Source organism: Streptomyces sp. NPDC101234, assembly GCF_044767525.1.
GTDB lineage: Bacteria > Actinomycetota > Actinomycetes > Streptomycetales > Streptomycetaceae > Streptomyces > Streptomyces sasae.
Genome location: NZ_JBIWOA010000001.1, coordinates 448,379 through 563,721, shown reverse-complemented (window position 1 = coordinate 563,721; position 115,343 = coordinate 448,379). Strand labels below are relative to the sequence as shown.

Here is a 115,343-nt window from a genome sequence, read left to right as displayed (position 1 = left end):
GGAGTTCGTCGAGGCCGCCAAGGTGACCGGGGCGTCACCGGCGCGCATCGTGTTCAAGGAACTGCTGCCGAACCTGTGGACCCCGATCCTCATCCAGTCCACGCTCATGCTCCCGGCCTACGTGACCGCGGAGGCGGGTTTCGCCTTCCTCGGTGTCGGCATGATCGACCCGACCCCCGACTGGGGCGTCATGATCCAGCGAGGCGCCCAGTTCTACACCCAGGACTTCACCTTCATGCTCTTCCCGGGCCTGGCCATGGTGATCTTCGTCCTGGCGTTCAACCTGCTCGGCGACTCGGCGCGCGACGCGCTCGACCCGAAGTCCAAGCGCTGACCCATCTCTCATCTGCCGGCCCGGTCATCGTCGTCCGGCTGGTCCCGTCCCACCCATAAGGCAGGGTTACTGTGTCTTTCTCCCGTAGAAACTTCATGATCGCCACCGGCGTGGCCGCCGCGTCGAGCACCGTGCTGACCGCCTGTGGCGGCGGCAGCAAGTCCTCGGGCAACAAGATCCCCTCGGTCAGCAAGGCCAAGCAGAGCAAGATCGGGGTCGGCACGAAGGCCGACTCGACCGGCCCGGCCCCCGAGGTCGCCGGCGCGGTCAAGGGCGGGACGATCTACGGGCTCGACCAGTTCGACATGGACCACCTGGACCCGGCGCAGATCTACGTCTCCACCGAGATCCTCATCACCACGCCGATCATGCGTGGCCTGACCGGCTACAAGCTCGACTCCAAGGGCGGCGCCACCCTGGTCGGCGACGTGGCCACGGACGCGGGCACGGCCAAGGACGGCGGCAAGACCTGGTCGTTCACGATCAAGGACGGCATCAAGTGGGAGGACGGCTCCGACCTCTCCATGGACGACGTCCGCCACACCTTCGAGCGCCTCTTCGCCTCCTTCGTCACCGAGGGCCCGCGCTACGTCCAGCAGTTCCTGGTCGGCGGCGACAAGTACAAGGGTCCCTACGACGGCAAGAACCTCGACTCCATCGAGATCGACGGCAAGACCATCACCTTCCGCCTCAACCAGGCCCGTGGTGACTTCAACTTCACGCTCGCCGAGCGGGCGTACTCCTTCGTGAAGAAGTCGAAGGACACCAAGGAGAAGTACGACAAGCAGCCGTTCTCCTGCGGCCCGTACAAGATCTCCGCCCGTGACATCGGCAAGTCCCTGACGTACACCCGCAACGAGCACTGGGACGCGGCGACGGACCCGATCCGCAACGCCTACCCGGACAAGTACGTCTTCCAGTTCGGCTTCGAACTGCTGGCCTCGACCGACCGCTACATCGCGGACAAGGGCAACGACCAGTACACGATGTCGATCTTCAACGAGGTCGCCCCGGAGCGGATCGCCACGGTCCTCACCAACGCGAAGCTCAAGGAGCAGGTGCTCACCGCGGTCGACACGGTCACCTACTACTGGCCGATCAACACCACCCGGATCACGGACGTCAAGGTCCGCCAGGCCATCAACTACGCCTGGCCGAACCAGCAGCTGCAGACCATCCGCGGCGGCGCGTCCACCAGCGAGATCGCGACCACGATCTTCTCCCCGGTGACGCCCGGTTACACGGAGTTCGACCTCTACGGCAAGAAGCAGAAGCCCGGCGGCGACCCGGTCAAGGCCAAGGCTCTCCTCAAGGAGGCCGGCAAGCTCGGGCAGAAGCTGGTCATCGCCTACCAGACGTCGGACAACGCGGTGAAGCAGGCCGTCGCGATCAAGAACGCGCTGGAGGCCGCCGGCTTCACGGTCGTCAACAAGCAGATCGACAAGTCGACCTTCTACACCCAGATCGGCAAGATCGACAACACCTACGACCTGTTCGCGGCCGGCTGGAGCCCGGACTGGCCGGGCGGTTACTCGGTCTTCTACCCCTGCTGGGACGGCGACAACATCGGTGACGGCCGCAGCAACTACGCGCAGCTGAAGAACGCGAGCGTCGACAAGGCCATCGCCGCCGCCTCCCTGATCACCGACGCGGACGAGGCCAACAAGGCCTGGGGTGCGATCGACAAGCAGGTCATGGAACTCGCGGCCTGTGTCCCGGACTACCACTCCATCCGCAACTGGATGCACGGTTCGAAGGTCGCCGGCTTCGTCTACGACGCCGGAAACACCGGCATCGCGCTCACCAGGCTCTACGCCAAGGCGTAGGCGCCACCGGCACCAAAGGGGGCGGCCCTCACCCCGGGCCGCCCCCACCGGCTCCACACCCCTCACGCCCCGGCAACGGCGCCCCGTCCGGAAAGTCCTGACCCCATGTTCCGCTTCCTTGTCCGCCGTACGATCGGCGCGCTGGTCATTCTGCTGATCATCAGCGCCATCACGTTCTGGCTCTTCTACGCCGTCCCGCGTGACCCGGCCATGATGTCCTGCGGCAAGAACTGCACGCCGGCCTCGCTCGCGCAGATCCGGCACAACCTGGGCATCGATCATCCGATCCCGGTGCAGTACTGGTCCTGGCTGAAGGCCATCTTCGTCGGGCGTGACTACAGCGGTTTCGGACACTGCAACGCGCCGTGCCTCGGCTACTCCTTCGCCAACAACGAGCCCGTCTTCGGCACGATCATGGACCGGCTGCCGCTGACCCTCTCGCTCGCCTTCGGCTCGGCCGTCATCTTCCTGATCTTCGGTGTCGGCACCGGCATGATCGCGGCGCTCAAGCAGGGCAAGTTCCTGGACAAGCTCGCGACCTCGACCTCGCTGCTGGGCTCCTCGCTGCAGATCTACTTCGTCGGCTACATCGCGCTCTACTTCCTGGTCTTCAAGGCGGGCATCCTCGACCAGCCCTCGTACACGGCGCTGACCGACAACCCCGTCCAGTGGTTCTCCGGCCTGCTGCTGCCGTGGATCGTGCTGTCGATCATCTTCACCGCCAACTACACCCGTATGGCCCGCTCCCAGCTCGTCGAGCAGCTCAGCGAGGACTACGTCCGCACCGCCCGGGCCAAGGGCCTCTCGGGTGCGAACGTGTTCCTGCGCTTCGCCTGGCGCGGCGCGATGGGTCCGATCGTCACGGTGTTCGGCATCGACCTCGGCACGCTGATCGGCGGCGCCATCATCACCGAGCAGGTCTTCAGCCTCCAGGGCATCGGCCGCCTCGCGGTGACCTCCGTCAACCAGAGCGACCTGCCGATGCTGCTCGGCGTCACGGTGCTGTCCGCGGCCGCGATCGTGTTCTTCAACATCATCGTGGACGCCGCCTACGCCTCCATCGACCCGCGGATCCGGCTCGCCTGACCTCCGCCCGTACCCCCTACCCCCCGCATCACCCCCAGGAGCGTCCCCGTGACGAGCACCGATCAGCAGGCCTTCCTCTCCGTCAAGGATCTCAAGGTCCACTTCTCCACCGAGGACGGCATCGTCAAGGCCGTCGACGGGCTCTCCTTCGACCTCGCCAAGGGCCAGACGCTCGGCATCGTGGGTGAGTCGGGCTCCGGCAAGTCCGTCACCAACCTGACGATCCTCGGTCTTCACGACCGCGACCGTACGTCGATCGACGGCGAGATCCTGCTCGACGGCAAGGAACTGCTCACCGCCTCCGAGAAGGAGCTGGAGCGGCTGCGCGGCAACAAGATGTCCATGATCTTCCAGGACGCGCTGGCCTCGCTGTCGCCGTACCACACCATCGGCACCCAGATCGCCGAGGTGTACCGCAAGCACACCGGCGCCTCCAAGAAGGAGTCGCGGGAGCGGGCGATCGAGATGCTGAAGCGCGTCGGCATCCCGCAGCCGGACGTCCGGGTGGACGACTACCCTCACCAGTTCTCCGGCGGTATGCGCCAGCGCGCGATGATCGCGATGGCCCTGGTCTGCGACCCCGAACTGCTGATCGCCGACGAGCCCACCACCGCGCTCGACGTGACCGTCCAGGCCCAGATCATGGACCTGCTCAAGGACCTCCAGCGGGAGTTCGGCACGGCGATCATCTTCATCACCCACGACCTCGGTGTCATCGCCGACATCGCGGACGACGTGCTGGTGATGTACGGCGGCCGGTGCGTGGAGCGGGGCACCAAGAAGCAGGTGCTCTCCGCCCCTGAGCACCCGTACACCGTCGGCCTGCTGAACTCCATGCCGAGCCTGGACGGACCGGTCGACGTCCCGTTGTCACCGATCCCCGGCTCGCCGCCGTCGCTGCTCAACCCGCCCACCGGCTGCCGTTTCCACCCGCGCTGCGCGTTCGCGGAGAAGGTGCCGAACGGGAGGTGCGCCGGCGAGAGCCCGGCGCTCGAGGTGATCGACGGCCGCGGCTCCGCCTGCCACCTCCCCAAGGAGCAGCGCCCGGATCTCTTCGCCGGCTACGCCGCGACCAGCCACAACTGACGGACAAGACGGGACTTCACGATCATGAGCAACACGAACCCCCTCCTGGACGTCTCCGGGCTGACCAAGCACTTCCCGATCAGGGGCGGCTTCCCGATCAAGCGGACGGTCGGCGCGGTGCAGGCGGTGGACGGCCTGGACTTCCAGGTCGCCGAGGGCGAGAGCCTGGGCCTGGTGGGCGAGTCCGGCTGTGGCAAGTCCACGACCGGCCGGCTCATCACCCGCCTGCTGGAGCCGACCGGCGGCAAGATCTCCTACCGCGGCCAGGACATCACGCACGCCAGCCGCAAGCAGCTGGCGCCGATCCGGTCCGAGATCCAGATGATCTTCCAGGACCCGTACGCGTCCCTCAACCCGCGCCAGACGGTCGGCAAGATCGTCGCGGGCCCGATGGAGATCAACGGCATCAACCCGCCCGGCGGCCGCGAGAAGCGCGTCCGTGAGCTGCTGGAGATCGTCGGCCTCAACCCCGAGCACTTCAACCGCTTCCCGCACGAGTTCTCCGGCGGCCAGCGCCAGCGCATCGGCGTGGCCCGGGCGCTGGCCCTGGAGCCGAAGCTGATCGTCGCCGACGAGCCGGTCTCCGCCCTGGACGTCTCCATCCAGGCGCAGGTGGTGAACCTGCTCCAGAAGGTCCAGCGGGAACTGGGTATCGCGTTCGTCTTCATCGCCCACGACCTGGCGATCGTGCGGCACTTCTCACAGCGCGTCGCGGTCATGTACCTCGGTAAGATCGTGGAGATCGCCGACCGCGAGGACCTGTACGAGAACCCGCGCCACCCCTACACGCGGGCCCTGCTGTCCGCCGTGCCCGAGGCGACGGTCGAGGCGGAACCGCGCGAGCGCATCCGCCTGGTCGGTGACGTGCCGTCCCCGATCAACCCGCCGTCCGGCTGCCGCTTCCGCACCCGCTGCTGGAAGGCGACGGAGAAGTGCGCGACGGAGGCCCCGCCGCTGGTCCAGGCCGACGGCAACAAGCCCGGCCACCTCACCGCATGCCACTACCCCGAGGTGCAGGACACGATTCCCGCCCCGCGCCTCGCCAAGGACCCCGAGGCTGCGGCCTGACACACCCCTTTTCCGTCAGCCGCCGCCTTCGGAACGGACTTTCACCGGCCCATTGACCCGAGCCCTGAACGTCCGCTCCAGGGGAGCAGGGGCCCGCACCTTCCCGGGTGCGGGCCCTTCTCATACGTCGGTGAACAGCTCCGCGGCGTCCGTGGCGTGCGTTGCACGTTGGGCCCAGACCTCAAGCCGTTCCAGATCGGTGCAGGCGTTCACCCGCTCACGGACGGCATCGCTCACCGGAACGCCGCGCCAGTCCAGTAGCCGCAGAACCATCTCGGCACGCTCCTGGACGCGGCCCTGCTCACGCCCCTCCTCGCGGCCTTCCTCGCGTACCTGCTCGGCCAGCTCGTGCCGCCAGAAGTACTGGATCTCCGTCATCAGGTCCCTCCACATCCGCTTCGCCCGGGAATCGACCAGGCACGAGTCGACGAACTGCACAAAGACCGCGGCGCTGTCACGGTCAATGGTCTTCAGAGCGGCTGCCAGCGATTCCAGTATGGCCGCGGCGTTCCGCCCCTTGCCATGCGTCATGGCCGAAAGCACCGCAAGGGGCGGGTCCCCTACGGCCTCCTGCTCGTCCGCGATCACCGGCACGTTGTCCGGCCCCAGCACCAGCGGACGGACCGTAAGCGACTTCCAGCCCTGCAAACCGAATTCGATCGGCTGCGCCGCCCACCGCGCCGTCGCGCTGCTCTGTGTGGTCACGATCAGCACCGGCTCACACCGGTACTTCTCATACAGATACGACAGGTAGTACGGCCAACTACCCCGCTTGCGGCCGTCCGCCTCCCCCTGCGACTCGACCACGAAGAGATAGGCCCCCTCCTCGGTCTCCGCCCTCAGCAGCGTGTCCACGCGACGTTCGACCGGCTCGATCTCCGTCACATCCACGTTCAGCGCGACGAACTCCCGGGGCTCGGGAAACTCGACGCCCAGCACTTTCTGCAAGGCGTTGGTCAACAGCGTCGGTTCCTTCTGGAAGATCCGGTGCATCGCCTCGTGCGACGACCCCACCATCACGCCACCCCCAATTCACACCACACGTACTTGCCCCGGTCCCCGAACCGGGACGACGGCTGCCATCCCCAGCACTCCGCACACGCGGCCACCAGCCCCAACCCCCGCCCCGCCTCAAGGTCCGTTGCTCCCTCCAACGAGCCGGGCGGCTCCGGAGGCACGGGGTCCGCATCCCACGCCCCGATCCAGACGACGCCCTCCGGGGAACGCCGGACCCTCAGCGCCGCCGGCCCCTTCGTGTGCCGTACGGCGTTGGACACCAGCTCCGCCGCCAGCAGTTCTGCCGTGTCGGCGAGCCCGATCAGGCCGTGCATCGTCAGGATCAGCCGGAGGGTGCGGCGGCAGATCGTCACCGCTCTGAGGTCGTTGGGGATCGAGAGCGTGTAGTCCCAGGTTTCGGGCATGCGTCATCAACTCCGGTGAGGTGGGGGGACTTCACGCACGGTGGCATCGCCGCACGGCGAGTGCGGTGCACTTCCACAGCGTGTCCGTTACGTCACTGAAGGTAGAGACACAATTTGGGACGGCGCAAGTCGTTGCCGTAATCTTCCCCCCGAACGAGGTTCTGCTTCTCAGCAGTTCACGACCGGGAGGAAGACGTGACGCGCAGGAAACAGCCCACGTCACGCCAGGCGCGCCTGGGTTCCGAGCTGCGCAAACTTCGCGAGGCTGCAGGACTGAAAGGACTCGAAGCCGCCGCGCTGCTTGGGACGGACTCGGCCCAGATCAGCCAGATCGAGTTCGGTACGGCGGGTGTGAGCGAGGAGCGCGTACGACGACTCGCTGCTCATTACTCCTGCACGGACGCCGAGTTGATCGAGGCACTGGCGGCGATGGCGACCGACCGGACCCGTGGCTGGTGGGAGGAGTACCGGGGGCTGCTCCCTACGTCGTTCCTGGATCTCGCCGAGTTGGAGTACCACTCCTCGTTTCGGCTCGACGTGGAGTTCCTGCACGTCCCCGGCCTGTTCCAGACGGAAGACTACGCCCGTGCCATTTTCTCGTACCGGGTCCCCGAACTCCCCGAGAGCGACCTTGAGCTACGTGTCCGTCACCGCATGGAACGGAAGGTCGTCATCGAGGAACCAGCCTGTGTCCCCTACGAGGCCGTAATCCACGAGGCTGCCCTGCGCATCAGGGTCTGTGACCGCGCAGCCGCGCGCGTTCAGCTCGACCGCATCCTGGAGTTGTCCGAAGCGCCCCACATCACTGTGCGGGTCATTCCGTTCGACCTGGACGGCTTCGCCGGAGCCACGAACGCCATGATGTACGCGGGTGGCGCCGTCTCCCAGTTGGACACAGCGGTGCGCGACGCGCCGCATGGTGCGGGGTTCATCGATTCCGAGGCTCAACTCGGTGCGTTTCGAACGCTCTTCCGTAAGGTGGAGTCTGCGTCTCTCGGCCCCGAGCGGTCGCATGACTTCATCCACAACCTGGCGAAAGAGCTGTGAGGCACATCGTGACCCCTGGCAACTGGCGGAGGTCGTCCTACTCCGGAAGCGGCGACGGCAACAACTGCGTCGAGGTCGCCCACCGCCCCACCCGCATATCCATCCGCGACTCCAAGGACCCAGCCGGCGGCATCCTCACCTTCCCCGCCACCGCCTTCGCCCCCTTCCTCCAAGCCCTCAAAGCCCCTCACGCCTCCTGAGACACCAGCTCCACCTCGAATCCGTCCTCGTTCTCCAGGTAGGCCGCGTAGTGGTCCGGGCCGCCTGCGTACGGATGGCGATCCGCGAAGAGGAGAGTCCAGCCGTGGGCCGGGGCCTCCTCCGTCAGCGCGTCGACCGTCGCGCGGTCCGGGACGTGGAACGCCAGGTGGTTCAGGCCCGGGCGCATACGGTCGTACCGCACCCCGCTCCGCATCGCCGACGACTCCTCGATGACGACGTACGTCTCCCCGCGCCGCCAGCTCCTCCCCTCCGGCCAGGTCTGGTACGGCTCGCAGCCGAGGGCGGTCAGCAGCCAGCCCCAGGACCCGGCCGCCCGGTCCAGGTCCGGCACCCAGAGCTCGACGTGGTGAAGCACCCTTACTCCAAAGGAAGTTGATAGACACTCAATAAGAACGCCGATCCTGACCTCTCGTTCAACATCATGTGCCACACTGCCGCGGTGGTCGATCATTCGTACGCGGATCTCTCACTTGCCGCGCTCTACGACAGCCTCAACCCGTGGGGGCCGGGTGACGACTTCTACCTGGACCTGGTGATGTCCGCCGGGTCCGTGCTCGATGTCGGCTGCGGGACGGGGCAGTTGCTGCGGCGGGCACGCGGGGAGGGGCACGGCGGGCGGCTCATGGGGGTCGACCCGGCCGCTGCGATGCTCGTGCAGGCGCGGCGCGGTGGACCCGGCGTCGAGTGGGTGCTCGGTGATCTCCGCACCCGCCACTGGGACGGCGCCGGCTTCGACCTCGTCGTGATGACCGGTCATGTATTCCAAGTGCTGCTCGGCGACGAGGAGTTGCGGGCCGCGCTGACCGCCGTACGCACAGCCCTCGCGCCCGGCGGACGCTTCGTCTTCGATGCCCGCAATCCCGCCGCCCGGGCCTGGGAGGGCTGGACCCCCGACCGTGTCCGCCAGGTCACCGACCCGGACGGCCGTCCCGTCCGGGTCTGGCACGAGGTCGAGGGGCTGCCGAGCGGGGACCGGGTGACCTTCACGGAGACGTACGAGGGCGGGCGCTGGCCTCAGCCCCGGGTGTGCCGTTCCACCCTGCGCTTCCTCGGTCCGGACGCCCTCTCCGGCTTCCTCGCCGGCGCCGGTCTCGCCGTCGTCGGCCAGTACGGCGACTGGGCCCGGGGGCCGGTCACCGCCGGCAGCCCCGAGATCATCACCGTCGCGTGCCCCGGCTGAGCGCCGCACGCCCGGAGACCGCTGCCAGGACCAGCCGGACCAGGACGATCTGGACGATGCCCGCGACGACGTGGACGGACGGGGCGTACGTGTCCGGGCCGGGGCTGTAGTCGTCGTGGCCTAAGACCACCGCGCCGAGGAGGAGCAGGACCGTCGTCACGGTGCCCGAGGGGAAGGTGATGACCGTGACGGCCGCGGTCGCGGCGTCCAGGCCGTGCTCGACGCTCAGGTAGTCGAGGGCGAACACCACCACCAGGTAGGCCAGGGCGAGGATCGCGCCCGTCTTCCGGGACGGGAGCCACCTGTCCCCGAGCGGCGGGATGCCCCGCCGCTTCCTGCTCGCTGTCACTCGTACTCCGGTCGCTGGACCTCTACCGGAGTTCCATCCCGGCACAATCTCCTTCATCAAACATCAAAAGGGACTCCTGGACAATCGCGGACAGGTGGGGGCACGGACATCAGCGGGGGCCCTCGTCCTCCAGCGCCACCAGTGCCGGGTCCAGCACGATGTCCTCGTCCCTCGCCTCCGTCGTCGGCTCCTCCGGGAAGTGGCAGGCCGTGAGGTGGTCGGCCCGGTTGCCCGAGATCTGGACCAGCGGGGGTTCCTCCGCCGCGCACTTGTCCTGGGCCTTCCAGCAGCGTGTGCGGAAACGGCAGCCGGAGGGCGGGGAGATCGGGGACGGGACGTCACCGGCCAGGCGGATGCGTTCGCGGCCGGGCGATTCGTCGTCGTCCGTGAGATTGACCTCGGGTACGGCCGAGAGGAGGGCGTGGGTGTAGGGGTGGCGAGGGCGGGTGTAGATCGCCTCCCGGTCGCCGACCTCGATGATCTTGCCGAGGTACATCACCGCGACGCGCTGCGAGAAGTGCCGTACCACCGCCAGGTCGTGGGCGATGAAGAGGAAGGCGATCCCGAGTTCCCTCTGGACCTGCTGGAGCAGGTTCACCACCTGCGCCTGGATCGAGACGTCCAGGGCGGAGACCGGCTCGTCGGCGACGATCAGTTTGGGTTCCAGGGCCAACGCTCGTGCTACGCCGATGCGTTGGCGCTGGCCGCCCGAGAACTCGTGCGGGAAACGGTTGTAGTGCTCGGGGTTGAGGCCGACGATCTCCAGCAGCTCACGGACGCGTTTCTCGCGGCCGCCCTCCGGGGTGATGCCGTTGATCTCCATCGGGCCGGAGATGATCTTGCCCACCGTCTGACGGGGATTCAGCGACGAGTACGGGTCCTGGAAGATCATCTGGATCTCGGAGCGGATCGGCGCCAGCTGCCTGCGCGTCGCGCGGCTGATGTCCTTGCCGCGGTAGGCGATCGAACCGCTCGTCGGCTCCATGAGGCGGGTGATCAGCCGGCCGGTCGTCGACTTGCCGCAGCCGGACTCCCCCACCAGGCCGAAGCTCTCCCCCACCCGCACGGTGAGGTCGATGCCGTCCACGGCCTGGACGTGCCCGACGGTCCGTTTGATCGGGAAGCCGCCCTTGACCGGGAAGTACTTGGTGAGTCCGGAGACCTCGAGAAGCGGCTCCCCGACGGTGACCTGCTCGCGTTGAGCCGGGAGGACCGTGTCCTCTGTCATGACGTGTCCTCCAGGGCCTAGGCCAGTCGGGGTTTGATCTCTTCGATGAAGATGGTGCGTTTCTGGTCCGCCGTGAGGTGGCATGCCGAGGCGCGGTCGGGGCCGAGCAGCGGGCGTTCGTCCACACAGCGGCCGGCGGCGCCCGCCACCCGGTCCTGGAAGGTGCAGCGCGGGTGGAAGCGGCAGCCGGAGGGCGGGTGGAGCAGGGAGGGCGGACTGCCGGGGATCGGGCTGAGTGGGGTGGACAGGTCGGAGTCCAGGCGTGGCATGGAGTTCAACAGGCCCCAGGTGTACGGGTGTTGGGGTGCACGCAGGACCTCGTCCACCGTGCCCCGTTCCACCGCGTTCCCGGCGTACATCACCATGATGTCGTCGGCCATGTCGGCGATCACCCCCAGGTCGTGGGTGATGAAGATGATGCCCGATCCGAACTCCTGTTGCAGGTCCTTGAGCAGGTCGAGAATCTGCGCCTGGACCGTCACGTCCAGGGCGGTGGTGGGTTCGTCGGCGATCAGCAGGTCGGGGTCGCAGATCAGGGCCATGGCGATCATCGCGCGCTGGCGCATACCGCCGGAGAACTGGTGCGGATAGTCCTTGGCCCGTTCCCGGGGGTTGGGGATGCCGACCTTGGCGAGCATCTCCACGGCACGCTCCCAGGCGGCCTTCTTGGAGACCTTGCGGTGCTTCATGTAGGGCTCGGCGATCTGCCGGCCCACCGTGTAGAACGGCGACAGCGCGGTCAGCGGGTCCTGGAAGATCATCGCGGCCCGGTTGCCGCGCAGCTGCTCCATCTCGTTCTCGGTGGCGGTGATCAGCTCTTTGCCGTCGAGCACGATCTCGCCGTCGGTCTTCGTGAACAGCGGGTTGTGCAGGCCGAGGATCGTCAGGTTGGTGACGGACTTGCCGGAGCCGGACTCGCCGACGATGCCGAGGGTCCTGCCGCGCGCCAGGTCGAAGGAGAGCCCGTCGACCGCCTTCACGGGACCGTCCTCCGTGGAGAACGTCACCTGGAGATCGCGGACCGAGAGGAAGCCGTCCGGCGCGTTCGCCGCCGGGGCGCCCTCCGGTTTGGTCACTGTGGTCACGGTGTCGCTTCCTAAGGGTCCTAAGAGAGGCGGATGCGCGGGTCGATCCACGCGTACGTGATGTCGGTGAAGATGTTGATGACCAGGATGAAGAAGGCGCCGAAGAGCATCACGCCCATCGTCAGCGGCAGGTCCTTGTTGACCGCGCCGTCCACCGCGAGCCGGCCGATCCCCTGGAGGGAGAAGGTCAGTTCGGTGACGACCGCACCGCCGAGCATCGCGCTGACGTCGATGCCGAGCACGGTGACGATCGGGATGAGCGAGCCGCGCCAGGCGTAGCGGAAGAAGACGTACTTGCGGGACATGCCCTTGGCCTTGGCGGTGCGGACATGGTCCTCGGCGAGCTGCTCGATCATCGAGGAGCGGGCCATACGGGTGTACTGGGCGGTGAAGATGGTCGCCATCACGCAGACCGGGATCGACATCCCGACGAACCAGCCGACCGGATCCTGCGTGATCGGCACGTACTTGGGGTCCTCCATCCAGCCGGTGCTGTAGACGAGGACGGTCAGGACGATCGGGCCGAGGAAGTAGATCTGGAAGGAGCTGAGCACCATCGAGGCACCGGTGGCGAACTTGTCGATGTACGTGCCCCGGCGGTAGGCGGCGATCATGCCCGCGCCGACGCCCACGATCAGGAAGACCACCGCACCGCCCGCGGTCAGCGTCAGGGTGAGCGGGAAGCGGTCCATGATCGTGCTCCAGACCATGTCGCCCGAGTAGAACGACACGCCCAGGCAGGGGGCCGAGCAGTGGCCGGTCGGGAAGTCCCGGCCCATGACGATGCCGGACATGAAGTCCCAGAACTGCTGGGCCAGCGGCAGGTTGAGGCCGAGGGCCTCACGGATGTCCGCCAGGCGGGCCGGTGTGCAGTCCTTGCCACAGGCGAGGGAGGCGTAGTCGGAGGGGGCGGCCACGAAGAGGAAGAACGTGGCCGCGCCGATGAGGAACAGGGTGACGGCGGCGCCCACCGTGCGCCGGACGATGAACTGGATCATGACGGCCTGGCTGCTCTCTGCAAGGACGGCGAGGACGGGTGAGGGGTTCGCGCAGGGCCGCGGAGGCGCACCGGGGGGTGCGCCTCCGCGGCACCGGAGCCGTTGCCTACGACTTCAGGTAGAGCCGGGTGACGTCGATGTAGCTGGAGACGCTGCTGTAGCGGGCGCCGCCGATGTTGGAGCCGAACAGCTGGAGCTGCTTGGTGTACCAGAGCGGGGCGGCCGGGTTGACCTTCTCCAGGATGTAGTGGTGCGCCTCGCGCCAGGTCTTCGCGGCCTCGGTCGGCTGCTGGGTGAGGGCCTTCTTGATCAGCTCCTGGACCTTGGGGTCGTTGATGTGCGAGTAGTTCGAGGAGCCGTCGGCGACCTGGTCACCGTCGTAGATCGGCGTGACGACCGTGCCCGGCGACGGCCAGTCCTGGCCCCAGCCGGTGATGTACAGGTCGTAGGGGTTGTCGAGCTTGCCGATCTGCTCGTAGTAGCTGGCCCCGTCGACCTCCTTGGAGACGACGTCGAAGCCGACCTTGGTGAGGGCGTCCTCGATGGCGACCTTGCGGCGCTGGCCCGCCTCGGTGTTGGCGTAGGCGAAGACGACCTTCTTCTCGGCGGCGGGGACGCTCTTGAGGATCTCCTCGGCCTTGGCGATGTTGCCCTGCGGGGTCTTCAGCCGGCCGTAGGGGTCGTAGGTCGCCTCGTAGCCCGGCAGGGTCGGCGCGAACAGGTTGGGGGCGACGTCACCGCCGTACGCACCGCCCTCGCCGGCGATCAGGGACTTGGAGTTGACCGCGTAGGTGATGGCGTCGCGGACCTTCTTGTCCTTGACCCGGTCAAGGTTGAAGGTGAGCGTCATGACGTACGGCTGGTAGCCCTTGATGGTGCGCTTGTACGTCTCGGTGTTCTTGACGACGTCCTGGATCTGGGTGGCGTCGACGCTGCCGGTGAACTGCATGGCGTTCTTGGAGTCGCCCTGGTCGGCGATGAGCCGCTTGGTCTGGGTGGACTCGGTGATGCCGAAGGCGAAGTTGAAGCCGTCCACGTACTGGTGGCGCACGGAGTCGGTCTTCGGGTCCCAGTTGCTGTTCTTGACCAGGACGAGGGACTTGCCGGACTTCGACGAGGCGATCTTGTACGGGCCGGTGGCGACCGGGGCCTTGTCGTAGTTGGCCTTGGTGTCGGTCTTGGCCGGCACGATGCCGTAGCCCGCCATGGCGAGGGTCTGCGGCAGGTCCGGGCGCGGGGTGTCGAAGTGGAAGATCACCGTCTTGTCGTCCGGGGTGTCCAGGACCGAGGCCGGCAGGTGCTTGGAGCCGAAGCCGCCGTCGGGCAGCGCCTTGCGGTAGTCGGCACCGCTCAGCCAGCTCTGCAGATAGGTCGGACCGTCGAAGATGAACTTCGCGTACAGCCGCTCGACGCTGTGCCGGACGTCGGCGGAGGTGATCACGTTGCCGTTCTGGTCCTTGACCCCGTCCTTCAGGGTGAAGGTCCAGGTCTTGCCGTCGTCGGAGGACTTGCCCGAGTCGGTGGCGAGGTCGCCGACGACCGAGACGTTGCCCTTGTCGTCCTCCTGGAACTGGGTCAGCCGGCGGAAGAGCAGGTTGGCGATCTGGCCGGCGTCGGAGACATAGATCTGGCCCGGGTCCAGGTGGGTCAGCGGCGTCTCCTGGTAGATCTGGATCGTGCCGCCGCTCTTGGCGCCGGCCACGTCCTTGGCGGGGCCGGTGGAGTCGGCCGCGCCGAGGTACTCGACCGCCTTGGACTGGACGGCGGCCTCCTTCTGGTCCTTCTTGGAGTCGGTGCCGGACTTCCCCCCCTCGTTCTTGGAGCAGGCGGTGAGCGCGAGAGAGCCGGCCGCGACGGCGATCACGAGGGTCTGCGCTCTGCGGGACAGCAGTGAGCGATGAGACATCATGTGGCGAATCCACCTATTTGTCGGTTGTGATCCCAGAGTGCTGCCGGGCGCCGGGCGTGAGACCGACGGGGGGCGGCAGCCACCCCCACCCAAGGGACGTCCTATCGCCCGGACTTGGGGTCGAACGCGTCTCGGACGGAGTCTCCGAGGAGGTTGAAGCACAGGACGAAGATCACCAGCGCGACGCCCGGGAAGAACATGAACGCGGGGTCCTGCTCGGCGTACTGGGCGCCGGCCGCGAAGAGGCGTCCCCAGTCCGGGGTGGGCTCGACGAACCCGACACCGGCGAACGAGAGGAAGGCGATGCTGAGGATGGTGCTGGGGAGCTGGTACGTGAACTGCACGAGGATCGGCGTCACGACGTTCGGCAGGATCTCCTTGCTGACGATCCGCCAGGGCGAGGCCCCCGAGACCCGGGCCGCCTCGATGAACTCCCGTTCCCGCAGGGACAGCACGGTGGAGCGGACGATGCGCGCCATGCCCATCCAGCCCAGCAGCCAGAGCACGATCAGGATGGCCAGGGCCCGGAAGTAGGTGGGCGTCTCCTCGCGGGGATCGACGAAGAACGAGGTCACCACAGGCATGAAGGCGATGAAGAACAGCTGCTGCGGGAAGGACAGGAAGAAGTCCGTGACACGGCCGAGCCAGTAGTCCGTACGGCCGCCGAAGTAGCCGCCGATCAGGCCGATGACGATGCCCGTGACCATGACCAGGACGGTGATGCCGAGCGCCATGAAGAGCGAGGTCCGCATGCCGTACAGCAGCATGGCGTACAGGTCACGGCCGTACTGCGGCTCGACGCCGAACCAGTGGCCGCCCGAGACACCGCCCAAGTAGCCGAGCGGCAGCCCGAATTCGTCCAGGATCGGCTTGTCCGCGTAGGTGGGGTCCTGGCCGTACAGGGTGTACGGGTTGGTGCCGGAGAGCTTCGTCAGGAGCGGGGCCGCCAGGGAGATCACGAAGTAGGCGATCACGACGATCGCGCAGACGACGCCCGTACGGTCGCGCTTGAAGCGGATCCACATCAACCGGCCGGGGGAACGGCCTTCGAGCGAGTCCGCTCCGGACTTCGCCGGGGGCGCTGGTTCGCCCTCGGCAATGGCCGAGGTCCCGCCGTCCTCGATGTCGATAGGACTGGTCACAGTTCGTCCGTTTCACAAGTGTGGGTGGGGGGCTTCCGGGTAGCCCGAGGAACGCACGGCGAAGCGGCGGGAAACCGCAGTCGGACGCGCGTAGTCGAACGGCCGCGCTACACGGCCGGACGGATCCTCAGAAGCAGTCGCCGAACGAACAGGACGAACTGATGGAAACGGACGCACACTTGGAACGGGAATGGCCTGATGGCGCGAGTGCGACCCACCTGGTGTTCAGGACACCACGCATGGGAGTTCCTCCTCATGACTTCACGTGTTCACCAACAGGAGGCTTCCGTCCATACCCTCCGACACCCCTGACGGAGGGTCAGACACCCCCTGGTGCTCGTGAGTCGAGCGCTGTCCCCACAGCGCGTGACCCATTGACCCGAGCGCTACGCGGCTAACTATCTGCCATGAGTCAGGTGCCGACCACAGTCTTTAAATCTCAATTCAGTCACAGCTGATGCGAAGTTCTTCCAAAAACTGGACAAACTATTCGCGGGGAGAAGGCCACGAAACGGACGTGTTACATGGCTACCGGGCGGCGATCTCCGCATTTCGGACACTGGCCGAAGGCTGCTCCCGTCCGCTTACCCGAAAATGGGTTGCAAAAAGCCCGGGTACCCCCATCCTGGGGGCACCCGGGCTCAGGCGTCCTGTGATCAGCCGTGCTTGGCGCGGCTGGCGGCGCGGGCCCGCTCGCGGGCGTCCAGGTTCACCTTGCGGATGCGAACGGCCTCCGGGGTCACCTCGACGCACTCGTCGTCACGGCAGAACTCCAGCGACTGCTCCAGGGAGAGCTTGCGCGGCGGCACGATCGCCTCGAACGAGTCGGCCGAGGACGACCGCATGTTCGTGAGCTTCTTCTCCTTGGTGATGTTCACGTCCATGTCGTCGGAGCGCGAGTTCTCGCCGACGATCATGCCCTCGTACACCTCGGTGCCGGGGTCGGTGAACAGCACACCGCGCTCCTGGAGGTTCGTCATCGCGAACGCGGTGACGGCACCGGAGCGGTCGGCGACCAGCGAGCCGTTGTTACGGGTCTGCAGGGTGCCGAACCAGGGCTCGTGGCCCTCGTGGATGGAGTGCCCGATACCCGTGCCTCGCGTCTGCGTCAGGAACTCGGTACGGAAGCCGATGAGACCGCGGGAGGGCACCACGAACTCCATGCGGACCCAGCCCGAGCCGTGGTTGGACATGTTGTCCATCCGGCCCTTGCGGACGCCCATGAGCTGCGTGACGGCGCCCATGTGCTCCTCGGGCACGTCGATCGTCATGCGCTCGACGGGCTCGTACGTCTTGCCGTCGACCTGCTTGGTGACGACCTGCGGCTTGCCGATGGTCAGCTCGAAGCCCTCACGGCGCATCTGCTCGACCAGGATGGCGAGCGCCAGCTCACCACGCCCCTGGACCTCCCAGGCGTCGGGGCGCTCGGTGTCGAGCACCCGGAGGGAGACGTTACCGATCAGCTCGCGGTCCAGGCGGTCCTTGACCTGGCGGGCGGTGACCTTGCGGTCCTTGACCGCGGCCTTGTTGTCGGCGCCCTTGCCGGTGCCGCCACGGCCGACCAGCGGCGAGGTGTTGGTGCCGATGGTCATCGAGATCGCCGGCTCGTCGACCGTGATCAGTGGCAGCGGGATCGGGTTCTCGGTGTCGGCGAGGGTCTCGCCGATCATGATGTCCGCGATACCGGCGACGGCGCAGATGTCGCCCGGGCCGGCCATCTCGGCGGGCTTGCGGGTGAGCGCCTCGGTCATCAGCAGCTCGGTGATGCGCACGTTGGACATCGTGCCGTCGCGCTTGATCCAGGTGACGGTCTGGCCCTTGCGCAGCTCGCCCTGCTCGACGCGGAGCAGCGCGATACGGCCGAGGAAGTTGTCGGCGTCCAGGTTGGTGACGTGCGCCTGGAGCGGGGCCGACTCGTCGTACTCGGGGGCCGGGACGTGGGAGAGGATCGTGGAGAAGAACGGCTCCAGGCTGTCGCTGTCGGCCGGGACGGTGCCGTCCTCCGGCTTGGTCAGCGAGGCCACACCGTCACGCGCACACGCGTAGACGATCGGGAACTCGATCTGGTCCTCGTCGGCGTCCAGGTCGAGGAAGAGGTCGTAGGTCTCGTTGACGACCTCGTCGATGCGCGAGTCCGGGCGGTCCGTCTTGTTGATGCACAGGATGACGGGCAGGCGCTGCTGGAGGGCCTTGCGCAGCACGAAGCGGGTCTGCGGCAGCGGGCCCTCGGAGGCGTCGACCAGCAGGACCACCGCGTCCACCATGGACAGACCGCGCTCGACCTCGCCACCGAAGTCGGCGTGGCCCGGGGTGTCGATGATGTTGATGGTGATGACGTCGCCGCCATCCTTGGGGTGGTACTTCACGGCCGTGTTCTTGGCCAGGATCGTGATGCCCTTCTCACGCTCCAGGTCGTTCGAGTCCATCATTCGGTCGTCGAGCGACTCGGCGGCGTGCGCAGCGAAGGCACCGGCCTGCTTCAGCATGGCGTCGACGAGGGTCGTCTTGCCGTGGTCGACGTGGGCGACGATGGCGACGTTGCGGATGTCGTGGCGCGTGGCCATAGTGCGGCGTACTCCCGGAGTGTGAGGAAGGGGCCTGCGCGTACATCGGTGTTACGCGGACCCTGCCGGGCTGAACACGCCACGGCCTCACCCCATGGTACGGGGCCAATCGACTGCTGGCTCGCGGGGCTACATATATGCAGCTCAGAGCACTTATCAACGGACATTCGGGCAAGAAACCCAAGGGGTGCGGGGAACTGCGCGGCCAGCCGCAGTCCACCCGCACCCGAGACCCACATCCGAGCCCCCTACCCCTTGGCCGGGCTCGCCGAGACCTTCGCACCCTTCTTCAAAAAGCCCATGTCCTGATAAACCGGCGTCTGGAACCCGAACGCCCCGACGTTCACCAGCCCCTTCCGCACCCCCACGACCTGGGGCCTCTGGTACAGCGGCAGCGACCCGGCCGAGGCCCAGATCCGCGAGTCCGCCTTCTGCAGCAGCCCGTCCGCCTCGCCCTCGTCCAGCGCCCCCAGCGCCTGGTCGAAGAGCTGGTCCACCTGGTCGGTGCCGACCCTCGTGTAGTTCTGCTCGACGTTCAGCGACCCGTCGGCGCCCACCACGGGCTTCGCGTAGATCGGCCGCGCGTCGGTCGCCGGGAACGCCGACGACGGCCACGAGTACAGCGCGAGGTCGTACTCCCCGGACGCGATGTGGTCCTTGAAGTAGCTCTCGTCGGAGACTTTGGTGATCTCGGTCTGGATGCCGACCGCCGCCAGCATCTGGGTGATCCGTCCGGCGACGTTCTGGAGCGTCTCCGACCCCGCCCCGGACGGCAGCACGAACCGCAGGGTCAGCGCCTTCCCGTCCTTGGCCAGCGGTGCGGCCGCGGCCCCCGCGCCCTTGGGCGCGGCCGTGCCCTTCGGCGCGTACGCCCCCGGCGCCCCGTGGGCGTGGTCCTTCTGGTGGTCGCGGGTGTCCTTGCCATCGGGCCCCTTGTCGTCCTCTCCGACGATGTACTGCCCGTCCTGCCCGCCCTGGGACTCCTCGCTCTTGTCGCCCTTGCCCGCCTTGTCGCCCTGCTTCGCCTTGTCGCCCTTCCCGTGCTCCGCGCCGGCGGTCTTGTCCTCGGCCTTGATCGGGCCGCCGGCCACCCACCCCGCGTCGGCGAGCAGCGCCTGCGCCTCATGGGTGTCGAGGCCGCCGATCGCCCCGCTGCTGTCGGCGTAGGCGGCCTGCCCGGAGAGGGCGAGGTGGCTGCCGACCGGCACGGCGGGCAGCCCCAGCGGGGTGAGCACCAGCTTGGCGAGGGCCTGGCGGTCGATCGCCCGGGCGACGGCCCGCCGTACCCGGTCGTCGGCGAGGGGGCCCTCGGAGCCGTTCAGGGCCAGCTGGGTGTAGGCGGGCTCCAGCGACTTGCGGACGTCGAAGTCGCGCAGCTCGTGCTGCTGCTCCAGCCACTTGGCGATGGCCCTGCCCAGCTTCTTCCGCCCGTCGGGCAGCCTCTCCGCGTCCATGCCGAGGGCCAGCGCCCAGGACCGCAGCTTCTTGGCGGAGGTCTTCCCGGCGCCCTGCAAGGGCATGCCGGTGCCCTTCTCGCGGCCGGCGACGATGATCTGCTCGGCCTCGGAGGCGTCGATGTCGGCGACGTCGACCGTGCCGGCGGCGAGCGCGGCGGCCCGCTGCCCGCGGTCCACGGCGTGCAGGTCGATCTCGTCGAGCTTGGCCGGGCGGCCCCACCAGCGCGGGTTACGGGTGAGGACCACGTCCTTCTTGGCGGTGTCGATCCTGTCGACCCGGAAGGGCCCCGCGGTGACCATGAGCTTGCGGCGGGCGCCGTCGTTGAAGGCGTCCGGGGTGCCCATGACGTCCTTCGAGTACAGCGGGGAGAACAGCGACTTCCAGTCGGTGTACGGCCGGTCGAAGGTGACCCGGACCTCCAGGTCGTTGGCGCCGCGCTCGATCTTGGCGATGCGGTCGTAGCCGGCGTTGCGGGCGGTCCAGTAGGCGGCGTCCTTGCCGGACAGGGCGCGCCACTGGGCGGCGAAGTCGGCGGCGCCGATCTCCCGGCCGTCGCTCCAGACGGCCCGCTGGTCGAGCTTGTAGAGGACGACCTGGCGCGGCTCGGTCTCGATGACCTTCGCGGATTCCAGGTAGTCGGGGTTGCGGACCGGCTTCCCGGTGGCGTCCATGGTGAACATCGACGGCAGGACGGCCTGGGCGACCCGGGTGGTGCCGGCGTCGGCGTCGGCCTGGAAGGTGTTGAAGGTCTCCGGTACGGCGTCCACGGCCATCTTCAGCGTGCCGCCCTCGGCGACGGAGTCCCGGGGGACCGCCGCGATGTCCTGTGCGGCGAGCGGCTTGCTGCCCTCGTCGTCGGAGCTGCAGCCGGCGAGGAGGGGCACGGCGAGCGCGCCGGCGGCGAGGAAGGCGAGGGCGCTCCGCTGGTGGCGCCGCGGTGGGCCGTCGTTCGTCCGCGGCTCCGTCGTGGTTGCTCGCGCAGTTCCCCGCACCCCTGAAGGGGCGCTACGGCTGACGCCCTGGTGAGACATCTCTGCTTACCTCCGGGAGGCCCCTTGACACGGGTGCGGTCTGTTCACGTTTGGGGGTATTTTTGAGTTGATCAGATGTACGTCAGAAGTACGGACCCCACTGAAATGGACGGGGTCCGTCGGCCGGGGACGACACGGCGGCGGGGGCTGCCAAACCCCACCCGTGCGGCGCAATCCCGGCGCGAACAGAGCGCGTGCGGGCGTGCGACGGAGGCGCGCAATCCGCCAATCGCTGCACATGGCTTCACATCGGCAGGTGTGACGCGCAACACTCGCAGGCGCATGAACGTTGCCGCCTTGGACCACGGGGTCCGGAAGTGAGGTCACGTCATGTCCGTGCACGACGACCTGACGTCAGTCCAGCGCTGCCTTGAGGACCTGAACCGGTCCGTCGGCCGCCTGGAGCAGCAGCTCGGGAGCGGCGGACTGGAGATGCGCCGCGTCCGGGCCGACGCGGCTCACCTGCGCGAGAGCGTGGCCCTGCTGCGGGAGGCGGCCAACACCGGCGCCCCGGGCAAACGCCCCGAACTCGTCACCATCTCCGACGATCCGTACGACATCAACCTGTGGACGGACACGGACGACGAGGGTCTCGGCGCCCGCGACCGGCACGCACCGTAGGAGCGCTGACCGCAGGCCCCCACCCCCGACCCCGACCGGAGTCATCCGTTGGCCACTGGTACGGAACCACATCAGAACAGCGGCGGTGTACGCACCCGTACACGCGCCGCGATCTCCGCCCCGCACCTGCGGACCGACCGCTGGTGGCTGGCGCCTGCCGTCACCGCGGCCGGTCTGTTCGCGTTCGTCGTCTACTCGACGTGGCGGGCCTTCTCGAACGCGCACTACTACGCGGCGCCGTACGTCTCGCCGTTCTACTCGCCGTGTCTGGCGGAGAACTGCAAGACCATGCCGTCCGGCCCGAACGCCGACCTCTTCGGCAGCTGGTGGGCGATCTCCCCGGCGATCATCATCCTGATCTTCCCGCTGGGCTTCCGCCTGACCTGCTACTACTACCGCAAGGCGTACTACCGCAGCTTCTGGGCGTCCCCGCCGGCCTGCGCCGTGGCCGAGCCGCACGCGAAGTACACCGGTGAGACCCGCTTCCCGCTGATCCTGCAGAACGTCCACCGGTACTTCTTCTACTTCGCCCTCCTGGTCGCCTGTGTGCTGACCTACGACACGGTCCTGTCCTTCCGCGACCCGCACGAGCGCTGGGGCCACATGGGTCTGGGCACCCTGGTCTTCCTGGTCAACATCGTGCTGATCTGGGCGTACACCCTGTCCTGCCACTCCTGCCGGCACATCGTCGGCGGCAAGCTCAAGCACTTCTCCAAACACCCTGTGCGCTACAAGGCGTGGCAGTTCGTCGGCAAGCTCAACGCCCGGCACATGCAGCTCGCCTGGGCGTCGCTGGTGAGCGTGGCGCTCGCCGACTTCTACGTCTATCTCCTCGCGTCCGGTGTCTTCGACGATCCGCGATTCTTCTAATGAGTGGGGCCTTCTGATGGGAGCGGTGGAACGGCAGCAGTGGGACGTCGTGATCGTCGGAGCCGGCGGCGCGGGGCTGCGGGCCGCGATCGAGGCGCGCGAGCGGGGCGCCCGTACGGCGGTGATCTGCAAGTCGCTGTTCGGCAAGGCGCACACGGTGATGGCCGAGGGCGGCATCGCGGCGGCCATGGCCAACGTCAACGAGCACGACAACTGGCAGGTCCACTTCCGCGACACCATGCGCGGCGGCAAGTTCCTCAACCAGTGGCGGATGGCCGAGCTGCACGCCAAGGAGGCCCCGGACCGGGTCTGGGAGCTGGAGACCTGGGGCGCCCTCTTCGACCGCACGAAGGACGGGAAGATCTCCCAGCGCAACTTCGGCGGCCACGAGTACCCGCGCCTCGCCCATGTCGGCGACCGCACCGGGCTCGAACTGATCCGCACCCTCCAGCAGAAGATCGTCTCGCTCCAGCAGGAGGACATGAAGGAGACCGGTGACTACGAGTCCCGGCTGAAGGTCTTCCAGGAGTGCACGGTCACCCGGATCCTCAAGGACGGCTCGCGCGTGAGCGGCGTCTTCGCGTACGAGCGCGAGACCGGCCGCTTCTTCGTCCTGGAAGCACCGGCCGTGGTGATCGCGACCGGTGGCATCGGCAAGTCCTTCAAGGTGACGTCGAACTCGTGGGAGTACACGGGTGACGGGCACGCGCTGGCCCTGCTGGCCGGGGCGCCCCTGCTCAACATGGAGTTCGTGCAGTTCCACCCGACGGGCATGGTCTGGCCGCCGTCGGTGAAGGGCATCCTCGTCACGGAGTCGGTGCGCGGCGACGGCGGGGTGCTCAGGAACTCCGAGGGCAAGCGGTTCATGTTCGACTACATCCCGGACGTCTTCAAGGAGAAGTACGCCGAGTCCGAGGAGGAGGGCGACCGCTGGTACGAGGACCCGGACCACAACCGGCGCCCCCCTGAGCTGCTCCCCCGCGACGAGGTGGCCCGGGCCATCAACTCCGAGGTGAAGGCGGGCCGCGGCTCCCCGCACGGCGGGGTGTTCCTGGACGTGTCGACGCGGATGCCGGCCGAGGTGATCCGGCGCCGGCTGCCGTCCATGTACCACCAGTTCAAGGAGCTGGCGGACGTCGACATCACGGCGGAGGCGATGGAGGTCGGGCCGACCTGCCACTACGTGATGGGCGGGGTCGCCGTGGATTCCGACACCGCGGCCGCGCGCGGGGTGCCGGGGCTGTTCGCGGCCGGTGAGGTGGCCGGCGGGATGCACGGCTCCAACCGGCTCGGCGGCAACTCCCTCTCCGACCTGCTGGTGTTCGGGCGCCGGGCGGGCTGGCACGCGGCCGAGTACGCGGACGGCCTCGACGCCCGCCCGGAGGTGGCCGACGACCAGATCGACACGGCGGCGGCGGAGGCCCTGCGGCCGTTCTCGGCGGAGAGCGGGGAACCCGACTCCGGCCCGCCGGAGAACCCGTACACCCTGCACCAGGAGCTCCAGCAGTCGATGAACGACCTGGTCGGCATCATCCGCCGGGAGGGCGAGATGGAGCAGGCCCTGGAGCGGCTCGCCGGGCTGCGGGTCCGGGCCCGCCGGGCCGGTGTGGAGGGGCACCGCCAGTTCAACCCGGGCTGGCACCTGGCCCTGGACCTGCGGAACATGCTGCTGGTCAGCGAGTGCGTGGCCCGGGCGGCGCTGGAGCGCACGGAGTCGCGCGGCGGCCACACCCGCGAGGACCATCCGACGATGGACCGCAGGTGGCGCCCCGTCAACCTGCTCTGCCGACTGGCGGACCCCACCGGCGGGTTGGCGGCCACCGACCCGGAGCGCGGCCAGATCGACCTCACCCGCGAGACCACCGCCCCCATCCGAGCCGACCTGCTCGCCCTCTTCGAGAAGGAGGAGCTGGTCAAGTACCTCGCCGAAGAGGAGCTGTACGAATGAGCGGCTACACGGCCCACTTCAGGGTGTGGCGGGGCGACGTCGAGGGCGGCGGCCTGGAGGACTACAAGGTCGAGGTCAACGACGGCGAGGTGGTCCTGGACATCATCCACCGCCTCCAGGCCACCCAGGCCTCCGACCTGGCGGTCCGCTGGAACTGCAAGGCGGGCAAGTGCGGTTCGTGCTCGGCGGAGATCAACGGCCGCCCACGCCTGATGTGCATGACCCGCATGTCCGTCTTCGAACGGGACGAGACCATCACGGTCACCCCGCTGCGCGCCTTCCCGGTGATCCGGGACCTGGTCACGGACGTCGGCTTCAACTACCAGAAGGCCAGGGAGGTCCCGGCGTTCGTGCCGCCGGCCGAACTGGGCCCCGGCGAGTACCGGATGTTCCAGGAGGACGTGGACCGGTCGCAGGAGTTCCGCAAGTGCATCGAGTGCTTCCTGTGCCAGGACACCTGCCATGTGGTCCGCGACCACGAGGAGAACAAGACGGCGTTCGCCGGCCCGCGTTTCCTCATGCGGGTCGCGGAGCTGGACATGCACCCGCTGGACGCGGCGGAGGCGTCCGGCCTGGACCGCAAGCGCACGGCCCAGGACGAACACGGCCTCGGCTACTGCAACATCACCAAGTGCTGCACGGAGGTGTGCCCCGAGGGCATCCACATCACCGACAACGCGCTGATCCCCCTGAAGGAGCGGGCCGTGGACCGCAAGTACGACCCGCTGGTGTGGCTCGGCTCGAAGATCAGGAGGCGCCCGGCAGGAGGCTGAGCGCCCGCCGGAGGTTGGACTCGGCGATCTCCTGCATCGGTTCGCGCTCCGGGAAGTCGCCGTCGAGCAGCCGCAGCGGCCCGGCGACGAGGTTCAGATGCATCGCGAGCCGGTACAGCTCCATGCGGTCCTCGTCGAGGTCGGCGGTGTGCAGCAGGTCGTAGGCGGGGCCGAAGCGGAGCTGGAGGAAGACGTGCTCCCATTCGGCGTCGAAGTACATCAGGCCTTCGATGTCGATGAGCGCGGGATCGCCCTCGGCGGTCACCAGGACGTGGTCCGGGCCGAGTTCGCCGTGCACGAGTGAGGCGTGCTCGCGCGGCTCGACCGCGTCGAAGAGCTCGTGCACCCGCTCCGTCAGCGCGCCGCGGGCCTGGCGCACCCGGGGGTCGCGCTCGGCGACCTCCGCGATGTCGTGCACCGCGCGGTCGGCGACGACCTGCTCGCAGGAGTTGCCCCGCGGCTTGCCGCCCTCCGCCACGAGGGCGGCCTTGCCGTATCCGGCGGACATGCACTCGCGGAGCACGCCGAGCGACCCCGCGAGGCGCGCCAGCGGCACCCGCGCCGCGCCCGGGTCGCTGCGCAGCATCATCTCCAGGCTGCCGCCGCGGACGTCCTCCACGACCGCCGCGTACGCGGACAGATGCTCGGCCTCCTCGTCGGCGAAGAGCAGGCGGGGGGTACGCACGCCGAGTTCGGTCAGCAGATCGTGGGCGGACAGGAAGAGTCCGAGACCGGAGGCGTGCGAGAAGGGGTCACGGATGTCGGCGTCGACGGGACCCCAGTAGTCCTCCTCCGGGGACCAGACGTACGCGATCGCGGTCCTTCCGTTGTCGAGGGCGAGCCGGTAGACACCTTTCTTGGAGCCGCCGCGCAACCGGGTGACGGTGGCGGGGGCACGGCCGAGGGCCTCGCGGGCGAGCGGGGCGAGGTCGTCACGGGTGAGGTGGGCACGAGCGGTTGTCATGACGTACGGACCCAGTCCTTCCGATAAGAGGTCCAGTCATCCTCGGTGGCGGCGAAATCGACGTACAGCGCGACGCCGAAGTTAGCGCGATCCGCGTCCGTCCGTGACAGTCCCAGCCGAACTCCCCGCACGGCCGCCGGCACGGTCTCGGCGTGCGCCCAGTGACCGAAACGGTTCTCGTGGTAGAAGGGCAGACCCATGAGGAGGTCGGTGCCGGGCGGGGTGACCTCGATCGCAAGGCCGGTCTGCTGCGCGACGTACCCGCCGTACAGGCTCTGCAGCGGCTGCATCGTGTCGTACGACATCACCGCGATCTGGTCCACCCGGCGGGCGACTTGCCCGAAATACTCCTGCGACCACCACTTGGGATGACCGGTGACGGTACCCCAGAAGGAGTGAAAGGCCGGGAGCGGGTCGATCTGGTGCGCGGCGACGGAGAGCAGCGGGGTTGCGGGGCGCAGGGCGTCGAGGAGGGCGAGGTAGTTCCGGTCGCCGGAGTGCAGGGGCTCCAGGTCGAAGTGAACCCCGTCGAACCCTTCTCCGACGACCTGCCGGGCGGACGCGACCACGGCGGCGCGGGTCTCGCTCCGCTCCAGATGCATGGCGTCCGGCTTCTCGGGCGCGAGCTCGTCGCCGAGCCAGGCCTGGACCCGGACGCCGGGAAGTTTTCGATGCACGGCTGTTATCAGCCAACGGGCCTTGGGATAGGCCGATTTGGGCAGCGTGCCGTTGTGTTCCAGTGGTCCGGCATGGACGTAGAGGTCGCGTATGCCGGTGTCCGCGAGCCGGGCGGCGAGGGCGGTGACGTCGGCGTCGGTCTTACGACCGTCGACCCAGGCGTGACCGAGCCAGATGGCGTCCTTGTTGCGGGTGTGGGTGCCGGCTCCCGGGTCGCCGGTGTAGTTGATGCGGAGGGCGGTCTCGGCGATGAGGAGGGGAAGCAGGAGGAGCAGGACGGCGGCGAGGGCGAGCCGTCTCGTCCGCCGGGTCCAGTTCCTCGTTTTCCCACCCGCACCGCCCGTGCGACTTTCGTCGTCGGGTGCGGGTGGCCCCGGCGGGGGTTCCGATTCGCCGGCGGCCGCGGGTGACGCGTCAGTGGACGCCGGTCCGTCGGCAGGTGCGGGGGCAGGGGGCGGCGGCGGGGGTTCCGAAGCGTCCGCGGACGCGGGGGCGGAGTCCGGTCCGTCGGCAGGTGCAGGGGCAGGGGGCAGCGGCGGGGGTTCCGAAGCGTCCGCGGACGCGGGGGCGGAGTCCGGTCCGTCGGCAGGTGCGGGGGCAGGGGGCAGCGGCGGGGGTTCCGAAGCGTCCGCGGACGCGGGGACGGAGTCCGGTCCGGCGGCGGGCGCGGGCTTCCGGCTGCCGGCAGGGGCAGCGGGCACCAGAGGGGGCCCCGCAGCGTCCGCGGGCGCGGGGGATGTGGGGGCGGATGCCGGTTCGTCGGGGGGTGTGGGTGGTTCGTGGGTGGGGTTCGGGTTGTCGGTGGGGGTGGGGTCCTTCTGTGGGTCCGTGCTCCGGTCCATCCGCTGTCACCCTGCTCTCGTCGTCCCCCGGCTGTCCCCGCCCCGGTCGCGAAGCCGACGGGCTGCCCATACGCTCCGAAATGTGACGTCATCCTTGTTCCGGGGTCGGCCGAGGCATGCGACCGGGCACATAGGTGTGCGGGTGGGGCATGCGGTGCTGGGCGGGGTGGCCGGGGTGGTCTGGCTGGTGTTGCCGGTGATGACGAGCGCCGCTCAAGATCCGGTTCCCGCGGCCGGGGGACGGACGGTCGTCACGGCCGAGGCCGACGCGGTGCCGGCCACCGATTACGTGCTGCCGCTCGTCGCCGTGGCGGCGGCCGGCGCGCTGGGCGGCTACGGATACGTACGACGGATACGGCGGTCCCGCTCGCGCACCACGCCGGGGATCGTGTCACCCGCCCCGCCCGCGCCGTCACCCACCGACTTCGAGCGGCAGGCCCGGACCTCCCTGGTCCTCGCCGACGACTGTGTTCGCACCGGCCGCGAGGCGCTCGGTTTCGTCGACGTGGCCGAGTCCGTCCTGCGGGGCGTGCGGACGGCCGACACCGAACTGTCGGCCGCGTTCGCGATATGGCGGCGCTACGAGGAGGGGATACCGGACGACGCCGCCGCCCGGCGGCAGGCGCTGGTGGGCGTGGTCGGGCGGGGCTCGGAGGCGGGGCGGCTGCTGGACGCGGAGGCGGAGGGGTTCGACGCCGAGTGGGGCGCGGGGGACGCGCTGGCGGTGGCCGAGGGACGTTTCCGGGAACTGGCCGCCCGGACCGGCGGGGTGGCGCGCACGCTGACGCAGGCGGGTGAGCGGTACGGGACGACGGCCACCGCGGGGGTGCTGGGATACGTCGAACAGGCCAAGGACCGGCTGGTGTTCGCGACCGCACGGCTCAACCAGGCCCGCCAGGACGCCGATACGGGTGACGGTGACGGATTCCGGCGGGGGTTGCGCGCCGCGGAGGGCGCGGTGGCGCAGGCCGGGGTGCTGCTGGGGGGCGTGGAGCGGCTGGCCGGGGAGCTGCGGACGGCTGCGGGGACGGTGCCGGCCGCTCTCACGGGCGCGGAGGCGGAGCTGGCGGGCCTGCGGACGACCGCCTTCCCGCCGCGGGTGGCGCATGCCGACGCCGTACTGGCCGCGGTCCGGGAGGAGTTGACGGGCGGGCCGTACGACCCGCTGGACGCCCTGCGTCGGATCGCGCGGGCGGTGGAGGGGACGGGGAGCGGGCGGGCCGGGGTGATCGCGGCGGCGGCGGAGCTGGTGGCGCGCAGTGCGCTGGGGGCCGCCGACGACTTCATCGGCACGCATCGGGGGGCGGTGGGGGTCCAGGCGCGGGCGCTGCTGGCTCAGGCGCGGGGCGCTGCGCTCGCCGACGCCGACAGGTTGGCGCGCAGGGCGCGGGAGTTGGCGGAGCGGGATGTACGGGCGCACGGGAACCCGTTCGCCGGTGCGGGGGCCCATGAGAGCGGGCTGGCGGGGGCGGTGCTCGGGGGTGTGCTGCTGGGCGAGGAGGCCGACGGGGGGCCGGTGGTGGCGTTCGGAGGGCCGGATACGAGGCGGCGGTTGGGGTAGCGCGATACGGGGTGGCGCGGCGGGTTGTCGGGCGGCTGCGGGTGCGTGGGGGCCGGTCGCGCCCACGCGGCGGCAGCCGCATACCGGACACAGCCCCGCGCCCCTGAAGGGGCGCGGGGAACTGCGCGGTCAGCCCCCACCGCGCCGCACCGAACCGTCGATCGCCGGGACCCGTCCTCAGAACAGGCTCAGCAGAGCCTCCGCAGGGTCCGTCAGGCCCGTCTCCCCGTCCGGCAGCGGGAGTTCGAACCACACCGTCTTCCCGCGGGGCGTCCGGCGTGAGCCCCACGCCGCGCTCAGCAGGCCGACCAGCTGGAGGCCACGGCCGCCCTCGTCCGTGTCGCGGGCGCGGCGGCGCCTCGGCTGGACCAGGCCGGAATCCCAGACCTCGCAGACCAGGGTGCGGTCGAGGAGGAGGCGGAGCCTTATCTCGCCCTCGCCGTACCGCAGCGCGTTGGTGACCAGCTCGCTGACGAGCAGTTCCGCCGTGTCGACCAGGGGCTCCAGGTCCCAGGTGAGGAGCTGGCCGCGCGCGTACTCACGGGCGCGGCCCACACTGCGCGGCTCGCGCGGCAGCGTCCAGTCGCCGACCGACTCGGCCGGCAGCCCCTGGACACGTGCCATCAGCAACGCGATGTCGTCCTCGCCGTGGTGCGTGTCGAGGGTGTTGAGGACGTGGTCGCAGACGTCCTCCAGGGGCTGGGAGGGGTCGGTGAGGGCCCCCACGAACGCTTGCAGGCCCTCGTCGAGGGGGTGGTCGCGGGACTCGACCAGGCCGTCCGTGTAGAGGGCGAGGAGGGAGCCCTCGGGGAGGTCCACCTCCACCTCCTCGAAGGGCTCGCCGCCGACGCCGAGCGGCATGCCGGGCGGGACGTCGAGCATGAGCGCGGCCTCGCCGGGTTCCACCAGCACGGGGGGCAGGTGGCCGGCGTTGGCGAACGTACAGCGTCTGGTGACGGAGTCGTAGACCGCGTAGACGCAGGTCGCGAGGTAGACCTCGGAGAGGTCCGCGTCACGGGGCTGGCGGGCCGTGCGGGTGGCCTGCTGGACTCCGCCGGGGGTGCCGAGGCCGCGGGCGATCTCGTCCAACGCGGAGAGGACTTCGGCGGGTTCCAGGTCCAGCAGGGCCAGGGTGCGGACCGCCGTGCGGAGTTCGCCCATGGCGACGGCCGCGCGCAGACCGCGGCCCATCACGTCGCCGACGACCAGTGCCGTGCGGTGGCCGGGGAGTTCGATGACGTCGAACCAGTCGCCGCCGACCTCGGTCGCCGCGTTGCCGGGAAGGTAACGGCACGCGATGTCCAGGCCCGAGGCTTCGGGGTCGCCGGGCGGGAGCAGGGACCGTTGCAGTATCAACGCGCGTTCGTGCTCGCGGCGGTACAGGCGCGCGTTGTCGATACAGACGGCCGCGCGGGCCGCCAGTTCGACGGCGAGTTCCCGGTCGCGGTCGCCGAACGGCTCGCTGCCCTTGGTGCGGGCGAACTGGGCGAGGCCGACGACCGTGTCGTGGGCGACCATCGGGACCGCGAGGGTGGACTGGACGAGGCCGCCCTCCTCGGCGGGCACCTGCTGCGGGCGGGCCGTGCGCAGGGCGTCCGCGCAGGGCGAGTTGAAGGGGTAGTGGTGGACCGCGCCGACCGCGACGGGGGCGCCGCCGCCCACGAAGGGCGCGTCGGAGACCGCGCTGGCGAAGGCGACGCGACGCAGCTCGGCGCTGCCGTCGGCGAGTCCGGGCGGGGTCTCGTCGCCGGCCAGCAGGCCCTGGTAGAGGTCGACCGTGGCGAGGTCGCAGAAGCCGGGCACGACCACGTCGAGGAGTTCGCGGGCGGTGGTCTCCAGGTCGAGGGAGTTGCCTATCCGGGCGCCGGCCTCGTTGAGGAGGGCGAGATTCCGCCGTGCTGCGGCGGCCTCGCGGGCGGCGGCGCGGCGGGCGGTGATGTCCAGGCCGAGCCAGGCGATGCCGATCGGGCGGCCGGTGCCGCTGTGCACGCGGTAGAGGTTGATGGACCAGTGCCGGCGTTCCTCGGAGCCCGGTACGAACCCGGTGACGTGCATGTCGGTGATGGAGTTGCCGGTGTCCAGGACCCGGCGCAGGGTGGCCGCGACCCGCTCGGCCTCCGAGCGCGGGAGGTAGTCGTGGACGCCCTTGCCGCGGTGGTCGTCGGGGGTGCCGCCGAAGATGGAGGAGAACCGCAGGTTGGCGCGGCGGATCCGCAGGTCGGGGTCGATCAGCAGGAAGCCGAAGGGAGATTGACCGAATATCGACTGCGAGGCCGCGAGGTCGGTCTCGATGCTGCGCAGGGTGCGGACGTCGACCACTATGCAGACGGCGGCGTGTTCGCCCTCTGCCGTGCGGGTGGGCATGACGTAGACCTCCGCGAGGCCTTCCTCGCCGCGCCGGCCGTCGGGGCCGTCGGGCATCCGGAACGGGACCACACCGGTCCACTCCCGCCCGTCGAGGATCTCGGCCATCTTCCGCTGGCCGTGCTCGCGCAGGTCGGGGTCGACGAACGCCTCGATGGGGTCCATGCCGACGGCGCGCTCCGCGGGGATGCCGAAGACCTGTTCGGCCCGCAGGCTCCACTGGTCGACCAGGCCGCCGGCGCCGATGGAGAACGAGGCGACCTTGATGTAGTCGTAGATCGAGCCGGGCGGGCTGCTCTGCCACATGGCGTCGCCAGGGGCCGCGGCTGTCTCCGCGGTCCCCGCCCTCACGCCGTCCGACGAGTCCTCGGACTCCGTGGCCTTAGCTGGTATCTCGCTCACGCGAACCGTCCCCTCCAGCTCACCGCGCCCGGCACCGGTCACCGGATGCGGCTGCCCGCAGTATCCAGCACTACGGTGCCGCCTGACACGGTGTTCACGATCACAGCACGGTCCCGACGATTTCCGGACCGGACCGTGACAACACTTCCAGTCTTCTAACCAGGGAACACGCCCTCGAATCACACACTCCGGCACCCGTTCGCAGGCCACTCTCGCGAGTGGACGGCATAACGGTGCGTGTACACCCCCGTTCACCCCGTTCAGCCGGGTACGGCCAGCTCGAACCAGACCGTCTTGCCGGTGCTGCCGGGCCGGGTGCCCCAGCTGCGTGAGGAGCCGGCGACCAACTGGAGGCCGCGGCCGCTCTCGTCGTCGGGGCTGGCGGCGCGTTCCCGCGGCGGGTCGGGGAGCGGGTCGGAGACCTCGACGCGCAGGGTGTCGCCGAGGCCGGCGGGGCGGACGAGGCGGACGCCGATGGGGCCGGTGGCGTGCCGCAGCGAGTTGGTGACCAACTCGCTGACCAGCAGGGCGGTGATGTCGGCGAGGGTGTCCAGGCCCCAGCCGCGCAATTGGTCTCGGACCGCGGTACGGGCGGTGCGCACGGCACCCGGTTCCGCGGGAAAGGTCCACTCGACGGTGTCACCTTCGGTGTCGATCACACCGATCACTTCCCGTGCAGCGTGCGGCATGCCCGCCCATGCCCGGTTTCATTGGGTTAATGGGCACATACCCGATATCCGCGGGGCAGTACCGCGTGGGAGGGCGCGCTGTGGTGCGAATGGCTTACGCCGGAGGGTTGCGCCGGGGGCTTACGCCGGGGGCCGTGCGCCTATGAGCTCGGTTGGTGCGGGTGACGGGCGGCTGCGGGTTCGTTGGGGCTGATCGCGCAGTTCCCCGCGCCCGTGGAGGGGGTGGGGCTTCGCCCCTACCCCCTCCCCGTCAACCGCGCGGCGACCTCGCGTACCGCCGGCACGTCCTGGTCCAGCCAGTGGACGTCCCAGAGTTCTTCCGGTGTCAGCCAGCGGAGTTCGTCGTGGTCCTGGAGGGGCTCGGGGGCCACGGAGCCGGGACACAGGGTCGCCGTCCACACCTGGAGGACGTACGGCGCCTTCAGGGGCCACTCCCCCGGCACACGCGCCACGGTCTCGGTCTCCACGCCCAACTCCTCGCGCAGTTCGCGCACCAGGGCGTGCTCCGGCGTCTCGCCCCGCTCGACCTTGCCGCCGGGCAGCTCCCAGCGGCCGGCCAGATCCGGGGGCGCGCTGCGGCGGGCCGCGAGCAGGCGGCCGGCATCGAGCAGGGCGGCTCCGACCACCACGATCCGTTCGCTCATGGCCCGGAGCCTACGGGAGGGGCCGGACGGCTCAGTTACGGATGCCGCCGTCCCCGTTGCCGTTGCTGTGGCCGATGCGCTCGACCCAGTAGAGCTGCTTGTGTCCGCGGTCGTCGAGACTGTCGGCGATCTTCTGCGCCTCGGCCCGGGTCGCGTACCGGCCGACGCGGTAGCGATTGCCGTTGTCGTCCTGCCGTATGACGAGCCAGGGGAGAGAGACCGTGCCTTCCGTCATCGCGCCCCTCCGTTTCTCCCGGCTCCCGCCCATCCCCGCCCCGCTAAGGAAACCGCACTCCGCATATGCCCGAGCGTACGCCTAACCTTTACGCAGCGAATACGGCTTTTCACAAAGAGGTACGCAACCAGCCAGAACGGTGGGGGCGCACGATGACGAATGCGCCGTTCGGGCGCCTCCCGCTTCGGGTCGCGGGCATGCCGGGGACAGGCCGGATCACCTGGGAAAACGGCCGGATTGCAGCGGCCGCCGACGGAGCCGGACCGGACTGGTGAAGGTGTCAACTATCGCAAGGGTGTGCGCTACTTCACGGGCAGGTGGTACGAGGCGCGGTAGCGGTCCGCCGGGATGACGACGTCCGCGGTCTCCACCGGGCGGCCGGAGGCGTAGTACGTCCGCTGGATCACCAGGACCACATGGCCGGGGACCCCGCCCAGGGTGAGCAGTTCCTCGGCGAGGCCGGGGCGGGCGCCGACCTCCTCGGTGACGTTGTCCACGACGACGTCGATGGCGCGCATCCGCTCGACGACGCCCATGCCGCCCAGCGGGCCCTCCTCGGGCAGCATCACGGGGGTGCGGCCGGTGACGGCGAGGGGCTCCCAGGAGGTGGAGAGCATCATCGGCTCGCCCCCGTCCCGGAACAGGTACCGGGTGCGCATCACGCGGTCGCCGATCTGGATGCCGAGCCGGTCGGCGATCACGGCACCGGCCTCGGCCTGCTCGCTGCTGGACTCCCAGGTGCCGCGCGCCGCCGCGTCGGACTGCTCCTGCCGGAACGGGGTGGCGCCGCCCGCCGGGCGGAACCCGGAGCGGGCCACCCGGCGCGGCACGGGCCGCTCGCGGACATAGGTCCCGGAGCCGGAGCGGCCCTCGACCAGCCCTTCGGCCATCAGCACCTTGCGGGCCTCCAGGGCGACCGTGTCGGAGACGCCGTACTCCTCGCGGATGCGAGCCTGGGAGGGGAGCCGGGTGTGAGGGGGCAGCGAACCGTCGACGATCTTCTTGCGGAGATCACCCGCGACACGCAGATACGCCGGCTGCTCACCGAAAGTCACTGGCCGCTCCCATCAGGTTGTACAGACAGCTACAGCCTGGCAACCGTGGGTTGTGCCCCGCAAGCAAAGGCCAGAGAATCACTCGATGTGATGACATCTGGCCCGGGGATGCTTTACGCAGGCACTTTCTCCCCGTTATAGCCCCGATCACACCTCCACGCCGGAGCCACTTCCTCCACTGCCGGAGCCTGCGCCTCCGCCGTCGTCCGAGGGCGGAGTCGTGGCGAGGCCCAAAGCCTTGCGGGCGGTGACCGTCCGCTTCGGGTCGAGCAACGCCGAGGCCTTGTCGTAGTGCGCGTAGTACGTGTCCGCGTCCGTGGCCTTCGCGGCCTTCGCCCACTCCGCGCGGGCCTTGTCCAGGTCCGCGGCCAGGTCGTTCACCGGCCGCTTCGCGTCCGGAGCCCAGTCGTGCGCGCGCAGCGTCCCGGCCTGCTTGCCGAGGGCCGTGGCCACCCGGCCCGCCCACGCCCGGTAGCCGGGCAGGTCGTCCTCGACGTACTCCGACTCGGGGACGGTGTCGAGGGCCGAGTTGAGGACGTGCGCGGCGTCGAGGTAGGCGATCTGGTCGGCGTCGAGTGTGCTCTCGTCGTTGCGCAGCGAACCGGACAGCTTCCTGCCCTCGGTCGTGCTGCCGAAGACGCAGGCGACCTCCCGGTCCCCGAACTGCCAACTGTCCTCGCTGGGCGTGAAGTGGTACACGTCGACGTCGTGGGGGATCGCCCAGCCGTCCATCGCGTAGCCGTCCTCCAGGGCGTAGCAGCGCTGGTCGGCCGAGTCGCCGACGCTGCTGTCGCCCGGGTAGGCCGAGCCCTTGAGGTCGAAGGTGGCGAAGACCTCGCCGTCGTGCGTCCTTTCGCAGTCCACGACGGTGACGTCGGAGACCAGGTCGCCGGTGAGCGCGCCGTCCGGGGTGTTGAAGCAGTCGCCGGTGGACAGCGAGAGGCTGGAGCTGTCGTCGACGCCCTCCTTGACGCCCTGCCAGAAGTCGGTCGCGCCGCCGGTGGCCAGCACCAGCACCAACAGGGCCAGCCCGGCCGAGGACAACACCGACCCGATGACCGCCATCGCCCTGCCGCGCTCGCCGCGCCTGCGTATCTGGCCCAGCGCGACCAGTCCGAGCACCAGCCCCACCCCCGGCAGACAGCACAGCAGCCCCAGCACGAGGGAGGCGATGGCGAGGCCGTTGACGGGCGCCGGGACGGCGTAGGGGCTGTAACCCTGCCCCCAGGGCTGGTACGGCGACGGGTACGGCGGCGGCTGCTGCCCGTACGCCGCCTGTGGGTACTGCGGGTACTGCGGCAGGCCCGACTGAGGCGGCTGATACGGCCCTTGTGGCTGGTGGGGGCCGGGGGGCGGAGGTATGGACACCGGTACCGTGCTCCTGAGGGGGCGTTCGGCCGCGTGGAAACGGACGGCTGGACGTGCGTACGACTGCGCGCATCGTAAGCGCGCCGTGATCGGGGGCGGAATGAGGGTCGGGACGACGGTCGTGCGCGCGGTGAACGGGCTGACCGCGCGCTGGGCGGCCGCATCGGAGGGCGGCACGGTGTTCTCGGCGGCCGGGGTGTGGCCGCTGCTGGCCTTCCTGGCGGACGGGGCGGACGGTCCGGCGCGGGACGAGCTGGCGGCGGCCCTCGGCCTGCCGGCGGAGGAAGCGGCGGGCGCGGCACGGGAGTTGCTCGCCGGGGTGGCGGGGATGTCCGGCCTGGACACCGCCCTCGGGGTGTGGACCAGGCGGACCCTGGAGCTGCGGGAGGCCTGGGCGGCCGGGCTGCCCGCCGACACGCACGGGGTGCTGACCGGGGACGCGGCGGCGGACCGCGCGGCGCTGGACGCCTGGGCCGTGCGGCGCACGGGCGGGCTGATCGACCGTATGCCGGTCCAGGTCGACAAGGGCACCGAGCTGGTTCTGGCGAGCGCGCTGGCGATGCGCACGCGCTGGCTGGCGCCCTTCGACGAGTGGCCGCTGGACACGGCGTACGAGCCCTGGGCGACCACCGAACGGCTCGGTCTGCGCCGCTCCAGCGCGCTGCTGGACCGGATCGGGGTGGCGGACACCCCGGACGGCTTCGTCACCGAGCTGAGGGTGCTGGGCGGCAACGCCCTGGACGTCCATCTGCTGCTCGGCGAGGAGCGGATGACGCCGGGCCAGGTGCTGGGTGCGGGCATCGGCGTCCTGGACGGCGCGCACCGGGTGGTGCCGGGCGGCCGGCTCCCCTACGGGGAACCCGGACCGGGCGTGAGTGTGGAGAAGGTGCGGTGCGCGCGCCCGCAACCGCCGCGGCTCGACGTGACGACGGTGGCGTACGACATGACGGCGAGCCACGATCTGCTGGCACTGCACCGGCTGTTCGGGCTCACGACGGCGCGGGACGCGTCCGAGGGGCACTTCCCCGGCGTCAGTGACTTCCCGCTCGCCGTCGGCTCGGCCGAGCAGGCCACGATGGCGAAGTTCGGCGCGCTGGGTTTCGAGGCGGCGGCGGTGACGGCGTTCGGGATGGCCGTGGCAGGTCCCCCGCCGCCGCGGCGGCATGTCACCACCGAGATCAGGGCCGCGTTCGACCGCCCCTTCGGCTTCCTGGCCCTGCACCGGCACTCCCGGCTCGTCCTCGCGGCGGGCTGGGTCACGGATCCCCTGCCCTTCCCCACGTACTCCTGGGAGGACGACCAATGAACGACACCGTCCGCGCCGTCAACGCGCTCACCGCCCGCTGGGCGCGGCAGACCAGACAGGGCACGGTCTTCTCGGCCGCCGGTGTCTGGACCCTCCTGGCCTTCCTCGCCGACGGCGCCACCGGCCCCGCCCGGGACGAGCTGGCCCGTGCCGTGGGGATGCAGGCGGACCAGGCCGCCGCCGGTGCACGGGAGTTATTCATCGGGCTCGACTCGATGTCCGGCGTCGAGTCGGCCCTGGGGCTGTGGACCGACCGTGCCCTTGAGGTGCGCGAGCAGTGGGCGGCGGGGCTGCCCGCCGACGCTCACGGGGTGCTCGGCGACGATCCGGCGGCCTCCCAGGAGGTGCTGGACGCATGGGCGGCGAAGCGCACCGGGGGGCTGGTCGAGCGGCTGCCGGTCCGGCTGGGCGAGGGTGCGCGGATGGTCCTGGCGACCGCGCTGGCACTGCGCACGGAGTGGCAGCATCCGTTCCGGGAGACGGTGCTGCGGCCCGGCTCCGGGCCCTGGCAGGGCCGTACGCTGGCCGGCCTGCACCGCAGCAGTGTGCGGCCGGACCGGATCGGTGTGACCGACGGCCCGGACGGGCAGGTCACCACGCTGAAGGTCCTGGGCGGCAACGGCATCGACGTGCACCTGCTGCTCGGCGCGGAGGGGATGGCACCCGGTCAGGTGCTGCACACGGGCATCGGCGCCCTGGAGCGCGCCCTGCCGGTGACGACCGGCGGACAGCTCCCCTACGGGCCGGCGGGGCCGGGTGTGGTGGTGGAGCGGCAGCCGTCCGTCACCCCGGATCCGGTGCGGCTCGATGTGACGACCCCCGGCTTCGTGGTCCGGGCCGACCACGATCTGCTGCAGCTCCACGGCGTGTTCGGGCTGTCGACGGCCACGAACGCCCGCGAGGGGCACTTCCCCGGGATCAGCGCCGCGCCGCTGGCCGTCGGCGCGGCCGGGCAGTCCGCGGTCGCGGAGTTCGGCCCGCTGGGCTTCCGGGCCGCCGCGGTGACGGCCGTCATGGCGGCGCCGGGCGGCGGACCGCCGCAGTACACGCACGAGTCCACCGTCGTCCGGGCCGCCTTCGACCGCCCCTTCGGCTTCCTCGCCGTGCACCGTGAGACCCGGCTGGCACTGGCGGCGGGCTGGGTGACGGACCCGACCGTGGCCGGCTAGTCGAAGTCGGTGGCCCGGGTGCGCTTCTCCCAGGCGGCGATGTCCTTTCGTACGGCGTCCAGTTGGGCCAGTACGGCGGTCACCGCGTCGTCGCCCAGGGGCAGGTGCAGCGGGGTCTCCGCCGCGTCCAGGGCGGCCAGGATCAGGGCGGCCGCCTTGGCCGGGTCGCCGGGCTGGCCGCCGTGGCCGCCCTCGACGGCGGCGCGGGTCCCGGCGACCTTGGTGTAGACCCCGGTGTCGGAGCTGGCCCCGGCCCTGCCGCTCTCGAAGAGGGCGGTACGGAACGCGCCCGGCTCCACGATCAGCACCTTGATGCCGAACTCCCGCACCTCGTCGGCGAGCGCCTCGGACATGCCCTCCAGGGCGAACTTCGTACCGCTGTAGGCGGAGAACCCCGCGAAGGACATCTGCCCGCCCATGCTGCTCATCTGGACGATCGCGCCCGAGCGCTGCTCGCGCAGCCGGGGCAGGACCGCGCGCACCAGCGCGGCCGGGCCGAGGACATGCACGTCGAACAGGTCGCGCAGTTCGGCGTCGGTGGTCTCCTCGAAGGCGCCGACATGGGTGCGGCCCGCGTTGTTGACGAGGACGTCGATACGGCCGTGGCGGGCGACGACGTCCCGTACGGCGGGCTCGATCGCGGCGATGTCCGTGACGTCCAGGCGGACGGAGTCCACCCGGCCGGGGTGGACCTCGGCCAGGTCCCGCAGCGCCTCGGGGCGGCGGGCGGCACCGACGACGGTGTCGCCCGCGGCGAGCGCGGCCTCGGCGAGCGCACGGCCGAAGCCGCTGCTCGCGCCGGTGATCAGCCAGACCCTGGTCATCCGCCGTCTCCTGTTCCTCCGCTGCCCGTTCAGCCAACCACCCTCACCCGTAGGGGAGTTCATGTCCAACGGGTTTCCGGGGCGGGTTCACCTCACCGGCGTACGCCGGGCAGAGCGGCAGCCGTACGGTGAACACCGTGCGGCCCGGCTCGCTGCTGACGTCCGCCCGGCCCCCGTGGGCCGCGGACACGGCGGCGACGATGGCGAGGCCGAGGCCGCTGCTGCCGGTGGCGCGGGAGCGGGAGGCGTCGCCGCGGGCGAACCGTTCGAAGACCCGGGGCAGCAGGTCGGGCGCGATGCCCGGGCCGTCGTCGGCGACGCGGATCACCGCCTCGTCGGCGTCGGTGCGGACGGTCACGGTGACCTTGGTGCCGGGCGGGGTGTGGGTGCGGGCGTTGGCGAGGAGGTTGGCGACGATCTGGTGGAGGCGGTCCTGGTCGCCCTCGACCAGCACCAGGTTGCCGGGCATCAGGAACTCCCAGCGGTGGTCGGGTCCGGCGGCGCGGGCGTCGGCCACCGCCTCGGCGAGCAGCGGGCCGAGGCCGACCTCCTCGCGGGCCAGCGGGCGGCCGGTGTCGAGGCGGGCGAGCAGCAGCAGGTCCTCGACGAGGGTGCGCATCCGGCCGATGCCGCACTCCATGCGGCCCAGCGCGTACTCGGCCTGCGGGGCCGCCGTCTTCGGGGCACGGCGCACCAGTTGGAGGTGGCCGGCGACGGAGGCGAGCGGGGTGCGCAGTTCGTGGCCGGCGTCGGCGAGGAAGTCGCGCATGCGCAGTTCGGTGGCGTAGCGGTCGGCGAGGGCGTTCTCGACATGGCCGAGCAGCCGGTTGACGGCTTCGGCGAGCCGGCCGGTCTCGGTGGTGCCGTCGGTCTCCGGCACCCGTTCCAGGGAGCGGACCTCGCCGTGTCCGAGGGGTTCGTGGGAGATACGGGTGGCGGTGGCGGCGACGCGCTGCAGGGGCCGTAGCTGACGGCCGATCACGGTGGCCGCGATCAGGGCGGCGACGGCCAGCGCGGCGGCCGCGGCCGCGGACTCGATGGCCAGCAGCCGGCCGAGCATCTGGTTCACGGGGCGTACCGGCAGGGCGGTGACGATGGTGCGTTCGGCCTCCCGGGTGTCGGCGCGCACCGCCTTGACCCGGTAGGTGCCGAGACCGGGCAGGTCCCGGGTGTGGTGGTGGCCGTCGGGCTCGACCAGGGCCAGGATCTGCTGCTGCCCGGCGGTCGGGGCGGTCAGCTGCCCGGAGTCTTCGACGATCGCGGCGTTGTGGATCGGGCCGCGTCGGCCGGCGACGGAGACACCCATGGTGCCCGCCGGTACCCCGAACGCCCTGAGGTACGGGAGTCCGGCGGTCGGTGCGCCGGTCTGCTCGCGGGCGGCCGCCGAGTGCTCGGCGAGGGCGTCGAGGCGCTGGTCCAGGCCGGTCATCAGGTAGGTGCGCATGGCCAGTCCGGTGATGGTGATGATCACGACGGAGAGGGCGGCCAGCAGCAGGAGACTGGAGAGGATCATCCGGGAGCGCAGACTGCCCGGTCTGCGCAGGTCGCGTCTCGCCGCACGGACCGCCGTCGCCGTTCCCGACGCGCTCATCGCGCTCATCGCGCTCACCTCTGTGCGTCGGCGGGCTTCATCAGGTAGCCGACGCCGCGCACGGTGTGGATGAGGACGGAACGGTCGCGCTCGATCTTGCGGCGCAGGTAGCTGACGTAGCTCTCGACGATTCCCGGGTGCCGGTCGTCCTCGGTGGCCCAGACGTTGTCGAGGAGTTCCTCGCGGCCGAGGACCCGGCCGGTGTGCCGCATGAGGTAGCGCAGCAGCTCGAACTCCCGGCCGGTGAGCCGGACCGGGGTGCCGGCCCGGTGCACCTGCCGGGTCTCCTCGTCGAGGGTGAGATCGCCGACGGCGAGCAGTGAGCCGCCCGGCCGTCCCGCGTCGCAGCGGCGCAGCAGGGCGCGCAGCCGGAGCACCACCTCGTCGAGGTCGAAGGGCTTCGGCACGTAGTCGTCGGCGCCCGCGCGCAGACCGGCGATCCGGTCCTCGACGCCTTCCCGGGCGGTCAGGAACAGCACGGGGAGGTCCGGCCGGTAGGCCCGGAGGCGCCGTAGCACCTCCAGGCCCTCCAGGTCGGGCAGCCCGCGGTCCAGGACCACCGCGTCGGGCCGGAAACCGCGGGCCGCCCGTACCGCCGCGGTGCCGTCCAGTGCCCGGTCGGTCTGCCAGCCCTCGGCCCGCAGGACCGTCGCCAGCAGGTCGGTCAGGTCTTCCTCGTCGTCGACGACCAGTATCCGTGGGGTTGCGGTGGATAACTTCATGGCCGGTGACCGTCCACCTCCCGGCCGTGAGGCGCGTGGGTGCGGACTGTGAAAGAGCTGTCGGGTGCTGTTGCTCAGGTGGCCGGTGTGATGCGCAGCCTGAGGGTGCGGGCCTCGGGGCGCAGGGCGAACTCCGGCCATACGTCGGGTCCGCAGGCGCGGGAGCCGAGGCCGTGCTGGGCCGCGTCGATGATCAGGTGGCTGGTGGTCGACTCCGGGAGTTCGAAGGGGTGGGCGGCGCGGTCGAGCTGCTGGGGGGTGTGGCGGCCGAGGGTGAAGCCGGGGCGCCGCCCGCGGGTGTCGGGGAGGGCGTCGATGTGCAGGACCTCGGTGTCGCCGCTGGTCAGGGTCAGCCGGCGGACCTGGGAGCGGTGGCCGGTCTCCTGGGGGCGGGCGTAGTTCGCGGAGAGCTCGCGGACGCCGGCCGAGAAGCGGCCGGTGCGGGCCGCGCGGATGCTGTCGGGGTAGGACTCCAGCGGACCGAGGCCGAACCACTCCGTGCCGTCCACGGGTGCCGTTCCGTCGGGCAGTTCGAAGCGCACCCCGATCCGCGGCCACACCGAGGACCAGCCGCGTCCCGGCTCGATCTCCACGCGCAGTTCCAGCTCGCCGTCCTCGACCGTCCAGACGGACTCCACCGTCACCGACAGCGCGGAGTCCGCGGCGGAGACCCGGTCGACGGTGCGCAGGGCGTCCGTGGCGTGTTCCACGCCGATACGCCGTGCGGTCAGGCGGTCGAGTCCGTCTCGGCGCCACAGGTCGGCGCTGGACACGTCGGCCGTGCTGGCGTCGCTGCCCTCCAGCCGGTCGGCGGTGCCCTCGTCGTTGTCGGTGGGCGCCCGGAACAGTTCCAGCCGGGGGCCGGACACGGCGCGTCCGGCGAGGCGGGTGAGGGAGCCGCCGGTGAACTCGGCGATGCCGAGCGCCAGGGTTCCCGCGCCGGGCCGCCAGCCGGTCCGGGGCCGGACGGCGGGCACCGGCCGCCGTACCGAGCAGTCCAGTTGGGCGCCGGCGATCTCGTGCCCGGCGGGAGCCCAGGCGGTGTCGGCGGCCAGGACGGCCTCGACCGTCAGCCAGGTCTCGGCGTCCGGGGCCGCCTCGACCGGCGGCAGCGCCACGCGCTCCGACGCGCCCGCCGCCACCACGGGGACCTCCAGCTCCCCGGCTGCCACGGGCTTTCCGTCGTGCTCGACGCGCCAGCGGAACCGCAGGTCGGAAGTGTCGGCGGAGTGCCGCAGGTTGGTGACCGCGAGCTTGCCGCCGTCGAAGGCGAAGCGGACCGGCTGGACGACCGCCTTGAACTCGTGGAGGCCGGGCGTCGGCACGTCGTCGCTGAGCACCATGCCGTCCATCACGAAGTTCCCGTCGTGCACGACCTCGCCGAAGTCGCCGCCGTAGGCGTGGTACGGCGTCCCGTCCGGGGCGGTGGCCAGGATGCCGTGGTCGCGCCACTCCCAGACGAACCCGCCGTGCAGCCGCGGGAAGCGGTGCACCAGTTCCTCGTACTGGTCGAGAGCGCCGGGGCCGTTGCCCATCGCGTGGGCGTACTCGCAGAGCAGGAACGGCTTGGTGCGCTGCCGGGCGCCCTGGGCGGGGGTGCAGCCCAGCAGCGGGGCGACGGAACCGTCGATACCGATCTGCTCGGTCTCCGGGACCGTCGAGTACATGCGCGAGTAGACGTCGGTGTAATCGCCGCTGTAGTCGCCCTCGTAGTGCACGGGACGCTCGGGGTCGCGGGCGTGCACCCAGGCCGACATGGCGGCGAGGTTGGACCCGGTGCCGGCCTCGTTGCCGAGCGACCAGAGCACGACGCTGGGGTGGTTCTTGTCCCGCTCGACGGTGCGCTCGATGCGGTCCAGGCAGGCGGCGCGCCAGGCCGGGTCGTCGGTCGGGTTGCCCGTCCAGCCGACCTTGTCGAAGCCGTGGGTCTCCAGGTCGCATTCGAGGACGACCCAGAAGCCGAGTTCGTCGGCGAGGTCGAGCAGCCGGGGGTGCGGCGGGTAGTGGCTGGTGCGGATGGCGTTCACGTTGAACCGCTTCATCCGCGCCAGGTCCTCGCGGGCGTGCGCCTCGTCGAAGACCCGGCCGCGCTCGGGGTGGGCCTCGTGCCGGTTCATGCCGTGGAAGACGACCCTGCGGCCGTTGACCAGGAAGCGGTCACCGCGGATCTCGACGGTGCGGAAACCCGCCCGCAGGGCAATGCTCTCGGCGGCCGAGGACACGGTGACGTCGTAGAGGCGGGGCAGCTCGGCCGACCAGGGCTCGACGCCCTGGACGTCGAAGGGCGCCACGTCGGCCGCCGTCTCCCACACCCGCTCGACGCCCAGTTCGGGGATGCGCAGGGTGACGGGGAACGCGGCCGCCTCCGCGGTGAGCTGCGTCTCGACCCGCCCGCGCCCGTCGTCGTACCCCGTGCGCAGCCAGACGTCCTCGATGCCGCCGGCCGGGCGGGCGAGCAGGGTGACGTCCCGGAAGATGCCGGGCAGCCACCACTGGTCCTGGTCCTCCAGGTAGCTGGCCGCCGACCACTGGTGGACCCGTACGGCGACCACGTTGTCACCGGGGCGCACGGCGGAGGTGACGTCGAACTCGTGGGCGAGCCGGCTGCCGCTCGCGCTGCCGATCTCGGTGCCGTTCACCCACACCCTGAACAGCGACTCGACCCCGTCGAACCGCAGCACGATCCGCTCGGCGTCGGACCAGTCGTCCGGGAGGTCGAAGTGGCGGCGGTAGTCGCCGGTGGGGTTCTCGTCGGGGACGTGCGGCGGGTCGATCGGGAACGGGAACTGGATGTTCGTGTAGATCGGCCGGCCGTAGGCTCCGTCGCCCTCCAGCACCCAGTGCGCGGGCACCGGGATGCTGTCCCAGCCGTGGTCGTCGAAGTCCCCGGACGCGAAGTCCTGCGCCGCCGACGCCGTGGGCGACAGCCGGAAGCGCCAGAGCCCGTTCAGGGAGCGGGAGGGGGCGTCGGAGTGCAGCCACGAGCGGGCCGGGCGCAGGGCGCCGTGCCAGGGGGCGGTGTCCGATACGTACGCGGAGAGCTCGGAGGGCAAGACGTCTCAACTTTCTTGGTGATGTGGGGTGTTGACAGCGTTGTCGGCTTGGTGCCGGTCACCGGAGCACGAGGGTCCGGATCTCCCAGGGTCCGAGGACGAGTTCCAGCCCGTCCTGTACCGGCTCGGGGGCGATCGGCCGGCCGAGCAGGTCGACGGTGGTGGCCTCGGTGAAGGCGCCGGTCACCCGGACGGGCGTCGCGGTGCCGCTCATCGCGGCCAGTCGGACCTCGGTGCCGGGCCCGCGCCCGGCGTCGTCGACCCGGCGGACGCTCGACACCTGGACGTCCCGGCCGTCGACCCGCACACCGGTCGCGTCGGGCGGCAGCTGTCCGCCGCCGGGCGCGGTCCCGCGGGTGACGAGGACATCGCTGCGGAACTCCTCGGCGAGCGCGACCGCGTCGGCGCCCTGCCAGCCGGCCGCCGAGGGCAGCACGGCGAACCGGTTCTCGATGCGGATGCCCAGGTCCTGCGCGCCGGGGGCCGGGATCTCGCTCGCCGCGGGCTCGTCCCGCAGGGGGTGGATGTTGACGCTGATGGAGCCGATGGCGCGCAGCAGGGTGACGGCGAGTTCGGCGCCGCCGTCGACGAGTTCGTACTCGGCGGAGTGGTCCAGCAGGACGGTGGCCGGGCCCGCCGACACGAAGGAGCTCGCGGGGAAGGTCGGGATCGGGTACTCGCCCCAGCCGCCCTCGGCAGTCAGTCCGCGCTCGGTGACGGCGAACTGCCCGGCCGACGCGGAGGTGGTGACGGGCTGCGGGAGCGGTACGTGCAAGCGCAGCCGGTGGTCGGCGGAGCGGTTGAGGAACGCGGTGGAGACCCGGACGAAGGGTTCGCCCGCGCGTACCTCCACCAGCATCTCCACGGGCGTCGGCACGGTACGGCCGGCGCGCCGGTCGCGGTCGCCGGCGAGGAGCGCCTCGGGCCAGTCGTAGACGCGGGTGACCCGCAGCCTGGCCCGCAGCGGGCCGGTTTCGAGGAGTTCGACGCCGACCCGCGTCGGCTCGGACACCAGTACGTCCTGGGCCGGGGGCGCGTAGTTGTAGCTGTCGCCGCGGTCACCGCCGTCGACGAGCCGGCCGACGCCCCACAGGACGGTGCCGTCGGTCCCGGTCACGTCCAGGGTGCCGTCGGCGGCGACGGTGACCTCGACCAGGCCGTTGGAGAGGGTGTCCGCCGTCGCGGTCGCGGGAGCGAGCCGCGGCTCGGGGGCGGCGGACCGGTCGCCCGCCCCGACCCGGAAGGCGGCCAGTCCGGAGGCGGGGACGGGCAGCGCCACCAGCGCGGTGGCCCGGGCCTGCGCCAGCGTCCGCACCCGCCACTCCCCCGGATGCGCCGCGGCCGCGGCGGCGACCTCGCCGCGCAGGGTCATCAGGTCGAAGGGACCGCCGGCCGGCACCTCGGCGAGGTGGAAGACCAGCGAGTCCGTGGTGAGTTCATAGCGGTCGATGAGCAGACCGAACAGCTCACGACGGTGGATACGACGGAGCACGCGCTCCAGCTGTGAGGCGTCGAGCCGCTCGTCGCTGAGGACGGTCGGGGCCTCGGAGACCAGCTGTACAGGATGTGTCGAGCCGTCGGCGGTGGTCGCGGTCAGCGTGCCGCCCTCCGGCGCGGCCACGACGTCCACCTCGACGAGTGCGGTACGAGGTGCGGGCAGCGGGTTGGCGACCAGGTAGCCGTCGCTGGGCACCCGGGCGGCGGGCTCGGCGAGGGCCGCGTCCCGCACCGCGCGGGCGGTCTGCGCGGCCTCGGCGAGGCGGGCCGCGACCTGGTCGCAGGTCTCGTCGGTGCCGGAGCCGACCACCGAGTCGTGCGCGGTGGACTCGATGATCTTGTGCCAGGCGAGGGCGAGGAAGGCGGAGTCGTCGCGCCCGGACCACAGGGCGTTCATCCGCTCGGCGTGGTCCACGGTCCGCTCGGCGGCGGCCATCCGCTGCTTCAGTCCGAGCCGCACGGACAGCACGCCCGGCAGGATGTTGCCGCGGACGTGACTGCGCAGTTCACCCGTGACGACGGCGGTCGCCTCGTCCCTGACGTGCTTACGGATGTACTCGTCGAGCGTGGCGATGGTGATCGGCCGCTCCTCGCTGGAGGCCTGCCGCAGCCAGTCCGCGAGCCGCGGGTCGGGCGCGTTGTGGTCGGTGCCGGACATGGCCAGCACCGGGTCGCCGCCCCAGCGGCCCGCGGTCATCTCGGCGTACTCGGCGAGCGCGCTGCGGATCCGGTCCGGTACCAGCAGGACGTCGAGGCCGTTGTCGTACCCGTCGAAGAGGAACTCGGTGCGCACCTCGGAGCCGTCGGGGGCGCGCCAGCGGAAGGCGTGACCGTCGACGGAACCCGGCACACCCCGCCACAGCGCCGCGTGCTCGATGCCGGCGCGGGCCAGGATCTGGGGCATCTGCGCGATGTGGCCGAACATGTCCGGCAGATAGCCGATCGGCATCGCACCGCCGAGGCGCTCGGCGGCCGCCCACCCCATTTGGAGGTTGCGGACGATGGTCTCGCCGGTGCAGAGGAACTCGTCGAGCAGGATCAGCCACGGCCCGACCGCGAGCCGCCCCTCCCGGACGAGGGCCGCGACCCGGTCGCGGTTCTCCGGCCGCATCTCCAGGTAGTCCTCGACCGCGGCCATCTGCCCGTCGACGGTGAAGCGGAAGTCCGGGTTCGTCTCGGCGGTCTCCAGCACGGTGTCGAGGGCGGTGACGAGGCGGTGCCGGAACACCTGGAACGGCTCGTACCACTCGCGGTCCCAGTGGAAGTGGGGCACGAAGACAGCCGGGTCGGTCATGGTGGGGGACGCCTTCTGTGTGGGGGTCACTTGAGGGAGCCGGCGGCGAGGCCGGTCCGCCAGAACCGTTGGAGCAGGATGAACACGACGATCACCGGGAGGATCGAGACCAGCGAACCGGTGATGATGGACTGCTGGAGCAGCGGCGCGCGGGCGGTCTGGCCGTTCCACTCGTACAGGCCGAGCGTGATCGGGAACAGGGACTCCTTCTGCAGCATCACCATCGGCAGGAAGAAGTTGTTCCAGATGGCCACGAACTGGAACAGGAAGATGGTCACTAGCGCGGGTGTCATCAGCCGGAACGACACGGAGAAGAAGGTGCGGAACTCGCCCGCGCCGTCCAGTCGCGCCGACTCGATCAGCTCCTGCGGGACGGCCGCGTCGGCGAAGATCCGCGCGAGGTAGACGCCGAACGGGCTGACGATGCTGGGCAGGAAGACCGCGAGGTAGGTGTTGACGAGCCCGGTCGCCGAGAACAGCAGGAACAGCGGCAGGGCGAGCGCGGTGGTGGGGACCAGGACCCCGCCGAGGACGACGGAGAACAGGAACTCCCGGCCGCGGAAGGGGAACTTGGCGAGGGCGTAGCCGCACAGCGCGGAGATCAGGGTGCCGACGGCCGCGCCGAGCACCGCGTAGACGACGGTGTTCAGGGCCCAGCGGCCGAAGATGCCGTCGCTGCGGGTGAACAGGGTGTGCAGGTTGTCGAACAGGTTGAAGTGCGAGAACAGCAGGCCGTTGGTGGAGGCCATGTCGCCCTGCGGCTTGGTCGACGCGACGACCAGGAAGTAGACCGGCAGCAGGAAGTAGACGGTCAGCAGGAGCATCAGGGCCATGACGGCCGTACGGCTGACGCGGCTCTCACGAGTCACGGAGGGGTTGCTCACAGTCCGGCCTTCTTCGAGGTCAGTCGCATGAACCCGAAGCTCAAGACGAAGGTGATGACGGCGATGACGACGGAAATGGCCGCGGCCTGCTGGTAGTTGTTCCCGGAGGCCACCGTGTAGGCGAGCATGTTCGGGGTGAACGTGCTGGAGATGTTCGAGGAGATCTGCCGCAGCACGGCCGGCTCCGCGTACAGCTGCAGGGTGCCGATGATCGAGAAGACGGTGGTCAGGACGATCGACGGGGCGATGATCGGGACCTTGACCCGCCAGGCGATCGCCCAGTTGCTCGCGCCGTCGAGCTTCGCGGCCTCGTAGAGCTCCTGCGGGATCGACTGCAGCGCCGAGTACATGATCAGCATGTTGTAGCCGGTCCACAGCCAGGTGGAGACGTTCGCGGCCGACCAGAGCACAGCGCTCGGACCCAGGAAGTCGGGGTGCAGTCCGATGCCGTTCAGGAGGTCGACGACGGGGCTGAGCTGGGGCGAGTAGAGGTACGACCACATGATCGCGGCGATGACACCGGGCACCGCGTACGGCATGAACGCGGTGATGCGGAAGAAGCCCTTGAACCGCAGCAGCGGGGTGTCCAGCAACAACGCGATGATCAGGGCCACGAAGAGCATGACCGGCACCTGCACGATGCCGAACAGCCCGATGCGGCCGATGCTGGACCAGAACTCGTCGTTCTGGAACACCTTCACGTACTGCTCGAAGCCGCCGAAGGTCGTGTACGACGTCCCGTACTGACCGCCGGTGCGGCGCACGACGCGGAAGCTCTGCCAGAGCGCGTAGCCGACCGGCACCAGGTAGAACAACACGAACGGCAGGAAGAACGGGGTCAGGAACGCGGCGACGGTGCCCGCCCGGGGACCGCCGCCGCCCTGACGCAGGCGGCGGCCCCCGGACGCGGTGACCACGTCGGCCGGACGGGTTGCGAGGTCGGTCATCGAACGGTCACTTGCCTGCCGTCGCCGGGATCGCCTGGTCCTTCATCGACTTCAGCGCGCCGGCCTGGGCCGCCGCGATCGCGTCGGACAGCGTGCCGTTGCCGGCCGCGGCCTTGGCCATCGCGTCCTGGAGGGCCAGGTTCACCGTCTTCTGGGTGGGGCCCCAGGCGAAGCTGGTGTCGATCTTCTTGGAGGAGTCGGCGAAGACATCGAAGATCTTCTGGTTGCCGTAGTACGGCACGCCCTGCTTCAGCGCGGGCAGGTCCAGGCCCGCGGTGGCCGCCGGGTAGAGGCCGCCGAACTTGTTCTCCAGCGCCAGGGCGTCCGGGTCGGTGTTCAGCCAGGTGTTGAACTCGACCGACTCGTAGAGGTGCTGGCTGCCCTTCATGAAGGCGACGGTCGAGCCGCCCCAGTCACCGGACGTGCCGTTCGCGCCCCAGGTCGGCATCGGGACGATGGTCCACTTCCCGGCCTGCTTGGGCAGGTTGTCGCGGAACATGCTGTAGCCCCAGGCGGCGCCGACGTAGGTGGCGATCTGGTCCTTCTGGTACGCCGCGTACATCTGCGTGGAGCCGTGGGCGAGGTCGGTGCGCACGACCTTCTCGGAGATCAGCTTCTGCCAGTAGTCGGCGACCTGCCGGCTCTGCGCCGAGTCGACGGTGACCTGCCACTTGTCGCCGGAGTAGCCGTACATCTTGGCGCTGTTCTGCCAGAGCAGCCCGTTGAACCACTCGGCGTTGTTCGGGTCGAAGAACGTCATGGAGAGGTTGGAATCCGCCTTGTGCAGCTTCTCGGCGGCCGCCTGGTACTCGGCCCAGGTGGTGGGGATGGCAACGTTGTACTTCTTGAAGAGGTCACTGCGGACGTACAGGGCCATCGGGCCGGTGTCCTGCGGGATCGCGAAGACGCCGGTGTCGCCGAAGCTGGTCTGCGACCAGGTCCAGGGCACGAACTTCGACTTGGCCGCGGTGGCCGTCCTGCACGCCGAGGCGTCCACGAAGGCGCTCTGGGTGCGGAGGTTGGGGAGTTCGTCGTAGCCGACCTGGGCGAGGTCCGGGGCCTTGCCCGCCTTGAGGGCGTTGCCGAGGGTGCCGTACTGGTCGTTGGAGATGTTCTTCGTCTCGACCTGGACGTCCGGGTGCTGCTTGTTCCACAGGGCGACGACCTTGTCCATGCCCGGAACGGTGTTCCAGTACTGGAGGGTGACCTTGCCCTTCGTGGGCGCGCAGGAGGCGCCGGACGCCTTGTCCGACGAACCGGACGAATCCGATGAGGAACATCCGGCGAGTACGACGATGCCCGCTGTGGCGGCCGCGACGGCGAGGCGGGTGCGAGTGACTGTGCTGCTCATATCTTCCGTTCCAGAGATCGCCTGGCGAGGCGGGTCAGGCGGGTCGACGTTGACACCTGGAGGCGGATGCCTTCCGGTTGGAATGCTTCTGGTTGGAATGTGGGTCCGTGAGCGGTACCGTGAGCGCTCACGGGAGCGGTAACGGGAAGTGATTGGGAGTGTGTGCTCCGGTCCGCCGGAGTGTCAAGGCTCAGAACCCGGGACACGGCATACTCGGTGTCCCTGCGACGTCCCTGCGACGCGGGCTCGTCGGCAATTTCGCGGAGGTGAGTGATGGCGTCGTCGGGGACCGGACCCCGCAGGGTGACGATCGACGATGTGGCCGAGGCCGCGGGCGTGTCCCGGCAGACCGTGTCACGGGCGCTCAACGACAAGGGCGAGATCGGCGTCTCCACCAAGCAGCGCGTCCTGGACGCCGCCCTGGAGCTCGGCTACCGGCCGAGCCGGTTCGCCAGGGGGCTGGTACGGCAGGACACGTTCAGCGTCGGACTGGTGATCCCCGATCTGCTCAACCCGTTCTTCACCGAGGTCGCCGCGGCCGCGCTGGACGCGGCCCGGGCCCGCGGCTGGCATGTGGTCGTGTACGACACCGGTGACCGTGTCGAGGAGGAGCGGGGCACGCTGGAGGTGATCGCCTCGCAGGTGGACGCGGTCGTGGGCTATCTGAGCCTGCCGGAGGACGAGATCGCGAAGCTCACCCGCGGACTCCCCGTCGTCCTCATCGACCGCAAGCACCGCACCGAACGGTTCAGTTCGATCCGGATCGACGGCGAGGCGGGCGTCCACGCGGCGATCCGGCATCTGACCGGGGCGGGGCACCGGCGCATCGGCATGCTGGACCACGCGGAACGGTCCGAGCCGAGCGTCCGGCACGAGTGGTTCGACGGCGCGATGGCCGCGTGCGGACTGGACGCCGGTTCGGTGGCCCGCGCGGACCAGAGCGTCGAGGGCGGGGAGCGGGCGCTTCAGGAACTCCTCGCCCGCTGCCCCGACCTGACCGCCGTGTTCGTCTTCAACGACATCATCGCCATCGGGGCGCTGCGCGCCGCGCGCCGGCTGGGCCGGGAGGTGCCCCGGGACCTCGCGGTGATCGGCTTCGACGGTCTGCGGCTGGGCGCGCTCGTGGAGCCGCCGCTGACCACGGTGGCCCTGGACACCCGCGGCCTCGGCGCGCTCGCCGTCGAACAGGCGGCCCGCCTGCTGACCGGAAGCGGCCCGCTGCACGCCGACGAACTGACGGTGGGGGCGGAACTGCGGGTGCGCGAGTCGGGGTAGGAGGCTCGGGGGCTCACTCTTCGTCGTACCGGACGGTGCAGAAGCCGTCGGCCCACGTCCGCTCGTCCAGGTCCACCGGGGAGACCTCCCACTCGGCTTCCGGCGGGCCTTCGCGATACGCCGAGGCCGCCGCCCGGGCCTGCTCCTCGGAGCGGTACGCGCCGAGGACGACGACCTCCTCACCGTGGCCGGGCTCTTCCAGGATCCGGCAGAGCAGGTGCACCTCCGCGGGCAGGCCTTCCGCGGCCGGCCCGCGGTCCACCTCCAGCGGAACAACCAGGAAACCGTCCGGGGAGTCCCTGAACCCGGGGAGTTCCGCGGTGACGGCCCGGGCCTGCGCCGCCCGCTCCGGCGAGGAGAAGACCCCGATCAGCTTGAAGTCGGCGCTCCCGTCGTCGAAGTCATGGAGATGGATCAGTGCGTGGACCGCGGTCATGTGTCACGCCTCCGCTCTCTCGACGGGGTTACGGACTGCTGGCGGTTAACTGCGCGCGGGCGCGTTCTGGCGCACATGGGTGAGTGTTCTGGCTGCGGCGTGTACGACCGCACGGGGCAGAACGAAGGTTCCTCTGCCGAATGTGTGACCTTTCCTGGCGGTGGTCGTTGGATACCGTGACGGCTTTTCGGGGGACGCCGGGACGGAGGGTGAAGGGATGGGCGGACTGCGGGAGATGGCGGCGCCGTTCGTGGTCCCCGGCCCCTCGGGAGTTGCGATCCGCGACCGGCTCAAGGGGCTGGCTGCCGAGGACGAGAAGGTACTGCGCCTGGTCGGTGATCACCTGGGCGCGCTCGCGTCCCGGGACCTGAAGGCCCGCTGCGCGGCCGGGCTGGAGCACGACGCCGGGCAATGGGCGCAGCGTAAGCGGGCCCTGACCGAGGAGTCTTCCTCCCGGTGGGCGGGCAGCGTCACAAAGGCCACGCATGACCAGTGGGCGCTCGCCCGACGCGGGCAGGGCGCCCACATCCAGAGTCTGGAAGCGGGTGTGCGCACCGTCGCGCACCGTCTGTCCCTGCCTGTCGGTGCGAAGGGCGGCAAGCGGGCGCCGGGCGGGTACCGCAGTCGGCAGGAGTGGTTCGCGAAGTCCCGCCGCCTGTGCGTTCTCGTCGGCCGGCTCGACGCGGCCCGAGCGGACCGGGAAGCCGGACGCGTCTGTGTGGTACGGGGCGGGAAGAGGCTGCTGAACACCCGCCACCATCTGGAGCAGGCGCAGCTCACCGAGGAGCAGTGGCGCACGCGGTGGGAGGCCGGACGCCGGTTTCTCCAGGCCGACGGTGAGTCCGGAAAGCGGTTCGGCAACGAGACCATCCGCGTCACCGACGGCGGCGAGGTCTCCATCAAACTCCCCGCACCGCTGGCACACCTGGCGAACGCGCCGCACGGGCGGTACGTCCTCGCCGCGACGGTGTCGTTCGCGCACCGGGGCGAGCAGTGGTCCGACCGCGTGGCAGCCAACCGGGCCGTTACCTACCGCATCCACGAAGACACGGCACGCGGACGCTGGTACCTGACCGCGTCCTGGACGATCCCCCCGGCCCAGACCGTACCCCTGGCCGCGGCCCGCGCGAGGGGGCTGGTCGGTGTGGACACCAACGCCGACCACCTGGCCGCCTGGCGCCTCGACGCGCACGGCAACCCCGTCGGCCGGCCACTCCGCTTCGGCTACGACCTCACCGGCACCGCCGACCACCGCGACGCCCAGGTCCGCCACGCCCTCATCCGCCTGCTGCACTGGGCCAGACGCCACCACCTCGCCATCGCCATCGAAGACCTCGACTTCACCGCCGAGACCACCCGCGAGAAACACGGCCGCAAGAAGCGCTTCCGCAAGCTCATCTCCGGCATGCCCACCTCCAGGCTGCGGGCCCGACTCGTATCCATGGCGGCCGAACTCGGCATCCCGATCGTCGCCGTCGACCCCGCCTACACCAGCCGGTGGGGTGCCCAGCACTGGCAGAAACCCCTCACCAGCAACAACCGCACAACCACTCGCCACGACGCGGCCGCCGTGGCGATCGGAAGGCGCGCCCTGGGACACCCGATCAGGCGACGAACGGCACCGCCCCCGCACGACCAGAGCGATCGTACGGGGCATCGGACCGTCCAGGCCCGACCGGTGGCCTCGGGGCGTGAGGGAAACCGCCCCCGCATTCCCGGACCACGGACACGATCCGTCGGCGCCGGATGCGGAGCGAACGCGGTGGACCAGAACGCCCAACACCGTTCGGGGCGTTCGGCTGAGCATGGGCTCTGGCAACAGGACTCACTCCCGCTCAGTCTCTAGAAACGGTTCCCGTCCGTCATGCCCAGGCGTGCCTGTTCCTCCTCCACGATCCGGCGGGCCAGTTCGAGGTCCGAGACGTCGACCGCGTCCGGGGTGGCCTCGGCCACCGCGCTGCGGCGGGCGTAGGCGTCGAACAAACGGGTCTTGCGCTCCAGCATCCTCACCAGGCGTTCGTCCACTCCCCCGGTGGCGAGCAGGCGGTGTACGCGGACCGGTCTGACCTGGCCCATGCGGTGGGCCCTGGCCACCGCCTGGTGTTCGATGGTGGGCTTGATCTGGGGTTCGCAGATGACCACGACGGAGGCGGCCTGCATGTTGAGGCCGACGCCCGCCGCCTGGATCTGCGCCAGGAGCACGGCGGGGCCCGGGGCGGCGGCGAAGTCGTCGACGAACTGCTGCCGACGTGCCGCCGGAACGCCACCGGTGAGCGGGCCGAAGACCGCGGTGCCGCCGTCGAGTGCCTCCTCGACCACGCGCAGGACGTCCTTGAAGTTGGAGAAGACCACGGTCTTCTGCCCGTTCTCGCCGGCCTCCTCGACGATCTCCCGCAGCCGCTCCAGCTTGGCCGACTTCTCCGGGCGCAGATACGCGGCCCGGCGCATCGCCATGAAGTTGCCGGCCCGCACGGCCTCCCGGTACGCCTCCTCGTCCGACGCGCTCAGCTCCTCCCACTCGTCGGTGTGCTGGAGGCTGGGGAGCTCCGTCAGCACGTCCTGCTGGTTGCGCCGCAGATAGACGGGGGCGACGGCCTTGCGGAAGGCGACCGAGCCGGCCAGCGCGTCCCCGTCGTCCAGGGACTCCGCGACACCCCGGTCGAGCATCCCGACCAGGTTGCGGAACTCCGCGACCCGGTTCTCCATCGGGGTGCCGGTCATGAAGAGGGTGCGCTCACAGCCCTCCGCCCACTCGGCGACCGCCTGGGACCGCTTGGCCTTGGGGTTCTTCACGGAGTGCGCCTCGTCGACCACGAACAGGCCGACCTCGCCGCCGCCCGGTGCGGGAAAGCCGCGCAGGGCGTCGAACGTGGTCACCCCGACCCCGCCCCGTCCCTTCCAGTCGGCGAACGCGTCACGCCGGTCGGGGCCGTGCAGCAGCAGGACGCGCAGGGCACTGCGGGCCTCGATCTCCCGGGTCCAGTTCACGAGGACGCTCGCCGGGCACACGACCATGAAGTGGCTCTGCCCCTCGGCGGCCAGGTGGGCCAGCACGGCGATCGCCTGGATGGTCTTCCCGAGCCCCATCTCGTCGCCGAGGATCACCTGGCGCTGTGCGAGGGCGAACCGCGCGCCGAACGCCTGGTAGCCGCGCAGGGAGACCCGCCGGTGCGAGTCGTCGAGGTGCTGGGACCGGACCCGTTCGGCGATCTCGTCCGGCAGGAAGCCCTCGGCGGCGGCAGCGTCGGGTGCCGCACCGGAGATCTCCGCGAGCAGGCTGTAGTAGTCGGCGGAGCGGAGTTCGAAGTCCGCCCAGGCGGCCAGGTCGGACGACGGTCCCCGGAGCAGGTCCACCGAGGCCTGGGCGAACAGTTCGGGCAGCAGCGCCCGCTCCGCCTCCTCCACCAGCGTGCGCAGTCCGGCCACCGCCGTCAGCGCGCGGGCCTTCTTCTCCCGGCCCGCGAGGAGCATCCGGAACCGCCCGGCGGCGGGCCGTGCGTCGGCGAGCAGCGGCTCCAGCCGTTGTGACAGCGTGGCGGCCCGGTCGACGGCGCGCCGGGCGTCCGGGCCGGCCTCCACCAGGACGTGCAGCGCCGTGACGAGGGCGGTGGTGCTCGGTTCGGGCCGGTCCACGTCGATATGGACGGCGACGGTCTCGTGCGCGGCGTCGGAGAGCCTGCGGGCGGCGGCGAGCATCTGGTCGACGGTGCGCTGTCCGACGCCGGGGATCTGCCGCAGCCGATAGGGGCCCGCCGCGAGCACGGCGCCCACGGTCCGCAGTCCGCTCTGCTCGACGCTGCCCAGCCGCAGCCGTCCCTCGGTGACGTCCTGCAGCCGGGCGACCGGGATGGCGTCGAGTTCCCGCCGCACCGCGGTGTCGTGGATCGGCGTCAGGACCGCCCGTACCGCCTCGACGGCCCCGCCGTGGTCGCCGACCACGTTCCGAGCCGCCTGGTGCAGCCGCGCCGCCCTCGCGACCACGTCCCGCTCCGCCCGCCCCACGCTCCCCGCCCCTCCCTCGCCGTCCCCGCATCCTCCCACCACACGCGCCGGCCACCGACCGGCGTTCGAGCAGCCGCCGACCGAGTCCGGCGAGGTGCCGACCGGCGTTCGAGGAGCCGTCGGCGTGATCGAACGGCCCACCCGCGCGCCGGCCTGCCGGAGCGCGTCGTTACAGTGCTCGATCATGTGAGCGTGCGGGTGGGGACCCGCGGGTTCCGGACCGGACGCGGCCCTGCCGCCCGCTCCCCGGAGTCCCGCTCGCAGTCGACCGATTCTCCGGGGGGATCATCATGAGACGCAGCACCTTCCTGGCGGCGGCCACGGCGACCGCGCTGTCCGCCTCCCTGTTCACGGGCCTCGCCCCGGCGCAGGCGGACGGCACCGCGGGCGGTCCCGTCCTGTCCGACGCCAACGGCTGGAACGAGCCGGGGCTGGTCTTCGTGACAGCGCACTCCGACAGCCCGATCACCCGCATCACGGCTCACTTCTATCCGCTGGACTCACCGGACGGAGCCCAAGAGGCCGGATCGACCGAGGACTTCACCCAGTACTCAGGACAGGACGCGACGTCCGGTACCTGGCGGGCGCCGGTCCACCTGGCGGACCTCGGTGACTACCGGGTCACCGTCGACCTCCAGGACGCCTCCGGCGCCACCGTCACCGGCGCCCTCTCCCCCGACCCCCTGCGGTACCGGACCATCCTCACGATCTCCGGTCTCACCGCCACCCCGAGCGTGCCGGACTACCTCCACCAGCAGGTCTCCGTCAGCGGCACCGTCGTCGCCCAGGACCCCCGCACCCCCGACACCCCGACTCCCGCCGACGGCACCCCCGTCGACGTCGTCGCCGACACCGGACTCGGCCGGACGACCGTGACCGCGACCGCCGGCCCCGACGGCCGCTTCACCGCCGCCTACGTCCCCACCGAGACGTCCTTCCGGCTGTTCGTCGCACCCCAGGCCTCCAGCAGCTACCCGGGGGCGATCGACCTGTCGACGTACCCCGACCAGTGGCTGCACACCACCCAGGCACCGGTCCGCTTCTCCGCCAGCACACACGCCCTGAACCTGAAACAGGGCGCCACCGGCACCGTCACCGGCCACGCCGAGATCCAGACCACCGCCGGCTGGCAGCCGCTGCCGAACACCGCGATCACCCTTGAGGACTCCCCGGTGGTGGCCGGGCAGACAACCACCGACAGCCGGGGCGACTACACCCTGCGCGTCTCCTCGGAGAGCCCCGCTCCGAACGCCGAACTCTTCGCCGGCACCGACTACATGCCCTTCCAGCAGGTCGCCACCCAACCCTTCAGCCTGCACGTCGCGTACACCACCCACACCGACATGAGCGCGGACCTCACCGACGGCGGCTCCCTGAAGGTCTCCGGCCACGTCTACTACGAAGACGCGCGCGCGAAATGGCCCGCCAAGCCCACCGTCACCCTGCAGTACTCCAAGGACGGCAGGACCGGCTGGAAGAACGCCACCGCCGTTCCCCTCCCGATCCGCTACAACAAGCCGCTGTTCGAGGAGACGTTCGCCCGCACCCTCACCGCCCCGGACACCGACGCCTACTGGCGAGCCCGCTTCGACGGCAACCCCGATCTGGGCACCAGCACCACCAAGCCCGTGCACCTCTACCGCTACACCACCCGCATCACCGGCTTCCACGCCTCCCCGAACCCGGTCCGCAGGGGACAGCCGATCAACTTCGGCGGCACCGTCCAGTACAAGAAGGGCAGCACCTGGAAGCCGCTCTACGACGGCGGCTGGCCCACCCTCTACTTCAAGCCCCGCGGCTCCAGCACCTACCACTACGTCTGCGAACTGGACACCGACAAGAACGGCCACCTCGTCGGCATCGTGGCCGCCAAACAGGACGGCACCTACGCCCTCGCCGTCAGCCGCGAGACCGGAGACCACTACCTCAGGAGCGCGAGGGTCACCGACTACGTCGACGTCCGCTGAAACCCGGTGCCGGATGCCGGAATTGACGTAGCGTCATACCACTTGCGGCATACGGCTTCCGTACCCGTGGGGTGCGCGGCTAGGTTCTCGCCGTGACGGACTCCGGCCCGCAGCGTCGTGGCTTCGCCTGGCTCCCGGTCTCGGTGGTGGCGCTCGCGGTGATGGCGTTGCTGCTGATCTTCGCCTCGCGGTACGGCTATCACCGGGACGAGTTGTACTTCCGGGTGCTGGGCCGCCATCCCGCCTGGGGATACATCGACCAGCCGCCCGGCACGCCGCTGCTCACCCGCGCGTCGATCGCCGTGTTCGGGGACACCGTGCGCGGTCTGCGGGTGCCCGCCGTCCTGGCGGCGGGCGCGGTGGCGTACCTGTGCGCGCTGGTCGCCCGGGAGACCGGCGGCGGCCGTGGCGCCCAGACGCTGGCGGCCGCCGGCGCCTCGGGGACGCTCGTGCTGACCTTCGGGCATCTGTTCGTGACCACGTCGCTGGACATGGTCATATGGCTGGCCGTCGCCCTGTTCGCCTTCCGGGCGCTGCTGCGTGACCAGCCGCGGTGGTGGCTCGCCGTCGGCGCGGTGGTCGGAGTGGGCCTCTACAACAAGCTGCTGGTGCTGCTGCTCCTGGCCGCGCTGGGCGCCGGTCTGCTGGCGGTGGGACCGCGCCGGGTGCTGCGCTCGTGGTGGCCGTGGGCGGGGACGGGGCTGGCCGCGCTGATCGGCGTACCGAACCTCGTCTACCAGGTCACCCATCACTTCCCGGTGCTGACCATGGCCGGCGCGCTCCGCTCGGACAAGGGGGCCCTGGGCGGCGTGCTGAACGTCCCGTTCTTCTTCCTCACGGTCGGACCGCCCCTGTCGTACATCGCCGTGGTGGGCCTGGTGCGGGTGCTGCGCGATGCGGAACTGCGGGCCGTGCGCGCCTTCGGCGTCGGCTATCTCCTGCTGCTGGTGCTGCTCTGCGCCATCGCCGCACAGCCCTACTACGCCATGGGCATGGTGCTGGTGCTGTACGCGGTGGGTTCCGTGCCGGTGGCGCGGGCGCTGGCCGAACGACGGCACAGCCGGGCGCTGTTCGCGCTCCTCCTCGTACTGAACCTGGTGACCTCGGTGGCGTTCGCCCTGCCGGTGCTCTCCCTCCACAGCCAGGAGAAGCTGCACCTCGCCGAGGCCGACCAGGGACTCGGGGACGAGATCGGCTGGCCGCGCTACGTCGCCCAGATCGCCGCCGTCTACCGCCCCGGCGCGATCGTCATCACCGGCAACTACGGCGAGTACGGCGCCCTCGACCGCTACGGCGCCGCCCACGGCGTTCCCCGGCAGGTCCTGTACAGCGGCCAGAACGCCCTGCGCACCCTGGGCACCCCGCCCGACTCCGCCCGGACGGCCGTCGTCGTCGGCATCGACGACCGGGCCTGGCTTTCCGCCCAGTTCGCCGACTGCCGTGCCGAGGGCCGGCTGGACAGCGGCTACCGCATCGACAGCGAGGAACAGGGCCGCGCCGTCTACCTGTGCCACGGCCCGGTGCGACCGTGGCACGTCCTGTGGCCGCGTTTCCTGCACTACGACTGACCGCAGGGGCGCCCGCTACTGGGCGCGGTGCTCCTCCACGTCCATGGCCTGGTTGATGATCTCGTTGAGGTGCTCGGGGTCGGGGACGTGCTTGAGGGTGAGCAGACCGTGCTCGGAGGCGGACTGGATGGAGACGGTGCCCTCGTGCAGGATGCGCTCCCACAGAGTGGCCCTGAACGACACGTCGTTGATCCGCGACAGCGGAATGCTGTGCTCCGTCCTGGTCAGGAAGCCGCTGCGCCGGTAGATCCGCTTCGAGGTCACGAGGTACACGGTGCCGCGCCAGGCGAGCAGGGGTATGAGCCAGAGCCAGAGCGAGGCGATCACCGCGAGCCCGGCCACCACGTAGTCGGCGACGGCGCCGAAGTCCAGCAGCCAGAACAGCGCGCCGGCCACCAGCCAGACCAGGACCAACAGGACGAACTCCGTGAACAGTTCCGTCCAGTGCTGGCGTGTGGCGTACACCAGCTCCTCGTCATCCGCGAGGTATCTCTCCGCGTAACTCATTACTGTCCTCTCGACCCGACCGGCGCTGTGCCGCGCAGAGCCTACACAGCGGTGGTTACGTGGATTTCACGAGTTCAGGCGGCATGCCCGAGGCGGCTTCAGCCCGTTGCCGTGGACCGGCCCGCGCGGCGCGAGCGGCGGTTGCGCCACCGGGTCACCAGCCACAGGACGTTGACCCCGCCCAGGGTGACCAGCACCGCGGCCGAGTCGGCGACGCGGGCGGGGCCGTGGCCCGGTCCCAGGCCGCGGGCGGCGCGGACCAGCAGGGTGATGTCGGCGGGGAGGGTGACGGCGGCCATGAAGGCCAGACAGACCACCGTGCCGGCCACGAGGACGACGCTGTAGAGACGGACGGCCCGGCGCTCGTGCGGGGGCAGCCGGGTGCTGGGGTCGGCGGCCCCGCCCCGGCGGCCCGGCGGCCGCGTCGTCCTGCGGAACACGTAACGGGCGTAGGCGAGTCCGTCGCCGTACAGGTTCCGGCAGCCGGTGAGGTCCTGGAGGACGAAGTACAGGTCGGTGCGGGTGAACACCATGAACTGGAAGGGCAACGGCAGCAGCGCCAGCAGCAGGGCCGCGGCCAGGATCCGGTGGGCCGTCGTCCCGGTGTCCGTGCCGGCGAGGGCCAGGAGCAGGGCCGACGCGACGGACAGGTTGAGCGCGATGCCGGCGAGGTAGGCCGTCAACCGGTGGCGGCGGGGGGCCAGTTCGATGCCGCTGATGTCCGTCTGCATGACCAGGAACTGCAGCCGGGTGCCCAGCCGCATCTTTCCCGGGACGCCGGCCGCCCGGGCGGTGACCAGGTGCGCCAGCTCATGGGCCAGCAGCAGCGTCCAGCCGGCCGCCGCCCCGGTGAGCAGGACCAGGCTGCCGTGCGGGCTCCACAGCAGGTCGCGGTAGCCCGGGAGCAGGTCGGGGCGGCGGAGGAGGACCGCAACGGCGGCCAGCAGCAGCGCCCCGACGAGGACGGGCAGCGCCGGGTGCAGGGCGTACCGGACGTGGTGGGGGCGCAGCCGTGGGAGGGACGCGCGCGGTGGTTCGGGGTCCGGAACCGGGTGGTCCCCGATCCGCGCCACGAACCCCAGAGCCGCCAGGTCCCTGACGAAGTCCGGGATGTCGAGTTCCTCACCGGTCTCGGCGTGCAGGATCTCCGCGGTACGGCCCACGCTCAGCCCCTCGCCCAGGAGTTCCACGGCACGGGCCCCGGCCGCCGGCAGGGCGACGAAGGTCCGGGTGGCCATACGGCCCACGATCCACTCGTCCCGGTCACGCCGTACACCGAGGTCGTGCAGCAGGACGCGCGTCGACGGCTCGATCCGGGGGACGCCCTCCGCGGCGGTGTCCGTCACGAGGGGTCCGGGAGGGCCGAGGAATCCGGGAGGGCCGAGGGGTGCTGCGGGGCCGGGCTCGCCGCCGCTGCCGCGCCGCATGCCGGGCAGTCGGAGCGGCGCTCGGCGCGTTGCATGACCGGGTCGCCGGGCATCATGAGGTTGAGGCCGAACCGGTATCCGGGGTCGATCCGGGGGATCCCGCACAGCAGCATCAGTGCCGCGTGGGCCAGCAGGCTGCCGGACAGGCCCGCGGTCACGGCGTTGACCGGATTCCACGGCATGCGCGGCGAGGCGACCTCCTCGTCCTGGCCGGGCGCGAGCCGCAGATCGCGGCGCTCGTCCTCGGCGCTGCGCAGACACTCCCAGCACGCGCCCCGGCCGGGCGCGAAGACCCCGACACTCACCAGGGGCCCGCGATAACCGGCCTCGGCCCACGGTGTGCCGGAGGCGAGACAGACCTGGTTGGCCCATCTGCGGATCACGGCGGGACGGTCGGCGGCGAGGAGGAGTGCGTCGTACCGCGAAGCGGTACCGGTACCGCCGGGGGTGCCGGTACCGCCGGGGGTGCCGGAACCGCCGGGGGTGCCGGTACCGCCGGGGCTACCGGTACCGCCGGGGCTACCGGTACCGCCGGGGCTACCGGTACCGCCGGGGCTACCGGGAACACCCGGACCGCCCCGACCGCCCGGACCACGGAGGCCGCCAAGACCGCCGGAACCACCAGCACCACCGGAAGCACCGGAACCACCAGCACCACCGGAAGCACCGGAACCGCCAAGACCGCCGGAACCGCCGGCACCACCGGTCAGCAGGTCTTCGAGGTCCGCCGGGCCGTGTACCTCGCGGCGTTCGCCGGTGACCGTCGTGTCCGAGTTCAGGGCGCGCAGCGCCGTCAGTGCCGCGTCGATCTTCGGCGTACCGAGGTCGCGCTCGCGGAAGAGGGTCTGGCGGTTGAGGTTGGACAGTTCGACGACGTCCGGTTCGACGCAGTGCAGCCGTCCGACCCCGGAGGCCACCAGGTCCCGTGCGGCGGTTCCGCCGGTACCGCCGACACCGATCAGCAGGACCCGGGCGCGGCGCAGCCGCAGTTGCGGCTCCCACGCGCTCTGCCTCGGCCCGAGGTCCATCCAGCGCAGCAGGGTCATGCCCCTGCCGTACCGCTCGCGTTCCCGTCCGGACAGCTCGGCCGGCGGCTCGGCTCCGGCGTCCTCCACGTACCCGGCCGTGGTCAGGTCCGTGATCGCCTGGACGATGTCCGGGTCCGGCAGCGACAGCCCCGGGTGGTGGCGGGACACCTCGGTGACGATGTCCGCGGGGCTTCGCGTACCGTCCATGGCCTCGACGAGCGTCCACACCCAGCCGTCGGGGTCCAGGACCTCGGCGCCGATGCCGTGCACGACGCTCCCGATCCGTACATGGCCGTCGACGGTCCGGTAGGCCCGGTGTTCCGGCTTGATCCGAGGCCGCCGCATCGCGGGCACCGTCATCTTCACGCCAATCTCGTGAGCCCCAACTACCCGAACAAAAGCGGACGTTGACAAGAGTTGTCGGCCGAGCCAACTCTGGCAAGAGCACCTCGAACACGGCACGCCCCAACCGGCGACGGAAGGACACGGCATGGCGAACAAGATCGAGATCCGGCCGTTGGACAAGAAGGAGACCACCGGCGAAAGCGGTGGCAACGGCGGCGCCTGACCAGACGCGGATGATGGACCGTTATCCCACGGTCACGGAAGTCACCGACTCGGCACGGCGGTTGGTCTCCCGGTTCCCGGGGGCCTGCCGACTGCGCCGGGTCGGCACCTCCCGTGCGGGCCGTCCGATCGAGTTGCTGTCCGTCGGACACGGGCCGCGCCACGTCCTGGTGGTGGCCCGGCCGCATCCCGACGAACCGGTCGGCGGCGCGACCGCGCTCGCCCTGGCGGAGCGGCTGGCACACGGCGACCACCCGTCCCCGGCGACCGACCCCGCTCTCGTCACCTGGGACATCGTCCTCTGCCTGGATCCGGACGGCGCCGCACTGAGCCGGGGGATCGAGAAGGCGACGGCCGGCCCCGGCCACACCCTGGACGCCTACTACCGCAGCGCCTACCGACCGGTCGCGGCGGAGCAGCCGGAGTGGGCGCCGATCGAGTCGGCGCAACTCCCGGAGACGCAGGCCCTGTTCGATGTGATCGACGAACTCAGGCCGGTTCTGCAGTGCTCCCTGCACGGTGTCGAAGCGGGCGGCAGCTGGGTCCAGTTGACCCGCGACCTCCCCGGACTCGGGCTTTCTTTCCGGGCGTCCGCCGCGGAGCTCGGCATCCCGGTCCAGCGCGGCACGTTCGACGCCCTGTACTGGGAGAACCCCGGCCCCGGGGTCTACGTCCTGCCGCCGCCGGACAGCACCGGCCGGCTGGCGGCCGGGTCCGAGAACATCGGCCGGTCCACCTGGTGTGCGCCCCAGCGGTACGGCGGTGTCACCGCGATCGTCGAAGTGCCCATGTGGGCGAGCGGCCTGGCCGCCGACCCGTCCCCGCACCCGGACGCCGCCGGCGCGCTGCGCGACCTGGCCGGGCTGGTGCGGGACGGCGGACAGCAGGTGACCGCCGTCCTCGACAAGGCACGCACCTTCCTGCCGCCGGCCGCGGACAGCCCGCCCGGACGCGTGCTGGAGTGGATGGCCGACGGTCTGTACGACCTGGTCGCCGACTCCTGGGAGCCGCTCGCCCGGCAGGCGGCCGACGGTCCCCGGCGTCTGACGAGGGCCCAGGTCTGTGCCCTGGACATCGTGGCCCGCCGCCAACCGCTGCGCGCCGCGGGCTTGTTGCTACGGCTGCTGGCCGCGGCGGACGACATCGCCGCCCCGGGGCTGTACCGGGATCTCGACGAACTCTTCACCGCCTGGTGCGCGGACTTCGAGCAGGCCCTGCGGCTGCGCTGGGTACCGGTGCGCGATCAGGCCGAGCTGCAGGCCCGTACGGTCATGGCCGCCGCCGGGACCGCGTTGACGACGGGAACCGCCCCTCGGTGAAACGCGACCCGACGACGTCGTCCCCGCCGCGCATCGCCAGGGCCCTGGCATCATCACCCGCATGGACGCCATCGGAAACCCGGACATCCTCAGGGCGATCGCGGACGAGCTCGGTGACTGGCGCAGGCTCGCCCAGCCTCTCGTGGCCCGCTACCGGGTCGCGGACGGTGTCGGCGGCGCCGAGTTCGCGGCGGCCGTCGCCCGTGAGGCGGCCGCTTCCCGGTACGACATCCCGGAGCTCCGTCTCGGACCCGGGCACATCGACATCACCCTGTACAGCGTGGACCCGGAGAGCGGCCGGCGCGGGGTGACGGCAGGCGACCTCGACCGGGCTCGCGTCATCACCCGGCTGGCGAAGGAGCACGGCCTGACCGCCGTCCCCGGCGAGGTCACGCAGATCGAGCTCTGCGTCGACACCGCCGCGGATGCCGCGCTGGGGCCGTTCTGGGCCGCGCTGCTGACCGGGGACCCGGACAACACCCCCGTGATCGACACCGTCTTCGATGCCACGAACCGGGTGCCCGCTACGTGGTTCCAGCGGACCGACGCCCACCCGACTCCGCGTCAGCGCTGGCACATCGACCTCTGGCTCGCGCCGGAGGCGGCGCCGGAGCGCATCGCGCTCGCCCTCGCCGCCGGGGGCACCCTGGTCGACGACACGGATCCGTCGTTCACCGTGCTCGCCGACCCCGAAGGCAACAGGGCGTGCGTGTGCACCGCTCTCGGCCGGGACTGAGGCCTCGCCGGCCTGGTGGTCCGCCCATCGTGCACGGCGCGCTACGCGTCCCGGCGCAGGGCGGCGGCCGTCCACTCACGGGTTGCGGCCGCCCGGTCCGGGTCCGGCTGGGGCGTGCCGTTGATCGTCGCCACCAGGGAGTGGTACCTGGTCAGCAGCTTCAGGCCGGCCGACGTGGCCGCCCACTGCGCCGCCCGGCCGTCCGGGTCGAACTCGACGATGCTGCGCCGGGCCCTGTCGACGTCGTACTCCCCGGTCAGGGCGGCGGCCAGTTCGGCCGAGTCGGCGGCCACCCGCTCGGCGATGTCCCGGGCCTGCGGCGAATCCGCGGGCACGCCGGCCTGCTGGGCGGCCTGTGCCTCCAGGCGGAGTTTCCGGTGTCTCTCGATACGGTCCATGATCTCCGGTGAGGCGATCAGCTTGCCCTGCTCGGTGGCGAAGGTGCGGTGGAAGAAGTCCCGCAGCGTCGTGCGGAACTCCTCGTCCTGCACGATCTCGGCGAGGTCGATCCAGGCCTCCAGCTGCTCGGTGGACGGCTCCTCGGGCAGGTGCGGCCGTCCGCTGCGCAGCCGCTCGACGTAGCCGGGGTGGACCTCCAGTCCGTCGGTGACGAAGTCCCAGAACCGGTCGATGAGCCGGTCACGGTCGTCGTCGGACATCGACACGAGCTTGTGCATCAGGCTCACCTGTTCCGTTGTGGTGTGTTGCCGCACGATGGTCCGCAGCACGGCGCGGCGGGCCCGGAACTGCCGCAACCGGTCCTCGACCAGGCGCAGATGCGTGACGGCCAGGTCGTGCAGGGTGGTTTCCGCGGCCAGCACCCGGCGGATGTCGTCCAGGCCGGCCCCCAGGTCGCGCAGGGTGCGCACGAGTTCGAGCCGGGCGATGGCGTGCACGTCGTACCGCCGGAAGCCGCCGTCGGTGAGGCCGGTGGGCGTGACGACGCCCTCGTCGGCGTAGAACCTGATCGCGCTCACGCTCAGGCCGGTGCGGCGGGCGACGTCCCCTATGGAGTAGAGCTCGTTCACACCCGTCACTATGGGATCTCAAGCGACTTGAGAGTCAAGGGGGGCGGCGGCCATGTGCCGCTCCCGCTCCGATACGTGCTTCAGCCGACTACGTGCTTCAGTCGGCCGGGCTCGTTCCGGCGGGAGCGGCACACTTCGTCCTCCTCCGGCGGCCGTCCACGGCTCGCGTGTGGTCCCGGCCGGGTTCTATTCGCGGATGCCCGCGACTTCGATCGCCCGTCGGCGGGTCTCCCGTCCGGTCGCCCCGGACGCGGTGACGACGGTGACGACGGCGCAGAGCGCGACGGTCCCCAGGACCTGCGCCCAAGGGATCACCGTCGGCGCGCCCGCCACGAGTCTGCTCAGCGAGACATGCTGGGACACCGCGGCGAGTGCGGTCGCCACGGCGGCGAGCGCGGTGCCGACGACCACCGCCACGGCGGACTCGGCGGCGGCGACCTTCAGGATCTGACCGCGCACCGCGCCGGCCAGCCCGAGCAGGGCGAACTCCCGCCGACGCCCGGCCATCGCCATGATCAGGGTGTTGGCGACCGCGATCAGCGCATAGGCCAGGGCGATCCCCAGGATGACCACCGCGGCGTTGTTCGTCTGCTGGGCGGCGTGCTCGTGCTGGGCCTCCAGGTAGGCGTCGTGGGTCAGGAGGCGGGCGTCGGAGCCGGACAGCGCCCGGTTCACCGCGGCCGTCCGCTGCTCGTCGAGCGGCCGGCCGGCGCCCGCCGTCGAGTCGAGGTAGACCTGGTTCGGCGGCACCGCGCCGGTCAGTGACGCGGACACATAGGTGTCGTCGCCGGTCAGACCGCGCGCGACGACCGCCGCGATGACGGTGGGGACCTTCTCGCCGGTCGGCAGCAGTGTGATCACGTGGTCCCCGGCCGACAGGCCGTCGGACCGGGCCGCGTGCTCGTCGATGACGAGGAAGTTCTCCGGCGGCGAGGCGAGCGAACCGGAGACCACGGGCGGTGTGACGGTGCTGCCCAGCGCCGTCGCGGGTACGGCGTCGGTGGTCAGCGAGTCGATCTCCTCGCCCTTGGCGGTACCGATCCGGATGTTCATCGAAGCGACGGGGGTGACCCGGACCCCTGGCACGGCCGTCAGCCGTGCCAGCGTGCGGGCGTCGATCCCGGAACCGCCGGGCACGACGACGTCCGCCGCCTGGATCTCCTGCCGCTGGCGGACCAGGACCGCGGCGTCACCGGACTTCTGCATCGTCAGCAGGGCACCGACCAGCCCGACGGCCACCACGATCGGCGCCACCGTGGCGGCCGTACGCCGCCGGGAGGTGAGGATGTTCTCGCGCACCAGCAGCGGTCCGGCCTTGGCCGAGCCGCGCAGCGGGCCGGTCAGCAGCCGGGTGACCGGTCGCAGCAGGACCGGTGCCAGGAGGGTGACCGCGCCGACGTAGAGGACCGGCACCGCCTCGTACCGGCGGGCACTGGCCGCCAGATACGGCGAGGTCCGGGAGATCACGATCCCCGCGACGACCGCGCCGATCAGCATCCCGGTCCCGAGCAGCCAGCGGAACGGCGTCATCCCGCGACGCTCCACCACGCTCTCGCGCAGCACCTCGACGGGCCGGATCAGCGAGACCCGGACGAGGGTGGCGGCCGAGCCGAGCAGCGCCGCGGCCACGCCGACGACGAAGGAGATCAGCAGCGGCAGCGGGTCGAAGGGGATGGTGAACCAGGACGGGGCGACGTCGTGGCCGAGCATCCAGGAACGCAGCGGCACGGTGCACAGCGGGGCGAGGAGGCAGCCGACGGCGGCCGCCGCCAGGCCGATCAGCAGCGCCTCGCCGAGCACCATGCGCCGCACCTGCCGCGGCGCGGCACCCACCAGCCGCAGCAGCGCCAGTTCGCGGCGACGCTGTTCGGTGGCGAAGGCGAAGGTCGCGATGACGACGAACACCGCGACGCACACCGCGAGTCCGGTCGTACTGCCTGCCATCGCCTGGGCGTTGGCCAGTGCCTCGGCGCCGCCGGTGTCGTCGGGGTCGATCCGCTTCAGGTCGTCGCCGCCGAGGACCAGGGCCCGGTCGCCCACCAGGGTGGACACCCGGCTCGCCTGCTGGTCGGTGACGAGTGCGTCGACGCCGGGCGACAGGTGCGCCGCCTCGGCGCTGCTGAAGAAGACCGCGCTCTCGAACCAGAGCGCGTCGGTGACCCCCACCACCCGGTAGAGGCCGGCGCCGTCGGCCGTGACGGCCCTGACCTGACGCCCTGTCAGAGACTTGGCGCCGCCCGCGACGACGATCTCGTCCGCGGCCCTGGGCGCGCGCCCGGCCAGGAGGTGGTAGCCCGCGAAGGCGGCCGAGGTCCAGGGGTGGCCGGTCGTCCCCCCGGAGCCGACGCTCAGCCGTACCGGGAAGCTGCGGTCGGCGGTGGCCTTCCCGGCCGCCGTCACCTTGGTCACGACGTCGGCGGACAGCACCGCGGGGGCCTTCATCGGGCGCCCCTCGAAGCCCTCCGGTGTGACGACGGTCGAGGCTTCCCTGAACCGCTGCGGCCCCGGATGCGGAGTGCCGAAGGTGGCCGCCAGGGTCAGCGTCATCATGCCGATCATCGTCGTGCCCAGGGCGAGGGCGAGGAAGGCGCCCACGAAGCCCGTCAGACGGTGCCGGAGGGTGGCTGCGGCGATGCTCAGCACGGCTTCGTCCCGCTCTCGCCCGGCTCCAGCGCGGCCATCCGCAGGGCCACGGTCTCGGCCGTCGGCTCGAACAGCTCACCGGTCACCCTGCCGTCGGCGAGGAAGACGACCCGCTGGGAGTACGAGGCGGCCACCGGGTCGTGCGTGACCATGACCACCGTCTGCCCGTGCTGCTCGACGACGCCGCGCAGCAGCGCCAGGACCTCACGCGCGGTACCCGAGTCCAGCGCACCGGTCGGTTCGTCCGCGAAGATCACCTTGGGCCTGGTCACCAGCGCCCGCGCGATCGCGACGCGCTGCTGCTGGCCACCCGACAGTTCGGCGGGCCGGTGCTCGCCGCGCTCGGCGAGACCGACCTCGGCCAGCCCCTTGTCGATGGCCGCCGGATCGATCGGGCGCCCGGCCAGGCGGAGCGGCAGCTCGATGTTCTGCCGGGCCGTCAGCGCCGGGATCAGGTTGAAGGACTGGAAGACGAAGCCCATGTGCTCGCGGCGCAACTCGGTCAGAGCCCGCTCGGAGAGCCGGTGCAAGGGCGCGCCGTCCAGCAGGATCTCGCCCGCGTCGACCCGGTCGAGGCCCGCCGCGCACTGCAGCAGCGTCGACTTGCCCGAGCCGGAAGGCCCCATGACGGCGGTGAAGGTGCCCGCCTCGAAGCCGACGTCCACCCCGTCGAGCGCCCGTACCGTGTTGTCGCCGCGGCCGTACGTCTTGTACACGCCCTTGAGCCGCGCCGGCATGCCGGAGCCGTCGCCCGCCGATAACGTCCCGGTGTGCGCATCGCGACCCTGTTCGTCGCGGTTACGGTCTGTGATTCTGCTGAGCAAGGACTGGACCTCTCGGAGTTCTCAGGTGGGTTGACGTACAAACACTCCCGATGCGGGCCCCGCGCAACGCGAATCCCGCCCACTTCCCAGAAGAACGCTCCATAGCCCCTCGTTACCTGAGCCCCGGACCTGGTTCGAGCTCCCCTGCTGCGAGGGCCGGCTGCGGTTCCGGGATGTCGACGAACCTGATCTGTCCGTCGAAGACCGCTTTGGACCGGCCCGGCCGGCCTCCTGGTGATGGAGCAGACCTCGACGCCGAGCACATCTCCTCGGGGCGCGTCAACTTCGGTCCTGCTCCTGGCCGGTGGTGGAAGGGGCAGCCTGGAGGCTGCCCCGGCGCGCCGTCAGGGGCGTGTCTGCATGCCGTTCAGGCGGAGACCCGCCGTGGGCAGACCTCTGCCGAGTTCAGCGGGCAACGGGCCTGCTTCGCCGGGCCGGCCCCGCACGACGCTGCCGCTCTCACCTCCCCCGGGGTGATCGAACAGCGGTACGGGAGCGGTCGGTGCCGGAACACCGTACGGCCGGTCGCCGTTCCGCCCCGTCACCAGACCGGTGAGGCGGCCGGAGGGCTCCACGCCGAGTTCGCCGACCAGCAGGGTGCGAAAGCGCTGATACTCGCGGTGTGCCTCGACGAGGTTGCCCTCCGCCAAGTGCACCAGGATGACGGCACGCCGCGCGCTTTCCCGCAGCGGGTCACCGCGGACGGCCGCGAACGCCAAGTCCAGGGCAGCCGCGTACTCTCCGCCCGTGCACAGCGCGCCGGCGGCTGCCTCCAGTGCGTGGAGGTGGAGTTGACGCAGCCGGTCCCGCTCGAAGACCACCCAGTCCTCGCACCATCCGGGTAATAACTCGCGGATCCGCAGATTCGGCAGGGCATGGCTCGTGGCGCCGGAGTCGGCCGGCCGGCCGGTGACCCGGTGGGCGAACTCGGTCACGTCGGCGCTGATGAGGCTCGCCAGCGCCAGTTGGCGGTGCTCGCCGCTGACCAGTCCCGGAACCACCTGGTTGACCCGCCACACGGTCGTCCGGAGACTGCCGAGCGCACGCTCCTCGGACACCTCCCCCCACAGAGTGCCCGCGACGACCGTTCGCGGCGAGGGCCCCTGGATGGTCAGATAGGCCAGCAACCGCTGGGCGCTGTCGGCCAGATGAATCCGATCGTCCCCTATCTCCAGCCGGAAACCGTCGAACAGCTTCAGGTGCCCGGGCTTGGTCATCGCCTGCTTGGGCACGACGCGCGATGTCACTTGCTCCCCCCTCATGCTCCCCCCGCTGAACTTGTTGATATCCACAACAAATGTATGGGTGGGCGCCACCTCAGTACAGGCCGAACGAGGCTCAGGGTGCCGGTGCCACGAATGTGACGGTCCTGTGACGGGGGCGGCCATAGCCTCGTCGCCGGCGAGCCACCGGCCGCCTGACCGTCCGGCCTTCGCGCGCGGCCCATCGCGCCGGCGGCCCGGAGAGGGGAGCACCGTGACCACCAGCACTCCCTACCCCGGCGTCTACGTCCAGGAGGTCGCCGGCGGGGTACGGACCATCACCGGCGTCGCGACCTCCATCACGGCGTTCCTCGGCAGGACCCGCCGCGGCCCGGTGGACCGGGCCACGGTCGTCGACAACTTCGCCGACTACCAGCGGATCTTCGGCGGGTTGTCGCCGGACAGCACGGTGAGTTCCGCGGTGCGCGACTTCTTCGCCAACGGCGGCGGTCAGGCTCTGGTGGTCCGGGTGACTCCCGGCACCGTCAAGGCGACCCCTGCCCGTCTCACCCGCCCGGCGGCGACGCCGGGCGGCAAGGACACCGCCGACGCCACCGCCGCTGACACCACTGCCAACGCTGACACCACCGCCGCCGACACCGGCCCGGACCTGGTGCTGGTGGCCGCCGAACCCGGTTCGTGGGCCAACCAGTTGACCGCCGCGGTGGTCTACGACAGCACAGTGGACCTGACCGAGGTGGCCACGCGGCTCGGCACGACGGCCGACGAACTGTTCGACCTCGTCGTCACGGACGGCGCCACCGGGCAGCAGGAGACCATCCGCAACGTCACCGTCACCGCCGGCGCCCGGCGGCTGGACCAGGTGCTGCAGGCCGAGTCACGGCTGGTGCGCGTGTCCGACACACCGGGCCTGCCCGCGCAGCGCCCCCGGGAGACGACGGCCGGTCAGCCGCTGGCCGTGGCCGAGGCCGACGCCGGCACGGACGGCGGCGATCTGACGGAGGACGACTACACCGCCCCCGCGCTGCAGGCCACCCACGGCGGACTGTACGCCCTGGACCAGGCCGACCTGTTCAACCTGCTGTGCATACCGCCGCCGGTCGCCGGGGGCGACACCCCGCCGGGCGTCTACCGGGCCGCGCTCGCCTACTGCGTACGGCGCCGGGCGGTGCTCATCGTCGACCCGCCGGGCGGGATGACCGTGGCGACCGCCGCCACGGCTCTGTCCGGCCTCCAGCTCACCGGCCCGGACGCGCGCAACGCGGCGCTGTACTACCCCCGCCTCCTCCAGGCCGACCCGGCGGCGGGCGGACGGCTCGGCGCATTCCCCGCGTGCGGGGCGATCGCCGGGGTCATCGCCCGTACCGACGCCTCGCGCGGAGTGTGGAAGGCTCCCGCCGGACTGGACGCCGCCCTCGCCGGCGCGGCCGATCTCGCGGTCGGCCTCACCGACGCGGAGACCGGCGAGCTCAATCCGCTGGGCGTCAACTGCCTGCGGTCGTTCCCCGGCGCCGGGCTGGTGGTCTGGGGCGCGCGGACGCTGCGCGGCGCGGACCAACTGGCCGACGAGTACAAGTACCTGCCCGTGCGGCGGCTGGCCCTTCACATCGAGGAGAGCCTGTACCGGGGCACGCAGTGGGCGGTCTTCGAGCCCAACGACGAGCCGCTGTGGGCGCAGATCCGGCTCAACCTGGGGGCGTTCATGCAGGGCCTGTTCCGGCAGGGGGCCTTCCAGGGCACCACCGCCCGCGACGCCTACTTCGTCAAGTGCGACCGCGAGACCACCACGGCGGACGACGTGAACCTCGGGCGCGTCAACGTCGTCGTCGGCTTCGCGCCGCTGCGCCCCGCGGAGTTCGTGATCCTGCAGATCCAGCAGATCGCCCAGGCGTAGGCCGCACCGGGCACGAGGAGCAGACCATGGCCCAGTTCAGCGTGAACGCGCAGCGCTTCGATCCGTACAAGAACTTCAAGTTCCGGGTGCGCTGGGACGGCCGCTATGTCGCGGGTGTCAGCAAGGTCGGAGCGCTCAACCGCACCACCGAGGTGGTCACCCACCGGGACGGCGGAGACCCCAGCAGCAGCCGCAAGTCGCCGGGCAGGACCGAGTACCAGGCCATCATGCTGGAGCGGGGCGTCACCCACGACACGGACTTCGAGACATGGGCCAACAAGGTCTGGACGCACGGCTCCGGGCTCGGCTCCGAGGTCTCCCTGCGCGACTTCCGCAAGGACATCGTGATCGAGGTCTACAACGAGGCCGGCCAACTCGCCCTCGCCTACAAGGTGTTCCGCTGCTGGGTCTCGGAGTACCAGGCGCTGCCCGAGCTCGACGCGAACGCCAACGCGGTCGCCATCCAGCACCTCAAGCTGGAGAACGAGGGCTGGGAACGCGACCTCGACGTACCGGAGCCGACCGAGCCCGGCTTCACCCCGCCCGGCGGGTGACGCACATGACGCGGCAGGCGGTGCGCGCGACGGACCCGTCGTGGACCCTCGCGGCCTGGGAACGCGGGCTGCGCCAGGACCCGTTGGACCGGGCCGTGACCCTGCTGTCCGCGGTCGCCGGGCTGGAGCGCGAGGACGCCGAACGCACCGAACTGGGCGTGCGGGACGCGACGTTGGCGACGGCGCTGGAGCGGCTCACGGCAGGCACGACCATCTGGGGCTGCGTACGCTGCGCAAGGTGCGGCGAGCGGCTCGACGTACCGGTCCGTCCGGCGGCCCTGCCCCGCGGGCCGCGGTACGACCCGGCGCGGCCGCTGGAGGTGGAGGTCGCCGGCGTCCGGATCGCCTTCCGGTTGCCCGACACCGGTGACCTGAGGGCGCTGGCCGGCACCGACGATCCGCGGGCCGGCCGGTGGCTGCTGCTCGCGCGCTGTCTGCCGGACGGCGCGGACGGCATCGACGAGGAGGCCGCGGCGGTGATCGAGGCCGCGATGGAGGAGGCCTCGCCGGGCGCCGCGGTGACCCTTGCCGTGGACTGCCCGGTGTGCGCGGCGTCGACCGTCGCGGCCCTGGACGTCCCCGCCCTGCTGTGGGCACAGGTGCAGACCCGGGCCCTGGCACTGCTGCACGAGGTGCATGTGCTGGCCCGCGCCTACGGCTGGACCGAGCCGGACGTGCTCGCCCTCAGCCCGGCGCGCCGCGCCGCGTACCTGGAACTGGCCGCCGGATGAGCGGGCTGCTGACCGGCCTCGTCGAGCGCACCCTCGGGCTCGTGCCCGTGCTGGAGCCGCGGCCGAGATCGCGGTTCGAACCCGTGGTCGAGGACGGTTTCGAGGGTGTCGTGCCCGGACCCGGGGACGGCCGCCCCCCACGGGCGGCCGGGGCACGCCAGGACGCGCGCCCGCCCGACGCGGGCTCGGCACCCGTGCCTGCCCCACGGCGGGAACAGCGGGCCGAGCGCCCCGTCCCGGGACGGCCGGAACCTGTCGCCCCGGCCCGCGAGGCCCGTGCCGCCGACGCGCCCACGCCCGTCGGCGACGTGACGCCGCGACAGCAGGAGCAGGCCGTCCGGGCCACCGCGCAGCCCGCGCCCGCCCCCGGCCCGGACGGGGAACGCCCGGCCACGGCCCGGCAGACGGAACACCAGCCAGACCCGGGGAAGTCCGTCCGGCCGTCGCCCCCGAAGCAGGCCGCCGCGTACCCCCAGCCCACACCCCGCCCCGACGGGCAACGCCCGGCCACAGCCCGGCAGACACCACACCGGCCGAGCCCAGAGCAGCCGGTCCGGCCGTCGCCTCCGGTGCGGGCCGCCGTGGACCGCGACGTCCCCGAGGAGCCGCCCGCGGCCATGGGCGGGCGCCCGCGGGGCCCCTTCGCCCACGGGGCCGCCGGGTCCACCGGGTCCGCCAGCCCCGCACGGTCCACCGCGGCCGAGACCGCCCCGCGTACGGAACCGGCCGCCACCGGCCCCGTACAGGAGCCCGGTACCGCCGCCTCCGGCGTGCCCCTCGGCGAACACGGCCCGCTGATCGCAGGCCGGAAGGACGGCGGCGCGGCCGCTCCCCCGCCCGCCGGGGGCACGCGCCCGGTTTCCAGGCCCATGAGCCCACCGGGAGAGCCGGCCGACCCGCCACCGGACCCGGCGGCCGTCGTCCGCGCCGCGCTGCGGCAGGCCCTCCCCGCGCCGCGGACTGTGGCGGGCGGTGCCGGGGACCCGGAACGGGCCACCGCGGCGCCCCGCATCACGGTCAACATCGGCCGGGTCGAGCTGCGGACCGCGGCCCGGCCCGCCCCTTCCGGCACCGCCCGGCCCGCCGGCCCCGGACCGCGCCAGGACCCTGCCGACGGCGCTCGGCCGCTGTCGCTCGCCGACTACCTCGCCGGCCGCGACCAGGGCAGCGGCGCATGAGCAACCATCTCGCCGTGGCGATGGTCACCGCCGTGATCAGCCGGCTGCTGAGCGAGTCGCTGGCGGCGGCCGGACCCGGCGGTGTGGAGAACGCCACCGTGACCACCCTGCGCCCGCAGACCCTCGCGGCAGCGGCGGACGACACCTTGCACGGCATCAACGTCTACCTCTACCGGGTCGTCCCCAACGCGTCCTGGGCGGCGTCCGCGCTGCCGACCCGCCGTGCCGACGGCACCCTGGTGGACCACCCCAGGCAGGCGGTCGACCTGCACTACCTCCTGACCTTCTCGGGCGACGACTCCGCGCTGGAACCGCAGCGGCTGCTCGGGCTCGCGGTCACCGCGCTCGCCGCGTATCCGGTGCTCGGCCGCGAACTGGTGCGGTACGTGGTCCAGCAGGCGGCGCAGACGGATCCGGCCGGCTGGCAGCAGTACACGGACCTGGACCAGCAGCCGGACGTGGTCCGCACGAGCCTGCTGCCGCTGGACGTGGAGGAGATGAGCAAGCTGTGGTCGATGCTCTTCCACAACCCCTACCGGCTCTCCCTCGCCTACCAGGCGACGGTGGTGCTGCTGGACGCTCCGGAGCCCCCCGCCGCACCGGCGCCGGCGGTGGTCACCCGGGTGGTGACGGTGCAGCCGTCGACCGCCGCTGCCGCAACCGGCGGAAGCTGAGCGGCCGATGACCGAGCCCACCGGGCCCACCGGGCCCGCCGAACCCACCGAACCCACCGAACCCACCGAACCCACCGAACCCACCGATGCCTGGCTGTCGGCCAACCACCGCTATCTGGTCGCGGCCCTGGAGGCCCTGCGCTGCCGGCTCGACGACGACGATCCCGCGCCGCTGCGGAAGGCCCAGAGCGCCCGCAACCGGGTGCGGCGTGCCATGTCCGAGCCGCCCGCGCTGGACCGGATCGCGGACGGCTTCGGCCTGTCGCCGTTCGAGCGGGACGTGCTGCTGCTCGCCGCGGGCCCCACGCTCGACACGCCCTTCGCGCACGTCTGCGCGCAGGCGCAGGGCGACGGTTCGCGCACCTATGCGACCTTCGCCCTGGCCCTGGCCAAGCTGCCCGGGGCGCAGTGGAACGCCCTCAGCCCGGCGGGCCCGCTGCGCCGGACACCGCTGCTGCGGCTCGCCCATCCCGACATCCCCACGACGAGCGCCCTGTACGTCGAGGAACGGATCCTGCACGCGCTGGTCGGTGTCTCCTACCTCGACCCCGAACTCGAACCGTACATCGCCCCGTTGGCCGAGCCCGAGGCGCTGTCCCCCGCGCTGCGGGAGGCGGCGCGGGCCGTGGCGGCGATCTGGTCGGCCGAAGGGGCGCCGGAGGCGGTGCCGGTGCTGGTGCACGGTCGCCGGCGGGCCGGACTGCGGCATACCGCGGCTGCGGCGTACCGGTCGGCGGGGCTGCGCCCGGTCTGTCTGCGGGCGGCGGATCTGCCGGCCGACCCGGTGGCGCGGGACCGGCTGGCGCGGCTGTGCGAACGGGAGTCGGTCCTGGCCGGGACCGGCTGGATCATCGACGTGGACGACGCGGTGCCCGAGTGCGGCCGGGCGGCGCTGGACCTGGCGGGCCGGCTGGCGGCGCCCGTGGTGGTGACCGCACGTGAGCCGTTGGACGGGCCGGGGCCGCGCCGTCCCGTCCGGGTGGCGGTCGGCCGCGCCTCGGCGGACGAACTGCGTACCGTCTGGCGGCAGGCTCTGGGCCCGGCCGCCGCGGGCCTGGACCGCTGGATCGACATGGCCGCCGGTCAGTTCGACCTGGACGCGGACGCCGTGGCCGCCGTGGCCGGGCAGGTTCCGCCGCCGGCCGACGGTACGGCGGCGGACCCGGACGGCACCGGGGTGCGGCTGTGGGACGCGTGCCGCCGCCAGGCCCGGCCCGCCCTGAACGGCCTGGCCGAGCGGATCGAGCCCCGCGCCCGCTGGGAGGACCTGGTGCTGCCTGCCACCCAGGTGCGGGTGCTGCGACAGATCGCCGCCCACGTACGGCACCGGCTCACCGTCTGGGAGGACTGGGGCTTCGCCGCCCGCAGCGGCCGGGGCCTGGGCACCGCCGCGCTGTTCTCCGGGCCCAGCGGCACCGGCAAGACGCTGGCCGCCGAGGTGATCGCGGGCGAGTTACGGCTCGACCTGTACCGCATCGACCTGAGTCAGGTGGTCGACAAATACGTCGGCGAGACCGAGAAGAACCTCAGCCGGGTCTTCGACGCCGCCGAAGCCGGCGGTGCCGTCCTGCTCTTCGACGAGGCCGACGCGCTCTTCGGCAAACGCAGCGAGGTCAAGGACAGCCACGACCGGCACGCCAACATCGAGGTGGGCTATCTGCTCCAGCGCATCGAGGCCTACCGGGGGCTGGCCGTCCTGACCACCAACCTCAAGGACTCCCTCGACCCGGCGTTCCTGCGCAGGCTGCGGTTCACGGTCCCCTTCCCGTTCCCGGACGCGTCCGCCCGCGAGGAGATCTGGCAGCGCGTCTTCCCCGAGCGGACGCCCGCCGAGGGCCTCGATCCGGCGGCCCTGGCCCGGCTGTCCGTCTCCGGCGGCACGATCCGCAACATCGCCCTCGGCGCCGCCTTCCTCGCCGCCGACGCGGGCCGCCCGGTGGGCATGGACCACCTGCTGGCCGCGGCCCGCACCGAGTACGCCAAGCTGGAACGCCCGCTGACCGGTGCGGAGTTGACCGGATGGACGGCGCGGTGAGTGGAGGGGATCGCTGATGCCCAAGGACAAGAAGGCACGCAAGTACGGGGCCAGGGGGGTGGACTGGACCGCAGGCCGCCGAAAGGTCACGGGCAAGCGATCGGTGCCGTCCTCGCCACCGAACGGCGTCACCTTCTCCAAGGTCTCCACGGGCGTGGACGGAACGACCTCGCCGTCGTTGAGCCTCACCCCCACGACGGACTCCATGGACACGGAGAAGACGACCTCGCCATCGCTGAGCCTCACCCTCTCCACGGGCTCCACGGACTCCATGGACACGGAGGGGGCGGTCAAACGGAAACGGGAGGACACTGCCGAAAAGGACCCATCCGCCAGCAAGAAGCGGAAGCCGCCCTCCGCCGAGGAGACACGCGCCTGGGCACATGGTGATCTCCATCCGTCCTGGGACTGGCCGGCCAAGGAGCTGAGCCTGAGCGGCAGACCGCTGAAGCAGTTCAGGAACGGGCGCGAAGGCGCCCACACCGTGTCCTGGACGGCCGTCGACCGGGCCGTCCAGGCGAACCTGAGCGGCTCGGCCGATGCCACCGAGGCGATCGGACGGCTGAAGGCCGTGGTCGGACACCTGGACAAGGCGCCGCTGACCACTCTCGATCCGCCGGCCGACGAGGCTCTGCGCACCATGCAGTACACGGACGTGTCGGTGCGGAGCATCGCCGCGCGGAATCTGAAGGACAGCCTCGGCTCGGCCACGAACGAACAGGGCCTCGACAAAGCCCTCAAGGACTTCCTGGTCTGGCGCAACACTCTGCCTTTCGCCGCGATCCCGGGTCCCGCTCCCGGAGCCGCGGAGGGAACGTACGCCCCCCGGCTGGCTCGGCACGATGCGCTTCTGCGGTCCGCTCCCAAGGACTTCACGGTTCACGAGTCCACCCGCCAGGAGATGGGGTTCGCCGCCTGGAAGCTGGTCGACACCGCCAGGCTGCTGGACGAGCTGAGCGCGCAGGCGGAGGTCTACGACTTCGGCACCGGGCCGGCCAGGGCGGTGCCGCTCTACGACCCTGACACCGCCGAGGCCACGTTCGCCGCGGTCGTCGCGACCCTCCTGGACGAGGTCTCCCGCTGGGCTCCCCTGTCGCTGCGGGCAGCGGGGCTGGTCGGTCCGGACGGCGACGCGGCCAAAGGCGCCAAGGCGATCACCGACCACCTGAAGGGCTATCTGGACACGGAGTTGGCGAAGGCGAAAAAGAAGGACGGAAAGAACGAAGCGCAGTACAAGCGTCAGTCGACGACGGGGTCCTACGACCACGCCGCGACCCAGGCGTGGCAGGCACGGGTCAAGTGGTTCAGCGGACACCAGGACAAGGTGCAGGAGCAACTACAGAAGTGGATGAGCTGGATAGGGAGGTACGGGTTCGACCCCACCCCCGTCGTGCGCACCCACAAGCCACTGACCGTCACGGCCGACTTCTCCTCCGGCGCTCTCCAACTGAAGATCTCCGGCCGTCCCGAGTCGCCCTTCTCCGGCAGCGAGGGCAGCCACGTCACCGCCTGGGAGCTGGAAAAACGCGCCACCCTCCAACGCCTGGGCGGAATGAACAAGGCGCAGGTGAGGACCGAACTCAAGGACATGCTCAAGGAGTGCGACTCGTCCCCCGCCGCGGGACTTCTGGGGTTGCTGCCCGGCGAGGAGCGCGACCTCACCGCGGCCCGGATGCAAGCGGCGAAGGACAGGTTCGCGGCCGCGGTGAAGCAGTTGCGCAAGACGAGCGACCCCGGAGGGGTGGTCGCCACGGCGGTTCGGGAGTACCAGAACTTCCGGAACGCGCTGCCCTTCGCCACGACTTTCGCAGGAAGCCGCTCCGGGCACGGTGAGGGCGCGATTCTGAAGAAGAGCGACGCGGAGTCCGTCTCCCGCAGCACACTCAGAAACGCGCTTTTCGACAAGGAGTCACTCGATGAGGAGATCGCCAACCTGGAGCTGGAGGAACACCGCGAGACCATCCTCAAGGCCAGGCGCCAGGAGCACAACACACAGTTCGGCCGGGCCTTCCCCAAGCAATCCACCGTCGCCGGGACCGGAGGGACGACACCGTGACCACCGAAGTGACCGTCGCCATCGACACCCTGGTCGTGGAGGTGGACGAGGCGACCGTGCGCGCCGTCGCCGAGGGGCGTGTCGAGGCCCTGGCGCCGGCGCTGCTGGCCGCGCTGCGTGACCACCCGGCGTTCGCGGACGCCGCTCAGCCGGCGCCCAGCCGGATCACCCACAGTGTGGGCCCGTGCAGGGACGCCGTCGCTCCGAAGGCACCGCCGGTGGCCGCGAACTGCACGGTGTGACTGCCTGCGGTCACCTGGGCGGAGCCGATCGTGGTCGCCGGTACCCACGTCGTGGCTCCTCCCGGAAGGGCCACAAAGCCGACTCCCCACTCCGCTGTGCCTTCCTTGTTGGTGATGGCTCCGTCGACCATGACGTGCAGGATCAGGGGGTGGTTCGGGTCCGTGGTGCTGGCGTGGCCATGGCCGATGAGCAGCAGGGTGGCCGGCGTCTGGAACTGGATCTGCCCGCTGATCATCGTGGCCGTGGACGCGTTGAAGTCGAAACCCCACTGCCCGTTGTCCGGCTTCAGCAATTGCACGCCGAGGGACTGGCTGCTCAGCGCCGGTGCGGTGAGCCCGCCCTGCGCCGTGAGCGGGCCGGTCACCGTGCCGCCCGAGAGGTCGAGCTTGCCGGTCTCGTGCCGCAGTACGGCTGCGGCGATGTCGTTCCAGTCGGCGGACCGTACCGGGTCGCCGGGGGCCTTGTCGGCCAGGTTCTGGTCAAGCGTCATCGCTGTGTCTCCTCATCGGCTCGCCGCCATCGGCAGATCACTGGAAAACTCGCTCGTCGAACGACGAGGCGTCGAACACCGCGCCGTCGGGGGAAAGCTGCACCCAGAACCAGCTGGTGAAGTCGGCGCCGCGCACGTCGTCCACGGTCGGCAGCAGCAGGTCGGTACCGCCGTCCTCGGGGCGGATTCGGGGCAGCGCCAGCCCGTTGAGGACCCGTTCGGGGTCGGCCGCGTGGACCAGGGCGCGGCCGCTGACGGTGAGACGGCAGTAGAGCCGGTCGGCCAGCGCGCCGTTGAGCAGCTGGATCGCCAGCTGGTCCAGCCAGTCGTGGAGCGGGGCGGCCGGCTCCCAAGTGAGCTGCTGTCCGGTGATGGCGGTGCGGCCGGCCAGGGTCACCGGCTGGGTGCCGAGGACGGTGCCGGGAGGCAGGTGCCAGTCGGTGCGGTCGGCGGACGACAACGGGAACGGCAGGTCCATGGTGACGGTGAGCACCGGACGGCCGGTGGTCACCACCGGGACGGGCGGGCCGTCCAGCAGCACGGCCAGGCCGCCCAGCAGGTCCCCATGGCTGATCCCGGTGTCGTTGCGCAGCTCCCGGCCGGCGCCGGTGAGCCGGACGTCCACGACGTGCAGGCCGGGGGCGAAGGGCGGCGAGGACGGGTCGGGGCGTGTCTCGGCGAGCGGGGTGAACAGCGCCCGGCAGTCGTATGTCCTGGTCCAGGCGCCGTCGTTGAGGTCGAGCAGGGCGATGGCGGCGGTGTGGTGCTCGACGCCGTCCGGGGGCTGGAACGTCGGCGTGCCGTCGGGGTCGCGGGGCCATTCCACGGTGCCGGCGAGATCCGGGTCGAGGTCGGCGTCCTCCCAGGCGGCGGTCCTGGCCGGGATCAGCCAGTGGTCGCCGGTGCGGTGCCACGCGTCGTCCTCGAACTCGACCTGTACGCCGTCCTCCAGGACGACCCACCCGCTGCCGACGGGCACGGCACCGGGTGAGTCCCAGCGCCGTACGACGACCGGGTCGGCGAGGTCCCCGTCGGCCGGGGCGGGGCCGCTCCATTCCGCCACGTGCAGCGTGGTGCCGTCGGCCTCGTCGAGGCGGCCCAGGAAGCCGTGTTCGCCGCGCCGGGTGCGGGCCAGGTCGCAGACCTCCACCCAGTCGCCCTTGGCGAAGCCGAGCCGTTCGTCAGGGGCGGGGGTGTCGATCGCCAGGGTGGTGGCGGTCCCGTCCGTGGTCAGACGTACCACCAGGGCGGCCACCGAGCCGTTGTCGCGGGACCAGACGAAGGACGGGACGCCTTCGCTGCCTTCGTGGATCTCGACCCGGTACAGCTGGTTCTCCAGGCGGCGGTAGCCGGCCGAGGGCGGGATGACGCACGGGGTCGTGGCGGTGGCGTCGGGCTCGGCGCGGGCCCGCAGCCGCCCGGACGGCAGGCTGTCCCGCGGTGCCCATGGCGCGGCGACGTCGGCGGGCACCGCCTCGGGGTCGGGGGCCGGCTCCAGCCGCACCTGCCAGACGGTACGGCTCCTGGTGCCGGTGTCGGGGCCGCCGAGGGCGACCTCGCGCAGTTCGGGGCGCTCCAGAGCGGTGAGGTGTTCGCGCCACACGTCGAGACAGGCGACGTAGCGGCCGTCGCCGGTGGGCAGCGGGACGCCGGGCAGCTCGGGCTGGGCGGCGAGCGGCACCGGGGCGTCGATCTCGCACAGCACACCGTCGACGTAGTACCGCCCGGCGGACAGCGTCAGGTCCGCGCCGGGAGTGGCGGCCGGGGTGCCGCCGTCGGGGGTGGTGATCGCGAAGCCGGCCGCGTCCTTGGGGCCGCCGTGGACGCCGACGGTGTCCCGGGCGGTGGTCTCGTCCAGGTGCAGCTGGATGTCCAGCTGCTCGTTCCAGTCGGCGTCGAGCGCGACCCGGCCCTGTTGCAGCAGCACGCCGCGGTAGTGGTTGCCGGGACGGAACGTCCGCCGGGTGAAGTCGCCCTTCATCGCTGTACCTCCGCCGTGGACCGTTCAGTCCGCTCGATCCGCTCAGTCCGGTCGTTCCGGTCAGTCCGCTCAGTCCGCTCAGTCCGCAAGGAAGACACCCGCCTCCAGGCCGAACCGCAGGTGGTCGTCGAGGCGGCCGGCCAGGTCGGCCAGCCGCCTCGGTTGCCGCACGAAGCGGTACGCGCCCATCTCCGCGCCGTTCTCCGCGCCCTCGGCGATCTCCGCGGGGCAGCGCGCGGCGAGCCGCCCGAAGCCGGGCGCGGCCGGGTCGAGGGTGTCGAAGGCCGGGGCGACCCGGCCGGCCGCCGCGTCGTCGGCGGGCTGGCAGCGGTAGCGGCGCGGGACGCGGGAGTCCGGTGGCGCGTAGCTGAACCGCAGGTAGCCCTGCTGGCGCCAGACGACCTCGGCGCGGTCGCGCAGGATGCTGTCACTGACCGTCAGGCTGCGGGCGGTGGTGCGGCCCAGGACGGTGCTCGCCTCGATCCCGACGTCCGCCGGCTGCGCGTCGAGCGCGAGCCCGCCGGCGCCGGGACCGAGGATGCTGTCGGCCAGATCCAGCCTGGGGACGTCGTTCAGCCGGACTCCGGCGCAGACGGTGCGCAGCAGCCGTACGGCCAGCCGCGGATTGGCCTCGGCCGAGATCAGGCCGCCGTCGGGGAGGGTGGCGGCGCGGTCGCCGGCCAGGGTGCAGCCGGACACCACGAGGCTGTCGAGGTTCCCGGGTGCGACGGTGATCCGGCCTTCGACCGACAGTCCGTCCAGGACCAGCTGGGACGGCTGCGCCACCTGGCCGCCGGGGGCCGCCGCCTCGATGGTGCCGGTCAGGTGCGGCCGCAGGCCGAAGGCGCCCAGGGCGGCGGGGTGTCCGGCGGCGGCCAGGACGATCAGCCGGTTGCCCGGCGGGATCAGGATGCGCCGGGGGCCGGTGAGGTCCTCGTCGTAGGTGGCGCTGTCCTGGACGGCGATGACGCCGACCTGTCCGGGGCGCGGGTCGGGGCGCTCGTTCCAGGCGGTGACGGCGGCGCCGAGGGTGGTGACGGTGGGCACGGTCGGGTCGCCGGAACCGGCCGGGTCGCGGCTCACGGCGATCTGCCAGTCGGGCGCGTCGGGCCAGGGGGTGCCGGCGGCGGCGAGCGCGGCCGCCAGGGTGGCCCGGCGGTCGTACGGCCCGGCGCCGAGGTTGCCCGGGGAGCCGTAGGAGTAGGCGACGCGGACCCGCTCCGGCGAGATGCCGGGTGGCAGGGTGAGCCGGCCGAGTGCGGGGTCGACGGCGACCTGCGGGGCCGCGCCGTCGGACGGTGCGGGCGGGCGGTCCCAGCCGGTGAGGTCGGCGCAGATCAGCCGGGCGGGCTCGACCGGGCCGTCGGGCAGCGTGACCGTCAGCAGCGGGTCGGGTCCGTCGAGCAAGGTGGACGGGGATCCGGCACGGAGCGCCGTCAGTTCCTGATGCAGCCTCAGACGGCGCAGCGGGGCCGGGGCGTCGGTCTCTTCGGCGGGGGCCGCGGCCGAACGTGGCCGGCCGAACAGCGGGAGGTCGCGCCCGGCCGGGTCGAACGTCCAGCGGCCGGCCGCCGCGTCCACCGCCCGGGCGTCCACGCCGGTGCAGGGATGGGCGGCGAGCCGCCACAGGTGCAGGCCGACCACGCCGATGTTGTGCCGGCCGCGCCGGCGGTCGGCGTGGCGGACGTCCACGGTGCGGGAGGTCCGGTCGAAGGGGGTGCCGATGAGGGCCAGCCGCGCGGTGTCCCGCAGATCGGGGGTGCGGGTGTCGCCGGGGCGCGGATGGTTGACGTTCTGGGTGGTGCCCAGCAGTCGGAAGTACTCCACGACCCGGACCGGCCAGCCGGTGATGTCGCGGGCGGCGTCCTCCAGCGCGCCGGGGGTGCCCTTGCGCCGCCGGTCGGCGAGGGTGTGGGCGACCAGGGCACGGCGCGGGACCGCGCCGCCGGGGCCGCCGGGGCCGCCCGTGAGGTCTCCCGGCCCCAGCAGGTCGGCGAGGTAGGGCAGCACCCATGCGGCGCAGGTCTCGACGAACCAGTTGTCGTAGAGCCCGTCGATGTCCTCGCGCAGGCGCAGCAGTTCCTCCTCGACCACCTCCAGCAGGGACCGCAGGGGGTGGCCGAGTTCGGCGTCGCGGCTGCGGTGGACCTCGGGCAGCAGCCGGTAGACGGGGCGGTCGGGGTCGGCGGGGGTCACGGCACCAGCTCCGTCACGGTGATCCGGCCGGGGTCGGCCAGCAGCAGTTCGGCGGGGAGCACCCCGGTCCGGCCGAGGCGGGCGGGACGCGCGACGAGCACCTCGGCGACGGCGTCACCGTCGGGGGCATCGACGAGGTGCAGCGCGCGTACGGTAGCGGCCAGCACGCCGGGCACCTGCTGGACCAGGGTGAGCACGCCGGAGGCGGGCACGGGCCGGGCGAAGTCGCCCCGGTCGAAGGAGTAGGCCGTGCGCAGCGCCTCCCGCACCGCGTCGGCGACCTGCTCCCACTCCCGGTCGGGGGCGGCCAGGACGGCGACGGTGACGGCGAAGGAGAGCGGCCGGTAGGTGTCCAGCCCGAGCCGGCCGGGTGGCCGTCCGGCCGCGTCCAGTGCGGCGCGCAGGGCGGCGAGCGTGTCCGCGGGCACGTCCGCTCCGCCGGGGCCGGCCACGGTGAGGTGCACGAAGGGGTGGCGCGCGCCCGGCAGGGCCGTGGCCGTGGCCTTGGCGATGCCGGCGAAGGTACGGGCGAAATCCTGGTGGTCGTCGAGGGAGACGACCCGGTCGAAGGTGCGCACCGACAGCGGCGCGGCGGTCCTGCCGTCGTCCGGCCCTTCGGGGGCGGTGCCGCCGGTGGCGGGCACGGGGTTGGTCACGTCCCGGATGCCCAGCGGCCGGACCGGGAGCAGGGAGAGCGCCCCGGCGGCCACGTTGCCCGCGGGGCCGGTGCCGCTGCGGTAGTCGGCCCGGACGTTGTCCTGCCCGGACGGCAGGCGGGCGCCGCGCTCGCCGTCGCCGAACAGTACGCCGACGGAACCGTCGTCGCCGATCCTGACCACGTACCCGCGGTCGTGGGGGCCCAGCTCGTACAGCGAGGCGGCCTCGGTCCACTCGACGTCGTCGACCCGGACGCTCAGCGAGTCGCGTACCCCGCCGGGCACCGCCGCGGTGGTGTGGGTGAGGTCCCCCCGCAGCAGGGTGAAGCCCTGGTTGCCCCTCGCGCCGTCGCCGCTGCCGAGCACCTCGTCGGTGACGCTCTCCCCGGCGGTGGCGGCGACGACGTTGCCCAGCACCCGCACCGAGGCCGGATCGAGCGGCAGCGTGAGCGGATCGGCGAGGGTGAGCCGGGTGCCGTCGGCGGTGGCGGTGCTGCCGGCGACGGTCACGGGCTGGGTGACGGACCGGCCGTCCGGGGTGCTGCCGGTCACCACCACGGTGCTGCCGCGGGTCAGTACCAGCGGCCGGTCCAGCAGCAGGCCGGTCCCGGTCACCGGTGCGGTGACCGGCTCCTCGGCCGGCCGGAGGCGCTCGCTGCGGGCGTCGACCGTCGTGGTGCGGCGGTCGAAGGGGGCGATCGGGCCGGAGCCGCGCAGCCGCAGCCGGGTGGTGGTGGCGGTCAGGCCGAAGTCGGCGGCGGCGGACGGGTCCGCGGTCACGACCTCGTACAGCTCCACCAGGCCCGGGGCGCGCAGCACCAGCCAGGAGCCGGGCAGCACCTCGGGGTAGGGCGCGTCGAGTTCGAGGACCGGCTCGCCGCCGTCGGCGGGGTCGACGAGCGCGAACCCCGGCCACTGGGTGGGCAGTGGGGTCGCCTCACCGCCGTCCGCCGGGCCGGGGGGCGCGTAGTTGCGCCGGACGGTGTCGGGCATGATCCGCCAGTCCGGGGCGTTGTGGCCGAAGACCGCCGCCCGCTGCCGGAACGCGTACACCTCCACCGGCGCGGGATCGCCCGTGGCGGACGGGTCGGTCAGGTCCAGCGGCTCGTCCCAGCGGACCAGGGTGGTCGCCGGGCTCCCGGAGGCGTCGGCGGGGTGCGGCTCGACCTCGGTCAGCACCCGCAGTTGCCAGGGCTGCTGGCCGTCGGGGCGGCGGACGAGCAGCGGGTCGCCGGGGCGCAGGCCGGTGGTGACCCCGTCGAGCAGCACCTGGGCGGCGCCGGTGGTGATCCGCTGCGTACGGCTCAGGCGCAGTCGTATCGCGTTGTGCTCGGCGCGGGCGGTCAGCTCCTCGGCCGTTTCGAAGGTCTGGGGCAGTTCGCCCTGGCCGGGGATGCTCTGTACCCGGGTGCCGGCCGGGACGACGGCCTGGGCGCCGGGGTCGACGACGTCCTCGACGGTGAAGGACAGCCAGGTGGCGGCCGCGACACCGGGAGCGAGTTCGTAGCCGATCGCCCGGGCGAGTTCGAGCACCGACCGGCGCTCGGTGGCGGTGCGCAGATAGCCCTCGCTCGCGATCCGCTCCTGGTAGAAGGTGACGATGTCGGCCACCGTGGCCCAGGCGTCCAGCAGGGCGACCGCGGGGTCGTCCGTGTCCTGCCCGGTCAGGGCGGGCAGCCGCAGGCGCAGGGCGGTCAGGGCGCGGTCCAGCACCTCGGCGTGCGTGCCGGCGCGGTGGGTCAGGCCGGTGCGGCCCGCCGGGCCGGCGGACGACTGGGCGGGGGCGGCGGGCGCCGTGGTGTCGTCGGGGTTCACGCGCCGCCCTCCGGCAGGAAGTCGATCCGTCCGTGCTCCGGCCGGCTGGGGTCGTTCATGCAGCGGGCGACCTCCTGGCGGCCCATGGCGATCAGCCCGGCCGCCCGCTCGCCCGCGGCCGGCCGTCCCCAGCGCCGGAAGCGGTTGGGGCTGGGCGGGGTGTCGTCGGTGTCGACCCAGAGCACGCCGGGGACGGCCGAGGCGGCCGCGACCACGTGGCTGAGATAGACCGGCCTGCCGAAGGCGAGGTTCGCGGGGTGGAAGAAGCCGGGGGTGCCGTCGGCCCGCAGCCCGGCGCTGAACACCTCCAGCAGGTCCCGTCGTACGTCGCTGCCCAGCTGTCCGGGCGCGATGTGCACCGTCAGGACGATGTCCAGCGACACCGGCACGACCGCGGTCACCCGTACGTCCCCGCCGGCCATCCGGTAGTCCTCCAGGTACGCGGCGGTCCCGGCCCGGAACGCGCGGTCCGCAGGCAGGCCGTCGGCGCGCTCCACGGTGACCGTCTCGGTGTACCAGGAGCCCGTCCAGCGACGGGCGGCGACCGCCTGCCGCACCTGCGCCAGACGGCCCGTCACCTCGGCGTAGTCGGCGTCGGTGACGGCCCGCTGCCGGACCCGGAAGGCCTGCGGCGCCCATTGCCTGACCTGCTCGACCGGTTCCGGGTCGGTGCCGCCCGCGGCCGGCAGCGGGTTGCCGACGCGGACGCCGGTGAGCGGCGCGGACAGCCGGGTGAGGGTGTCGCGGCCCACGTTGCCCGCCGTGCCGCCACCGGTCCGGTAGACGGCGGTGAAGGCCGTCCCCGGGACGGGGGCACGGCCGTAGTCCCCGTCGCCGAAGCGCAGGAAGGCCCGTCCGTCGTCCTCGGTCTCCACGACGCACTGCGCGGCGTACGGGCCCGCGTCCAGCAGGTCGCGCACCGCGGTCCAGGGGCCCGTCCCGTCGTGCAGCGCGTCCAGCGCGGGCAACGCCAGGGCCGGGTCCACGGCGAGAGCCTCGGCGGCCGGCCGGCCGAGCGCCTGCCGGTGGTCGTACGGTACGGCGTGGGCGAGCCCGGGGCGCGCGAGCCGGGGCCGGTAGCGGCCGCGCACCGGGACCTCGGCCGGAACCAGCGGCTCGGGGCCGACGAGGGTGCCGTGCTCGGCCAGCACGACGTTGGCCCGGGCCACTGCGGCCCCCACGGTGCCGGAACCGCCGTCCGGGAACCGCCACAGTCGCAGCGGGAACGGCGGCGCGTCCTGCCGGTACCAGCTCACCCGCACCAGCTCGGTGCCGGTCAGCGGGTCGGTGTCCGCGACCGGGTCCGCGTCCAGGCGCACCGCCTGACGCCGCATCGGGTCGGCCGTCCCGGCGCTCCCGTCGTCGCCGAGCACCTCCTGCAGGACCAGTACGTCACCGGCGGTCAGGCCGAGTTCGGCAGGGGTGCCGACCAGGGTCGCCCCGGTGGCGCCGGCCGGCAGCCAGGCGCGTTCCTCGCCCCAGGCGTACAGGTCGACGGCGTTGCGGGCGGTGCGGGCGGTCAGCGGGTGCAGGGTGCGGAAGACGGCATCGGTGCCGCCGTCCGCCGCGCCGGCCTCCGTGCCGGCCGGGAACGCGGTGCCGTCCGCGCCCGGGTCGGCGTCCAGGGCGAGCCAGACCCGGGCGGCGGCCCCGTCGTGCATCGGGTAGTCCAGCAGCCGGGCGTGGCGGCGCACCGACACCCGGCGGCGTGCGGTGCCGAGGTAGGCCTCGGTGGCCACCGCGTCCTGGGCGTAGGCGAGTTGGTCGCCGAGGTAGGCGAGGATCTCCATGACCGTGATGCCGAGGTCGGCCGGGCTGCGGTCGCTCCAGCCGGGCAGCAGCAGTGACAGCCGGTCCAGCAGCAGCCGGCGCAGCCCGGCGTAGTCGCGGCTGAGGTAGTCGGCGGCCGGCACGGGCGCGGGCACCGCCGGGACGGTGCGCGGCGGGCGCGGATCGAGGTCGGCCGGGCAGTCCACCTTGAAGGTGAACGGCACCCGGGAGAGCCGCGGGTCGAAGCCGTACCGCTGCGGGTCGGCGAGCACCAGGGCGTACGGGGAGAAGTCGCCGGAGGAGCCGGTGCGCACCACCAGCAGCCGGTCGGGGTCGGGCAGCCCCGCGAAGGCCGCGACATCGCCGGCCGTGACCCGGTCCGGGTCCGGGGGCCCGTCCGGGTCCGCGGTCCCGTCCGGGTCCGCGGTCCCGTCCGGGCCGGTGACCTGGGCGGCGGCGAGGCCGCTCGCGGGCAGCGCCCACACCACCGGCACCGGGTTGAGCGTCCGGTCCCCGCGGACACCGCCCACGACGGTGAGCGAGCCGGCGTCGAGACCGGCCGGCACCGGGCGCAGGCAGCGCACCAGCAGGGTCCGCTGGGGCGGCACCTGCGGCGGATGCCCGTCGTCCACCTCCAGGCCCTCGAACGCGTTGAACCTGCCGTCCGCGCGGACCGCCGCGAGCCGCAGCCCCGTCGCGTCGCCGGACCCGCCGGACCCGCCGGACCCGCCGGACCCGCCGGACCCGCCGGACCCGCCGGACCCGCCGGACCCGCCGGAGGTGTCGTACCCGCCGGAGGCGCCGTACACCGGGGTGGCCATGTCGGACGTCATGTCAGGCCGCCCGGGTGATGACGGCGGTGACGGGGGCGGGCGCGCTGCGGGTGCGGTACTGCACGGTGACCCGGACGGTGGCGTCGTCGGCGACGACGTCGACGGCCTGCACCGCGATCTCGGCTCCCAGCCACTGCTGCAGCGCCGCCTGCACCAGCGCCCGGGTGGCCGTGGCCAGTTCCCCGGAGGCGGGCTGGAACAGCAACTGCCGCAGGCCGCTGCCGAAGTCCGGCCGGTTAACGCGTTCGCCGGGCGCGGTGAACAGCACCTGCTCGATCAGCCCGCGAACGTACTCCTCGTCGTCGGCGCCCGCGGTGCGGCCGCGGTGGTCGACACGGAAGGGAAAGCCGATGTGCACCGGTCACACCCCCCGTACCCGGCGCTGGACGGTCACCTGCACGGTCAGCGGGGTGCCGGTGGGCGTGCACACCGAGAGGCTGCCGGACAGCACCACCGGCACGCCGCCGGCCCGCACCCGGGTCGCGCCACCGGCCCACTGCGCGCTGACGCACGGCCCGGTGCCCGGCTGCGCGGGCAGCGGGCAGCCGACGACGGTGTACTTGTCGGTGGCGACGGTCACCAGGAACCCGCCGACCTTGACACGGGTACCGGGCGGGGTCGCCGGCGTCACCTCGCCGGTGTGCGCGCAGGCCACAGTGGCACCGGCGTGCAGCAGGTAGCCGGGCATCAGACGACCTCCAGGGCGCCGTCGTTGACCGACACCGAGGCCGGGGTCAGCTTCACGCTGGACTTGCCGTTGGTCAGCTCGATGCCGTCGGCGGTCAGGGCCAGCCGCAGCTCCGCGGGCACCAGCGGCAGGGAGACCACGACGGTCAGCCCGCCGGAGCCGGAGAGGTCGTCCACGGTCACGGTCACCCCGTCGGTGCGGAACACCTTCTTCTGCGCGAGCGCCGGTGTGACGGGCAGCTGGCCCGTGCTCCAGAAGCAGCCCGCCCAGATCGGGTAGTCCGGATCGCCGCCCTCGAACTCCACCCACACGTCGGCGCCCACCGGCGGCAGCGCGAACAGGCCCACCCCGGGCCCGGCGTAGGGCACGCAGGGCATCGCCCAGACCCTGATGCCGTCCCCCAGGACGGCCGGGCAGCTGACCTGCACCCGGCCGAGCTGTCTGGGGTCGGCGTTGTCGGCCACCTTCCCCCGGTACTTGCCGTAGAAGCGGCTCATCGCGCACCCTCCCGCGTTCGGCCGGCGGCCCTGCCGCCGTGGATCATGGCCCGCTTCCGGATCGTCGCGGTCACCGCCTCACCGCCCCGCCCCGGACGGCGGTGGCAGCAGCGGCACGGTGCTCCCGGTGCCCTCGCGGGACAGCGTGAACTGCTGGGTGTGCCGGCCGCGGGCGAGGGCGTGGGTGACCTGCCGCACGTAGTACAGCCCGTCGTGCTCCCACCCCGCCCCGCGTACGCCCACCAGGCCGCCCGCGGTCAGCAGCGTCCCGTAGCGCAGGGTGTCCAGCGTCCCGGTGGCCACCATCGCGTCGTTGGACGCCTCGGCCGTGCCCTGGGCACGGGCGGCCGCCTGCACCGCGCCCGGTCCGCTCTCGCGGAAGGCCACGGTGCGCACGTTCGGCCGGTTCACCGCCCAGTCGGGCGCGGCGGCCAGCGGTGGCCGCAGACTGCCGGCCCCGCGCACCGGCAGCACGGTGTCGCTGAGCGGGTCGAGGACGGACCCGGAGACCTGGACCGGGGCCAGCGGGTCGCTCCGGAAGGTGATCTGCTGCACGTTGGCGGCCGGACCGCGGCCGACCGACAGGGCGGGGGCCGGCGGTCCGACGCGCCTGAGCGGCCCCCAGTAGGCGGTGTTGACCAGCGGTGCCGGACCCGGGGTGACGTAGAAGACGTAGCCGAACCGCCGGGCCGTCGCGGTCAGGTAGGCCAGGTCGGTGCCCTGCTGCACCGGGATCCGGTCGATCGGCAGCGGCGGGTCGACCACCGGTGGCGGGATCACCTTGGGCACCAGGCCGTACCGGGGGTAGCCGAGGATGAGCCGGGTCGCGATGGCCGCCTCGTCCTGGGCGGGGTACGCGGCCGACTTCTCCTCCAGGTCCATCATCACGCTGACGTCCTCGCCGGTGACCGTGAGCCGCGTCGAGCCCGGGACCGTACCCGGCGTCAGCTCGCGGTGGGTGATGACCCCGTCCATCAGGACCAGCGGCCGGCCGCCCGTCGTGACGATCAGGACCACGCGGTCGAAAGCCCGCAGCCGGCCGCCGCTCAGCTGCGGGAAGTCGACCAGGCCGGTACCGCGGTCCCGTCCGGCGCCCAGCACCAGCTGGAAACCGGACCGGGCATCGGCGGAGGACGTCACCCGGACCTCCTCGATGCACCGCACCAGTTGCGCGGGAGCGGGAACGGGCACCGACGGCCCGAGAAGCACCGTCAGCCTCGTACTGCCCGACAGCATGCCCGGCCCTCCCCTCGTGCCCGCCGCGGCCCGCGGATCACGGCTGCGGAAAGGGGACGCGGACGGTCCCGCCGATCCGGTCGTCGGCGGTGAGCTCGTCCGGGTGGATGACCAGGGCGGCGTCGCACACCCGCCAGAACAGCGTGGGATCGCCGAGGTACGCGGCCGCCACCAGGTCCGGCCGGTCGCCGCGGGCCACGGTGTGCAGCGCGAGCGTCTGAGAGCCGCCGGGCGGTGGCAGGAACCTGCGGCGCAGACAGCGCACCTCGCGGGTGCCGCCGGAGGGGTCGGGAACCTGGGCCGTCGCGATCTCGGTGGTGGCGTAGCGGCTCGCGGGATCGATCACCGTGCCGCTCCGGCGGTGCTGACGCCGGCCGCCAGGGCTCCCAGCCGCAGGGGCGCCGAGACGCTGCCGAGCACGGCCAGCGCCTCCTTCGCGACCTGATGGACGAGGAACAGGTGGTACCCCGGGTCGGTGACCGGCAGATCGCTGTAGGACAGCACCCGCAGCTCCAGATCCACCCGGGCACGCAGCGGGGTCAGATCGGCGTCGTAGGCCTGCTCCGCGATCGAGAAGCCGCTCAGCCGCACCGGCAGCACCCGGCCCGGGCCCCAGACGAACAGCGTCAGCGGCGCCTGCTGCGGCACCAGCTCGATCGTGCCCAGCAGTTCGAGCGCGTCGTTCGCGAGAACGGCCGCGCTCTTCGGGTACAGCATCATCTCCAGGGCCGAGAGCTGCGGATACACGCCCAGCAGCGCGGCCGCCGGATCCTCCGCGGCCGCCCGGTCGTTGGCGTCCAGCTCCACGGCGAGCGAGATCGTCTCGATCGGCGCGCCGTCCAGCCGCAGCGCCTCGTCGCGGGCCCCGCCGTTCGTGTCGACGTCCGTCCCGGCGGCCGATCGCGCCCGCAGCCGACGGGTCATCTCCTCCGGGTTGTACTGGAACACCACCGTGGAGGCCACGGGGTTGTTCTCGTCCACCGCGACCAGTGCGCCTCGCAGGGCTCGCGGGGCATCCGTCACACCAGTCACCGGCACCCGCCTCCCCCACCACTGCTGATCCGCATACGGCGATGGTGACCGGCCCCCGTCACTCCGGCGTCACAGCACCGTCACGCCCCTCGCCGCGGCAGAGATCACCCACCTGCTCCGGGGTGACGACGACCCCTTGATGTGGCGCGGTGAGCGCGAACCCTCGGCCCGACGCCGGAGGCTGCCACCCGCCACCCGCCACCCGCCACCCGCCACCCGAAGGTGAACCGCGGATGGCATTGCGCGGTACGGGAGTTGTCCGCATGCGCATCGCGAGAGGCTGCGCGAGAGAGCAGGTGCAAGCAGGTCACATGGGGTGGATTGTGTGGTTTGATGCGCGGACCGCGACCGCGCGCCGCGTCCTTCCGTATGAGGAGGCCGCCTGAGGCGCCGGGCGGTTCGAGGGAGGGCGGTCGCGTGGGGAGCGCGGTCGCGGGGGCTTCATGTGCCGGGCATCGGAGGGGGTTTTCGTCGTGGGTGCTGACAGACGCGGCGGCATACGGAAGAGACGGGCCGGGTGGCGCGGGCTGGTGCTCGCGGTGACGGGCGCGCTGACGGCCGGGGGGCTGATCGGCGTGGGAGTCTCGCAGGCGCGGGCCAGCGAGACCACCGGGTCGGTGGACTCGCTGCGGACCGGCTGGGACCAGGGTGAGGCAGGCCTGAGCGCGGCGGACGTACGGTCGTCGTCGTTCGGGCAGTTGTGGAAGGCCCCGGCCCAGCTGGACGGGCAGATCTACGCGCAGCCGATCGTGGTCGGCGCCACGGTGGTGGCGGTCACCGAGAACAACGTGGCCTACGGCCTGGACCGGACCACCGGCGCCGTGCTGTGGCAGCGGAACTTCGGGCCCGCGTGGCCGGCCGCGACGCTCAGCTGCGGTGACCTGGCGCCGAACGTCGGCAGCACCGGCACGCCGGTGTACGACCCGGCGACCGGCGCGGTCTACCTGACGACCAAGGTCGGCGACGGCCCGAACGCGCTCAACCCGCACTGGTACATGCACGCCCTCGACCCGGTCACCGGCGCGGAGAAGCAAGGCTTCCCCGTGACGATCCAGGGCTCGGCGTCCAACGACCCGAGCCAGTCGTTCCTGCCCGCGTACGAGATGCAGCGGCCGGGGCTGCTGCTGCTCGACGGGGTCGTGTACGCGGGCTTCGGCGGGCACTGCGACGCCAAGCCGTACCGCGGCTACGTGGTCGGCGTCAGCACCACCTCGCCCTCGGTGACGTCGATGTGGGCGGCGGAGACCGGCGCCAGCAACAGCGGCGCCGGCATCTGGCAGTCCGGCGGCGGGCTGGTCTCCGACGGTCCCGGCCGGATCTTCGTGGCCACCGGCAACGGCGTCAGCCCGGCGCCCGGCCCGGGCACCTCGCCGCCCGGCACGCTCGCGGAGTCCGTGGTCCGGCTCCAGGTGCAGCCCGACCAGAGCCTGAAGGCCGCGGACTTCTTCAGCCCGTCCAACGCGCCGACGCTCGACCAGCTCGACACCGACCTGGCCTCCGGCGGCCCGGTGGGCCTGCCGGACGGCTTCGGCACCTCCTCCCACCCGCATCTGCTGGTACAGCAGGGCAAGGACGGCCGGGTGTTCCTGCTGGACCGCGACCACCTCGGCGGGCGCTCGCAGGGCCCCGGCGCGACGGACGCGGTCGTCGGCGTCACCGGACCGCTGAAGGGCCAGTGGGGCCACCCCGCGGTCTGGGGCGGTGACGGCGGCTACGTGTACGTCGTCGGCAACGGCGGCTCACTCACGGCGCTGCACCGCGGCGTGACCGCCAAGGGCGACCCGGCGCTGAGCGTCGCGGGCGCGAGCCAGGACTCCTTCCCCTACACCAGCGGCTCGCCGGTGGTCACCTCGGACGGGACGCGCTCGGGCAGCGCCCTGGTGTGGGTCGTGTGGTCGGGCGGCCCGACGGGCGTCAACGCCCAGCTGCGCGCCTACGACCCGGTGCCGGACGCGAACGGCGTCCTGCAGCTGGTGTGGTCCGCGCCGATCGGCACCGCGCCGAAGTTCGCCGTCCCGGCGACCGACGGCAACCAGGTCTTCGTCGGGACACGGGACGGCAAGGTCTACGCGTACGGCAACCCGGTGGGCAGCCCGCTCAAGGGCGGGCCGGTCGACTTCGGGACGGCGCAGGTCGGCGACACGGCGAGCACCGACGTCGTCCTGACGGAGAACCAGAACCCGTCCAAGGCATTGGCGATCAGGTCGGTGAGCGTCGAGGGCCCGTTCACCGCGGACACCTCGTCGCTGCCGGCCTCGGTCCAGGCCGGCGGGCAGCTGACCGTACCGGTCACGTTCAGGCCGACCGCGGTCCTGGGCGCGAGCGGCACGCTCACCGTCGCCACGGACGCGGGCACGTTCGCGCTGAGCCTGCACGGCGTCGGGACCAGGGCCGGCCTGGCCGCGTTCCCGGGCACGGTGTCCTTCGACAACCAGCCGACGGGGACCGCGGCCACCGCGAACGTCCAGGTGACCAACACCGGCACCGAGCCGGAGACCATCACCTCCATCGCCTCGCCCACCGGGCCGTTCAGCGCGGACAACCTGCCGAACGCCGACCCGGCGGACCCGACGGTCGTCCCGGCCCAGGGCTCGGTCGTGCTCCGCGTCGGCTACGCGCCCACGGCCACCGGCCAGTACTCCTCGTCGCTCACGCTGACGAGCACCAGCGGCACGCTGACCATCCCGATCGAGGGCAACGCGATCAGCGGCCAGGGGCACCTGCTGCTCACTCCCCCGTCGCTGGCGTTCGGCGGGGTCACCCGCGGCACGTCGGTCACCAAGGCGTTCACCATCACCAACTCCGGGAACGTTCCGGTCACGATCACCAAGGCGAAGGCGCCGGCCGGCGTGTTCACCAGCGCCGACCCGCTGCCCGAGGGCCTGGTCATCGGTCCCGAGCAGAGCGTGCGGCAGACCGTGACCTTCTCGCCGGCCGTCGTCGGCACCTGGTCGGCGTCCTATGAGATCACCGGCGACGCCGGGCAGGGCGCGATGCTGGAGACGGTCAGCGGCACGGGCGCTCCGCCGCCGGCCCAGCTCGGCACGCTGCTGGCGCGGGACACCTCCGGGGTGCTGTGGCAGTACCACGGCACGGGCGTGCCGGCGGCGCCACTCGCGAAGCGCCTCAGTGTCGGCCCCGGCTGGAACACGTACAACCTGATCACCAGCGTCTCGCGGGTGATGTCGGACGGCAGCGGCTCGGTCGTGGCCCGCGACGCCACGGGCACGCTGTGGCTGTACCAGGGGACCGGAAAGGCGGCGGCTCCGTTCGCGGCCCGAAGGAAGGTCGGGCCGGGCTGGGGCGGTTACACCTCGCTGACCGGCACGGGCGACCTCACCAACGACGGCAGGGCCGACCTGGTCGCCCGCGACACCGCGGGCAGGCTGTGGCTGTACCGCGGCACCGGCAACACCACCACCCCCTTCACCACCCGCACCCTGATCAGCGGCGGCTGGAACACCTACAACACGCTGACCGGCGCGGGCGACGTGACGGGTGACGGCAGGGCCGACCTGGTCGCCCGCGACACCGCGGGCAGGCTGTGGCTGTACCGCGGCACCGGCAACACCACCACCCCCTTCGCCGCCCGCACGCTGATCAGCGGCGGCTGGAACACCTACAACGCGTTCGCCGGACCGCGCGACGTCACCGGCGACGGCAGGGCCGACCTGCTGGCCCGCGACACCACGGGGACGCTGTGGCTCTACCGGGGCACCGGCAACGCCGCCACACCGTACGCGGCGCGCGTCAACGCCGGGCCCGGCTGGAAGGTCTACAACTCCCTCGTCTGAGCCCGCCACCCCGGGGAACGACGGGCGGCGCGACACCCGGGAAGGGTGCCGCGCCGCCCGTGCGTCCGTCCTCAGAACCCGTACGCCGCTTCTGCCAACGCGATGTTGTCGCGCTCGCTCACACGTTGAAGCGGAACTCCACCACGTCCCCGTCCTGCATGACGTAGTCCTTGCCCTCCATGCGGGCCTTGCCCTTGGCGCGGGCCTCGGCGACGGAGCCGGTCTCGACCAGGTCGGCGAAGGAGATGACCTCGGCCTTGATGAAGCCCTTCTGGAAGTCGGTGTGGATCACACCGGCCGCCTCGGGGGCCGTGGCGCCCTTCTTGATGGTCCAGGCGCGGGATTCCTTGGGGCCGGCCGTGAGGTAGGTCTGCAGGCCGAGGGTGTCGAAGCCGACGCGGGCGAGGGTGGCGAGGCCGGGCTCCTCGGCGCCGACCGACTCCAGGAGCTCCAGAGCGTCCTCCTCGTCGAGTTCGGCGAGGTCCTGCTCCAGCTTGGCGTTGAGGAAGATCGCCTCGGCGGGGGCGACCAGGGCGCGCTGCTCGGCCTTGAAGGTGTCGTCGGTCAGCTCGTCCTCGTCGACGTTGAAGACGTAGAGGAACGGCTTGGTGGTCAGCAGGTGCAGGTCGTGGAGGAGCTCGGCACGCTCCGAGCCCTGGACGATGCCCTGGGAGAACAGCGTGTCGCCCTTCTCCAGGATCTCCTTGGCCTCCTCGACGGACTTGACCTTGGGAGCCACGTCCTTCTTGATCCGCGACTCCTTCTGGAGGCGCGGGAGGACCTTCTCGATGGTCTGGAGGTCGGCGAGGATCAGCTCGGTGTTGATCGTCTCGATGTCGTCCTTCGGCGAGACCTTGCCGTCGACGTGCACGACGTTCTCGTCCTTGAAGGCGCGGATGACCTGGCAGATCGCGTCGGACTCACGGATGTTCGCGAGGAACTTGTTGCCCAGGCCCTCGCCCTCGGAGGCGCCGCGCACGATGCCCGCGATGTCGACGAAGTCGACCGTGGCCGGGAGGATGCGCTCCGACTTGAAGATCGACGCCAGCTGGGCAAGACGGGCGTCGGGGACGCCGACCACACCCACGTTGGGCTCGATCGTGGCGAACGGGTAGTTGGCCGCCAGCACGTCGTTCTTGGTCAGGGCGTTGAACAGGGTCGACTTGCCGACATTGGGCAGGCCGACGATTCCGATCGTGAGCGACACGTTGCGACTTCCCGTAGTGAGTGGGTGAGTGAGCCGGGGGGGCTGCCAGTGCCGGCGGGCCGGCCGATCCACCAGTTTACGGGGTTCGGGGCCCGGGCCGGCGGCCGCGTCGAACACCTGGACAAGCTCTGTGACAACTCTGCTCTTCGGCTTGCTTTCGGCGTGTCTGGGCCCCGATTCGGCACATTAACCGACCTAAGTTGGTCCAATGGAGCAGCACAGGACCCGTCCCCGACAGCAAGGACCGCGCCGCGGCGCGCCCCGCGCGCCCCTGCCGCCGCAGGCCGGACGGCGGCCGGCGACGGCCGAGCGGCGGCCCGCCCCCGGAATGTCCCGTCCGGCACCGGCGGCACCGCCCCGACAGCTCCCGAACCCCCGGCTCACCGGACTCGGCGGCGGCCTGTTCTGCGCGGCCGCGATGTTCCTGCTCGGCTTCCTGGACGACCTGCTCCTCGGGGCGTCCCTGACGGTGTACGGCGTGCTGTTCCTGCCGGTGGCGGCGCTGACCGCGCTGTGGGTGCGCGGGGGCGATCTGCTGACCGCCCCCGTGGTCGTGCCGATCGCCTTCGCCGCCGGCCTGCTGACCGTCGCCGACGGCGGCGGAGGCTTCCTGGGTGGCCTGATGGGCCTGGTGACGGGCCTGTCCACCCAGGCGGGCTGGCTCTACGGCGGGACGCTGGTCGCCGGGGCGATCGTCCTCGTCCGCCGGGCCCGGATCATCCGGCGCCGGCGCAGAGTCTGATCGCCGCCGGCGCAGAGTCTGATCCGCTGTCGGCGCAGGGGCCGGTCCCGGCTACCTGGCGTGGAGCGCCGCTCGCATCGCCGCGCCCACGATGCCCGCGTTGTTCTGCAGTTGGGCCGGCACGATCTCGGCCTTCACGCCCGTCAGGTACGGCAGGAACTTCTCGGCCTTGCGGCTCACCCCGCCGCCGATGATGAACAGGTCCGGGGTGAAGAGCATCTCGACGTGCGCGAGGTACTTGTTCACTCGGCCGCCCCACTGCTCCCAGCTGAGGTCGTTGTCCTCCTTGGCCTTGCTGGAGGCCTTCTTCTCGGCGTCGTGGCCGTCCAGCTCCAGGTGGCCCAGCTCGGTGTTGGGGACCAGCTCGCCGTCCACGAACAGGGCGCTGCCGATGCCGGTGCCGAAGGTCAGCAGAAGGATGACACCCCTGCGGCCGCGGCCGGCCCCGAACTCGATCTCGGCCACGCCGGCCGCGTCCGCGTCGTTGACGACGGTCACCGGAAGGCCGCCGAGCCGCTCGCTGAACAGCGTGCGCGCGTCGGTGTCGATCCAGCTCTTGTCGACGTTCGCCGCCGTGCGGATATGGGTGCCGTCCGAGATCACGCCCGGGAAGGTGAGCCCGACCGGGCCCCGCCACCCGAAGTGGTCGACCACCTGCTTGACCCCGTCGGCGACGCCGTCGGGCGTCGCCGGATGCGGGGTGAGCACCTTGCAGCGCTCCTGGGCCAGGTCGCCCTTGTCCAGGTCCACAGGAGCGCCCTTGATCCCGGAACCACCGATGTCCACGCCGAAGATCTGCATGGCTCCACGTTACGTCGTACGACTGACAGTCACGACGCCGGTCGGCCCGCGGCCACACCGTCGTACGGCCCGCGGTCACACCGTCGTACGACCGGCTTCACGCCCCGGCGCCGGTCCCGCCGCGCTCGGCGACCAGGGTGGCCGCCTCTTCGCGCAGGTCACGGCGGAGTTCCTTGGGCAGCGAGAAGGTGATCGACTCCTCGGCCGCCTTGACGATCTCGACATCGCCGTAGCCGCGCTCGGCGAGCCACTCCAGGACCTCCTCGACCAGGACCTCCGGGACGGAGGCTCCCGAGGTGACACCGACCGTGGTGACGCCCTCCACCCAGGCCTCGTCGATCTCGCTCGCGAAGTCGACCAGGTAGGCCTCGCGGGAGCCGGCCAGCTTGGCGACCTCGACGAGCCGCTTGGAGTTGGAGGAGTTGCGGGAGCCGACCACGATGACCAGCTCGGCCTCGGCGCCCATCTGCTTCACGGCGAGCTGGCGGTTCTGCGTGGCGTAGCAGATGTCGTCGCTGGGAGGGGAGATGAGCTGCGGGAACTTCTCCTTCAGGGCGTCGACCGTCTCCATGGTCTCGTCCACGGAGAGGGTGGTCTGGGAGAGCCAGACCACCTTGGACTCGTCGCGGACCTCGACCTTGGCGACGTCGCCGGGGCCGTCGACCAGCTGGATGTGGTCGGGGGCCTCGCCGGAGGTGCCGATGACCTCCTCGTGGCCCTCGTGCCCGATCAGGAGGATGTCGTAGTCCTCGTTGGCGAAGCGGACCGCTTCCTTGTGGACCTTGGTGACCAGCGGGCAGGTGGCGTCGATGGTGGCGAGGCGGCCGCGCTCGGCCTCCTCGTGGACGACGGGGGCGACGCCGTGCGCGGAGAACATCACGATGTTCCCCGGCGGGACCTCCTCGGTCCGCTCGACGAAGATCGCGCCCTTCTTCTCCAGGGTCTGCACGACGTACTTGTTGTGGACGATCTCGTGCCGGACGTAGATCGGGGCCCCGTACTGTTCGAGGGCCTTCTCGACGGCGATCACGGCGCGGTCCACACCCGCGCAGTAGCCACGGGGGGCGGCGAGCAGGACACGGCGGCCAGGCGAAGCAGTCATGGCACCCATCGTAAGGCCGCGTCCGGGGCGTCGAGATCGCGTCCGGGTGACGGTCCGGGGGAGACCGGACCGGTTCGCGGTACGGCGGGACGGCAGTCCTGTCAGTCCGCGCCGTTACGCTCGCCGCATGGCTTTGAACACGTCAGCCGAAGCACCGCTGCCCGTCGGTGAGATCTCCCGGCTCATCGGCGGATGGATCGACCGGCTCGGTGCGGTGTGGGTCGAGGGGCAGATCACCCAGCTGTCGCGGCGGCCCGGCGCCGGGGTCGTGTTCCTGACGTTGCGGGATCCGTCGCACGACATCTCGATCGCCGTCACCTGTTACCGCCAGGTGTTCGACTCCGTCGCCGATGTCGTCGGGGAGGGCGCCCGGGTCGTCGTCCACGCGAAGCCGGAGTGGTACGCGCCGCGTGGGCAGCTGTCGTTGCGGGCCGCCGAGATAAGGCCCGTCGGGGTCGGGGAGCTGCTGGCGCGGCTGGAGATGCTCAAGAAGGCGCTGGCCGCGGAGGGGCTGTTCGCCGCCGGGCGGAAGAAACCGCTGCCGTTCCTGCCGCAGTTGATCGGGCTGGTGTGCGGGCGGGCCTCGGCCGCGGAGCGGGACGTGCTGGAGAACGCCCGGCACCGTTGGCCCGCGGTGCGGTTCGAGGTGCGGAACGTGCCGGTGCAGGGCGTGCACGCGGTGCCGCAGGTCGTGCAGGCCGTGAAGGAGCTCGACGCGATCGAGGAGGTGGATGTGATCATCGTCGCGCGCGGGGGCGGCAGCGTGGAGGATCTGCTGCCGTTCTCCGACGAGCAGCTGGTGCGGGCGGTCGCCGAGTGCCGTACGCCCGTCGTGTCCGCCATCGGCCACGAGCCCGACACCCCGCTGCTCGACTACGTCGCCGACCTGCGTGCCTCCACCCCCACCGATGCCGCCAAGAAGGTCGTACCGGACGTGGGTGAGGAGCTGGAGCGGGTGCGGATGCTGCGGGACCGGGCCCGGCGGTGTGCCGACGGGCTCGTGGCGCGGGAGGAGCGGGGGCTGGCGCAGGCGCTCGCGCGTCCGGCCATGGAGGACCCGCACCGGATGGTCGACGAGCGGGCCGATCACCTCGCGTCGCTGGTCGACCGTTCGCGGCGCACCCTCGGGCATCTGCTCGACCGTGCCGACTCCGAGCTGACGCACACGCACGCGCGCGTGGTGGCCCTCTCCCCCGCCGCCACGCTGAAGCGCGGGTACGCCGTGCTGCAGAAGGACGACGGCCATGTGGTGCGGGACCCGGCGGACGTCGAGCCGGGCGAGGCCTTGCGGGCGCGGGTCGCCGAGGGCGAGTTCACGGTGCGGGCCGATGGCTAGAGCGATGTCCCGGGCGTTGTCGTACGGGCGGATCAGAAAGGCAAGTGCATGAGCGGCAAGACCGAGGAAGCCCTCTCCTACGAGCAGGCGCGGGACGAGTTGATCGAGGTCGTACGGCGGCTGGAGGCCGGCGGGACGAGCCTTGAGGAGTCCCTCGCGCTCTGGGAGCGGGGCGAGGAGCTGGCCAAGGTGTGCCGGCGGTGGCTGGAGGGTGCGCGGGCCCGGCTGGACGCGGCGCTGGCCGGGGACGAGGACGAAGAAGAGGGGGAGTGAGGGGCGGGGGAAGAGGGAGCGCGGGGCGCGCAAGGGCTGCCCGGATGTGAGGCGGATCACTGCGGTCCGCATTTTGTTGAAGCTTGAAGCTTCATTCGTCTATGGTCGTGCCGTCAGCCTATCCGGACCACGGTCCGTTTTCGACCGGGACGCGACCTCTAGGAAGTTCTCATGTCTCTCGTTCTCGACCCCGCCGCTCAGGACCTGCTGTTCCGTGAGGCCCGCTCCGCCAACACCTTCACCGACGAGCCGGTGACCGAGGAGCAGGTCCAGGCGATCTACGACCTGGTCAAGTTCGGCCCGACCGCCATGAACCAGACGCCGCTGCGCGTCGTCCTGGTCCGCTCCCCCGAGGCCCGTGAGCGCCTGGTCCAGCACATGGCCGAGGGCAACCAGAAGAAGACCGCCACCGCCCCGCTGGTCGCGATCCTCGCCGCGGACAACGAGTTCCACGAGGAGCTCCCGCAGCTCTTCCCGCACTTCCCGCAGGCCAAGGACGCCGTCTTCGGCGACCGCGCGGTGCGCGAGGGCAGCGCGGCCCTGAACGCCGCCCTCCAGGCCGCCTACTTCATCATCGGCATCCGTGCCGCCGGTCTTGCCGCCGGTCCGATGGGCGGCTTCGACGCCGCGGGCATCCAGAAGGAGTTCCTGGACGACGACCACACCCCCTTCATGGTCGTCAACATCGGCAAGCCGGGCCCCGACGCCTGGTTCCCGCGCGGCCCGCGCCTGGCCTACGACGACGTCGTCACGACCGTCTGAGCCACCCCGCAGTCATGCGGGACACACGAGAGGCCCCCGGCAACGGCGCCGGGGGCCTCTCGTGTCGCACGCACGGGGCAGGTACGTCAGGACGTCCGCAGCGCCGCCGCCATCTTCGTCAGCTGGGCGAAGGAGGCGGTGCCGGCCACCACCGTCGTGGAACCGGGGGTGTTGTCCAGCACCAGCGCGACGTAGCGGCCACCGGTGTAGTGGGTCCAGGTGCGGTCGCCGATCTTCTCGGTCGTCTTCGTCGCCGTCGCCCCCTGACTGGCGTCGTCGATGAAGTCCGCACGCTTCTGAGTGGACTGCTCGATCTGGACGTACTGCCCGTCGGGGGTCTGGTAGCCGAGGTGCCAGCGGTCGCCGTCCTCGCCCTGGAAACGGACCGAGGTGGCCTTCCAGGCACCGGACAGGCCCTCCGGTGCGGCCACCGGGTAGCTCGCGGCGCGCCGCGCCGTCAGCAGCTCGACCCGGTAGTCGACCCTCGGGAGGTCGGGAGAGTGGTCGTCGTGCGGGACGAGAAGGTAGATGAAGCCCGCCGCGAGACCGATCAGGGCCAGGGAGAGAATCATGTCCCGGACCGTCTTCTGCTTGCCGTTCGTGCCTGCCACGCCCCCTATCGTCGCAGGTGCCCCTTGCGCTCATCCGTGGGGTCCCCTGCTCATTTTGTCAGCCTGGCGATAGAGTCGACGGGAAACCCTCATCCGGCCGTCGTCGTATCAGAAAGGTGCGCTCCGATGACCGAGAATCATCATCACCTGCCGTCCGAACTCGATGTACCCTCCGAGGCCCCCGACCGCAACCTCGCCCTGGAGCTCGTCCGCGTGACCGAGGCCGCCGCGATGGCCGCGGGGCGCTGGGTGGGCCGCGGCGACAAGAACGGCGCCGACGGCGCCGCCGTGCGCGCCATGCGGACCCTCGTCTCCACCGTGTCGATGAACGGCGTGGTCGTCATCGGCGAGGGCGAGAAGGACGAAGCCCCGATGCTCTTCAACGGGGAACGTGTCGGTGACGGCACCGGACCCGAGGTCGACATCGCCGTCGACCCGATCGACGGTACGACGCTGACCGCGAAGGGCATGCCCAACGCGATCGCCGTGCTGGCCGCGGCCGAGCGCGGGGCCATGTTCGACCCGTCCGCCGTGTTCTACATGGACAAACTGGTCACGGGCCCGGAGGCGGCGGACTTCGTCGACATCAACGCGCCCATCTCCGTCAACATCCGCCGGGTCGCCAAGGCGAAGCGGTCCTCGCCGGAGGGCGTGACCGTGGTCATCCTCGACCGGCCGCGGCACGAAGGGATCATCAAGGAGATCCGGGAGGCCGGCGCGCGGATCAAGCTGATCTCCGACGGTGACGTCGCCGGGTCGATCTACGCGCTGCGCGAGGGCACCGGCGTCGACATGCTGCTCGGCATCGGCGGCACGCCCGAGGGCATCATCTCGGCGTGCGCGGTCAAGTGCCTGGGCGGGACGATCCAGGGCAAGCTGTGGCCCAAGGACGACGCGGAGCGGCAGCGGGCGATCGACGCCGGGCACGATCTGGACCGGGTCCTGACCACCGAGGATCTGGTGACCGGCGAGAACGTCTTCTTCGTCGCGACCGGCATCACCGACGGCGAGCTGCTGCGCGGGGTCCGGTACCAGTCGGAGACCGCGCTGACCGAGTCGATCGTGATGCGGTCGAAGTCGGGGACGGTGCGGCGGATCGACTCCGAGCACCGGCTGCGCAAGCTGCGGGCCTACAGCACGATCGACTTCGACAAGGCGAAGTAGCACCTTCCGGGCAGGGACTGCGGACCGTTCGCGACTGCGGGTTCGTAGTGGCTGGTCGCGCCCGCGCGGCGGCAGCCGCAAATCAGCACAGCCCCGCGCCCCTTTGGGGCGCGCTGTCCCCTAGGCATGTCAAAAGGCGCCCTCTGTGCGGAGAGGGCGCCTTTTTGTCAGCCCGCCTGGGCTATGTGGTTCGCCGCTGTCGCTCGGGCCGCCTTCTTCAGTTCCATGTCGCGGCGCCTGCGCCTCGCCAGGACCACCCGGCGCTCCGCCGCCGTGAGGCCGCCCCAGACGCCGTACGGCTCCGGCTGGAGCAGCGCGTGTTCGCGGCACTCGACCATCACCGGACAGCGGGCGCAGACCCGCTTGGCCGCCTCCTCCCGGGACAGCCGGGCCGCGGTGGGCTCCTTGGAGGGTGCGAAGAACAGGCCTGCCTCGTCGCGCCGGCACACCGCCTCGGTGTGCCAGGGGGCGTCTTGGTCCCTGTCCCGCACTGGCACCCGCTGGGCCGGAACGGCAGCTACCTGCGCGGACGAATGCGGCGGTTGCAGCACGGTCTACTCCTGACGACGGCTTCGCGAGCGAGAGACGATGCAGCAAGCCCTACCCGCTGTGCGCGGGCCTATGCACAGCGTCCCCAACGGCCGTAGCGCGGCGGCCAGTTCACGACCCCGGGCGCCACCGACCAGGGAGTGATTCGCGACCGTCAACGGTCCAGGTGTTTGCGCAACTTCCGGTCGACCTTGTCGTGGACCCGGTCCAGGATGTCCTCGACGAACTTCCCGCGCTTCGGCCGCGCCTCCACATTGCCGAGGACGGCCCACCCGTCGACGTAGACGACCGGCGCGTCGGAGTCGACCGAATCCAGCGTGTCCGCCTCGAAGTTGCCCAGCACCCCGCCGCCGGTGCCGCGCAGCGACACGTTCTCCGGGACGCGGATCTGGACGTCGCCGAAGACCGAGAACGCCTTGATGACGACCTGCTGGTACTCGAAGATCGCCTCGGTGAGGTCGATCTCGACGGAGCCGAAGATCGCGTACGCGTGCAGCCGGCGGCCCGCGCGCCAGCGGCCGCGACGGCGGGCGCTGCTGAAGACGGCCACGACGTTGGTGTCCGCCTCGACGGGAATGGCACCGGGCGTCGGCCGGGGCGGCACCGGTGTGTAGGCCGGGGCGGCCCGGCCGACGTGGGCCGCGGGCAGGTCCCGTATGAAGACCTCCAGCTCGCCCACCGTCTTGGCGTTCAGCACCCCCTCCACGCGCTCGGCGTGCTCGTCGACGGTCAGGCGCCCCTCGGCGAGGGCCTCCCGCAGGATGTCGGCGATGCGGTCACGGTCGGCGTCCGAGGCGCGCAGCTCGGCGACCGGCGCCCCGGCGCGCTCCTCGGGGATGTGCTTCTGAAGGTCCACCGCAGCAGCGTACCGAAACGCGATAGATCGCGACTAGGGGTTGGTGTCGGTCCGGGCGTGTCGAACTGAGCCTTACCTCACAGGTTCCGTGTCGGTCGCAGGTTCTAGGCTGGACAGCGCCCGCCAGCGTCGGCGGGCGGCCGTCCGTCAGAGTGAGGAATGGGCTGAGATGCCTGAGTTCGCGTATACCGATCTGCTCCCCCAGGGCGAGGACACCACGCCGTACCGGCTGGTGACCTCGGAGGGTGTGTCCACCGTCGAGGGACCGGACGGTCGGACGTTCCTCAAGGTGGAGCCGGAGGCGCTGCGCAAGCTGGCCGCGGAGGCCATCCACGACATCCAGCACTACCTGCGGCCCGCCCACCTCGCCCAGCTCCGCCGGATCATCGACGACCCTGAGGCGTCGAACAACGACAAGTTCGTCGCGCTCGACCTGCTGAAGAACGCGAACATCGCGGCGGCCGGAGTGCTGCCCATGTGCCAGGACACCGGCACGGCGATCGTCATGGGCAAGCGCGGACAGAACGTGCTGACCGAGGGCGGCGACGAGGCGGCCCTCTCGAAGGGCATCTACGACGCGTACCTCAACCTCAACCTGCGCTACTCGCAGATGGCTCCGCTCACCATGTGGGAGGAGAAGAACACCGGGTCGAACCTGCCGGCCCAGATCGAGCTCTACGCCACCGACGGCGGCGCCTACAAGTTCCTCTTCATGGCCAAGGGCGGCGGCTCCGCCAACAAGTCGTTCCTCTACCAGGAGACGAAGGCGGTCCTGAACGAGGCCTCCATGATGAAGTTCCTGGAGGAGAAGATCCGTTCGCTCGGTACGGCCGCGTGCCCGCCGTACCACCTCGCGATCGTCGTCGGCGGTACGAGCGCCGAGTACGCGCTGAAGACCGCGAAGTACGCCTCCGCGCACTACCTGGACGAGATCCCGGCCGAGGGCTCGGAGCTCGGGCACGGTTTCCGGGACAAGGACCTGGAACAGAAGGTCTTCGAGCTGACGCAGAAGATCGGCATCGGTGCGCAGTTCGGCGGCAAGTACTTCTGCCACGACGTGCGCGTGGTGCGGCTGCCGCGGCACGGCGCGTCCTGCCCCGTCGCCATCGCGGTCTCCTGCTCCGCCGACCGGCAGGCCGTCGCGAAGATCACCGCCGAGGGCGTCTTCCTGGAGCAGCTGGAGACGGACCCGGCGCGCTTCCTGCCGGAGACCACCGACGAGCACCTCGACGAGTCCTCGGACGTGGTCAAGATCGACCTCAACCAGCCGATGGACACGATTCTCGCCGAGCTGACGAAGTACCCGGTGAAGACCCGGCTCTCCCTCACCGGTCCGCTGGTCGTGGCCCGTGACATCGCGCACGCCAAGATCAAGGAGCGCCTCGACGCCGGCGAGGAGATGCCGCAGTACCTGAAGGACCACCCGGTGTACTACGCCGGTCCGGCCAAGACCCCCGAGGGCTACGCGTCCGGCTCCTTCGGTCCGACGACGGCCGGCCGCATGGACTCCTACGTCGAGCAGTTCCAGGCGGCGGGCGGCTCCAAGGTGATGCTCGCCAAGGGCAACCGCAGCAAGCAGGTCACGGACGCGTGCGACGCGCACGGCGGCTTCTACCTCGGTTCCATCGGCGGCCCGGCCGCGCGCCTCGCCCAGGACTGCATCAAGAAGGTCGAGGTCGTCGAGTACGAGGAGCTCGGCATGGAGGCGGTCTGGAAGATCGAGGTCGAGGACTTCCCGGCGTTCATCGTGGTCGACGACAAGGGCAACGACTTCTTCCAGGATCCGGCGCCGGCGCCGACGTTCACGACGATTCCGGTCCGGGGCCCCGGCCTCGCGTAGCACCTCGGGTACGGCGGGGACGGCCCGCGGCGGAGCCGCTGATCGATACCGCGCCCCCGCCGCCCCTACCCGTCCCATCACCAGGGGGCCGCGCCCCCTTCGACCCCCGCCGGGTGGGGCCCGCACTGGGGGCTGCCGCCCCCAGCCCCCCGGTCCGGCCTGTACGGCCTCGTCCCCAAACGCCGGACGGGCTGGAGGGGGTGCGAACCGGCCTTCGCCCTCAAAGCCGGACAGGCTGGAGGGGGGTGCGGACCGACCTCCAGCCTCGAAAGCCGCACCGGCTGGAGGGGGTGCGGACCGGCTTCCAGCCTCAGAAACCGCACAGGCTGAGACATGGCGCGGACCGGCCTTCATGCCCAAGAGCCGGACGGGCTCAGATGTGGCGCGGACCCGTCTTCGTTCCCAAGAGCCGCACGGGCTCAGATGTGGCGCGGACCGGTGCTCGTCGCCAAGAAGCGCACGGGACGAGATGTGGTGCGGGCCGGCCTGTGGCCTCGGCAGTTGTCGGCTGGGGGTGCGTGCGCTGGGTCACACACCCTGGCGGAGTACTCGGCGGAACATCCCCACCCCCGCGACCGCTATACCCGGCATGAGCGACTACCGCATCGAACACGACTCCATGGGCGAGGTCCGGGTCCCCGGGTACGCGAAGTGGCGGGCCCAGACGCAGCGGGCCGTCGAGAACTTTCCTGTCTCCGGGCAGCGGATCGAGCGGGCGCACATCGAGGCGCTGGCCCGGATCAAGGGGGCGGCGGCCAAGGTGAACGCCGAGTTGGGAGTCCTCGACAAGGACATTGCCGGGGCGATCCAGGACGCGGCCGGGGAGGTCGCCGACGGGAAGTGGGACGAGCACTTTCCCGTCGACGTGTTCCAGACGGGGTCCGGGACCTCGTCCAACATGAACACCAACGAGGTGATCGCGACCCTCGCCAGTGAGCGGCTCGGGCGGGACCTCCATCCGAACGACCACGTCAACGCCTCGCAGTCCTCCAACGACGTGTTCCCGTCGTCGATCCACATCGCCGCCACCGCCGCCGTCACCCGGGATCTGATCCCGGCCCTGGAGCACCTCGCCGGCGCGCTGACCCGGAAGTCGGAGGAGTTCTCCGACGTCGTGAAGTCGGGGCGGACGCATCTCATGGACGCCACGCCCGTGACGCTCGGACAGGAGTTCGGCGGGTACGCCGCACAGGTACGGTATGGAATCGAACGGCTCCAGGCCTCCCTGCCCCGGCTCGCCGAGCTGCCGCTCGGCGGTACCGCCGTCGGTACCGGGATCAACACCCCGCCCGGGTTCTCCGCCGCCGTGATCGAGGAGGTCGCCCGGGCCACCGGACTGCCGTTCACCGAGGCGCGCGACCACTTCGAGGCACAGGGCGCCCGCGACGGGATCGTGGAGACCAGTGGGCAACTGCGCACCATCGCCGTCGGGTTGACGAAGATCGCGAACGATCTGCGATGGATGGCCTCGGGGCCCCGCACCGGGCTCGCCGAGATCGCGCTGCCCGACCTCCAGCCCGGGTCCTCGATCATGCCGGGCAAGGTCAACCCGGTGATCCCCGAAGCCGTGTTGATGGTGTCCGCCCAGGTCATCGGCAACGACCAGACCATCGCCGTGGCCGGCGCGGCCGGCAACTTCGAGCTCAACGTGATGCTTCCGGTCATCGCGAAGAACGTCCTGGAGTCCGTCCGGCTGCTCGCCAACGTCTCGCGGCTGCTCGCCGACCGGACCGTGGACGGGATCACCGCGAACCGGGAGCGGGCCCGGGAGTACGCCGAGTCGTCGCCGTCCGTGGTCACGCCGCTGAACAAGTACATCGGGTACGAGGAGGCCGCCAAGGTGGCCAAGAAGGCGCTCGCGGAACGTAAGACGATCCGCCAGGTCGTCATCGAGGGCGGGTACGTCGAGAAGGGCGAGCTGACCGTCGAGCAGCTGGACGAGGCGCTGGATGTCCTGCGGATGACGCGGCCGTAACCGCGTGCGAACGTTTCACGCCGCCCGGCCGGAAGCGTGACGTCCGCCGCAGCGTCGTATGCCTACGGCACCTAATATCTGTGCATGGCAGACGGTGGAGCGGTGAGGCGCGTGATGCGCGGGGAGACGGGCGGCGCGACCGGGCACGGGACCAGCAACGGAACCAGGAACGGGAACGGCTTCTGGGTGCCGGGGAGCCAGATCCTGTGGCGGTACCGGGAGAACGCGGGGCACGGCTTCCACATCGCGCGCCCCGTCACCGTCGTCCGGGACGACCAGGAGCTGCTCGCCGTCTGGCTGGCCCCCGGCACCGAGTGCGTCAGACCCGTGCTGGCCGACGGCTCGTCGGTCGGCGAGGAGCCGCTGGAGTCCCGCTACACCAAGCCCCGGTCGGTCACGCACGGCCACTGGCGGGGCACGGGCGTGCTGAAGCTGGCCCGGCCCGGTCAGCCCTGGTCGGTGTGGCTGTTCTGGGAGCCGGGCTGGCAGTTCAAGAACTGGTACATCAATCTTGAACAGCCGCTGGTCCGTTGGGGCGGCGGAGTGGACTCCGAGGATCACTTCCTGGACATCTCCGTGCATCCGGACCGGAGTTGGCGCTGGCTCGACGAGGACGAGTTCGCGCAGGCCCAGCGGGACGGCCTGATGGCCGCGGAGACGGCCGAGCGGGTGCGGGCGGCGGGACTGGCCGCGGTGGACTCCGTACGGGCCTGGGAGGCGCCGTTCTCGGACGGCTGGCAGCACTGGCGCCCGGACCCGTCCTGGGCGGTACCGTCACTGCCCAAGGACTGGGACCGTACACCCGCGCACGTGTCCACATGAGACCCTTGATGCGCCCCCGGTCCACAACCGTAGGATCGTCCTCCGCAAGGGCGCGTTGAGCACAACTCCCGGATCATGTGCCGGGCTTGACCGAACGTCACCGAGGGGCGGCAGGACGTGAGCGAGGGGTACGAGGGCAACACCGGCGAGCGGTGCGCGGGCCGCAGATCGTTTGCCGGTGGCACAGAAACAGCCTCCAGCCACGCCGGAATTCCGTTCCTGGGGCACGTAATCCGGGTATCGGGACTTCGGCGGGACCACCTGCGCGCCCGGCGCGCAGCCCCGGACGGACGGATTCGACACGCGTGACGGAGCACCCCACCTCCTACGAACGCCCACAGCCGGGCGTCGACCCCGCGGAGGCCCGCGGGGCGCTCCTGCGTTCCTCGCAGCCACCCGACCGGGCACAGCCGCCGGCGCAGCCCCGTCCGCTCGGCACCACCGCCTTACCGGCGCAGGCCCGCGCGGGCGAGACGCCCTCCGGTCCCGGTACCAGCACGTCCAAGGAGCACTCCGTCAACGGCCCCGAGCACGCCCAGCCCACCAGCGCTGAGCCCGATCCGCACCGGCCGCGCCCCACTCCGGAGGGCATCCCGCCCCAGCCCGGCGCGGAACAGGAGCGGGTGGCGGGCTCCCAGGAGCGCCGTACCGGACGCGGGCTGCCGCCCGGCCGTCCGATGCCGATGCGGCGGGACGGCGACCGGCTGCGCTTCGTGGGCGCCGCGACCCGGCGGATCGCCCGGGGCATGGACCTCGACGAGATCGTGATGGGGCTGTGCCGGGCGACCGTGCCGACCTTCTCGGACGCGATCCTGGTCTATCTGCGCGACCCGCTCCCGGTCGGCGACGAGCGGCCCACCGGTCCGGTGGTGCTGCGGCTGCGCCGTACCGACCGGATCCCGGAGGAGCGGGACTCCGAGGGCGGCGGCTTCCTGCCGGTGCCCGTCCCGGAGCCGGACCCGGCCGACATCGGCCTGGCCGCGCTCACCGCCGATCTGTGCGAGGTCCGGCCGGGCGGCGCCCTCAATGAGGTGCTGCGGGGCGTACGGCCGGTGTTCGCCGACGCCCCCGCCGCGCGCGCCGCCCTGCCCGAACTCCTCGGCGAGGGCAACGAGTCGCTCGTGCCCGGCGGACAGCACGCGATCCTCGCCCCGCTGCGCGGCCGGCGCCGGGTGATCGGCGCGGCCCTGTTCCTGCGCCGCCCGGAGCGGCTGGCGTTCGAGGCGGACGACCTGCTGGTCGCCGCCCAGCTGGCCACGCACAGCGCGCTGGGCATCGACAAGGCGGTGCTGTACGGCCGGGAGGCCTACATCGCCGACGAGTTGCAGCGCACCATGCTGCCCGAGAACCTGCCGAGCGCCACCGGCGTACGGCTCGCCTCGCGCTATCTGCCGGCCGCGGAGACCGCACGGGTCGGCGGCGACTGGTACGACGCGATCCCGCTGCCGGGGAGCCGGGTGGCGCTGGTCGTGGGCGATGTCATGGGGCACTCGATGACATCGGCGGCGATCATGGGGCAGCTGCGGACGACCGCGCAGACGCTGGCGGGGCTCGATCTGCCGCCGCAGGAAGTGCTGCACCATCTCGACGAGCAGGCCCAGCGGCTCGGCAGCGACCGGATGGCGACCTGCCTGTACGCCGTCTACGACCCGGTGTCGCACCGCATCACCATCGCCAACGCCGGGCATCCGCCGCCGGTGCTGCTGCATCTCGGCGGGCATGCCGAGGTGCTGCGGGTGCCGGCCGGGGCGCCGATCGGGGTGGGCGGGGTCGACTTCGAGGCGGTGGAGCTGGACGCGCCGGCCGGGGCGACGCTGCTGCTGTACACCGACGGTCTTGTGGAGTCCCGGCTGCGGGACGTGTGGACCGGCATAGAGCAGCTGCGGGAGAAGCTCGCCGCGACCGCGCAGCTGACCGGGCCGGATCATCCGCCGCCGCTGGAAGCGCTGTGCGACGAGGTGCTCGACATGCTCGGGCCGGGTGACCGCGACGACGACATCGCGCTGCTCGCGGCCCGGTTCGACGGGATCGCGCCGAGCGATGTGGCGTACTGGTTCCTGGAGCCGGAGGATGCGGCGCCCGGTCGTGCCCGGCGGCTCGCGCGGCGGGCGCTGGCCCGCTGGGGGCTGGAGGAACTGTCCGACTCCGTCGAGCTGTTGGTCAGCGAAGTGGTCACCAACGCGGTGCGGTACGCCTCGCGGCCGGTGACGCTGCGGTTGCTGCGCACCGATGTGCTGCGGTGCGAAGTGGGCGACGACGTGCCCCAGTTGCCACGGCTGCGGCAGGCGCGGGCGACGGACGAGGGCGGCCGGGGGCTGTACCTCGTCAACAGACTGGCCAGACGGTGGGGAGCGACCCGGCTCAGCACCGGCAAGGTCGTCTGGTTCGAGCTGAACAGATAGCGCCGTAGGGCGTGGGGACGGCGGGAAACCGCGGGCCGGCTGTGGCTGGTCGCGCAGTTCCCCGCGCCCCTGGGGAGTTGTGGCCACGGCGTTGTGAAGTGCTGAACGTATAGCGCCGTAGGGCTTGAGGATGGCGGGGAACCGCGGGCCGGTCGTGGCTGGTCGCGCGGTTCCCCGCGCCCCTGGGGGGGTTGCGCCCCGCGGCGTTGCGAAGTGCCGGCACACGTCGAAAGAGCCCCGCGCCCCCTTTCGGGACGCGGGGCTCTCGCGTTACTGGCCGTCCGCCGGATCGAGCGGGTTGTCGGTGGTGCCGCCCGTCGGGGGGGTCGTCTCCGGTGACGACGGTGGTGCGGACGTCGGCGGCGCCGAGGTCGGCGGGGCCGAGGTCGGCGACTTCGTCGGAGGTGCGGACGTCGGCTTCGACGATGTCGGCGGGGCCGAGGTCGGCGTCTGCGACGGGCTCTGCGACGCGGACGCGCTCTGGGTCGGCGTCTGGGTCGGCTGGACGGCCGCGCCCAGCGTGGTGTTGAGGTCGAACTTCTGCTTCGTGGTGACCCCGAAGGTGTACGCCGCCCAGATCTGCGCCGGGTAACCGCCACCGTTGATACGGCCGGTGCCGGGGATGAGGCCCGTGGCTCCGGTCAGCGAGACCTGGTTGTGGGTCTTGGCGTCCTCGCCGAACAGGCCCACCGAGGTCACCAGGTCGGGCGTGTACCCCGTGAACCAGGCCGACTTGTTGCCGTCGGACGTACCTGTCTTGCCGGCCACCTGCTGGCCCTTGCGCAGCGAGTTCTGGGCCACCGACACCTTGGCCGTACCGTCGTCGACCACACCGGTCAGCACCGAGGTCACCTGGTCGGCCGTGGACCTGCTGATCACCTGGTCGCCGATCGGGTTCGGCAGGTCGACCTTGCGGCCGGCCTGCTCCGCCGACGCGAGGACCGTCGGGGTGACCTTCTGGCCGTGGTTGTCGAGGGTGGCGTACACCCCGGCCATCTCCAGCGGGCTCGCGCCCATGGTGCCCAGCGTCATCGCGGGCACCGCCTGGACGTGCGTGGTGTCCAGGCCGAGGTCGTTCGCGGTCTTCAGCACGTTCTTCATGCCGACGTCCACGCCCATCTGCGCGAACACCGAGTTGACGGACTTGTTCATCGCCGTCTGGACGGGGATCTTGCCGTAGTCGGCGTCGTCCTCGTTCGGCGGTGCGAAGGCGATGTCGCTGCCCTTGACCGCGCGGCCGCTGGTGCCGTCGTAGATCGTGTCGGCGTCGATCGCCTTGCCGTCCTGCGTCTGCGCGTTCTGGTCGACCGCG

At 71.6% G+C, this 115,343-nt stretch carries 93 protein-coding genes (2 of these 93 running past the window's edge); 39 read left to right on the top strand and 54 right to left on the bottom strand.

All coding sequences use genetic code 11. The annotated features are described in order from the left end of the window. The 5 genes from ACIRR9_RS02635 to ACIRR9_RS02615 all read left to right on the top strand — a co-directional run. Positions 1–334, top strand: partial view of an ABC transporter permease gene (locus tag ACIRR9_RS02635; RefSeq protein ID WP_403746830.1) — the 3' portion only. Its footprint begins 692 nt before the window's first position; 334 of the gene's 1,026 nt are visible here — the last part of the coding sequence; the start codon falls outside the window, past its left edge; its stop codon occupies positions 332–334. Positions 335–429: 95 nt separating this feature from the next. After that, positions 430–2,160, top strand: a complete 1,731-nt coding sequence (locus ACIRR9_RS02630; RefSeq protein ID WP_403746827.1) for an ABC transporter substrate-binding protein — start codon at positions 430–432, stop codon at positions 2,158–2,160. Between the two features lie 105 nt (positions 2,161–2,265). After that, entirely contained in the window at positions 2,266–3,246 is a 981-nt protein-coding gene (locus ACIRR9_RS02625) for an ABC transporter permease (RefSeq protein ID WP_403746825.1), read from the top strand. Positions 3,247–3,294: 48 nt separating this feature from the next. Next, positions 3,295–4,332: an ABC transporter ATP-binding protein gene (locus ACIRR9_RS02620; RefSeq protein WP_403746823.1), complete on the top strand. Its 1,038-nt coding sequence runs from the start codon at positions 3,295–3,297 to the stop codon at positions 4,330–4,332. A gap of 24 nt (positions 4,333–4,356) precedes the next feature. Further along, complete coding sequence (locus ACIRR9_RS02615; protein ID WP_403746822.1) at positions 4,357–5,400, top strand: ABC transporter ATP-binding protein; 1,044 nt, start codon at positions 4,357–4,359, stop codon at positions 5,398–5,400. Positions 5,401–5,520: 120 nt separating this feature from the next. Here ACIRR9_RS02615 and ACIRR9_RS02610 read toward each other — a convergent pair whose 3' ends face one another. Continuing rightward, the gene (locus ACIRR9_RS02610; RefSeq protein WP_403746820.1) at positions 5,521–6,417 is read right to left on the bottom strand and encodes a hypothetical protein; all 897 of its coding nucleotides are present in this window, start codon (positions 6,415–6,417) and stop codon (positions 5,521–5,523) included. Beyond that, entirely contained in the window at positions 6,417–6,821 is a 405-nt protein-coding gene (locus tag ACIRR9_RS02605) for an ATP-binding protein (RefSeq protein ID WP_403746817.1), read from the bottom strand. The genes ACIRR9_RS02610 and ACIRR9_RS02605 overlap by 1 nt, the downstream gene beginning before the upstream one ends. Before the next feature lie 195 nt (positions 6,822–7,016). Between ACIRR9_RS02605 and ACIRR9_RS02600 the strand changes: the two genes are divergently transcribed. Both ACIRR9_RS02600 and ACIRR9_RS02595 read left to right on the top strand, forming a co-directional pair. After that, entirely contained in the window at positions 7,017–7,868 is an 852-nt protein-coding gene (locus ACIRR9_RS02600) for a helix-turn-helix domain-containing protein (protein ID WP_403746814.1), read from the top strand. 5 nt (positions 7,869–7,873) lie between these two features. Beyond that, positions 7,874–8,068 (top strand): DUF397 domain-containing protein, encoded by a 195-nt coding sequence (locus ACIRR9_RS02595; protein WP_403747038.1) that lies wholly within the window; start codon positions 7,874–7,876, stop codon positions 8,066–8,068. Here the strand turns inward: ACIRR9_RS02595 and ACIRR9_RS02590 are convergent. Then, complete coding sequence (locus ACIRR9_RS02590) at positions 8,056–8,445, bottom strand: VOC family protein (RefSeq protein ID WP_403746811.1); 390 nt, start codon at positions 8,443–8,445, stop codon at positions 8,056–8,058. The two genes, ACIRR9_RS02595 and ACIRR9_RS02590, sit on opposite strands and share 13 nt — an antisense overlap. A gap of 84 nt (positions 8,446–8,529) precedes the next feature. Between ACIRR9_RS02590 and ACIRR9_RS02585 the strand changes: the two genes are divergently transcribed. Then, the gene (locus tag ACIRR9_RS02585; protein ID WP_403746808.1) at positions 8,530–9,270 is read left to right on the top strand and encodes a class I SAM-dependent DNA methyltransferase; all 741 of its coding nucleotides are present in this window, start codon (positions 8,530–8,532) and stop codon (positions 9,268–9,270) included. Here the strand turns inward: ACIRR9_RS02585 and ACIRR9_RS02580 are convergent. The 8 genes from ACIRR9_RS02580 to ACIRR9_RS02545 form a co-directional block, all read right to left on the bottom strand. Further along, complete coding sequence (locus ACIRR9_RS02580; protein WP_403746805.1) at positions 9,248–9,619, bottom strand: hypothetical protein; 372 nt, start codon at positions 9,617–9,619, stop codon at positions 9,248–9,250. The genes ACIRR9_RS02585 and ACIRR9_RS02580 overlap by 23 nt on opposite strands. 109 nt (positions 9,620–9,728) lie before the next feature. Next, positions 9,729–10,847 (bottom strand): ABC transporter ATP-binding protein, encoded by a 1,119-nt coding sequence (locus tag ACIRR9_RS02575; protein WP_403746803.1) that lies wholly within the window; start codon positions 10,845–10,847, stop codon positions 9,729–9,731. Positions 10,848–10,864: 17 nt separating this feature from the next. Next, positions 10,865–11,932: an ABC transporter ATP-binding protein gene (locus ACIRR9_RS02570; RefSeq protein ID WP_403746801.1), complete on the bottom strand. Its 1,068-nt coding sequence runs from the start codon at positions 11,930–11,932 to the stop codon at positions 10,865–10,867. A 20-nt stretch (positions 11,933–11,952) separates the two neighbouring features. Beyond that, positions 11,953–12,930 carry an ABC transporter permease gene (locus tag ACIRR9_RS02565; RefSeq protein ID WP_403746799.1) on the bottom strand — a complete coding sequence of 326 codons (978 nt, stop codon included), beginning with the start codon at positions 12,928–12,930 and terminating at the stop codon, positions 11,953–11,955. 106 nt (positions 12,931–13,036) lie between these two features. After that, positions 13,037–14,839, bottom strand: a complete 1,803-nt coding sequence (locus tag ACIRR9_RS02560) for an ABC transporter substrate-binding protein (protein WP_403746796.1) — start codon at positions 14,837–14,839, stop codon at positions 13,037–13,039. A 101-nt stretch (positions 14,840–14,940) separates the two neighbouring features. Then, a complete protein-coding gene (locus ACIRR9_RS02555) occupies positions 14,941–15,981 on the bottom strand; it encodes an ABC transporter permease (RefSeq protein WP_403746793.1) in 1,041 nt (346 codons plus the stop codon). A gap of 656 nt (positions 15,982–16,637) precedes the next feature. Next, a complete protein-coding gene (gene typA / locus ACIRR9_RS02550; RefSeq protein WP_403250928.1) occupies positions 16,638–18,545 on the bottom strand; it encodes a translational GTPase TypA in 1,908 nt (635 codons plus the stop codon). Between the two features lie 248 nt (positions 18,546–18,793). Beyond that, positions 18,794–21,034 carry an ABC transporter family substrate-binding protein gene (locus ACIRR9_RS02545; RefSeq protein WP_403746789.1) on the bottom strand — a complete coding sequence of 747 codons (2,241 nt, stop codon included), beginning with the start codon at positions 21,032–21,034 and terminating at the stop codon, positions 18,794–18,796. Positions 21,035–21,364: 330 nt separating this feature from the next. On the opposite strand from ACIRR9_RS02545, the gene ACIRR9_RS02540 reads away from it, so the two are divergent. Genes ACIRR9_RS02540 through ACIRR9_RS02525 form a run of 4 tightly spaced genes read left to right on the top strand, consistent with a single transcriptional unit; the run spans position 21,365 to position 25,246 of the window. Continuing rightward, on the top strand, positions 21,365–21,655 hold the full coding sequence (locus tag ACIRR9_RS02540; protein WP_365344539.1) for a hypothetical protein: 291 nt from the start codon (positions 21,365–21,367) through the stop codon (positions 21,653–21,655). Positions 21,656–21,703: 48 nt separating this feature from the next. Next, on the top strand, positions 21,704–22,525 hold the full coding sequence (locus ACIRR9_RS02535) for a hypothetical protein (protein ID WP_403746787.1): 822 nt from the start codon (positions 21,704–21,706) through the stop codon (positions 22,523–22,525). 16 nt (positions 22,526–22,541) lie between these two features. After that, entirely contained in the window at positions 22,542–24,473 is a 1,932-nt protein-coding gene (locus tag ACIRR9_RS02530) for a fumarate reductase/succinate dehydrogenase flavoprotein subunit (protein WP_403746785.1), read from the top strand. Next, positions 24,470–25,246: a succinate dehydrogenase/fumarate reductase iron-sulfur subunit gene (locus ACIRR9_RS02525; RefSeq protein WP_123974380.1), complete on the top strand. Its 777-nt coding sequence runs from the start codon at positions 24,470–24,472 to the stop codon at positions 25,244–25,246. The genes ACIRR9_RS02530 and ACIRR9_RS02525 overlap by 4 nt, the downstream gene beginning before the upstream one ends. On the opposite strand, the gene ACIRR9_RS02520 is transcribed toward ACIRR9_RS02525, so the two are convergent. Beyond that, the gene (locus ACIRR9_RS02520; RefSeq protein ID WP_403746782.1) at positions 25,221–26,210 is read right to left on the bottom strand and encodes a phosphotransferase family protein; all 990 of its coding nucleotides are present in this window, start codon (positions 26,208–26,210) and stop codon (positions 25,221–25,223) included. The two genes, ACIRR9_RS02525 and ACIRR9_RS02520, sit on opposite strands and share 26 nt — an antisense overlap. After that, the gene (locus tag ACIRR9_RS02515; protein WP_403747037.1) at positions 26,207–27,421 is read right to left on the bottom strand and encodes a glycoside hydrolase family 18 protein; all 1,215 of its coding nucleotides are present in this window, start codon (positions 27,419–27,421) and stop codon (positions 26,207–26,209) included. Before ACIRR9_RS02515 ends, ACIRR9_RS02520 begins: the two co-directional genes overlap by 4 nt. A gap of 451 nt (positions 27,422–27,872) precedes the next feature. Here ACIRR9_RS02515 and ACIRR9_RS02510 point away from each other — a divergent pair, with 451 nt between their 5' ends. Further along, entirely contained in the window at positions 27,873–29,291 is a 1,419-nt protein-coding gene (locus ACIRR9_RS02510; RefSeq protein ID WP_403746780.1) for a hypothetical protein, read from the top strand. Between the two features lie 177 nt (positions 29,292–29,468). Here ACIRR9_RS02510 and ACIRR9_RS02505 read toward each other — a convergent pair whose 3' ends face one another. From ACIRR9_RS02505 to ACIRR9_RS02480, 6 genes are all read right to left on the bottom strand, one after another. Further along, a complete protein-coding gene (locus tag ACIRR9_RS02505) occupies positions 29,469–32,057 on the bottom strand; it encodes a SpoIIE family protein phosphatase (RefSeq protein ID WP_403746777.1) in 2,589 nt (862 codons plus the stop codon). A gap of 260 nt (positions 32,058–32,317) precedes the next feature. After that, positions 32,318–32,746 (bottom strand): ATP-binding protein, encoded by a 429-nt coding sequence (locus tag ACIRR9_RS02500; protein WP_365344527.1) that lies wholly within the window; start codon positions 32,744–32,746, stop codon positions 32,318–32,320. Between the two features lie 236 nt (positions 32,747–32,982). Next, positions 32,983–33,390: a (deoxy)nucleoside triphosphate pyrophosphohydrolase gene (locus ACIRR9_RS02495; RefSeq protein WP_403746774.1), complete on the bottom strand. Its 408-nt coding sequence runs from the start codon at positions 33,388–33,390 to the stop codon at positions 32,983–32,985. A gap of 31 nt (positions 33,391–33,421) precedes the next feature. Next, positions 33,422–33,625, bottom strand: a complete 204-nt coding sequence (locus ACIRR9_RS02490) for an SPOR domain-containing protein (RefSeq protein WP_316775308.1) — start codon at positions 33,623–33,625, stop codon at positions 33,422–33,424. A gap of 302 nt (positions 33,626–33,927) precedes the next feature. Next, the gene (locus tag ACIRR9_RS02485; RefSeq protein WP_365344523.1) at positions 33,928–34,680 is read right to left on the bottom strand and encodes a GntR family transcriptional regulator; all 753 of its coding nucleotides are present in this window, start codon (positions 34,678–34,680) and stop codon (positions 33,928–33,930) included. A 147-nt stretch (positions 34,681–34,827) separates the two neighbouring features. After that, positions 34,828–36,048 carry a DUF4190 domain-containing protein gene (locus ACIRR9_RS02480; RefSeq protein ID WP_403746771.1) on the bottom strand — a complete coding sequence of 407 codons (1,221 nt, stop codon included), beginning with the start codon at positions 36,046–36,048 and terminating at the stop codon, positions 34,828–34,830. A 100-nt stretch (positions 36,049–36,148) separates the two neighbouring features. On the opposite strand from ACIRR9_RS02480, the gene ACIRR9_RS02475 reads away from it, so the two are divergent. Together ACIRR9_RS02475 and ACIRR9_RS02470 are read left to right on the top strand one after the other, a co-directional pair. Next, positions 36,149–37,354: a serpin family protein gene (locus ACIRR9_RS02475; protein WP_403746768.1), complete on the top strand. Its 1,206-nt coding sequence runs from the start codon at positions 36,149–36,151 to the stop codon at positions 37,352–37,354. Beyond that, positions 37,351–38,523 (top strand): serpin family protein, encoded by a 1,173-nt coding sequence (locus ACIRR9_RS02470; protein WP_403746766.1) that lies wholly within the window; start codon positions 37,351–37,353, stop codon positions 38,521–38,523. The genes ACIRR9_RS02475 and ACIRR9_RS02470 overlap by 4 nt, the downstream gene beginning before the upstream one ends. On the opposite strand, the gene ACIRR9_RS02465 is transcribed toward ACIRR9_RS02470, so the two are convergent. From ACIRR9_RS02465 to ACIRR9_RS02430, 8 genes are all read right to left on the bottom strand, one after another. Beyond that, positions 38,520–39,347 (bottom strand): oxidoreductase, encoded by an 828-nt coding sequence (locus tag ACIRR9_RS02465; RefSeq protein WP_403746763.1) that lies wholly within the window; start codon positions 39,345–39,347, stop codon positions 38,520–38,522. The two genes, ACIRR9_RS02470 and ACIRR9_RS02465, sit on opposite strands and share 4 nt — an antisense overlap. A 43-nt stretch (positions 39,348–39,390) precedes the next feature. After that, the gene (locus ACIRR9_RS02460) at positions 39,391–40,947 is read right to left on the bottom strand and encodes a sensor histidine kinase (protein WP_403746760.1); all 1,557 of its coding nucleotides are present in this window, start codon (positions 40,945–40,947) and stop codon (positions 39,391–39,393) included. A gap of 5 nt (positions 40,948–40,952) precedes the next feature. Next, positions 40,953–41,660: a response regulator transcription factor gene (locus ACIRR9_RS02455; RefSeq protein ID WP_403746757.1), complete on the bottom strand. Its 708-nt coding sequence runs from the start codon at positions 41,658–41,660 to the stop codon at positions 40,953–40,955. A 74-nt stretch (positions 41,661–41,734) separates the two neighbouring features. Beyond that, positions 41,735–44,713: a glycoside hydrolase family 2 TIM barrel-domain containing protein gene (locus ACIRR9_RS02450; protein ID WP_403746755.1), complete on the bottom strand. Its 2,979-nt coding sequence runs from the start codon at positions 44,711–44,713 to the stop codon at positions 41,735–41,737. Positions 44,714–44,771: 58 nt separating this feature from the next. Then, on the bottom strand, positions 44,772–47,504 hold the full coding sequence (locus tag ACIRR9_RS02445; protein ID WP_403746752.1) for a glycosyl hydrolase-related protein: 2,733 nt from the start codon (positions 47,502–47,504) through the stop codon (positions 44,772–44,774). A 26-nt stretch (positions 47,505–47,530) separates the two neighbouring features. Then, positions 47,531–48,337 (bottom strand): carbohydrate ABC transporter permease, encoded by an 807-nt coding sequence (locus ACIRR9_RS02440; RefSeq protein WP_403747034.1) that lies wholly within the window; start codon positions 48,335–48,337, stop codon positions 47,531–47,533. Between the two features lie 47 nt (positions 48,338–48,384). After that, entirely contained in the window at positions 48,385–49,335 is a 951-nt protein-coding gene (locus tag ACIRR9_RS02435) for a carbohydrate ABC transporter permease (protein WP_403746750.1), read from the bottom strand. 7 nt (positions 49,336–49,342) lie between these two features. Next, positions 49,343–50,686, bottom strand: a complete 1,344-nt coding sequence (locus tag ACIRR9_RS02430) for an ABC transporter substrate-binding protein (protein ID WP_403746747.1) — start codon at positions 50,684–50,686, stop codon at positions 49,343–49,345. A 273-nt stretch (positions 50,687–50,959) separates the two neighbouring features. On the opposite strand from ACIRR9_RS02430, the gene ACIRR9_RS02425 reads away from it, so the two are divergent. Next, positions 50,960–51,961, top strand: coding sequence for a LacI family DNA-binding transcriptional regulator (locus ACIRR9_RS02425; RefSeq protein ID WP_403746744.1), 1,002 nt, complete (start codon positions 50,960–50,962; stop codon positions 51,959–51,961). Positions 51,962–51,974: 13 nt separating this feature from the next. On the opposite strand, the gene ACIRR9_RS02420 is transcribed toward ACIRR9_RS02425, so the two are convergent. Further along, positions 51,975–52,397, bottom strand: a complete 423-nt coding sequence (locus ACIRR9_RS02420) for a hypothetical protein (protein ID WP_403746741.1) — start codon at positions 52,395–52,397, stop codon at positions 51,975–51,977. Between the two features lie 217 nt (positions 52,398–52,614). Here ACIRR9_RS02420 and ACIRR9_RS02415 point away from each other — a divergent pair, with 217 nt between their 5' ends. Continuing rightward, complete coding sequence (locus tag ACIRR9_RS02415) at positions 52,615–54,243, top strand: IS200/IS605 family accessory protein TnpB-related protein (RefSeq protein ID WP_403746738.1); 1,629 nt, start codon at positions 52,615–52,617, stop codon at positions 54,241–54,243. Here the strand turns inward: ACIRR9_RS02415 and ACIRR9_RS02410 are convergent. Then, positions 54,240–56,399 carry a DEAD/DEAH box helicase gene (locus ACIRR9_RS02410; RefSeq protein WP_403746736.1) on the bottom strand — a complete coding sequence of 720 codons (2,160 nt, stop codon included), beginning with the start codon at positions 56,397–56,399 and terminating at the stop codon, positions 54,240–54,242. The genes ACIRR9_RS02415 and ACIRR9_RS02410 overlap by 4 nt on opposite strands. A 290-nt stretch (positions 56,400–56,689) precedes the next feature. Here ACIRR9_RS02410 and ACIRR9_RS02405 point away from each other — a divergent pair, with 290 nt between their 5' ends. After that, on the top strand, positions 56,690–58,366 hold the full coding sequence (locus tag ACIRR9_RS02405) for a hypothetical protein (protein ID WP_403746733.1): 1,677 nt from the start codon (positions 56,690–56,692) through the stop codon (positions 58,364–58,366). 92 nt (positions 58,367–58,458) lie between these two features. After that, complete coding sequence (locus ACIRR9_RS02400; RefSeq protein ID WP_403746730.1) at positions 58,459–59,934, top strand: glycosyltransferase family 39 protein; 1,476 nt, start codon at positions 58,459–58,461, stop codon at positions 59,932–59,934. 15 nt (positions 59,935–59,949) lie between these two features. On the opposite strand, the gene ACIRR9_RS02395 is transcribed toward ACIRR9_RS02400, so the two are convergent. The 3 genes from ACIRR9_RS02395 to ACIRR9_RS02385 form a co-directional block, all read right to left on the bottom strand. Then, positions 59,950–60,441: a PH domain-containing protein gene (locus ACIRR9_RS02395; protein ID WP_403746728.1), complete on the bottom strand. Its 492-nt coding sequence runs from the start codon at positions 60,439–60,441 to the stop codon at positions 59,950–59,952. A 98-nt stretch (positions 60,442–60,539) separates the two neighbouring features. Then, positions 60,540–61,787: a hypothetical protein gene (locus ACIRR9_RS02390; RefSeq protein ID WP_403746726.1), complete on the bottom strand. Its 1,248-nt coding sequence runs from the start codon at positions 61,785–61,787 to the stop codon at positions 60,540–60,542. Beyond that, positions 61,784–63,256, bottom strand: a complete 1,473-nt coding sequence (locus ACIRR9_RS02385; protein ID WP_403747032.1) for a HesA/MoeB/ThiF family protein — start codon at positions 63,254–63,256, stop codon at positions 61,784–61,786. Before ACIRR9_RS02385 ends, ACIRR9_RS02390 begins: the two co-directional genes overlap by 4 nt. 221 nt (positions 63,257–63,477) lie before the next feature. Between ACIRR9_RS02385 and ACIRR9_RS02380 the strand changes: the two genes are divergently transcribed. Both ACIRR9_RS02380 and ACIRR9_RS02375 read left to right on the top strand, forming a co-directional pair. Continuing rightward, the gene (locus ACIRR9_RS02380; protein WP_403747029.1) at positions 63,478–64,782 is read left to right on the top strand and encodes a M14 family zinc carboxypeptidase; all 1,305 of its coding nucleotides are present in this window, start codon (positions 63,478–63,480) and stop codon (positions 64,780–64,782) included. A 61-nt stretch (positions 64,783–64,843) separates the two neighbouring features. Beyond that, positions 64,844–65,518, top strand: a complete 675-nt coding sequence (locus ACIRR9_RS02375) for a VOC family protein (protein ID WP_403746723.1) — start codon at positions 64,844–64,846, stop codon at positions 65,516–65,518. Positions 65,519–65,559: 41 nt separating this feature from the next. Here ACIRR9_RS02375 and ACIRR9_RS02370 read toward each other — a convergent pair whose 3' ends face one another. The 4 genes from ACIRR9_RS02370 to ACIRR9_RS02355 all read right to left on the bottom strand — a co-directional run bounded on the left by ACIRR9_RS02370 (position 65,560) and on the right by ACIRR9_RS02355 (position 71,260). Continuing rightward, a complete protein-coding gene (locus tag ACIRR9_RS02370; protein ID WP_403746720.1) occupies positions 65,560–66,546 on the bottom strand; it encodes a MerR family transcriptional regulator in 987 nt (328 codons plus the stop codon). A 186-nt stretch (positions 66,547–66,732) separates the two neighbouring features. Next, positions 66,733–69,189 carry an FtsX-like permease family protein gene (locus ACIRR9_RS02365; RefSeq protein WP_403746717.1) on the bottom strand — a complete coding sequence of 819 codons (2,457 nt, stop codon included), beginning with the start codon at positions 69,187–69,189 and terminating at the stop codon, positions 66,733–66,735. Beyond that, entirely contained in the window at positions 69,183–69,926 is a 744-nt protein-coding gene (locus ACIRR9_RS02360) for an ABC transporter ATP-binding protein (RefSeq protein ID WP_403746714.1), read from the bottom strand. Before ACIRR9_RS02360 ends, ACIRR9_RS02365 begins: the two co-directional genes overlap by 7 nt. A gap of 431 nt (positions 69,927–70,357) precedes the next feature. Continuing rightward, positions 70,358–71,260, bottom strand: a complete 903-nt coding sequence (locus ACIRR9_RS02355) for a BTAD domain-containing putative transcriptional regulator (RefSeq protein ID WP_403746711.1) — start codon at positions 71,258–71,260, stop codon at positions 70,358–70,360. A gap of 229 nt (positions 71,261–71,489) precedes the next feature. Here ACIRR9_RS02355 and ACIRR9_RS02350 point away from each other — a divergent pair, with 229 nt between their 5' ends. The 8 genes from ACIRR9_RS02350 to ACIRR9_RS02315 are packed head-to-tail and all read left to right on the top strand — an operon-like array spanning position 71,490 to position 80,600. Next, positions 71,490–73,130, top strand: a complete 1,641-nt coding sequence (locus ACIRR9_RS02350) for a phage tail sheath family protein (protein WP_403746708.1) — start codon at positions 71,490–71,492, stop codon at positions 73,128–73,130. Between the two features lie 26 nt (positions 73,131–73,156). Then, positions 73,157–73,684 (top strand): phage tail protein, encoded by a 528-nt coding sequence (locus ACIRR9_RS02345; RefSeq protein ID WP_365344475.1) that lies wholly within the window; start codon positions 73,157–73,159, stop codon positions 73,682–73,684. A gap of 5 nt (positions 73,685–73,689) precedes the next feature. Further along, complete coding sequence (locus ACIRR9_RS02340) at positions 73,690–74,415, top strand: hypothetical protein (protein WP_403746705.1); 726 nt, start codon at positions 73,690–73,692, stop codon at positions 74,413–74,415. Continuing rightward, on the top strand, positions 74,412–75,593 hold the full coding sequence (locus ACIRR9_RS02335; protein WP_403746703.1) for a hypothetical protein: 1,182 nt from the start codon (positions 74,412–74,414) through the stop codon (positions 75,591–75,593). Before ACIRR9_RS02340 ends, ACIRR9_RS02335 begins: the two co-directional genes overlap by 4 nt. After that, the gene (locus ACIRR9_RS02330; RefSeq protein WP_403746700.1) at positions 75,590–76,267 is read left to right on the top strand and encodes a DUF4255 domain-containing protein; all 678 of its coding nucleotides are present in this window, start codon (positions 75,590–75,592) and stop codon (positions 76,265–76,267) included. Before ACIRR9_RS02335 ends, ACIRR9_RS02330 begins: the two co-directional genes overlap by 4 nt. A 7-nt stretch (positions 76,268–76,274) precedes the next feature. After that, positions 76,275–78,302 carry an ATP-binding protein gene (locus ACIRR9_RS02325; RefSeq protein ID WP_403746697.1) on the top strand — a complete coding sequence of 676 codons (2,028 nt, stop codon included), beginning with the start codon at positions 76,275–76,277 and terminating at the stop codon, positions 78,300–78,302. A gap of 16 nt (positions 78,303–78,318) precedes the next feature. Next, positions 78,319–80,358, top strand: coding sequence for a hypothetical protein (locus ACIRR9_RS02320; protein ID WP_403746695.1), 2,040 nt, complete (start codon positions 78,319–78,321; stop codon positions 80,356–80,358). Next, positions 80,355–80,600 (top strand): hypothetical protein, encoded by a 246-nt coding sequence (locus ACIRR9_RS02315; protein WP_403746692.1) that lies wholly within the window; start codon positions 80,355–80,357, stop codon positions 80,598–80,600. The genes ACIRR9_RS02320 and ACIRR9_RS02315 overlap by 4 nt, the downstream gene beginning before the upstream one ends. Here ACIRR9_RS02315 and ACIRR9_RS02310 read toward each other — a convergent pair. From ACIRR9_RS02310 to ACIRR9_RS02260, 11 genes are all read right to left on the bottom strand, one after another. Further along, positions 80,504–81,091, bottom strand: a complete 588-nt coding sequence (locus ACIRR9_RS02310) for a hypothetical protein (RefSeq protein ID WP_123974412.1) — start codon at positions 81,089–81,091, stop codon at positions 80,504–80,506. The two genes, ACIRR9_RS02315 and ACIRR9_RS02310, sit on opposite strands and share 97 nt — an antisense overlap. A gap of 37 nt (positions 81,092–81,128) precedes the next feature. Further along, complete coding sequence (locus tag ACIRR9_RS02305; RefSeq protein WP_403746689.1) at positions 81,129–83,072, bottom strand: DUF6519 domain-containing protein; 1,944 nt, start codon at positions 83,070–83,072, stop codon at positions 81,129–81,131. A 78-nt stretch (positions 83,073–83,150) separates the two neighbouring features. After that, positions 83,151–85,268, bottom strand: coding sequence for a hypothetical protein (locus tag ACIRR9_RS02300; protein WP_403746686.1), 2,118 nt, complete (start codon positions 85,266–85,268; stop codon positions 83,151–83,153). After that, on the bottom strand, positions 85,265–87,739 hold the full coding sequence (locus ACIRR9_RS02295) for a putative baseplate assembly protein (protein WP_403746684.1): 2,475 nt from the start codon (positions 87,737–87,739) through the stop codon (positions 85,265–85,267). The genes ACIRR9_RS02300 and ACIRR9_RS02295 overlap by 4 nt, the downstream gene beginning before the upstream one ends. Then, entirely contained in the window at positions 87,736–90,342 is a 2,607-nt protein-coding gene (locus ACIRR9_RS02290; RefSeq protein ID WP_403746681.1) for a putative baseplate assembly protein, read from the bottom strand. Before ACIRR9_RS02290 ends, ACIRR9_RS02295 begins: the two co-directional genes overlap by 4 nt. A 1-nt stretch (position 90,343) precedes the next feature. Next, positions 90,344–90,700: a GPW/gp25 family protein gene (locus tag ACIRR9_RS02285; protein ID WP_403746678.1), complete on the bottom strand. Its 357-nt coding sequence runs from the start codon at positions 90,698–90,700 to the stop codon at positions 90,344–90,346. 3 nt (positions 90,701–90,703) lie between these two features. After that, the gene (locus ACIRR9_RS02280) at positions 90,704–91,030 is read right to left on the bottom strand and encodes a hypothetical protein (RefSeq protein WP_403746675.1); all 327 of its coding nucleotides are present in this window, start codon (positions 91,028–91,030) and stop codon (positions 90,704–90,706) included. Beyond that, the gene (locus ACIRR9_RS02275; RefSeq protein ID WP_403746672.1) at positions 91,030–91,527 is read right to left on the bottom strand and encodes a phage baseplate assembly protein V; all 498 of its coding nucleotides are present in this window, start codon (positions 91,525–91,527) and stop codon (positions 91,030–91,032) included. Before ACIRR9_RS02275 ends, ACIRR9_RS02280 begins: the two co-directional genes overlap by 1 nt. Positions 91,528–91,605: 78 nt before the next feature. Continuing rightward, positions 91,606–92,763: a hypothetical protein gene (locus tag ACIRR9_RS02270; protein ID WP_403746669.1), complete on the bottom strand. Its 1,158-nt coding sequence runs from the start codon at positions 92,761–92,763 to the stop codon at positions 91,606–91,608. A 37-nt stretch (positions 92,764–92,800) separates the two neighbouring features. Then, positions 92,801–93,109 carry a hypothetical protein gene (locus ACIRR9_RS02265; protein ID WP_365344441.1) on the bottom strand — a complete coding sequence of 103 codons (309 nt, stop codon included), beginning with the start codon at positions 93,107–93,109 and terminating at the stop codon, positions 92,801–92,803. Continuing rightward, positions 93,106–93,795: a hypothetical protein gene (locus tag ACIRR9_RS02260; RefSeq protein ID WP_365344439.1), complete on the bottom strand. Its 690-nt coding sequence runs from the start codon at positions 93,793–93,795 to the stop codon at positions 93,106–93,108. The genes ACIRR9_RS02265 and ACIRR9_RS02260 overlap by 4 nt, the downstream gene beginning before the upstream one ends. 473 nt (positions 93,796–94,268) lie before the next feature. On the opposite strand from ACIRR9_RS02260, the gene ACIRR9_RS02255 reads away from it, so the two are divergent. Then, positions 94,269–97,589, top strand: coding sequence for a choice-of-anchor D domain-containing protein (locus tag ACIRR9_RS02255; protein WP_403746665.1), 3,321 nt, complete (start codon positions 94,269–94,271; stop codon positions 97,587–97,589). A gap of 118 nt (positions 97,590–97,707) precedes the next feature. On the opposite strand, the gene ychF is transcribed toward ACIRR9_RS02255, so the two are convergent. Next, positions 97,708–98,796: a redox-regulated ATPase YchF gene (gene ychF, locus ACIRR9_RS02250; protein ID WP_403746662.1), complete on the bottom strand. Its 1,089-nt coding sequence runs from the start codon at positions 98,794–98,796 to the stop codon at positions 97,708–97,710. A 208-nt stretch (positions 98,797–99,004) separates the two neighbouring features. Here ychF and ACIRR9_RS02245 point away from each other — a divergent pair, with 208 nt between their 5' ends. Then, positions 99,005–99,538, top strand: a complete 534-nt coding sequence (locus tag ACIRR9_RS02245) for a DUF6542 domain-containing protein (RefSeq protein ID WP_403746659.1) — start codon at positions 99,005–99,007, stop codon at positions 99,536–99,538. Between the two features lie 51 nt (positions 99,539–99,589). On the opposite strand, the gene ppgK is transcribed toward ACIRR9_RS02245, so the two are convergent. Then, entirely contained in the window at positions 99,590–100,339 is a 750-nt protein-coding gene (ppgK, locus tag ACIRR9_RS02240; RefSeq protein WP_123974444.1) for a polyphosphate--glucose phosphotransferase, read from the bottom strand. Positions 100,340–100,436: 97 nt separating this feature from the next. Next, positions 100,437–101,450, bottom strand: coding sequence for a 4-hydroxy-3-methylbut-2-enyl diphosphate reductase (locus ACIRR9_RS02235; protein WP_403746656.1), 1,014 nt, complete (start codon positions 101,448–101,450; stop codon positions 100,437–100,439). 118 nt (positions 101,451–101,568) lie between these two features. On the opposite strand from ACIRR9_RS02235, the gene xseA reads away from it, so the two are divergent. From xseA to ACIRR9_RS02220, 3 genes are all read left to right on the top strand, one after another. Next, a complete protein-coding gene (xseA, locus tag ACIRR9_RS02230) occupies positions 101,569–102,777 on the top strand; it encodes an exodeoxyribonuclease VII large subunit (RefSeq protein ID WP_403746653.1) in 1,209 nt (402 codons plus the stop codon). 48 nt (positions 102,778–102,825) lie between these two features. Next, a complete protein-coding gene (locus tag ACIRR9_RS02225; RefSeq protein ID WP_403746650.1) occupies positions 102,826–103,050 on the top strand; it encodes an exodeoxyribonuclease VII small subunit in 225 nt (74 codons plus the stop codon). Between the two features lie 171 nt (positions 103,051–103,221). Beyond that, complete coding sequence (locus tag ACIRR9_RS02220) at positions 103,222–103,812, top strand: malonic semialdehyde reductase (protein ID WP_403746648.1); 591 nt, start codon at positions 103,222–103,224, stop codon at positions 103,810–103,812. Between the two features lie 86 nt (positions 103,813–103,898). Here the strand turns inward: ACIRR9_RS02220 and ACIRR9_RS02215 are convergent, their stop codons facing one another. Then, positions 103,899–104,423: a DUF4245 domain-containing protein gene (locus ACIRR9_RS02215; RefSeq protein ID WP_403746645.1), complete on the bottom strand. Its 525-nt coding sequence runs from the start codon at positions 104,421–104,423 to the stop codon at positions 103,899–103,901. Between the two features lie 126 nt (positions 104,424–104,549). On the opposite strand from ACIRR9_RS02215, the gene glpX reads away from it, so the two are divergent. Further along, positions 104,550–105,587 carry a class II fructose-bisphosphatase gene (gene glpX, locus ACIRR9_RS02210; RefSeq protein WP_403746643.1) on the top strand — a complete coding sequence of 346 codons (1,038 nt, stop codon included), beginning with the start codon at positions 104,550–104,552 and terminating at the stop codon, positions 105,585–105,587. Positions 105,588–105,754: 167 nt separating this feature from the next. Here the strand turns inward: glpX and ACIRR9_RS02205 are convergent, their stop codons facing one another. Further along, positions 105,755–106,138, bottom strand: coding sequence for a WhiB family transcriptional regulator (locus ACIRR9_RS02205; protein WP_123974451.1), 384 nt, complete (start codon positions 106,136–106,138; stop codon positions 105,755–105,757). A 152-nt stretch (positions 106,139–106,290) separates the two neighbouring features. Continuing rightward, positions 106,291–106,992 (bottom strand): DUF1707 domain-containing protein, encoded by a 702-nt coding sequence (locus ACIRR9_RS02200; protein WP_403746639.1) that lies wholly within the window; start codon positions 106,990–106,992, stop codon positions 106,291–106,293. A gap of 169 nt (positions 106,993–107,161) precedes the next feature. Between ACIRR9_RS02200 and ACIRR9_RS02195 the strand changes: the two genes are divergently transcribed. The 4 genes from ACIRR9_RS02195 (at position 107,162) to ACIRR9_RS02180 (ending at position 114,031) form a co-directional block, all read left to right on the top strand. Then, complete coding sequence (locus tag ACIRR9_RS02195) at positions 107,162–108,832, top strand: fumarate hydratase (protein WP_403746636.1); 1,671 nt, start codon at positions 107,162–107,164, stop codon at positions 108,830–108,832. A gap of 589 nt (positions 108,833–109,421) precedes the next feature. After that, complete coding sequence (locus ACIRR9_RS02190; RefSeq protein WP_403746633.1) at positions 109,422–110,807, top strand: class II fumarate hydratase; 1,386 nt, start codon at positions 109,422–109,424, stop codon at positions 110,805–110,807. 84 nt (positions 110,808–110,891) lie between these two features. Beyond that, positions 110,892–111,629, top strand: a complete 738-nt coding sequence (locus ACIRR9_RS02185; RefSeq protein WP_403746630.1) for a DUF402 domain-containing protein — start codon at positions 110,892–110,894, stop codon at positions 111,627–111,629. Positions 111,630–111,934: 305 nt separating this feature from the next. After that, positions 111,935–114,031, top strand: a complete 2,097-nt coding sequence (locus ACIRR9_RS02180; RefSeq protein ID WP_365340038.1) for a SpoIIE family protein phosphatase — start codon at positions 111,935–111,937, stop codon at positions 114,029–114,031. Between the two features lie 270 nt (positions 114,032–114,301). On the opposite strand, the gene ACIRR9_RS02175 is transcribed toward ACIRR9_RS02180, so the two are convergent. Then, positions 114,302–115,343, bottom strand: partial view of a transglycosylase domain-containing protein gene (locus ACIRR9_RS02175; protein WP_403746626.1) — the end only. 1,412 nt of this gene lie beyond the right edge of the window; 1,042 of the gene's 2,454 nt are visible here — the last part of the coding sequence; its start codon lies off the right edge, out of view; its stop codon occupies positions 114,302–114,304.

What these genes read in the sequence shown, in the direction of transcription:
- ACIRR9_RS02225 (WP_403746650.1), top strand. Translation starts at nt 102,826, where the DNA reads ATGAGCGGCAAGACCGAGGAAGCCCTCTCCTACGAGCAGGCGCGGGAC.
- ACIRR9_RS02500 (WP_365344527.1), bottom strand. Translation starts at nt 32,746, where the DNA reads ATGCCGCACGCTGCACGGGAAGTGATCGGTGTGATCGACACCGAAGGT.
- ppgK (WP_123974444.1), bottom strand. Translation starts at nt 100,339, where the DNA reads ATGCAGATCTTCGGCGTGGACATCGGTGGTTCCGGGATCAAGGGCGCT.
- ACIRR9_RS02425 (WP_403746744.1), top strand. Translation starts at nt 50,960, where the DNA reads ATGGCGTCGTCGGGGACCGGACCCCGCAGGGTGACGATCGACGATGTG.
- ACIRR9_RS02375 (WP_403746723.1), top strand. Translation starts at nt 64,844, where the DNA reads ATGGACGCCATCGGAAACCCGGACATCCTCAGGGCGATCGCGGACGAG.
- ACIRR9_RS02530 (WP_403746785.1), top strand. Translation starts at nt 22,542, where the DNA reads ATGGGAGCGGTGGAACGGCAGCAGTGGGACGTCGTGATCGTCGGAGCC.
- ACIRR9_RS02385 (WP_403747032.1), bottom strand. Translation starts at nt 63,256, where the DNA reads ATGACGGTGCCCGCGATGCGGCGGCCTCGGATCAAGCCGGAACACCGG.
- ACIRR9_RS02460 (WP_403746760.1), bottom strand. Translation starts at nt 40,947, where the DNA reads ATGAGCGCGATGAGCGCGTCGGGAACGGCGACGGCGGTCCGTGCGGCG.
- ACIRR9_RS02245 (WP_403746659.1), top strand. Translation starts at nt 99,005, where the DNA reads ATGGAGCAGCACAGGACCCGTCCCCGACAGCAAGGACCGCGCCGCGGC.
- ACIRR9_RS02380 (WP_403747029.1), top strand. Translation starts at nt 63,478, where the DNA reads ATGGACCGTTATCCCACGGTCACGGAAGTCACCGACTCGGCACGGCGG.
- ACIRR9_RS02475 (WP_403746768.1), top strand. Translation starts at nt 36,149, where the DNA reads ATGAGGGTCGGGACGACGGTCGTGCGCGCGGTGAACGGGCTGACCGCG.
- ACIRR9_RS02560 (WP_403746796.1), bottom strand. Translation starts at nt 14,839, where the DNA reads ATGATGTCTCATCGCTCACTGCTGTCCCGCAGAGCGCAGACCCTCGTG.
- ACIRR9_RS02190 (WP_403746633.1), top strand. Translation starts at nt 109,422, where the DNA reads ATGAGCGACTACCGCATCGAACACGACTCCATGGGCGAGGTCCGGGTC.
- glpX (WP_403746643.1), top strand. Translation starts at nt 104,550, where the DNA reads ATGACCGAGAATCATCATCACCTGCCGTCCGAACTCGATGTACCCTCC.
- ACIRR9_RS02630 (WP_403746827.1), top strand. Translation starts at nt 430, where the DNA reads ATGATCGCCACCGGCGTGGCCGCCGCGTCGAGCACCGTGCTGACCGCC.
- ACIRR9_RS02540 (WP_365344539.1), top strand. Translation starts at nt 21,365, where the DNA reads ATGTCCGTGCACGACGACCTGACGTCAGTCCAGCGCTGCCTTGAGGAC.
- ACIRR9_RS02575 (WP_403746803.1), bottom strand. Translation starts at nt 10,847, where the DNA reads ATGACAGAGGACACGGTCCTCCCGGCTCAACGCGAGCAGGTCACCGTC.
- ACIRR9_RS02430 (WP_403746747.1), bottom strand. Translation starts at nt 50,686, where the DNA reads ATGAGCAGCACAGTCACTCGCACCCGCCTCGCCGTCGCGGCCGCCACA.
- ACIRR9_RS02330 (WP_403746700.1), top strand. Translation starts at nt 75,590, where the DNA reads ATGAGCAACCATCTCGCCGTGGCGATGGTCACCGCCGTGATCAGCCGG.
- ACIRR9_RS02490 (WP_316775308.1), bottom strand. Translation starts at nt 33,625, where the DNA reads ATGACGGAAGGCACGGTCTCTCTCCCCTGGCTCGTCATACGGCAGGAC.
- ACIRR9_RS02280 (WP_403746675.1), bottom strand. Translation starts at nt 91,030, where the DNA reads ATGCCCGGCTACCTGCTGCACGCCGGTGCCACTGTGGCCTGCGCGCAC.
- ACIRR9_RS02290 (WP_403746681.1), bottom strand. Translation starts at nt 90,342, where the DNA reads ATGACGTCCGACATGGCCACCCCGGTGTACGGCGCCTCCGGCGGGTAC.
- ACIRR9_RS02305 (WP_403746689.1), bottom strand. Translation starts at nt 83,072, where the DNA reads ATGAAGGGCGACTTCACCCGGCGGACGTTCCGTCCCGGCAACCACTAC.
- ACIRR9_RS02195 (WP_403746636.1), top strand. Translation starts at nt 107,162, where the DNA reads ATGCCTGAGTTCGCGTATACCGATCTGCTCCCCCAGGGCGAGGACACC.
- ACIRR9_RS02455 (WP_403746757.1), bottom strand. Translation starts at nt 41,660, where the DNA reads ATGAAGTTATCCACCGCAACCCCACGGATACTGGTCGTCGACGACGAG.
- ACIRR9_RS02525 (WP_123974380.1), top strand. Translation starts at nt 24,470, where the DNA reads ATGAGCGGCTACACGGCCCACTTCAGGGTGTGGCGGGGCGACGTCGAG.
- ACIRR9_RS02495 (WP_403746774.1), bottom strand. Translation starts at nt 33,390, where the DNA reads ATGAGCGAACGGATCGTGGTGGTCGGAGCCGCCCTGCTCGATGCCGGC.
- ACIRR9_RS02420 (WP_403746741.1), bottom strand. Translation starts at nt 52,397, where the DNA reads ATGACCGCGGTCCACGCACTGATCCATCTCCATGACTTCGACGACGGG.
- ACIRR9_RS02395 (WP_403746728.1), bottom strand. Translation starts at nt 60,441, where the DNA reads ATGAGTTACGCGGAGAGATACCTCGCGGATGACGAGGAGCTGGTGTAC.
- ACIRR9_RS02360 (WP_403746714.1), bottom strand. Translation starts at nt 69,926, where the DNA reads ATGCCGGCGCGGCTCAAGGGCGTGTACAAGACGTACGGCCGCGGCGAC.
- ACIRR9_RS02325 (WP_403746697.1), top strand. Translation starts at nt 76,275, where the DNA reads ATGACCGAGCCCACCGGGCCCACCGGGCCCGCCGAACCCACCGAACCC.
- ACIRR9_RS02310 (WP_123974412.1), bottom strand. Translation starts at nt 81,091, where the DNA reads ATGACGCTTGACCAGAACCTGGCCGACAAGGCCCCCGGCGACCCGGTA.
- typA (WP_403250928.1), bottom strand. Translation starts at nt 18,545, where the DNA reads ATGGCCACGCGCCACGACATCCGCAACGTCGCCATCGTCGCCCACGTC.
- ACIRR9_RS02405 (WP_403746733.1), top strand. Translation starts at nt 56,690, where the DNA reads ATGAGACGCAGCACCTTCCTGGCGGCGGCCACGGCGACCGCGCTGTCC.
- ACIRR9_RS02275 (WP_403746672.1), bottom strand. Translation starts at nt 91,527, where the DNA reads ATGAGCCGCTTCTACGGCAAGTACCGGGGGAAGGTGGCCGACAACGCC.
- ACIRR9_RS02445 (WP_403746752.1), bottom strand. Translation starts at nt 47,504, where the DNA reads ATGACCGACCCGGCTGTCTTCGTGCCCCACTTCCACTGGGACCGCGAG.
- ACIRR9_RS02220 (WP_403746648.1), top strand. Translation starts at nt 103,222, where the DNA reads ATGTCTCTCGTTCTCGACCCCGCCGCTCAGGACCTGCTGTTCCGTGAG.
- xseA (WP_403746653.1), top strand. Translation starts at nt 101,569, where the DNA reads ATGGCTTTGAACACGTCAGCCGAAGCACCGCTGCCCGTCGGTGAGATC.
- ACIRR9_RS02625 (WP_403746825.1), top strand. Translation starts at nt 2,266, where the DNA reads ATGTTCCGCTTCCTTGTCCGCCGTACGATCGGCGCGCTGGTCATTCTG.
- ACIRR9_RS02465 (WP_403746763.1), bottom strand. Translation starts at nt 39,347, where the DNA reads ATGACCAGGGTCTGGCTGATCACCGGCGCGAGCAGCGGCTTCGGCCGT.
- ACIRR9_RS02435 (WP_403746750.1), bottom strand. Translation starts at nt 49,335, where the DNA reads ATGACCGACCTCGCAACCCGTCCGGCCGACGTGGTCACCGCGTCCGGG.
- ACIRR9_RS02235 (WP_403746656.1), bottom strand. Translation starts at nt 101,450, where the DNA reads ATGGGTGCCATGACTGCTTCGCCTGGCCGCCGTGTCCTGCTCGCCGCC.
- ACIRR9_RS02320 (WP_403746695.1), top strand. Translation starts at nt 78,319, where the DNA reads ATGCCCAAGGACAAGAAGGCACGCAAGTACGGGGCCAGGGGGGTGGAC.
- ACIRR9_RS02335 (WP_403746703.1), top strand. Translation starts at nt 74,412, where the DNA reads ATGAGCGGGCTGCTGACCGGCCTCGTCGAGCGCACCCTCGGGCTCGTG.
- ACIRR9_RS02415 (WP_403746738.1), top strand. Translation starts at nt 52,615, where the DNA reads ATGGGCGGACTGCGGGAGATGGCGGCGCCGTTCGTGGTCCCCGGCCCC.
- ACIRR9_RS02440 (WP_403747034.1), bottom strand. Translation starts at nt 48,337, where the DNA reads ATGGCCCTGATGCTCCTGCTGACCGTCTACTTCCTGCTGCCGGTCTAC.
- ACIRR9_RS02340 (WP_403746705.1), top strand. Translation starts at nt 73,690, where the DNA reads ATGACGCGGCAGGCGGTGCGCGCGACGGACCCGTCGTGGACCCTCGCG.
- ACIRR9_RS02345 (WP_365344475.1), top strand. Translation starts at nt 73,157, where the DNA reads ATGGCCCAGTTCAGCGTGAACGCGCAGCGCTTCGATCCGTACAAGAAC.
- ACIRR9_RS02545 (WP_403746789.1), bottom strand. Translation starts at nt 21,034, where the DNA reads ATGTCTCACCAGGGCGTCAGCCGTAGCGCCCCTTCAGGGGTGCGGGGA.
- ACIRR9_RS02615 (WP_403746822.1), top strand. Translation starts at nt 4,357, where the DNA reads ATGAGCAACACGAACCCCCTCCTGGACGTCTCCGGGCTGACCAAGCAC.
- ACIRR9_RS02610 (WP_403746820.1), bottom strand. Translation starts at nt 6,417, where the DNA reads ATGGTGGGGTCGTCGCACGAGGCGATGCACCGGATCTTCCAGAAGGAA.
- ACIRR9_RS02185 (WP_403746630.1), top strand. Translation starts at nt 110,892, where the DNA reads ATGGCAGACGGTGGAGCGGTGAGGCGCGTGATGCGCGGGGAGACGGGC.
- ACIRR9_RS02270 (WP_403746669.1), bottom strand. Translation starts at nt 92,763, where the DNA reads ATGCTGTCGGGCAGTACGAGGCTGACGGTGCTTCTCGGGCCGTCGGTG.
- ACIRR9_RS02520 (WP_403746782.1), bottom strand. Translation starts at nt 26,210, where the DNA reads ATGACAACCGCTCGTGCCCACCTCACCCGTGACGACCTCGCCCCGCTC.
- ACIRR9_RS02605 (WP_403746817.1), bottom strand. Translation starts at nt 6,821, where the DNA reads ATGCCCGAAACCTGGGACTACACGCTCTCGATCCCCAACGACCTCAGA.
- ACIRR9_RS02470 (WP_403746766.1), top strand. Translation starts at nt 37,351, where the DNA reads ATGAACGACACCGTCCGCGCCGTCAACGCGCTCACCGCCCGCTGGGCG.
- ACIRR9_RS02565 (WP_403746799.1), bottom strand. Translation starts at nt 12,930, where the DNA reads ATGATCCAGTTCATCGTCCGGCGCACGGTGGGCGCCGCCGTCACCCTG.